We start from the raw sequence: 110,897 nt of genomic DNA, 5'->3' as shown, positions 1-110,897 counted from the left end.
GCGTCCGGAGCGCGAGCCCGACGGCAGCGTGCTCTACGTCGAGGACAGCCGCGTGGTCGCCACCGCGACCTGCCGCATGCTCGAGCGCCACGGCCTGGGCGTCGTCCACGCGATCAGCGCGGAGGATGCCCTGGGCCGGGTCGAGGCGATGCGCCGCGGCGAGGCCGAGCAGGTCGACCTGGTGCTGACCGACGTCTACCTGAAGGGCGCGCTCAGCGGCGGCGACCTGCTCGCGCGCCTGCGCGGCGAGTTCGGCCTGTCGAAGTCGGAGCTGCCGGTGGTGGTCATGACCGGTGACGCCAACCCGGTGAACCAGAGCGCGCTGCTGCGCGCCGGCGCCAACGATCTGGTGCAGAAGCCGATCGAGGAGCGCCTGCTCATCACCAAGCTGCTGTTCCAGCTGCGCCTGGCCCGGCTCGCCCGGCAGCGCGTCGCCGAGTCGGCATGAGCAGAAGCCGGGTGCGGCTGGAGGCGTCGTGGAAGGCGCGCCTCGAGGACTATCTCGCGCGCGAGGACATGCAGGCACTGGGCGCCTGGCTGCGCGAGGAGAAGGCGCGCGGGCCGGTGTACCCGCCGGCTCCCGACATCTTCGCTGCGCTGGACGCGACGCCCTTCGACGCGGTCAAGGTAGTGATCCTGGGGCAGGATCCCTATCACGGGCCCGGCCAGGCGCATGGCCTGTGCTTCTCCGTGCAGCCGGGCGTCCCGGTGCCGCCCTCGCTCAACAACATCTACGCCGAGCTCGCGCGCGACCTCGGCCTGCCGCGTCCCGACCACGGCTGCCTGCTGCCGTGGGCGCGCCGTGGGGTGCTGCTGCTCAATGCGGTGCTCACGGTGCGCGGCGGCCAGGCGGGCAGTCACCAGGGCCGCGGCTGGGAAGGTTTCACCGACCACATCGTCGAGGTCCTGGCGCGGGAGCGCGAGAACCTGGTGTTCATGCTCTGGGGCAGCTATGCCCAGGCCAAGGCGCGGCGCGTCGACCTGTCGCGGCACTGCGTCCTGCGCGCCCCTCACCCTTCGCCGCTGTCGGCGCACCGCGGCTTCATCGGCTGCGGGCATTTCTCCAAGGCCAACCGCTGGCTGGAGGTGCGCGGCCTCGGCGCGGTCGACTGGCGGCTCCCGCCGCGGGCCGAGGTCGCCGGCTTGCTTTCGCGCGACTGAAGCTCCAGTTCCGTTCGACTGTCCTTCCACGGCCGTGGGCGTAGACTTCGGTTGTTCCAGATGCGGTTGAAGCTGAACGCTTCGACGCGCGACTGTTCCATGGATGAAAACGTGTGGAACTTTCCCGCGCCTTAGCACTCCCATAGACCGACTGCTAAGATCCGACGCCATGAACCAGACTGCCCTGCTTCCCGCCACCGGCATGGTGGCAGACAGCTTCCCCATTCCCAGCGCGCTCGGCTCGCTGGACGCCTACATCGCCGCGGTCAACCGCGTGCCGATGCTGAGCGTCGAGGACGAGCAGGCGCTGGCGCGCGACTACCACGAGCACGAGAACCTCGAGGCCGCGCGCACCCTGGTGATGTCGCACCTGCGCTTCGTGGTCCACGTGGCCCGCGGCTACAGCGGCTACGGCCTGCAGATGGGCGACCTGATCCAGGAGGGCAACATCGGCCTGATGAAGGCGGTGAAGCGCTTCGACCCCGAGGTCGGCGTGCGCCTGGTGAGCTTCGCGGTGCACTGGATCCGTGCCGAGATGCACGAGTTCATCCTGAAGAACTGGCGCATCGTCAAGGTCGCCACCACCAAGGCGCAGCGCAAGCTGTTCTTCAACCTGCGCAAGTCGAAGAAGCGCCTAGGCTGGATGAATGCCGAGGAAGTCCGCGCGGTGGCCCGCGACCTCAACGTCGAGGAGCGCGAGGTGCTGGAGATGGAGGCGCGCCTGTCCGGCCGCGACATCGGCTTCGACGCGCCCGCGGGCGACAGCGACGACGACCACGCGCCGCCGGCGCCGGTGGCCTACCTGGTCGACCAGCAGGACGATCCCTCGCTCGCCTACGAGCGTGAGGACGAGTCGGAGAACCAGCTCGAACTGCTGCGCGACGGCCTGGCCGAGCTCGATGCGCGCTCGCGCGCGATCATCGCCCGGCGCTGGCTGGACGACGAGAACAAGGCGACGCTGCAGGAACTCGCGGACGAGTACGGCGTCTCCGCCGAGCGCATCCGCCAGATCGAGGCGAACGCGCTGAAGAAGATGCGGGCGCTGTTCGCGGCCTGAGCCGCGGCACCTTCCGCAGTGGAAGGGCTCCCTCGTCGGGAGCCCTTCGCGTATCCGGGGGGCACCGCCGCCCTGCGCCGCTCGCGCGCGCATGCGAAACTCGCATCCCTTCCCCGCGAGCCCCGTCATGAGCACCCTGGTCCAGTCGTCCACGCCCGTTCCCGCCTCTCCCGCCAACGGCGGCAGCCGGCTGGTGTGGTGGCTGCTCGGCGGCCTCCTCGCGGTCGGCCTGCTGGTCGTGCTGGCCATCGGCGGCCTGCTGTCCTGGGCCTGGGGTGCCTACCGCGAGCAGGCGCAGGCGGCGCTGCAGGCCGAGCCCGCGGTGGCCGAGCAGATCGGCACCATCCAGGACATGTCGCTGGACCTCGTCGCCACCGGCGACGCGCCCGGCTCCGAACTCGTCTTCGAGGTCCGCGGCGACCGCGGCGCGGGCACCGTCACCGCCGATTTCGAGACGGTCGACGCCGATCACGAGCGGGTCGCCAGCGGCAGCCTGGTGCTGACCGACGGCAGCCGGTTCGAGCTCGGCGAGGTCGACGCCGACGCGGCGTGGAGCGACGGCGATGCGCCGCTGGACTTCCGCGCCCAGGCCGAGGCCGCCATGGCTGCCGATCCGGCCATCGCCGCCGAGCTCGGACGGATCCTGTCCAGCGAGATGGACGAGGACGCGAGCATGGCCCATCCGGGCGCGGACGTATTCGTGTTCGACCTGGTCGGCGAGCGCGGGCGCGGCCGCGTCGTCGCGCCGTTCATCACCGTCGACGCCTACAGCGAGTGGCTCGGCGAGGGCACCCTCACGCTCGAGGACGGGCGCGAGCTCGAGGTCGGCAGTCCCTATCCGGACGCGCAGGCGCGGACCGGATCCGGCCTGGACATCGACGCGCTCTACGCCGAGGGCATGCGGATGTTCCAGGAACAGGCCCAGGCCGCGCTGCAGGCGGACGCCGCGGTCGCCGAGCACATCGGCGAGATCATGGTGCTGGAGATGGACGCCGACGCGACCGAGGCCGCGCCGGGCGAGGACACCTTCGTGTTCGACATCGCCGGCTCGCGCGGCAGCGGCCGCGTGGTCGCCGACTTCATCACCATCGACGCCGACACCGAACAGCTGGGGCCGGGCACGCTGCGGCTGGACGACGGGCGGGCGATCCGGCTGCCGTCCTCGACGCGGCTGTAGGCCTGCTCATCCCGCGTCGGCCTCGTCGGTGCCGGCGCGTGGCGCGGCGCCGAGGATGATGCGCGCGTTGCGGCGCCAGCTGACGTAGGCCCAGGCCCAGTCCACAAGGACCACGATCCGGTTGCGGAAGCCCGCGAGGAACAGGACGTGGGCGAACAGCCAGACCCACCAGGCCAGCGCGCCGGTCAGCCGGCGCCCGGCGATGACCGCGATGGCGCGGCCGCGGCCGATGGTCGCCATCGAGCCGTAGTCACGGTAGCGGAACGGTGGCGGCGCGCGTCCCTCCAGCCGCGCGCGGATCGCGCGGGCGACGTGGGCGCCCATCTGCTTGGCGGCGGCAGCGACCCCCGGCACCGGCTCGCCGTCCTGCTCGAGCGTGGCGAGGTCGCCGGCGACCGAGATCTCGGGGTGGCCGGGGAGGCTGAGGTCGGGTTCCACCCGCACCCGCCCGGCGCGGTCGCGCCCGCCCGGCAGACAGCTCCCGAGCGGCGAGGCGGCCACGCCCGCGGCCCAGAGGATCGTGCGCGCGTCGATGCGGCCGCTCTCGCCGAGCGCCACGCCCTGCGCGTCGACGTCGGTCACCGGGCTGTCCAGGCGGACCTCGACCCCCAGCGACTCCAGCTGCCGGCGCGCCGCGTCCGACAGCGGTTCGGGATAGCCGGCCAGGATCCGCGGGCCGGCCTCGACGAGGACGACCCGGGCGGAGCCCGCGTCGAAATGGCGGAACTCGTGCGCCAGCGTGTGCCGCGCGATCTCGGCCAACGTACCGGCCAGCTCGACGCCGGTGGCGCCGCCGCCGATGACCACGAAATGCAGCCAGTGCGCGCGCGCCGCGGCGTCGTGCTCGCGCTCGGCGCATTCGAAGGCGAGCAGGATCCGGCGGCGGATCGCCAGCGCATCGTCGAGGGTCTTGAGTCCCGGCGCGTACCGGGCCCAGTGGTCGTTGCCGAAATAGGCGTGGGCGGCGCCGGCCGCGACCACGAGGTGGTCGTAGTCGAGGCTGCCGCCGCCGGCCAGCGTCACCCGCCGCGCGTCCGCATCGATACCGGCGACCTCGGCCATCAGCACTTCGGCATTCCGTTGCCGGCGCAGCAGCCGTCGCAGCGGCATGGCGATGCTGGGCGCGGCCATGCCGGCGGTGGCGACCTGGTACAGCAGGGGCTGGAACAGGTGGTGGTTGGCGCGGTCGACGAGGGTGACGCGGACAGCGGCGTCGGCGAGGCCGCGCACGGCCTCGAGTCCGGCGAAGCCGCCGCCGATCACGACGACGCGGGGTGGCTGCTGCTGCATCGATGGCTTCCAGCGGACACGGACCGACAGCGATAGCACGTCGCCGGCACGCCGGGTGTCGAGGCGGGCTCAGTAGAGATCGACGGGATCGACGTCCAGCGACCAGCGCACCCGACGCGCGGCGGGCAGTGCGTAGAGCTGCGGGATCCAGCGCCCGAGCGCGCGGTGCAGGGCCGGGCGCGTCGCCGCCATCAGCAGCAGCTGGCCGCGGACGCGGCCGGCGCGCCGCGCCATCGGCGCCGGCATCGGGCCGTGCACGGCGACGCCGGCGTCGCCACCCGCGGGATCGGGCGCAAGGATGCCGCGCGCGGCCCCGAGGAAATCGCCGACTGCGGCGTCGGTGAGGGCGTCGGCGCGCAGCAGGGCCATGTGCGCGTAGGGCGGCAGGCGCGCGGCCTCGCGCTCGGCGAGTTCGAGCGCGGCGAAGGCCGGGTAGCCGCCGCCCAGCAGCGTATGCAGCAGCGGGTGCTCGGGATGGTGGGTCTGCAGCAGCACCTGGCCCGGCCGGTCGGCGCGGCCGGCGCGGCCGGCGACCTGGATCAGCAGTTGCGCCAGGCGCTCGGGGGCGCGGAAGTCGGCGCTGTGCAGGCCTTCGTCGACCCCGACCACGGCGACCAGCGTCAGCCGCGGCAGGTCGTGGCCCTTGGCCAGCATCTGCGTACCGATCAGGATGCCGGGGCCGTCGCCGAGCGTGGCCAGGTGCTGCTCCAGCGCGCCACGGCGCTGGGTGGTGCCGCGGTCGATGCGCAGGCGCAGCGCATCGGGGAACGCCTCCGCCAGCGCGTCCTCGATGCGCTCGGTGCCGGCGCCCTGCGGCTGCAGGGCGAGGCTGGCGCAATCGGGGCAGGCCCTGGGCGCGCTCGCGCGCGCACCGCAGTGGTGGCAGATCAGGCGTCCGCCGCGCGCATGCACGGTCATGGGCGCGTCGCAGCGTCGGCACTGCGCGCTCCAGCCGCAGTCGTGGCAGAGCAGCACCGGCGCGTAGCCGCGCCGGTTCTTGAACACCAGCGCCTGCTCGCCGCGCTCGAGCGTGGCCCGCAGAGCCTGCAGCAGTTCCTCCGACAGGCCGGCCTCGAGGCGTCGCTTGCGCACGTCGATGACGCGCACCGCCGGCGCACGCGCGCCGGTCGCGCGCTGGCCCAGGCGGTGATGCGCATAGCGGCCGGACAGCGCGTTGTGCAGCGACTCCAGCGCCGGCGTGGCGCTGCCGAGCACCACCGGCACCGCCAGCGCGCGCGCGCGCACCAGGGCGATGTCGCGGGCGTGGTAACGGACGCCCTCCTGCTGCTTGTAGGACGCGTCGTGCTCCTCGTCGACCACGATCAGGCCAGGCTCGGGCAGCGGGACGAACACCGCCGATCGCGTGCCGATGACCACCCGCGCCTGGCCGCGGGCGCAGGCGGTCCACACGCGGGCGCGCTCGCCGTCGGCGAGCCCGGAGTGCAGCACCTCGACCGGCACGCCGAGGCGGCGCCGGAAGCGGGCGAGGGTCTGCGGCGTCAGCCCGATCTCGGGCACCAGCACCAGCGCCTGGGTGCCGCGTTCGAGGCAGGCGGCGATGGCGTCGAGGTAGACCTCGGTCTTGCCGCTGCCGGTGACGCCCTCGAGCAGCATCGGCGCGAAGCGGCCCAGCGAAGCGCGCAGCGCGTCCGCGGCGGCCTGCTGTTCGTCCCGCAGCACCGGCATCTCGCCGCCTGCCGAAGGTGCACGCGTCGCGAACGCCACCCGCTCCGCATAGCCACGCCGGTGCAGCCCGCGGGCCGCGGCTCGCCAGCCCGGCGTCCCGGCGTCGAGCACGGCTTCGGCCACGGCGTCCGCATCGATCCGGTCCGCCAGCGCCCGCGGACGCGAGCCGGCACGCAGGCGTGCCCGCGCCCGGCGGCCGTCCTCGGTGAGGCGCCAGCCCCAGGTGGCGGTGTCGGGCAGCGGCTCGCCGCCGCGCAGCGCCACCGGCAGGGCGGTCGCGAGCACCTCGCCCAGGGGCTCGTGGTAGTAGCGCGCGATCCAGTCCAGGGTCGCCAGCAGCTCGCCGCCGAGCAGCGGGTCGGCATCGATCACCTGCAGCGCCTCGCGCAGGGTCGACGGCGTCTCCGCATCCGCCGGCGCCACCGCAGCCACGACACCGATCTTCTCCGCCGGCCCGAACCGAACCCGCACGCGGCACCCGACCAGGTCCGGCGTCGCCGGCGTCCCCTCGGGCGGGAGGTAGTCGAACAGCTGCGGCAGGGGAACGGGCAGGGCGACGCGCAGGAGCGTCGGAGACGGGTCGGACATGCGTCCAGTCTAGTCGCCGCTCGGGCCGGCGCCGGCCGGGCCGACACGGTCGCAGTTGCCGGAGATTCCTCGCCGCTGCGTCACGAGTGGCGGGCAACTCCCCGTCCCCAAATGGAAAAGATCCTTATCCACACGATCTGTGGATAACCATGTGGACGAAGCGGGGGAAAGCGGCCCCAGGCGGGGTAGACGTGGGCTCGTTCACAATCTGGACAAATTTTAGCCATCGCGTGCTTCTCCTTGCGTTTCAACAGGTTGCTTGTGCATGCCGCGTTTCCGCAGCGTGAAACGCGCAGCGCGGCCCGCCTTTCCGGAGTTCGTTCCGGCTTGTGTACAACCGCGATCCGCGGAATCCCGCGCCCCGCCTGGGAGAGCAGGTTTCCGCGTCCAGTCAAGTCCGCGTGCGGCGCCGCGCGGCGCTAGAATCGGCGCGCCGCCCCTCGCAGTCGCGCATGTCCGACACCCTTCCGCCCCGGTCCATCCTCCCGCCCCGCCAGCCGCAGTACCCGGCTGACCCGGCGGGGTCCACGCGATCGAGGCGGGAGGCCTAGTGGTCGCCCAGTTCCCCCCGGTCTCGCCCGCCGCCTTCGCCGCCTTCGTGCGCGGCATCGAGCGTCGCGGCTACGTCTTCGCCGAAGCCCACTGCGGGCAGGCGCCGCGCGCGCACGCGGCGCTGGCTGCCGCCCTGGTCGAGCTGCGGGCGCGCGCCGGTGCGCTGGCGATGGCGGACTGGCCGCTGGCGTTCTGGTCGCGGCTGATCGCCCAGCCGGAGCTGCGCGGGGCGCCCCTGGCCGCGCCCGACCCGGCCGTCGCGGCGCTGGCCGCGATCACTCCCGGACCGCGTGCGGCCCTGCTGCTGCGGCTGGTCGCGGGACTGCCCCTGCATGAGGGCGCCCGCGCCATGGGCGTGTCCGAGAAGGCATACCGGCACGCGCTCGCGCGCGCGCTGCAGGACCTGCGGTCGGCCGCGTCGGGAGACGCGGAGGGCGAGCTGCAGGCCCTGCGCGACGCCCTGCAGGCGCGCGTGCGCGATCTGCCGCAGGACGTCCGCGACCATCTGGCGCGGGTACGCGAGGCGGTGGCGCGGGAACGCCCGCTGCCGGCGCCCGCCCCCGAGCCGGCACCGGCCCCCCGCCGCGAACGCGACGCCGCACCGCGTCCCGGCATGCGCCTGGCGCTGTGGCTGGCGCTGGCGGCGGTCGCGGCCGCCTTCGCCTGGACCTTCGTGCCGCCCGCCGTGCCCCCGTTGCCGCCGGGCGCGATGCAGGCCTTGCCGGCGGAAACGCCGGTGCGGACGCTGACGCCTGAGGCCGAGCTGCTGGCCGACCCCGACTTCGAGATGCATGCCGATCCCGACGGCGCGCGCCTGGCGCAGCGCCTGGACTTCTTCTCCTGGTACGCCGCGGAAGGCGCCGTGGCCGCCGACCCGGCCCCGGAGGACGACGATGCGCCGTAACGCCTTCTGCTTTGCCGCGCTCTGTGGCCTCGGCCTCGCCGCGGGCGTGGCCGCGCAGGGCGGAGCGCCGGCCTGGACGGACGTCGATCCCGCCGTCCGCGGGGTGCTGGCGCCCTGGCAGGCGGGATGGGACGCGCTGCCCGGCGACGCCCGCAGCCGGCTGCTGGACAACGCCCGCGTCTGGGCGGCGATGGGGCCGGAGGCGCAGGCGGCCTACCGCGTCCGCGCCGAGGCCTTCGCCGCGCTGTCGCCGGACGAGCGTGCGCAGCTCCGCGGTGCCTACGCCGACTGGCGTGGGCTGGGCCAGGACGAGCGCGCGCAGGTGGCCGCGGCCGAACGCAGCTACCTGGCCCTGCCGGACGCCGAGCGCGCGGCGGTGCGCGCGCAGTTCGAGGCGCTCGATCCCGACGCCCGCGCCGCCTGGCGGCTTGGGCCCGAGACCGGGCGCTGGTTCGGCGCGGTCCGGCCGATCGTGGCCTTCGTGCCGCCGGAGGAGCGGGCGCCGACGCTCGCGATGCTGCGCGCACTCCCGCCCGAGGCGCGCGAGGATCTGGCCGTGCTGGCCCGGCGCCTGGACGAGGCCGATCGCGCCGCGCTGCGGCGGGAGCTGCTCGAGGCCGCGCCCGACGCGCGCGCGGCGCTCCTGCGCGCCCGCGTCGGCCGCTGACCCCCTACATCGCGACCAGGCTGGTCAGGCTGGCGGCGACCAGTCCCAGGCTCAGCAGCATCACGTAGAGGTTGCCGATGACGAAGTACTTCAGCAGGGTCATCGGCCAGCCCTGCGCGTAGATGCGCTTCTGCGCCAGCAGCAGGTAGACCGGGATCCACAGGTAGAGCGCGGCCTGCAGCAGGCCGAGGACGGCCTGCACCGCCGTGGACTTCGGTCCCAGCCACGTATTCAGGTCGTACAGCAGCACCCCCACCAGCAGCGCCATGCACAGGAAGGCGTGGCTGTGCAGCGCGACGATCAGGTGTTCCATGTAGAGCCGGCGCTTGAACAGGTAGGCCGCCTTCAGCATCAGCGCGAACACCGGCAGCAGCACGAACAGCGTGGTCGGGATCGCGCCGACCAGGGCATCGACGAACGCGTCGGGGTTGTCGCGGATGCGCGGGATGTTCTCCTGCGCGCGGCCGATCTGGCGGTTGAGCCAGCGGTTGAAGAAGGCCGGCGCGCCCGCGACCTCGACCGGGTTGGCCACGGGGTCCCAGTTCGCCCCGTCGCCGAACCGGAAGTGGACCGGTTCGCCCTCGTCGGTGGAGGATGCGCCGTCGGACGCGTCGTCGTCGGGCGCCGCGTCGTCCGCGCCGCGCTGCAGCGCCTCGATGCGCTCGCGCGCGCTGCGCTCGACCGTCTCCTCGGCGACCGTCAGTGCCGCGCCCACGCCCGGCACGCCAGCGGCGTCCCCGCGTGCCGCGCGGATCTCGGCCAGCGCGGCATCGCGCGCGCGCTCGGCCTCCTCGACCGTGGCGGCGTTTCGCAGCGCGGCGCCGACGTCGCTGCCGGCGACATCGGCCGCGATCTCCGCGTCGGCCGGGCCCGCGGCCACCTCGGCGTCGAGATGCATGCTCACCTGCGCCACGAAGAACGCGACCAGGCTCAGGAACACGTACAGCCGCACCGGGCTGACGTATCGCACCCGCCGCCCCGCGAAATACTCGCTGCTCAGGCGGCCCGGCCTGAAGAACAGCGGCGCAAGCGTGCAGAAGATCCGCGAGTCGAGCTCGAACACCGAATCGAAGAAGTCGCCGATGATCGAGGAGAAGTGCCGGACCAGGCCGCGCACCGGCTGCCCGCAGGCGTAGCAGTGCTCGCCCAGCAGCGGCGTGCCGCAGTTGGCGCAGGCGGCGCCGGTGGCCGGCGGCGCGGCGGTGACGGCCGGAGGTCCTTGGTCGGTCTGCATGTTGCCCTCCCCAGGCATCGCGACGGCGGCCATCGCCGGCGCGACCGCTAGAATACGGCCGCCCGCGACCGCCGCGATCTCCGCCGCGGCGTGCCGCCGCGAGCCGTTCGCATGTCGTCGCCCATTCCCCGTCCGGTCGCGCAGGAACTGCGCACGACCGCGCTGCTGGCATTGCCGATCGTGCTGGGCCACGTCTCCAGCGGGCTGATCGGCTTCGTCGACACGGTGCTGGCCGGCGCGCACGGCACCGCGACCCAGGCCGGGGTCACCGTCGGCAACGCGTTCTGGTCGATCGTGCTGCTGGTGCTGGTGGGGACCCTGCTCGCGGTGCCGCCGTCGGTCTCGCAGCTCGCCGGCGCCGGCCGCGAGCGCGAGATCGCGCCGCTGTTCCGGCAGGCGCTGTGGCTGGCGCTGGCGCTGGGCGTGGCGCTGTTCGTGCTGCTGTCGGGCGCGGCCTGGCTGCTGGCGCCGATCGGCGTCGATCCCGAGATCCGTCCCGGCGCGGTGGCCTTCCTCGCCGGGGTGCGCTGGGGCGCGCCGGCGCTCGCGCTCTACCTGTGCATGCGCTACACCAGCGAGGGCCTGGGCTGGACGCCACCGGGCATGGTGTTCGGCTTCGCCGGTCTGGTGGTGCTCGCGCCGTTGGGCTGGGCGCTGATGTTCGGCGTCGGCGGGCTGCCGGCGCTCGGCGCGGCCGGGCTGGGCTTCGCCACCGCGACCATGCTGTGGCTGCAGGCCGCGGGCATGGCGCTGTACCTGGCGCGCGCGCAGCGTTTCTCGCGCCTCGGACTGCTGGCGCGCATGGAGCCGCCGCAGGCGACCGCGCTCGCGGCGCTGCTGCGCCTGGGCCTGCCGATCGGCGTCACCGTGTTCATGGAGGGCAGCCTGTTCGTGGCCACCACCTTCCTGATCGCCCACCTGGGTGCGGTGCAGACCGCCGCCCACCAGATCGCGATCAACGTGGCCACGCTGTGCTTCATGGTGCCGATGGGCCTGGCGGAGGCGACCACGGTGCGCGTCGGCCGCGCGGTCGGCGCGCGCGACGGCGGCGGCGTGCGCAGCGCGATGCGCGCCGGCTTCGTGCTGGTGATCGCCACCCAGCTGTGCTCGGGCACGGTGCTGCTGCTCGGCCACGACCTGATCGCCGCGCTGTACACGCGCGACGCCGCCGTCGCCGCGCTGGCCTCGACCCTGATGCTCTACGCCGCGGCGTTCCAGTTCCCCGACGGCGTGCAGGTGGTCTCCGCCGGCACGCTGCGCGGGCTCAAGGACACGCGGGTGCCGATGCTGATGGCGCTGGCCGCCTACTGGGTCGTCGGACTCCCGCTGGGGGCGCTCCTCGGGCGCGGCCTGGGCTGGGGCGCACCGGGACTGTGGTGCGGCCTGATCGCCGGGCTCGGCACCGCCGCCGTACTGATGTCGGCGCGCTGCCGGCGCATGGTGGCGCGATTCGCCGCATGACCTGTGGCGGTGGCGCCCCCGGTCGCCCCGGGTATCCTTGCCGTCTGCTTTCCGGAGTCTTCCCATGACCGATTCCCGCCCGGGGCCGATCCGGCGCTTCTTCGGCGGCATCTGGAGCGTGCTGAGCTTCTTCAGCCTGCTGATGCTCAACCTCGTCGTGCTGATGGTGCTGGCGGTGATCGTCGGCGCCTTCGTCGGCAGCCGGCAGGCCGCGCCGCTGGACGAGCGGACCGCGCTGGTGATCGCGCCGGAAGGCGCGCTGGTCGAGCAGTTCAGCGCCGACGCCGCCTCGCGTGCGCTGGCGCGGATGAGCGGCAGCGAGGTCCAGGAAGTGCAGCTGCGCGACCTGCTGCGCGCCATCGAGGCGGCCCGGGACGACGACCGCATCGACCGCATCTTCCTGCGCACCGACCGCCTGTCCTCGGCGAGCATGGCGGCCCTGCGCGAGGTCGGCGCGGCGCTGCGCGGGTTCCGCGCCTCGGGCAAGCAGGTCATCGCCTACGCCGACAGCCTGGAGCAGACCGGCTACTACCTGACCGCACAGGCGGACACCGTCTACATGCATCCGATGGGCATGCTCCTGCTCGAGGGGCTGGCGCGCTACCGGCTGTACTACCGCGAAGGCCTGCAGGACAAGCTCGGCGTCGACGTGCACCTGTTCAAGGTCGGCGAATACAAGTCCGCGGCCGAACCCTACGTGCTCGACCAGGCGTCGCCGGAGGCCAAGGAAGCCGACCTGTTCTGGATGAGCGACATCTGGAACCGCTACCTGGCCGACATCGCCGAGGCGCGTGGCCTCGATCCGGCCGAGCTGCAGGCCAGCATCGATGGCCTGCCGGCGCGGCTGCGCGCGGTCGGCGGGGACACCGCCCGACTGGCGCTGGACGCGGGCCTGGTCGATGGGCTGAAGACGCTCGACGAGGTCCGCGAGGAGATGATCGGCCTCGGCGCCGAGGACACCCGCAACCACACCTTCCGCCAGGTCGACCTGGGCGGCTATCTCGCCCAGCTCGACGGCGACGCGGGCCTCGGCGGCGGCGATGCGGTCGGCGTGGTGGTCGCCCAGGGCGCGATCTCCGGCGGCGAGCAGCCGCCCGGCACGATCGGCGGCGACTCGACCTCCGCCCTGCTGCGCCAGGCGCGCGAGGACGAGGACGTGAAGGCCGTGGTGCTGCGCGTGGACTCGCCTGGCGGCGAAGTGTTCGCCTCCGAGCAGATCCGGCACGAGGTCGAGCTGCTCAAGGCCGCCGGCAAGCCGGTGGTGGTCTCGATGGGCGGCGTCGCCGCCTCGGGCGGCTACTGGATCTCGATGAATGCCGACCGGATCTACGCCGACCCGTCGACGATCACCGGCTCGATCGGCATCTTCGGCCTGTTCATGACCTTCCCGGACACGCTCGAGCGGATCGGCGCGCGGTCCGACGGCGTCGCCACCACGCGCATCGCCGGTGCCTTCGACCCGACCCGGCCGATGGACCCGATGGTCGGCGAGATCATCCAGAGCATCATCGAGAAGGGTTACCGCGACTTCATCGGCAAGGTCGCCGAGGCGCGCGACCACACCGTGGCCGAGGTCGACAGCATCGCCCGCGGACGCGTGTGGAGCGGTGCGCAGGCGCTGGACCGCGGCCTGGTCGACGAACTCGGCGGCCTCGAGTCGGCGATCGCCGAGGCCCGCAGCCTCGCCAGGCTCGGCGAGGGCGAGGGCCGGATCGAGTACATCGAGAAGCCGCTCACGCCGTTCCAGCAGTTCCTGACCAACCTCTCGGACAACGCCCAGGTGGGTGCGGTGCTGCGTGCCACCGGCGCGCTCGACCTGCTCGGCGCGCAGGCGGTCGGCGAACAGCTGCGCCGCGACTTCGGCTGGCTCTCCGCCGACCGCGACGATCCGCGGCCGTTCCGCGCGGTGGTGCACTGCTTCTGCACGCTGTAGTCCGGCGCCCGCGTCGACACCGCCTCTCGCGACGACGCCCGGCCTAGGCCGGGCGTCGTCGTTTCAGCCGCCTGCCGCCTCCAGCGCGGCTTCGCGCCGGGCTTCGGCCGCCTCGGTGGCGGCATCGACGGCCTCGTGCGTCCGGTCGACCGGCGCCTGCATGGCGTCCCGCAGTGCGGTGTCGGAGCGCGGCTCGACGGGACGGTCGGTGCCTTCGTCGGGCGCGGGCGTGCAGGCGCACAGCGCGGCCAGGGCGAGGGCGGACGCGAGGACGGGGGCGCGGCGCATGGCGGTTCTCCGTGGTGGACGCGGGCTTATCCTAGCCGCCGGTGCGACGGCGACGGAGGGCGTGACCATGCAGGCAGCACAGTGGCGGCTCGACGGCCGCGTGGCGCTGGTGACCGGCGCCAGTGCCGGGATCGGCGCGGCCACCGCGGCGGCGCTCCTGGGCTTCGGCGCGGACGTGATCCTGGTCGGCCGCGACCGCACGCGGCTGGATGCCGCGGCCGACGCGCTGGAGCAGGCGCATCCCGACGGCGTGGTGCACGCCTTCGCCGCCGACATCGCCGACGACGAGCAGCGCCGCGAGCTGTTCGACTGGCTGGAAGACCTCGACAGCGGGCTCGACGTGCTGGTCAACAACGTCGGCGACAACCTCGTGCGCGCGGCGGTCGACTATGCCGAGGACGAATGGCGGAGAGTGTTCGAGACCAACCTGTTCAGCGCCTTCGAGCTCTGCCGCTTCGCGCATCCGCTGCTCGAGCGCAGCGCGGCGCCGGCAGTGGTGAACGTGGGCTCGGTCTCGGGCGCCACCCACGTGCGCACCGGCGCGCCCTACGGCATGACCAAGGCCGCGCTGCACCAGCTCACCCGCAACCTGGCCTGCGAATGGGGTGGCGACGGCATCCGCGTCAACGCGGTGGCGCCGTGGTACATCCGCACCCGCCGCACCGACGCGGCGCTGGCCGATCCGGACTACCTCGACGAGGTGCTGGCGCGCACGCCGCTGGCGCGGATCGGCGAGCCGGACGAGGTGGCCAGCGCGATCGCCTTCCTGTGCCTGCCCGCCTCCTCCTACGTCACCGGGCAGGTCCTGGCGGTGGACGGCGGTTTTCTCGCCTACGGCTTCTAGCGGCGCGCTCAGCCGCCGCAGCTGGCGGCGAGCTCGGCCTGGATGGCGTCCTCGCGCGATTCGAGGTCGGCGCGTTCCGACGGCTGGGCGTTGAAGAAGCGCGTGCGCAGGGCCTCGAGTTCGTCGCGCAGGCGGGCGCAGATCTCCTCGCCGTCGAGCAGGCGGCACTCGTCCTCGACCCAGGTGCCCGGCGCGTATTCGGAAGCCCCGCTCGGCTGCGGGCTCTGGCCTGCGCGCGCCGGCGCATCCGCGGGCCGCGGATATGCACCCAATGCCCACAGCGGAACCCAGCGGCGCGCGCCGATGCCGCTGCGGCTGAGATAGGTCTCGCCGTTCTCGCGCACGCATTCGAACAGCGGCTCCGGGCGCTGCGGCGCGGGCGCGGCCGGCGCCCGGGTCTCCACCACCAGCGTTCGCGGCGCCGGCGCGAGGTCTGCGGGCGGCGGCACGGGCGGATCGGTCGGGCGGACGTAGTCGGTGCGCGCCTGTTCGGCGCCGTCGGCGCAGGGCGTGTTCTGGAACACCGGCGGGCCGCCCTCGCCGGCGCAGCGATACACGGTCACGTCCTGCGCGGCGGCGGCACCCGTGCCGAGGACGGAGAACAGGAGCAGGCGGAAGGCGGTCGCGGCCATGGCGGCAGTCTGCCGGCGCGCCGCGTCGTGCGGCGGTGACGGTGCGGCGGGGGTCAGGCGCGCAGCACGACGCCGCTGCGCGCGTCGCGGATCGGTGTCGGCGCGGCCAGGCCACCGGTCTCGCCGTCGACCACGCCGTCGACCGCCTCCAGCAGCGCCGGCTCGAGGGCATCGCGGGCGAAGGCCGGCGGCATGCCGGTGGTGTTGGCGCTGGTCGAGACCAGCGGCATGCCCGCCGCGCGGCACAGCGCGACGACGACGGGGTGCGCGCTGATGCGCACGGCGAGGTCGGGATGGGCGCCGCGGATCCATTCCGGCACCGCCGCGGTGCAGGGCAGCAGCCAGGTCTGCGGCCCCGGCCAACGCGCCAGCACCGCCTCGCGGCGCGCCTCCGGCAGGGCGTCCAGGCGCAGCAGCGGCGCCACCTGGGCGAGGTCGGCGGCGACCAGGATCACGCCGCGCTCGACTCCGCGACGCTTGATCGCGAGCAGGCGCAGCACCGCGTCGCGGTCGAAGGGATCGCAGCCCAGGCCCCACACCGCTTCGGTGGGATAGGCGAGGACGCCGCCGGTGCGCAGGCGCTCGGCGGCGGTGGCGATGGACAGGTGCGGGGCGGACATGCGCGCCATGCTAGCGCCGCGGCGGCACGCGAGGCGGCCTCGCGTTCAGGCCGCCGCTCGCGGCCCCGGCGGAGGGCGCCTACACTAGCGGGCTTCCGTCCGCCGCCGCGCCTTCGGCGCCGCCGGCCGCTGCGTGTGCCCGTCGCCCGTGCCTGTCACCGTCCTCCAATCCCGCGTCGCCCGTGCCTGGCGCGCCCTGTGCGGCGCCTTCCTGGCGTCCCTGCTCGTCGCCGGCTGCGCCCGCGAGACGCTGCCGGTGAGGCTGTTCCCGATCACCGGGCACATGCCGCGGCTGCAGTTCGAGATGGTGGACCACACCGGCCGCGAGGTCGGCGGCGAGGACTTCCGCGGCAAGGTGGTGCTGCTGTACTTCGGCTACACGCACTGCCCCGACGTGTGCCCGCTGACCCTCGCCCAGCTGCACGGGATCATGCGCGAGCTGGGCGCGGACGCCGAGGCCGCGCGGATCCTGTTCGTGAGCGTCGACCCGGCGCGCGACGATCCCGACACCATGCGCGCCTACGTCGAGGCCTTCGACCCGCGCGCGGTCGGCCTGACCGGCAGCGCACGCGCCACCGAGGCGCTGGCCAAGCGCTACCGCACCGCGTTCTCGCGCGATCCGGGGCCGGCGCGGCCGGAGGCCGGCGGCTACGAGGTCAGCCACAGTGCATCGATCTTCCTGTTCGACCGCGCGGGCCGGCCGCGCCTGATCGCGGTGCCGACCGCGCCGCGCGAGGACATCCTCCACGACCTGCGCCTGCTGATCGGCGAGGAGCCGGCATGAGCGCACACGCCGGGAGCCGCCGATGCTGACGACCTGGCTGGTGCCCTGGGAGTTCTCCTGGACCTTCCTCGCCTGCTTCGGCGCCGCGGCCGCGCTGTACCTGCGCGGGGTGGCGCGGATGCGGGTGTCGTTCGCGCGGCAGCTGACGTTCTGGACCGGCATGCTGCTGACCTACGGCTCGCTGCACACCTACTTCGACTACTACGCCGAGCACGAGTTCTTCATCCACCGCATCCAGCAGGTGCTGCTGCACCACCTGGCCCCGCTGCTGATCATGGCGTCCTACCCCGGCAGCGTGATGCGCCGCGGTCTGCCGCTGGCCTGGCGCGTGCGCCTGCGCGCCCTGCAGCGATCGCGCAGCTGGCGCGCGGCCACCGCGGTGCTGCTGCATCCGGCGGTGGTGTCGATGGTCTTCGTCGGCCTGATCCTGCTGTGGCTGATCCCGCACATGCAGACCCTGGCGATGATCGACTGGCGCCTGTACCGGCTGATGAACTGGTCGATGATGGTCAGCGGCCTGGTCTACTGGTGGATGGTGCTCGACCACCGCCCGGCGCCTCCCGGCCGCATGCGCCCCGGCCTGCGCGTACTTTCGCCGGCCTTCACCATGAGCCCGCAGATCGTCGCCGGCGCGATCGTCACCTTCACCAGCTACGACCTCTACCCGATCTTCGAGATCTGCGGCCGCGCGCTGACCATCGACGTCATCACCGGGCAGCAGCTCGGCGGGGCGATCATGTGGGTGCCGGCGGCCTTCGTCGAGGTCGCCGGGGCGCTGCTGGCCTTCCGCCAGTGGATGCGGCTGTCGCGCACCGCGCGCCTGCGCGACCCGCGCCTGGCGCGGCCGCTTCCGGCGGCCTGAGCCGCGGGCTCAGTCGTCGATGCCCTGGGCGTTGGCCGGGCGCACCGTCGCCTCGACCGCGCGCGTGCTGCCGTCGGCGAAGTGCAGGGTGAGCGGCACCGTGGAGCCGATCCGCAGCGGCGAGGTCGCGTGCATCAGCATCAGGTGGTAGCCGCCCGGCGCGAGCGCCACCGCGTCGTGCGCAGGGATCTCGAGCTCGCCGACATGCTCCATCCGGCCCTGGCCGCCGGCGACGCTGCTGCGATGGAGCATGGCGTGGCCGAACGCGGGGCTGTCGACGCCGGTCAGGGTGACGGGCTCGTCGCCCGCGTTGGCGAGCGTCATGTAGCCGCCCGCCGGCAGGGTGCCGGGCAGGGCGCGGATCCAGGGTGCGCTGACTTCGACGTGGTCGCCCTGCTCCGCGAGCGCCGCCGTGGCGCAGGCGAGGCCGGCAAGGAACAGCACGGGACGGACGATGGAGGGCATGGCGTGTCTGCCGATGGAGCACGGGGCGCGCGAGTCTAGCGCGTGCGACGCGGCGCCCGCCTGCGACGCGGTGTCGCAGCCGACGCAGGCGCGGGCCGGCTGCTGCGCTGCGGGAACGCCGCCGGCCGGCGGACGCGCAGCAGCGGCGCGATGCGCGGCGCCGACGAACGGTGCTTGCTGCGGTTGTGTGACGCAGCGCACGATTCGAGGCGTCGCGCCGCAGCAGGCGCAGACGGGTTCGAAGGCCGTGCAGGCAAGCGCGGTCCCGGGGGTCCGGCGCATCCGAAACCGCCGCCTGGATCCATCGCCGCACGCCCAGTCCTGCCGCGCGTGCGCAACGAAGGGATGGATCATGCCGCGCACCCAGTTCACCGATGCGGAGGTGTCCACGATCGTCGCCGAGATGGACGAGCGCGGGTTCGCCGTGCTGCCGGACTGGGTCGACCGCGCCCAGGTCGCCGAGCTGCAGGCCTATGCCGACGCGACGGTGGTCGCCGCCGGCAACGATTACGTGGCCCTGACCGGAACCCAGGCGCTCTCGGGCTCGCTGCTGCAGCAGTGGGGGCATTCGTCCGAGCTGGTCGGGCTCTGCCGGCGCCTGGTCGCCGCGGGCACCGGGCGCCGTGCCACCGAGGGCGGGTTCCACCAGGTCATGCGCTGCCTCACCGGCGCCGGCGGGCAGCGCGAGTCGATGATCTTCCACTACGACTCCTTCGTGCTGACCCTGGTGCTGCCGGTGCGCATCCCGGAGGGAGCGCAGCAGGGCGACCTGATCATGCTGCCGAACCGGCGTCCCCTGCGGCGCACCTACCTCGGCAATGCCTGGGACAAGCTGCTGCTGGACAATGGCCTCACCCAGCGGCGCCTGGCGCGCCGCGCGCTGGGGCGCGGCGACAGCTTCGTGCACGTGCGGATGCAGCCCGGCAACCTCTACCTGTTCTGGGGCTACCGCTCGGTGCACACGAACCTGCCCTGCCCGCCGGACGCGGTCCGCGCGACGGCGGTGTTCCACTACCACGATCCGCACGCCGGCAGCCCCCTGGCCGGGGGGGTGCGCCGGCTGTGGGCCCGGTTGCGCGGACGCAGGCCGGAGCCGGTGGCCGCCTGACCGCGGCGGTCGCGTCGCGCCCTCACCCCGCGCAGTCGCAGGGCTCACCCTGCTGCAACCGGATGCGCGCTATCCAGGTGCCCTTCCGCACGCCCCGTCCGACGGCGGGGCGGATGCGGAAGCCGCGGCGTCCGTCGCCGCGCTCCCCGCCCTGATCCTGGAATCCAGCGCCATGAACGCACGAGTGCTCACCCTTGCCTGCGCCATCGCCGCCGCCTGCACCGCACCGGCCGTCCTTGCACAGGATGCCCCTGCCGCCCGCGCGGACGCGCCCGCCGCCGGCGCGCGCGCCGACCTCACTGCCGCCGACCGCGACTTCGTGATGAAGGCGACCAGGTCGAACAAGACCGAGATCGCCGCCTCCGAACTCGCGCTCGACAGCGCGCAGAGCGACGAGGTGCGCCAGTTCGCGCAGAAGATGCTCACCGACCACCGCAAGCTCGGCGAGGACATGAAGAAGGTCGCCGGACCGCCGCCGGCGGTGGAGGCCGACACGCGCGTGCTCGCGCCGCTGCGCGAGCTCGAGGGCGACGCCTTCGATACCACCTTCGCCGACAGCATGGTCGAGGAGCACGAGAAGGCGGTCGCGCTGTTCCAGAAGACCGCCGGGGACGACGCCCATTCGCAGGGCATCCGCGACCTTGCGCGCAAGGCGCTGCCGACGCTGCAGCAGCACGAGCGCCACGCCAAGGACCTCGCAGGCTCCGAGCCCTCGCAGGCGCACCGGACCGAGCCCACGCGCACGAACTGATGCCTCCGCGGGGCGCCCGTCGGCGACGGCGGGCGCCCCGCCGAGGTTTGCGCCTCAGGCGCTGCGGCTTGCGCCCGGATCCAGCGGGCCGGGCAGGACGCGGTCGATGCGGACGATCTCGTCCAGCCACAGGAAGGCGTCGTTGTGGCTGTCCATCGGGTCCTCCAGCCGCACCACGGCATTGCTGCCCTCGTCGCCGTCCACGTTCTTGAACACCTGGATCATCGGCCGCGCGGCGACCGTGCCGACATGGCTGCTGCCGTCGGCGAGCGTCACTTCGACGCGCGCGCTCTGCGGAAGCTCGCGGATCCAGGTCTCGATCTTCTCGATGGTCGCGGCGTCGGTGTAGACGTTCTTCGCGAACTGGGCCATGCCGTTCGTCCTCGTCGCTGCAGGGATCGGGGACGGGACCGTGACAGCGCCACCGTCACCGGCCCGCGAAGGCCTGCCGTCGCGGTCGCCACGGGCGCGTGCATGCGGGCGGCCGCGTCGGATGCAGCCGCCCCCATGCCCGTTCTCCTCAGCGTTTGGAGGTGGTGTCCGGCGCCTCGTCGCGCGACAGGAAGGCCCGCACCAGCGAGGCCTGGTGGTCCTGCAGCCAGCGCGCCATCGCTTCCTCCTCGGGCAGGATGCGCTCGCACACGGCCTTGGTCTCCTGATCGCCGACCACGTCCGCGGCGGCGATGAGGGTGCGGTAGGTGGCGCACTCCATGTGCTCGAAGGTGTAGCTGATCGCCACCCCCTTGACCACCTCGTCGCTCATCATCGCGCCGCCCAGGCCCTGGAAGGTCGCCATCATCCGCCCCGCCGCGTCCTTCATGCTGGGCACGCTGCCGCCGCGACGGGTGATGCATTCCTCGATCAGCTTCGCCTGCGCCTGGGTTTCCTTGAGGTGCTCGGCGACGCGGGTCTCCAGCTCCGGGTAGTGCTTGATGCGTTCCGACTGCGCCTTGAGCATCGTCTCCGCCTGCGCCTCCATCGCGTGCGCATCGCGCAGCCAGTCCATCAGGCGTTCCTCGGCCTTGCTTGCCATCGTGCGGTCTCCTTGGTGGATGGGTGGGGTCACTTGCCGCCGGCGGTCTTGGGCTTGCCGACGCCGAGATCGATGCCGGTCAGCGGCATCGCCTGCGGATCGGAGGCGAGGCGGCTGGACAGGGCCTCGACCGCCTTGACCTCGTCGGACTTCAGCTCGACCGTGGCCGAGCCGCCGCCACCGTCGACGTTGCTCTGCTTCTCGCGGTCGTCGACGTAGGTCCAGGGTTCGCCCTGGTTCCAGGAACCGCGCATGTCGCCCTCGCCCTGCGAGGTGTTGATGTAGAGGTCCGCGTATTCGGGGACCGGCGCGAGCTTGCCGACCGGGAAGTTGTCGTCCATCGAGTACAGCGCGCGCTCGAACGAGCGCTGGTGCGCGACCTCGCGGGTCATCAGGAACGCCAGCGCGTCGGCCACGCCGGGATCGGTGGTGACGTTGATCAGGCGCTCGTAGACGATCTTGGCGCGGGCCTCGGCCGCGATGTTGGAGCGCAGGTCGGCGGTCGGGTCGCCGATGCTGTCGACGTAGCCCGCGGTCCAGAGCTGGCCGCCGGAATTGGTGAGCGCGGGCCCGCCGCCGTAGAGCACCTGGGTGACGTGGCTGTCGTTGCCGGCGCCCTGCAGCGTGCGATAGGCCTCGGCGGCCTCGTCGACGCCTTCGGCGAGCTTGCCCTTGGCGCCCTTGTTGAGCATGGCCACGAGGGTGCCGATCACCTCGAGATGGCTGAGCTCCTCGGTGGCGATGTCGAGCAGCATGTCCTTGCGGCCCGGGTCGACCTCGCCGAGCGCCTGGGTGAAGTAGCGCATGGCTGCGGCGAGTTCTCCCTGCGGCCCGCCGAACTGTTCGAGCAGCAGGTTGGCGAGGCCGGGATTGCTCTCGCTGACGCGGACGGTGTACTGCAGACGCTTGTTGTGATGGAACATGACAACGACTCCTGGGAACTGCACCTGGGGGAGGACGACCTTCGGCAAGGCCGGGTCGCGTCCGCGTGCAAGGTTCAGGAGGTAATCGGACGACGGCCGCCGCGCCTGCGTCTTCGGCGCCGTTGCTGCAACGTGTCGCGGCGGTGCGAAAGCGCGGCGGGCGCGGGGCCGGCCGTCGCGCGGTGGCCGTCCACAGCCCGCAAGCCGCGCCGCAGCAGCCGCCAGGGCCGGGGTCGTGCCCCGGGCACGATCGCGGGACGCCGCGCGGGCGCCCATGGATCCGGCGCGGACGATCGAAACAATCGATGCCGGTCGCGGAGCGGCGTGATCAGGCGGGAACGCCGGCAAGGTCCTGCAGGAAGTCGCCGAAGCCGCCGCGCGCGCGCGGATCCCGGCGCGCACTGGTCACCACGCAGGGCGAGGCCGTCCAGACGATGCGTGCGCCGTCGTGCTGCAGCCGGTCGACCAGGTCCTGGTCCTCGCCGCAGCGCAACGGGCCGAAGCCGCCGCAGGCGAGGTAGCGGTCGGCGGCGATGCCGAGATTGGCGCCGTGCACGTGGCGATGTCCGTCGGCGGCGCGGTAGCCGCGCTCGTAGCGCAGGCGCACGAGGTCACCGTGTTCGCGCCAGTCCTCGATGCGCACGGTGCCGCACACGACATCGGCCGCGTGCGCGAGCTGGGCGGCGAGCCAGTCGGCGGGAACGCGCGAGTCGGCGTCGGTCGAGGCGATCCAGCGCGCGCCGAGTTCGAGGGCACGTCGCGCGGCGGCGGCGCGGGCGGCGCCGACGCAGCGCGCATCGAGCGCGACCACGTCGACGCCGTGTGCCGCGGCGACGGCGGCACTGCCGTCGCTGCAGGCATCCAGCGCCACCACCGCCACCACCTCCTCGTCGTGCAGGCGACGGTCGCGCGCGGCGCGGCGGATGCTCCTGAGGCAGGCGGCGAGCAGGCGCTCCTCGTCGTGGACCGGCACGATCACGCCGATCACCGCAGCCCCTCGCGCCGCGCGACGGAGTCCCTGCGCACGCTCCAGCCCTGGAGGCGCAGGTCGTGGTCGACGTAGAGGAAGGACGAGGACAGGTGCAGGCCCGCATCCAGGCGCGCGTGCACCTGGTCGCCGTCGAGGCTGCAGCCGTCGATGGGCGGCCGCCAGTGGCAGGCGAGCACCAGGGCGTCGTCGGCGAGCCGCTCGCGCAGTCCGGCGGCGAGGCGGTCGAGTGCCCCCGCGTCCAGGTAGTAGCCGATCTCGCTGACCACCACCAGGTCGAAACGCCCGTCCGGAAGCCGCTCCGGATGGCGCATCTCGAGCACCTCGACGCCGTCCCGGCCCTGCAGGCGCCGGCGCGCGCGCGCGACCGCCTGCGGATGCGCATCGGTGGCGAGCAGGCGCGTGCAGCGCGGCGCGAGCTCCGCCGCCAGCTCGCCGATCGAGCAGCCGAGCTCGCAGGCGCGGGCGAAGCGCGGCCGGTCCAGCGCCGCCAGGGTCAGCGCGCGCTTGCGCGCCTCGTACCAGCGCGTGCGGTAGCCCCAGGGGTCTTCGGCGGCGTAGAGCGCATCGAAATCGACCTGCGCGCTCATGTCAGCAGCACCTCGAACGGCCGCAGGAAGCGCGCCAGCGCCGTCGGCGGCAGGATCGGGCCCTCGCCGCTGAGCGGGTCCGGCTCGATCTGGCTGCGGAAGGCCGCCAGCGCCGCGCGCTTGCGCGCCAGGGCGGCCGGCTCGACCTCGATGCGCAGCGCGCGCATGGCATCGAGCCCGCCGTCGCCGGGCCGGCTCCAGTGCCAGCCCCAGACCGGGAATTCCAGCGTCGTCGCACCCGCATGGCCGGCGGCGCGGCGCGCGGCGCGCGCGGTGGCCTCGTGGTCGGGATGGCCGTCCAGCATCCAGGTGGTGAGGACGCGGTCGCCGGGCCGCAGCAGCGTGGCGAGCCGCTCGCCGAGCTCCATCTCGGCCGCGGCGATGCCGCCGTCGGCCACGCCCAGCCTCGACACCTGCACCGGTACACCGAGCGCGGCCAGGGCGGATTCGGTCTCCAGCGGCCGCGCCGCGCGCAGGCGCTCGCGGGTCCACGCGCCGGCGCCGGAATGGCTGGCCTCGCCGTCGGTGACGGCGACGGTGAGGATCTCGCGCGCCGCGCCCGCGCAGAGCATGGCGAGGGTGCCGCCGATGCCGAGCACCTCGTCGTCGGGGTGCGGCGCGACCACCACGATGCGGTGGCCGCGCGGGAGAAGCCGGTCGAGGTCGGCCCGCGGCAGGCCGTGCAGCCAGCCGTCCCCGCTCCAGGCGTCCTCACTGGTGCCGCTGCCGACGATCAGGCGCTGCGCGCTCATGGCAGCCAGTCCCCGCCTTCCGCCGCGATGCCCGCACCGAGGGCGGCGAGGTCGCGCTCGGCATGGCTCTGGCGCAGGAAGGTGGTGAGGTCGGCGCAGCGGGCGGCGTGCGCGGCATCGCGGCACAGCGGCGCCGCGCCGAGCGCGCGGCCGACGCGGTCCAGGGTCTCGGCGGCCGCGCGCTCCACGGCGGCGCGGACCCGCAGCGCAAGGACCCGCGCATCCGCGCGCGGCGCCTCGTCGATGTGTCGTGCGGCCTCGACCAGCAGCGCGCGTGCGCCGGAGAGCGCCGCGTCGACCGCGCCCAGGTGCGCCTGCGCATGCGCATCGTGCTTGAGCCGGCCGCTGCGGCGCAGGCCCTGCGCGACGGCGCAGGCGGCACCATGCCAGCACGCGGCCACGCCGATGGCGCCGTGCCAGAACCCGGCCCGGTCGAGGTAGGCGCGGTCGCCGCCGACCCGCGTGGCGCGGACGCGGTCGAACGTCACGTCGCCACTGGCCACGCGGGCCATGCCGACCGCGTGCCAGCCGGCGTCGGTGACGGCGACTCCCGGCTGGTCGAGGGCGACCAGCGCCAGCCAGCGCTCGCCGGCCGGGCCCTGCACCGTCACCAGCGCATGGCTGAGGATGCGGCCACCCGAGCACCAGGCCTTGCGACCGTCGAGGACGAGCCCGCCCGCCGCGTCGAGTGGCGTCGCCTCGACCACCGCATCCGGCGGCTCGGCCGCCCACACGCCGAGCAGCGCGCGCGGCGGCGCCGGATGCCCGAGCTCGTGCAGGATCGCCAGCGCGTCGACGTGGGCCTCGTACAGCTTCACCAGGGCCAGGTCGCGCGCCGCCACCGATGCAAGCACGCGCCAGCGCCCGAGGGTGTCGCCGCCGCCCGGCAGGGGAATGTGGTCGAAGCCCGCGGCCTGCAGCGCGCGCAGGGCCTGCGCCAGTGCCGTCGCCTCGAGCGGTTCCGTGCCGGTCGGCGGCAGGGCGGCCGCATCGGCCGGCATCGCGGCGCGGCCGTGCCACGCGTCGGGGCATGCGCTCATGTGCGGATCCGATGCAGGCGGATACCTGCGGAAGGGCGACGGTGGACAGGGCTCATCGATGGACCGCGGGTGCGTCGGGATCGCGGCACTCTCGGCGGCGCCCGGTTGAGCGCACGTGATCGCGATGCCTGTGGCCCGTGACGAGCGGGCGAGCGCGGCGCTCAGTCCTGCGCGGGGCGACGGCCCAGCAGCGCCTCGCGCACCTGCATCTCGCGGCTGACGATGTCGGCGAGGTCGGTCAGGGTGCGCAGGTCGTCGTCGTCGAGTTCCCGCGGGCGGTCGTCGATCGCGCACAGCGACCCCAGCGCCACGCCCTCCGCACTGCGCACCGCCACCCCGGCGTAGAAGCGGATGCGCGGCCCGCCGGTGACCAGCGGGTTGTCCTCGAAGCGCTCGTCGGTGCTGGCGTCGGCGATCACCAGCGGTTCGCGCTGCATGATCGTGCGGGCGCAGAAGGAATACTCGCGCGGCGTCTCGCTCAGCGCCAGGCCGTAGCGCGACTTGAACCACTGCCGCCGTGCGTCGATCAGCGAGACCAGCGCGATCGGCACCCCGAGCGAGCGCGCGACCAGGCGGGTGATGCGGTCGAACACCGGCTCCGGCGGCGAATCGAGCAGGTCCAGCGCCCTGAGCAGGCGCAGCCGCGCATCCTCGTCTTCGGGAAGATCCTGCATCCTCATGGCCTGCACGTGCGTTCCATGGCGGGCGTCCGATGGTTCCATCGCTTTGCGGCACGCGGCAAGCGCGGGGGGAGGAACTGTGCGGCGGCGCTCCCTTTCGTGGCCCGGCGCGGGTGCCGGCGCTCACGCGGACATGCTGCGCAGCGGCCGACCATGCGCGGCGCCGGGCGACCGGCTTCTTCCACGAACGACACATGCGAGGTTCTTCGATGAGCGATCCGTTCTTCAACGACATCCAGGACGTCAGCGAGCGCAAGGCGCGCCTGCTCGAGAGCGCGCGGCAGATCTGCGACACCCTGCGCAGCGAGTTCGGCGGGCTCGGTGAGCGCGGCGAGGCCATGCTGCAGCAGGTCGACACGCTCGACGAACTGGTGCGGCTGATCGCCGAGATCGACTCCGGGACGGCCTGAGCGTCGCGCCGCGATGCAGCCGGAGGTGCGCGCGCTGGTGGATGCGCTCGGGCTCGAGCCGCATCCGGAGGGCGGTCACTACCGCCGCATCCACGCCGCGGCCGAGGAGGTGGTGCACAACGGTCGCAGGCGACCGGCGCAGACCGTGGTGCAGTTCCTCCTCGCCGCCGGCGAGCGCAGCCGCTGGCACCGCGTGGATGCCGACGAAACCTGGCAGTGGCGGGCGGGCGATGCGCTGGCACTGGAGGTGTTCGATCCGGTCTCCGGGCAGGCGACGCGCATGGTGCTGGGCGCACCCGACGCGGCGGCCGTGCACACGGTGCCGGCCGGGCACTGGCAGACGGCGCGCCCGCTCGGCTCGCACGCGCTGTGCACCTGCACGGTCGCGCCGGGCTTCGTGTGGGAAGGCTTCGAGCTGCTCGAGGACGGGGCGACACCGCCGGGCTGGCATCCCGCCTCGACGTCGTTCAGGCCTTCTGCAGCGACGCGTTCAGCGCCGCGCTGAGCGCCGCGTCGCCGTTGACGAGGTCGGTCCACGCGAGTTCGATGCCCTTGCGCCGGCCCTTGGCCACCAGGCGAAGACCCTGCGGCGTGAGCGTCAACGTGTAGGGCGCACCGTCGATCTCGATCTCGCGGCGCAGCGGCTTGTCCAGGGGCGTCATGGCGTTCGGATCCGGTCGTGCCGGTGGCAAGTCTCGATCGCCGCCGCCGGGATCGCGTGAAATCGGCCGCGCCCGATAGCATGCGCGGTTCCCGATAGCTTCCGAGCCGCCCGTGACCCATGCCACCGGATCCCGCGCCCTGCGCCGCCTTGCGCTCCTGGCTCTTGCCCTGAGCCTGCTGCCCATGTCGCCGCGCTCCGCCGCCGCGCCGCTGCGCGTGCTGACGCTCAACATCTACCACGACAAGGCCGACTGGCCGGCGCGGCGCGCGCGCATCGTCGACGGTATCCGCGCGCTCGATCCGGACGTCGTCGCCCTGCAGGAGGTCCTGCAGCACGAAGGCCTGCGCAACCAGGCCGAGGATCTGGCCGAGGCGCTGGGCTATGAGGCGCATTTCTTCAGCGTCGATCCGGCCGGCGCGCCCAAGCGCTACGGCAATGCGCTGCTGACCCGCGATCCGGTGCTGCACGCGGCCTCGCGCGCGCTGCCGCCGCTGCAGGACGGCCGCGTCGCCGGTCGTGTCGACATCGCCGTCGGCGCACGGCGCTACGCCATGGTGGTCACCCACCTGCATCACACGCCCGAGGGCGGCGCGATCCGCGCCGAGCAGCTCGGCGACCTCCTGGCCTGGCTGGAGGAGACCGCCGACGGCGTGCCGCTGGTGCTGATGGGCGACTTCAATGCGCCCTCGGAGGCGGCCGTGTTCGCGCCGCTGCGCGCGGACTTCGTCGAGGCCTACGCCAGTCTCCACGAAGGAGGGGACCTGGCCCGCACCACGCTCAACCCCGCCTTCTTCGACGCACGCAGGCAGAAGCGCATCGACCACGTGTTCGCGCAGCGCGACGCCTTCGACGTGCGCGAGGCGCGCATCGTGCTGGATGCGCCGGACCGGCAGGGCACGTGGCCGTCGGACCACTTCGGCCTGCTGGCGACGCTCGTCCCGCGGCCGCTGCCGCAGACCGCGCGGGCGTGGGAACAGCGCGCGCTCACGCCGGACGCCCGCGCGCGGGCGCTGGTCGCGGCGATGACCGCGGACGAGAAGTTCCGCCTCATCCGCAGCGACTTCGGGCTCGGCGTCGACGGCGGCCCGCGGCCGGAGGGCGCGTTGGGTTCGGCCGGCTACACGCCGGCGATCGCGCGGCTGGGCATTCCCGCGCTGCAGCTCGCCGATGCCGGCCTCGGCGTCACCAACCCGGCGAACATCCGGCCGGGCGACTACGCCACGCCGATGCCGTCGGGGCCGATGACCGCCTCGACCTGGAGCCCCGAGATCGCCTGGGCGGGCGGTGCGACCATGGGCCGGCAGGCCTGGCGCAAGGGCTTCAACGTGCTGCTCGCCGGCAGCCTCAACCTGCAGCGCGACCCGCGCAACGGGCGCAACTTCGAGTACGCCGGCGAGGACCCGTTGCTGGCCGGAACCCTGGTCGGTGCCTCGGTGCGTGGCATCCAGGACCAGCACGTGGTCTCCACGCTCAAGCACTTCGCGATGAACGACATGGAGACCGGGCGCAACACGCACAGCGCCGACATCGGCGCGCGCGCGATGCACGAGTCCGATCTGCTCGCCTTCCGCGTGGCGATGGAGGTCGAGGAGCCGGGCGCGGTGATGAGCGCCTACAACCGCATCAACGGCACCTATGCCGGCGAGCACGCCGAGCTGCTCGACCGCGTGCTGAAACGCGACTGGGGCTTCGGCGGCTGGGTGCTGTCGGACTGGGGCGGTGCGCATTCCGCGGCGCAGGCGGCGAACGCGGGCCTCGACCAGCAGTCGGCGGGCGAGGTGTTCGACAAGGAGGTCTGGTTCGACCGCCCGCTGCGGGAGGCCATCGCCGCCGGCACGGTCGCGCCGGCGCGGCTGGACGACATGGCCACGCGCGTCCTGCGCGGGCTGATCGCCACCGGCGCGTTCGACCATCCGCCGCGGATCGCGCCGATCGACGTCGCCGCCGACGAAGCCGTCGTCCAGCGCACCGCCGAGGCCGGCATCGTGCTGCTGCACAACCCGGACGGCCTGCTGCCGCTGGCGAAGGACGTCCGTCGCGTGCTGGTGGTCGGCGGCCATGCCGACCGCGGCGTGATCGCCGGCGGCGGTTCGTCCGCGGTGCTCGGCCGCGGTGGCAATGCGGTCGAGGGCATCGCGCCGACGACCTGGCCGGGGCCGGTGGTGTTCCACCCGTCGTCGCCGCTGGCGGCGCTGCGGGCCCTGCTGCCGCAGGCCGAGGTGCGCTTCGTCGACGGCCGCGACCTGCGCGATGCCTCGCGCGCGGCCGGCGAGGTCGACGCAGTCGTGGTGTTCGCCACGCAATGGTCGGCGGAGTCGGTCGACCTGCCGGACATGGACCTGCCGCAGGGCCAGGACGCATTGATCGCCGCGGTGGCGGAGGCCAACCCGCGCACGGCGGTGGTGCTGGAGACCAATGGCCCGGTGCCCATGCCGTGGCGCGAGGACGTCGGCGCGGTGCTGGAGGCCTGGTACCCCGGCATCCGCGGCGGCGAGGCGATCGCCCGCGTGCTGCTGGGCGAGGTGAACCCGTCCGGCCGGCTGCCGGTGACCTGGCCCACCGGCCTCGAGCAGCTGCCGCGGCCGGCCCTGCCCGGCCTCGGCTTCGATCCGCCGCAGCCGCCGGGCGACGCCATCGACTACACGATCGAAGGCGCCAACGTCGGCTACCGCTGGTTCGCGGCGCGCGGTCTCGAACCGCTGTATCCGTTCGGCCACGGCCTGTCCTACACGACGTTCGCCTACGACGACTTCCGCGTGCGGGTGCTGGGCCCCGAGGTCTGGGCCTACTTCAGCGTCGCCAACACCGGCGCGCGGCGCGGCGCCGACGTGCCGCAGCTCTACCTGGAGCTCCCCGCGGGCCACCCGACGCCGGTCCGGCTCGCCGGTTGGCAGCGGATCGAGCTGGACCCGGGCGAACGCCGCGAGGTGGCGGTCCGGCTCTCGCCGCACGCGCTCGCCGACTACGACCCGGACGCGCGCCGCTGGCATATCCCCGGTGGCCGCTACGGCGTGCGCCTGGCGCGCTCGGCCGGCGACGCGGGCGAGGTGCGCCGGATCGAGCTGCCGCCGCGCACGCTGGAGATGCGGATCGGCTCCGCCCCGACCGCCGCGCCCTGATCCGCGCGCGGCCTCAGTCTTCGGCCATGGCCTCGGCGACGAGGGCGAGGTCGGCGCGGAGGTCGTCGTGCAGCGCCTGGCGGCGGTCGCCGGGCGCGCGCAGCACTGCCGACGGATGCCAGGTCGCCATGCCGCGCGCACCGGCGAGCTCCTGCCACCGCCCGCGCTGTGCGGTCAGGCGGAAGTCGTTGCCGAACACGTTCTGCGCGGCCAGCGCGCCGAGGCAGACCACCTGGCGCGGGCGGATGCGGTCGAGCTCGGCCGCCAGCCACTGCCGGCAGGCGGCCTGCTGCGCGGCGTTGGCGCGCTTGTGCAGGCGCACCTTGCCGCGCTGCTCGAACCTGAAATGCTTCACCGCGTTGGTGACGTAGACCTCGGCGGTGTCGATGCCGACCTCCTCGAGCACCCCGCGCAGCAGGGTGCCGGCGGGCCCGACGAAGGGTCTGCCCTCGATGTCCTCGCGGTCGCCCGCCTGCTCGCCGACCAGCACCACCCGCGCCTTCGCGCTGCCGGCGCCGAACACCGTCTGCGTCGCGTGCTCCCACAGGTCGCAGGCGCGGCACTCCGCCGCCTGGCGCCGCAGCGCCGCGATGCTGCCGTCGGGGATGGCGGCGACCGGCCGCGCCAGCGGCCGCCAGATACCGTCGTCGTCGCGCTCGTGCATGCGGACGATTGCAGCGCCGCGACGGTGATTCGCCCATGAAGTCCGCCAGCGCGCGTAGGAGCGGCTTCAGCCGCGACGGGCCTGGGAGTGGGTGCGAGGGGCGAAGGGCTGAGCGCTCGGAGCGGGGAACGGGGAACAGGGAACAGGGAACAGGGAACGGGGAACAGGGAACGGGGAACGGGGAACGGGGAACGGGGAACGGGGAACGGGGAACGGGGAACGGGGCGAGGCGCCGGGAGCGACGCGGGTTCCTGTGGGAGGGGCTTCAGCCCCGACGAGCGCGGTAGTCGGGGCTGAAGCCCCTCCCACAGAAGCTCAGCCCACGGGAGCCGCAGTGCTGGCGCTGCGGTTCATGTGCAGAGGAAGGGGTCCTTGGCCCCGAGCCCCGGCCCGCCGAAGCCGCGCCTACACTGCGCCGTCGCTGCCTGCGAAGGCGGCGAAGGCGCGGGCCACGGCCTCGGCGCCGGGGTCGCGCACGCCGCGCAGGGCGTCGGAGGGCACCGCGGCCGAGCGTCCGGCACCGGCGCGCTCCATGCCCGCGGTGGCGTCGGCGCCCTCGCGCGCGGCGCCTGCGGCCGCGGCGGGCGTGCCGCCGTCGGCGAGACAGGCCGCCGCCGGGATCAGTGCATCGAGCATGGTGCGGTCGCCGGCGTCGGCGCCGCCGTAGTGGCGCATGCGCGCGATGCCGGCCCCGAGCGCCGCGCTCCAGGCCGCGCCGGCCTCGAGTTCGGCCGCCGCGGTGGTGAGCAGGATCGACAGCAGCACGCCGCTGGAGCCGCCCATGCTGTGCTCGACCAGCGCCGCCAGCTCGCGCGCCAGGCGGGCGTCCTCGCCGGTGCTGAGCGCGTCGTCCGCCAGCGCCGCCGCCACGGCGCGGGCACCGGCGGCGAAGGTCGAGCCGGCGTCGCCGTCGCCGGTTTTCGCGTCCAGCGCGTCGAGCTCGGCCTGCGCATCGACGAGCGCCTGCGCCACGCGTCCCAGCGCGTCGCCGCGCCCGGCATCGCGCGTTCCGTGGCCGGGCGCCTCGCCGCTGCGCTGCAGCGCCGGCCGGAAGGTCGTCGGTGCGTGCGGCAGCACCACGCCCGGCCAGCCGAGCGTCTCCACCGGCGCCCGCAGCGCGGCGAGCAGCTCGTCGTCGGCCGGCGCCAGGCTCAGCGAGAAGCCGTGCATGTCCATCGACGTCATCAGCGCCGCCGGCCGTGGCATCAGCGCGATGCGGTCGGTGCCGATGCGATCGAGCAGGCGACGGGTCAGCACGGCGAGCTCCTGGGTCGAGCAGCCGCCGAGGTCGTTGAGCATCACCACCAGCCGGGCATCGGGCCCGAAGCGGCGATCGGCCGCGGCCAGCAGCGGGTCGAGCACCAGCGCCAGCGCCTCGTCGACGTCGGCCGGCTGCACCTTGCGCGCCCCGGGTTCGTTGTGGATGCCCAGGCCCAGCTCGGGCGAGCGCCGGCTCTGCGCCTGCCCGGGCACGCTGCAGCTCGACAGCGCCATGCCCAGCGAGAGCACGCGGTCGGCGAAGCCCTGCACGCGCGCGGCGAGCTCGGCGAGCGGCACGCCCGCGGCGGCGAGGTGCCCGGCGAACTTGTGCACCAGCACCGTACCGGCGAGGCCGCGCGGCTGCGCCGCGTCCGGCAGCGCGATGTCGTCGGCGACCAGCACCGTCGCCACCTCGATGCCCTCGGCACGGGCGCGCTCGGCGGCGAGGCCGAAGTTGAGGCGGTCGCCGGTGTAGTTCTTGATGATCAGCAGCACGCCCGGCGCGTCGGCGCAGGCGCGGATCGCCGCCAGCACCGCCTCCACCCCGGGCGAGGCGAACACCTCGCCGGCGATGGCGCCGGTGAGCATGCCGCGGCCGACGAAGCCGGCATGCGCCGGCTCGTGGCCCGAGCCGCCGCCCGACAGCACCGCCACCTTCGACGTGTCGCGCTCGGCCTGCAGCACGATGCGCGCCCCGCAGCCGGGCTCGCTGAGCAGCAGCGGCATCAGGCCAGCGGTGGCGGCGAGGACGTCGTCGACGATGGTGTCGGGGGGGCTGAGGAAGTCGGGCATGGGTGGGGTGGTGAGGCGGGAATGGGTGGGGGTGAGGCGGGAATCGGGAATGGGGGGTTGGGTTCGGGAACAGGGAACGGGGAACGGGGAACGGGGAGCGGGGAGCGGGTGGAGTGGCGGTGTGGGAGGCGACGGCCCCGCCATTCCCGATTCCCGACTCCCGATTCCCGGCTCCAACTTCTACAGCCGACCCTCTCCCCGCTGCAGCGGATCCGGCAGCGCCTCGCCGACGCCGGTGAAGCCCAGCGACACCGAGTTCAGGCAGTGGCGCTCGTAGGTGGGCGGCGGGCCGTCGGGGAAGACGTGGCCGAGGTGGCTGCCGCAGCGTGCGCAGACCAGTTCCTCGCGGACCATGCCGTAGCTGGTGTCGCGGACGGTGCGCACGTGCGCGGGATCGAAGGGGCGGAAGAAGCTCGGCCAGCCGGTGCCGGAGTCGAACTTGGCGTCCGCACGGTACAGCGGCAGGCCGCACAGCCGGCAGGTGTAGACGCCGTCGCGCTTGTTGTCGAGGAACATGCCGCAGAACGGCGCCTCGGTGCCGTGCTGCAGCAGCACGCGGCGCTCCTCGGGGCTCAGGTCCTCGACCAGCGCATCGCGCTGCTCGGCGGTGGGCGGGGTCAGGTCGAAGGCGGTCATCGTGGTCCGTGCGGTGGAGTGGCCTGTCGGGTGATGTGTGCGCGCGGCAGCGGATCAAGCGCGGGTGCCGGCCTGTGGGCCGCGCACGGTGGGACGCTGCGTCGCGGCGGTGCGGGCCGGCGCGGCGCCACGCCGACCCGCGACCGTGCCGGCCGCACGGTGATCCGGGGGTGAGCGCAGGCGGACGCGGCCGCGACGCGCGGATGAGGGAGAATCGCCCTCCCAACCCACTTCACGGATCCCGCATGGCCGGCGCCAGCCTGTTCACCCTGCTCGACGACATCGCCGCGCTGCTGGACGACGTCGCGCTGCTGACCAAGGTCGCGGCCAAGAAGAGCGCCGGCGTGCTCGGCGACGACCTCGCCCTCAACGCCCAGCAGGTCACCGGGGTCAGCGCCAGGCGCGAGCTGCCGGTGGTGTGGGCGGTGGCCAAGGGCTCGCTGCTGAACAAGCTGATCCTGGTGCCCGCCGCGCTGGCGGTGGGCACCTGGCTGCCGTGGGCGATCGTGCCGCTGATGATGGTCGCCGGCGCCTACCTGTGCTTCGAGGGCGTGGAGAAGCTCGCGCACCGCTTCCTGCACTCGAAGGAGGAGGACGCCGCGCACCACGCCCAGCACCGGCAGGCGCTGGCCGACGAGAAGATCGACCCGGTCGCCTACGAGAAGGACAAGATCAGGGGCGCGATCCGCACCGACTTCATCCTCTCCGCCGAGATCATCGTGCTGACCCTGAACACGGTGGCCGGCGCACCCTTCCTGCAGCGGCTGACGGTGCTGGCGCTGATCGCGCTGGCCATGACCGCCGGCGTCTACGGGCTGGTCGCCGGCATCGTCAAGCTCGACGACGCCGGCCTGGCGCTGAGCCGGCGCGGCGGCGCGCTGGCGCTGCTGGGACGTGGGCTGCTGCTGTTCGCGCCGTGGCTGATGAAGGCGCTGTCGGTCGCCGGCACCGCGGCGATGTTCCTGGTCGGCGGCGGCATCCTGGTGCACGACATCGCCTTCCTGCACCACCTGGTCGAAGGCGTCGCGCCGGCGGGCATCCTCGGCTCGCTGGTCGCGCTGCTGGCCGACCTGGTCGTCGGCATCGTCGCCGGTGCGCTGGTGCTGACCGCGGTGACTGCGTTCAAGCGCCTGCGCGGGAAGCCGGCGCCGGCGCACTGACGGCGGCGCGCGCCTGCCGGTGCAGGCGCAGCGCGACCGCCGCCATCCACGCCACGATCAGCGCGATCACCGCCTTCTGCGCGAGCCCGCGCGGCAGCCCCCCGGCCAGCCCGAGCGCCCACACCGAGGCGAAGCCGGCGAGCGCGCCCGGCAGCGCCCACACCAGCGTCGGACGCCAGTGCGGATCGAGCCGGAAGCGCAGCGCCTGCAGCACCATGCCGGCGGTCGCGCCGAGGAACGCGCCCTGCGCGGCGATCCCGTGCACCAGGTTCTCGAAGGTCTGGGGCGCGTCCGGCAGGCGCATGGCGGCGAAGGCGGTGACCACCAGCGCCACCGCCGCGAGCGCGAACAGCAGCGTCGGCGCCGCGCTGCGCGCGGCAGGGACCAGCGCCCGCCACAGGCCCAGCGCCAGCGCGACCATCGCCACCGCCATGGCGCAGTAGGCCGCCTGCAGCAGCCGTCCGCGCGGCTCCAGCAGGTACAGGCTCATCTGGCTGGCGATCCAGTCCAGGTCCGGGCGCAGGAACTGCATCAGCACGCAGGTGGCGACGAACAGGCCGAGGCCGGCGAGCGCCAGGCGCGACAGCAGGAGGGAGACGGCGGGCGTGGATGGCGTGGAAGGCATCGCTGCGGCGGGCGTGGCGCGGCCGCAGAGTGTGCCGCGGGCGGCGCGGCTCCGCTGCGCCGCAGCGCGAGCCCGTGGCGCACCGGGCCTAGACTCCGGGCACCATCCAGCTGGAGCGCGTGCCATGCCCAAGTACGTCATCGAGCGCAGCATTCCCGGCGCCGGCGATCTCTCCCGCGAGCAGTTGCAGGGCATCTCGCAGACTTCCTGCGGCGTGCGCGCCGGCATGGGGCCGCAGATCCAGTGGCTGCACAGCTACGTGACCGGCGACAAGATCTACTGCCTCTACATCGCGCCCGACGAGGCGAGCATCCGCGAGCACGCCAGCCGCGGCGGCTTCCCCGCCGACAGCGTCGCCGAGGTGAAGGGCATCATCGACCCGACCACCGCCGAGTGACGGCTTCGGGCGCGGCCCTATTTCGCCGCGACCACCCGGTTCTTGCCGCCCTTCTTGGCCTGGTACATGGCGCCGTCGGCGCGCTTGAGGAGGACGTCGCGCGTCTCGCTCGGCGCGCGCTGGGCGACGCCGCCGCTGAAGCTTAGGACGATGCGCGCCTCCTCGTGCAGCAGCGGCCGGCCGACCAGCGCCTGCTGCGCGCGCGCGACCGCGGCAGAGGCCTCGTACAGGGTGGTGTCGGGCATCAGCAGCAGGAACTCCTCGCCGCCGAAGCGCGCCAGCGCGTCGCTGCCGCGCAGCACCGTGCGCACGAGCTCGGCGAAGTGGCGCAGCGCCGCGTCGCCGCCGAGGTGGCCGTGGGTCTCGTTGAGGCGGCGGAAATCGTCGAGGTCGACCAGCGCCACGCACAGCGGCGCGCCCGAGCGCTCCGCCCGCGCCGCTTCGCGTTCGTAGAGTTCCTCGAACCCGCGCCGGTTGAGCACGCCGGTGAGCTGGTCGGCGCGCGCCTGGCCGCTGGCGTCCTGCAGCTGCTGCTCGAGGCGCAGGATGCGCTGCTCGGCGGCCTCGACCTCCTGGCGCGCCTCGAGCATGCGGTCGCGCGCGCGCAGCGCCTGCTCCTGCGCGCGGCCGGTCTCGGCCAGCACGTCGTCGAGGACGCGGTTGAGCTCCCCGATGCTACGCGCGCCGCGGATCGCCTGCGAATAGCCCTCGATGCGGTCGTGGAACTCGCCGGTGCTCGCGGCCATGCCGTTCAGGCGGTCGACGAAGGTGACCATCATCTCCTTCATCGCGTCCTTGGACTCGGCCATGCTCTGCTTGAGCAGGCCCTGCCGGTAGATGACCTCGCGCAGGCTGCTGCGCGCGTCCTCGACGGACAGGCGGTCGATCGGCCCGGAGATGAGTTCGCGAACGATCGCGATCTGGCCGTGCAGCCAGCTGCTGTCGTCGAGCAGCTCGGTGACGTTCTCCAGCAGCAGGTCGAACAGGCCCAGGATCAGGCGCTGCTGCTCGGCGGCCTCGTCGGCGCGCATGCTGACGCGGTGGCAGAGCTGCTTGAGCCGGCGCGCGTAGGTCTCGGCGTCGGCCTCGCCGGCCCAGTGCTTGAGGATGTCGGCCAGCGCCTGCGCCTCCTCGGCGAGGTCGGGCGCGGGCTGCAGCAGGGGACCCAGCGCCATGGCCAGGATGCGTCGCAGCAGGTCGCGCAGCAGCGTGGCCTCGGCGTCCTCGGGCGTCCCCGGCGCGGTGGAGACGATGGTGCTGATGTACTTGTCGATCAGCTGGCGCAGTCCGCGGCCGTAGCCCGTCCAGTCCTCGTCGATCGCGCTACGGCGCAGGCGCCGGCCCATGTCGGCGAGTTCGCCGTCGAGGCCGAGCAGGCCGTCGGCGAAGGCGGTGAGCAGGCGGTCCGGGGTGCCGGCGGCGGCGAACAGCTCGGCCAGCGATGCCGGTGGAGTGCGCGGACCGGCGGGCGCACCGGTGGCGGCCAAAGCGGTGCCGGCCAGCGCCGGCGCGGCATCGGCCGCGCGCCGACGCGGCCACAGGCCGCGCAGTCCGCCATCGATCCGCTCGCGCTCCGACATGGTGCCCGTCCGTTTCCCGTGATCGCCGCCGGTCCGGGCCGGCGCACGCGGTATCGGCGCAGCGGCGGCGGACTTGAGGGCGCGACCTCAGGCCACGCGCACGTACAGGGCGTGTGGCGCCCATGGCGCGGGATCGCGGCTCAGCCAGAGCTCGGCGACGACGTCGCCGTCCCAGGCGGCGACCGCACCGGTGACCGTCGCCGGCGCCTCGATGACGGCACGCAGCGGCGCGGGCGCCTCGTCCAGCAGTTCCTGCGCCCCGTCGTCGACCAGCAGGCTGAAGCGCGTCAGCGAGCCGTCGGCCCGGGTCAGCGCCAGGTAGCCGGCGCCCAGCGGCAGCACCGCGCCCGGACCGGTATGCCCAGCGGGCAGGGACTCGGTGTAGTCGAGCAGTTCGGAACGGGCGCGCGAGCCGAGGCCGAGGTTGCAGCGCTGTTCCAGCTCCTCGATCAGGCGCAGGGCGGTCATGGCCGCCGCGACCGGGGCGCGCGCCGGCGCCTGGCCGGTGCCGGCGGGCGCGTCGGGCAGCGAAGGGAGATGGGGGGCGGCGCGCATCGCGGGCATGATGACGGAATCGTGAAGGTGCCGTTTCCGGCATGCACGTGCCGTGCCGCCGGTAGCGACCGCCGCGGACGGCCTGCTACAAGGCCCTGCCGCTCCCCGTGGTGGCCTTCCCCCCGGCAGACATGGAGTTTCGTCATGAAGTGGTCGCTCCTCCTCGCATCCCTGTTCCTGGTCCTGGCCGCCTGCAGCACCTCCAGCCAGGTCCGCACCGCCTACGCGCCGACCGCGGGCGACCGCTTCAGCTACGCGATCGACAACGCCGGCGGGATGAGCACCGAGGCACTGGGCATCTTCCGCGCGCGCCTGGATTCGCAGCTGGCCGCGCGCGGCCTGCTCGCGCAGGGCGGGGGCGATCGCCGCATCGCCATCCGCATCGACGAGTACCGCATGCGCCACGGCGCGGCGCGCGGCCTGCTGGGCGTGATGGCGGGCACCGACAGCATCCTCAGCACGGTCACCGTCACCGATGCCGACGGCCGCGTGCTCGGGCAGATGCAGGTCGACTCCGGCAACGCCACCGCCATGGGCACGGCCACCGGCATGATCGAGACCCATGCCGACGAGGTCGTCGCCTTCGTCTCCGGCGCGCCCGCGTCGTGAGCTGACGCGCAGGGGCAATGCCCGACCGGTCCGCGCCCGCGGATGCGACACTGTGGCGCCCGCCGCCCGGTCAGCCCCATGCGTCGCGATCCGCCCCGTTCCTCCGCCCGCCCCGGCACCGGCCCCTGGGACCGCTCCCGGCCCGCGCGCGGCGCCGTCGAGGCGGCGCCGACGCGCCCGGCCCGCGGCGAGGAACTGCGCCTGTACGGGCTCAACGCGGTGCTGGCCGCGTTCCGCGCGCGGCCGCAGGCGCTGCGCAAGCTGTACTTGGTCGAGGCGCGCATCCCGGTGCTGCAGCCGCTGCTGAAATGGTGCGTCGCGCACCGCATCGGCTATCGGGTGGTGGAAACGGCCGACCTGGACCGTCTCGCCGCCGGCACCCACCACGAGGGCGTGGTCGCCGACCTGCTGCGCGCGCCGGACCTTGCGCTCGACGCCTGGCTCGCCGATCTGGCGTCCGGGCCGCAGCTGGCGCTGTGGCTGGACGGCGTCGGCAACCCGCACAACCTCGGCGCGATCCTGCGCTCGGCGGCGCATTTCGGCGTGGCCGGGGTGCTGCTGCCGGCGGAGTCGGCGCTGGCCCTGTCGGGCGCCGCCGCGCGCGTGGCCGAGGGTGGCGCCGAGGCGGTGCCGCTGGTGCGCATGCCTGCTGCCGGCGAGGCGCCGGCGCGATTGCGTGCGGCCGGGTTCGCGCTGGCCGCGACGGTGGTCGCGGGCGGCGACGACCTGTTCGCCACCACCCTGCCGGACCGGCTGGTCTACGTGCTCGGCAACGAGGGCGAGGGCATGGACGCGGCACTGGCCGCCGCCTGCGACCTGCGCCTGTCGATCCCCGGCAGCGGCGCGGTGGAGAGCCTCAACGTCGCCGCCGCCACCGCGGTGCTGCTCGCCGCCTGGCGCGCGCGCTGATCAGAGCATCGCGAGCTCGCTGTTGCCGAGCTTGCCGCGGTAGTAGCCGCGCAGGCGCACCTTGCGCTCGAGGTCGTCGATGATGTGGCCGCTGAAGTCGGCCTCGGTGAGTTCCTCGGCCATGTTGATGCCGCCGGGCGTGTCGACGTTGATCTCCATCAGCTTGTCGCCGACGATGTCGAGCCCGACGAAGTACATGCCGTCGCGGATCAGCTTCGGGCCCACGATCTCGGCCAGGCGCAGCGCGTCGGCGTCGGGCTCGACAAAGGCGATCTTGCCGCCGGCGCTGATGTTGCTGCGGGCGTCGCCGGAGTCGTTGTAGCGGCGCAGGCAGGCGTACTTGCCGTCGACCACCAGCGGGCGGCCGTTGAGCATCAGCATGCGGATGTCGCCGTCCACCGCCTTCGGCAGGTACTCCTGGACGATGGCGTAGCCGTCGCGGGTCACCGCCTCGATCATCTGGTTGAGGTTGGCCGCGCCGTCCTCGGGCCTGACCACGAACACGCTCTGCCCGCCCGAGCCCTGCAGCGGCTTGATCACGCCGCAGCCGTCGTGGGCGTCGAAGAAGGCGCGGATCTCGGCGACGTCGCGGGTGATGCAGGTGACCGGGCGCACCTCCTCGGGGAACTGCTGGAAGTAGGTCTTGTTCGACGCATCGGTGAGGTGGGTCGGGTCGTTGACCACGATCACCTGCTTGGCCGCGGCCAGCTGCGCGAACAGCAGCGCGCTGTTGGGCGCCCACGGACGGTCGATGACCTCGTCGGCGGGATCGCTGCGCAGCATCAGCACGTCGAGCCCCTCCACCGAGATCTTCGTGCGCGGCGCGTCGTCGGCCTGCACGTCGGCGAGGAAGGCGGCGTCGTCGGCGTACTCGCTGCCGCGCGGGGCGTGCGCGAACGCGCAGATCGAGCCGTCGGCGTCGTAGATGAAGTCCTCCAGCCCGATCAGCGCGACCTCGTGCCCGCGCGCCACCGCGGCGCGGGCCAGGCGGATGGTGGTGTAGTTGTCCTTCTCGGTGGCGATGTCGTTGATGACGAAGCCGAGTCTCATGCTGCGGGTTCCTTCTGGAAGAGCTCGGAGACGGGGATCGTCCGGGCGCGGGCGAGGCGATCGTCGGCCTCGGGATGGGACCAGTAGCGCGGCAGCAGTTCCGGCTCGCGCACCCAGCCCTCGTCGATCAGGCGGTCGAGGATGACGTTGTGGGCGAGCGCGAACTTGCCCACGAACAGGCGCTCGAAGGCGCCGCCCTCGTGCAGGTAGGCGAGCAGGTCGCGCAGGCCGCGCAGGTAGACCGCGTCCTTGGTCAGGCAGCCGCCGCGGCGTGCGCGCACGGCGACGTCGAAGGCGTCGCCGGTGGACAGGCCGTGCTGCTCGTGCAGGCAGTGGAAGATCGCCGGGACGTCCTCGTCGTGCAGCGCCATCTCGGTGGCGACCACGCGCGCAGCGAGGATGCGCAGCCGCTCCGGCGGCAGGAACCCGGCCAGGTACTCCGACAGCACCGCGAGGCCTTCCTGCAACGGGTCGTAGTGGGCGAGGCCGCACTCGAGCTGCCTCAGTGCCTGGCGGCGGCCGTTGTGCCGGGTCACCACGTGGGTGCCGACCTCGTGCTGGACCAGCGGCTGCACGCGCGCACGCGGGATGCGGATGTCGCGCGCGATGTGGAGGTCGCCCTGCGACACCATCAGCAGCGAGGCGAGGTCGTCGTCGACGACGATGCGCGAGGCGAAGCCGGGCACGCGCTCGCGGTACCAGGCGAAGTCGGCCTCGGCCGCGGCGACCACCTCGTCGACTCCGGCGTCGTGCGCGAGCGGCGCGCCGGGCTGGACCCGGTCGAGGATCTCGCGCGCCAGTGCGAGCAGCGTCGGCTCCACGTCGCCGAACAGGTCGATGCTCGCGCCGATGAAGCCGTCGGTGCCGCGCAGGCGCACCAGTTCGAGCTGGCGGTCGAGCTCGCGCTGCTTCTCCGAGAGCAGGCCCTGCAGCAGGTGCGACTCGACGTTCTCCACCGGCAGCGCCAGCAGGCGTTCGCGCTGTGCGTGCAGGTCGACCCCGCACTCGCGGTACTCGAAGCCGGGAATCCGCGTGCGCCCGCTGGCCTCGAACTCGCTCCACAGCCGGTCGTTGTGGATCGGCGAGAGCAGCATCAGCCAGTCGATCTCGCCGTCCATGCGCATCAGCGCGGCGTCGACCTCGGCAGCGACCGGCGGCAGCGGCCGCACGGCCTCGTCGGCGGCGACCCTCATCGCGCGAACGCCGGCCGCACCGCGGCCACCGCCGTCTCGAGCCCGGCGCGCAGGTCCTCGAGCGCGGCCAGGTCGACCTGCGCCGACCACTCGTCCATGAAGATCTTCTTGTACTCGAGCGTGATGACGCAGGCCTGGGTCGGATACACCCGGTGCAGCCACTCGGGGAAGTCGCCGCCGTCGGGATAGCGCACGTTCTCGCGCACGTCCGGCGTACGGCCGCGCACAGGCGTCTGCCGCAGCGCCGAGACGAAGCGGTCGAGCACGTCGCCGAACAGGCCGCGGTCGAGCGTGGTCGCGCCGATGTCGATGTCAGGATTGCCTGTGCTCTCGGCCGGGTCCGCGTCGTGGCCGTCGCGGCGATGGTTGTAGCTGTGGATGTCGAGCACCAGGATCCGGCCGAAGCGCGCGACGAGGTCGTCCATCAGCGCGCGGATGTCGCTGCGGAAGCGGTCGTGCGCGGCCCAGGAGCGCTCGAGCTCCGCATCGGGCAGCGGCGCCGACCACACCTCCAGGCCCCAGGTGTCCTCGGGGCGGCGCGAGACCGAGCGCTCGCGCGGACGGTTGTGGTCGACCTCGAAGCGCGAGCTGCGCACGCGGACCTGGGTATCGCCGACGGTGGAGAGGACACCGGTCATCGGGTCCTCCTCGCGCCGGCGCTCGTCCGGATCCAGGCGCATCCACGGCAGCAGCGACTCGCGGACGCGGTGGCCGTCGTGGATCGCGGCGGTGACGACGGGGCCGTCGCCGACGTGGATCTTCCAGTCGGCGGTGGGAGCGGGGGGCGTTCTCGTGTCAGGCATCGCGGGCTCGCGAACACGTGGACGCGCAGGGTGGCCCCGCGGCGATCAACTCTCCGTGGACGCCCAGGGTGCGCGCCGCAACGCGGGGCGCTCGTGTTCATGCACCGTGCGGCGCAGTCGCGCGGGCGTGATCTGCGACGCGCGCAGCACCGTGGTACCGAAGGCGTCGCTCAGCTGCGCCTGCCAGCGCCGGTGCCGCGCGGCGCTTTCCGACAGCACGCAGTCGGCGGGCGCGAGCATGCGGAAGCCGCGCATGTGCGCATCGGCGGCGGTGGCCAGCACGCAGCGGTCGCCAGCCATGCCGGCGAGAACCAGCACGCGCACGTCGAGGCTGTCGAGCAGCATCTCCAGCGGCGAGCCGTAGAAGGCCGAGTGCCGCGGCTTGATCACGAAGTAGTCCTCGCTCGTCGGGCGCAGGGCGTCGACCACCGGTGCGCCCAGCGAGTCGGCGCCGCCGCAGCGGGCCACGATGTCGCGGAAGTCCGAGCGCCAGTGCCCGTAGTTGTCGTTGGCGTAGATCGTCGGTACGCCATGGCGACCGAGGCGGCGCTTCAGGTCGGCGATCGCGTGCGCGACCGGTTGCGCGCGGCGGGCGAGGGCGGCTCCGCCGGGGAAGGCGAAGTCGCCGATCATGTCGATGACGACGAGGGCGGTATGCGGAATGCGTGCGTGCGGCATGGCTGTCCCCGGGGCGCGGCGACTGCAGCACGGCAGGAGTGAGCGCGCGGTGCAGCGGCGGCATGCATCGGCCATGCACGCCGCTCCGTACGATGGCGCCCTTCCTCGACGCACGGGATGGGCGGATGGATCGCTGGATGGTGGTGGCGGCATCGCTGGCGCTCGCGCTGGCATCGTCGACGGTGCGCGCGGCGTGCGCGGATCCGATGCCCGCGCCCGGTGCGCCGGCGCTCGAACCGCATGCGTTGCGGATGGCGGTCGGCCGCGTCGCCGGCGGCGAACTGTGGGCGCTGCCGCCGTCGGTCGACATCGCCGGCGACGGCGCGGCCGCGCTGCTGGCGCGTGCGGCGGTCGCCGCCGCGGGGTTGGACGTGGATGCCGCGCGCGCGGCGCTGCGGCGCTACTTCGCCGAGCCGGCCGGCGACCGCACGCTGGACGCGACGGCCTGGTCGATCGCCGCCGGCGCCGCCTTCGCCGTCGGCGACTACGACGGCGCCGCGCGCGCCACCGTCGCCTGGGAGGCGGTGCTGCGGCGCGACGGCCGCGCCGGCGATGCCGACCGCGTCGCCCGCAGCCATGCCCTGCCCGCACTGCTGGCCGACGCGCCGCCGCAGTCGCTCGAGCATGCGCCGCGCCGCGCGCGCCTGCCGCTGCGTCGCGACGAGGCCGGACTGCCGCGCGTGCAGGCGTCGATCAACGGCCAGCGCCAGGAGATGGTGCTCGACACCGGCGCCAACCTCTCGGTCCTCAGCGCCTCGGCGGCGCGCCGGCTGGGCGTGCGCGTCGCGGCGCGGCCGGCCAGCGTGCAGAGCTCGACCCGGTCGGCGCTGGGCGCGCGGGTCGGCGTGGCCGAGCGCCTGGAGATCGGCGGCAGCGTGCTGCGCAACGTCGCCTTCCTGGTGCTCGACGACGCGAGCCTGCGCCTGCCGGTGGTGGAGGGCTACCGCATCGATGCGGTGCTGGGCTTCCCGGTGTTCCGGGCGCTGGGCCGGGTCCGCTTCGAGCCGGACGCCTTCGTCGTCGCGCCCGCACCGGCCGCCGACGCCTGCGCCGGCGCGCCGCTGCGGGTCCGCGCCAGCGACCTCTTCGTCGCCGCGCGCGTCGACGGCGTGCACGTGCCCCTGCACCTGGACACCGGCGCCAGTGCGACCTTCCTCACCGCGCGCTTCGGCCAGGCGCATGCGGAGCGCCTGGGCGAGCTGGCCCTGCGCGAACGCCCGCTGGGCGGCGCCGGCGGCGTGGTCCGCGGGCGCGAGGCGGTGTGGCCCGACGTGACCCTGGAACTGGGCGGCCGCAGCCTGCGCTTCCCGGAACTGGCGGTGCAGACCGGCGACGACGGTTTCGGCCACTGGGGCACCCTCGGCCAGGATGCGCTGGGCGCGTTCGCCAGCGTCACCGTCGACCTGGAGGCGATGCGGCTGCGCCTGGGCGCGCCGCTGCCGGCGCCGGACCCGCCGTAACCGGGCGGTCGCGCGGCTGTCACCGGGCGATCAGCGCAGCGTCGCAATCGCCGCGCAGGCTGGCCGTCCCCCGGCCCGCCAGGCAGACGCCCGCATGGACACGTCCGACCGCCCCGCCACGCCCGCTCCCGCTCCCGAGTTCGACAACGAGGACAGCAACCGCTCCGGCAACCGGCCCTTCACCGACGTGCTGCGGGTCAACCTGCAGCGCCGCAGCCTGATGAAGGGCGGCGTCGGCCTGGCCGTGGGCGCCGGCCTGCTCGGCCGCAGCCCGGTCGCCGAGGCGCTCGGGCGCGACATCACCGGGCCGGTGCACGGCCGCGGCACGCTGAACTTCGATGCCGTCCCGGTCGGCCGCGCCGACACCATCGTCGTGCCGGACGGCTACCGCGCCGAGGCGGCGTTCGCCTGGGGCGAGCCGCTGCGCGCGCCGTTCCCGGCGTATCTCGACGGCGGCCTCAACAGCGCCTTCGACCAGCGTCGCCAGGTCGGCCAGCACCATGACGGCGTGCACTACTTCCCGCTGGGCTTCGGCACCCAGGGCAGCAGCCACGGCCTGCTGGTGATGAACCACGAGTACATCGACCCGCAGACCCTGCATCCCGACGGCCCCACCACCGGCGCCGACGGCCGCCGCCCGCTGGAGGAGATCGACAAGGAGATCGCCGCGCACGGCGTCAGCGTGATCGAGATCGCCCGCCGTGGACGGCAGTGGTCGATCGTGCGCGGCGCCTGGAACCGCCGCATCACCGGCGCCACGCCGATGCGCCTGTCCGGCCCGGTGCGCGGGCACGCGCTGGCGCGCACCCGCTACAGCCCGGACGGCACGCGCACGCGCGGCACGCTCAACAACTGCGCCAGCGGCATGAGCCCGTGGGGCACCTACCTCACCTGCGAGGAGAACTGGGCCGGCTACTTCGTCAACCGCGACGCCGCGATCCCGCGCGAGCACGCGCGCTACGGCATCGGCGCCGGCAGCCGCTACGGCTGGGAGTCGCGCCGGCGCCGCTTCGATGCGAGCACGCGCGCCGACGACGCCGCCGGCGACTTCCGCAACAACCCCAACACCTATGGCTGGGTGGTGGAGATCGATCCCGCCGACCCGCGCGCGATGCCGGTCAAGCGCACCGCGCTCGGCCGCTTCGGCCACGAGGGCATCGTGTTCGGCAAGCCGCGCCTGGGCCGGCCGCTGGCCTTCTACATGGGCGACGACGCCACCGGCGAGTACATCTACAAGTTCGTGACTCGCGACCGCTACATCCCCGGCCTCGCGCGCGGGGAGATGCTCGACCACGGCACGCTCTACGCCGCGCGCTTCGACGACGACGGCCGCGGCGAATGGCTGGCGCTGGACATCCACGACCCTGCCTTCCGTGCCGCCGCCGACGCCGCCGGCGTGCACTTCGCCGACCAGGCCGACGTGCTGGTGAACACGCGCCTGGCCGCCGACGTGGCCGGCGCCACGCCGATGGACCGGCCGGAGTGGGGCGCGGTCGATCCGCGCAGCGGCGAGGTCTACTTCACCCTGACCAACAACGGCGCCCGCGCGCCCGGCGACACCGACGAGGCCAACCCGCGGGGGCCCAATCCCTACGGCCACATCATCACCTTCCGCGAGGACGGCGGCCGCAACGAGGCCACCCGCTTCGAGTGGGACCTGTTCCTGCTGGCCGGCCCGCCCGCGGACAGCGTCGCCCCCGACGGCGGCAGCCTGGATGCCGACAACATCCTCGCCAGCCCGGACGGGCTGTGGTTCGACGGCAACGGCCTGCTCTGGATCCAGACCGACATGAGCGGCAGCCAGCTCGCGCAGGGACCGTTCGGCAACAACCAGATGCTGGTCGCCGACCCGCGCACGCGCGTCCTCAAGCGCTTCCTGGTCGGGCCGGTCGGCTGCGAGGTCACCGGCGTCACCGGCACGCCGGACGGGCGCACGCTGTTCGTCAACATCCAGCACCCCGGCGAGAACGGCGGCAGCGACTGGCCGGACGGCAACGGTGCGCGGCCGCGCTCGGCGACGGTGGTTGTGACCCGCGAGGACGGCGGCGTGATCGGCCTCTGAGCGCTCAGGCGCCGGCCAGCGCCGGCGCGGCGAGCAGGGCGTCGAGGCGGATCGGCAGCGTGCGCACGCGCAGGCCGGTGGCGTGGAATACGGCGTTGGCCACCGCCGCGTTCATGCCGGTGACGCCGAGCTCGCCGACGCCCTTGATGCCCAGCGGGTTCACCCGCGTGTCCTCCTCGTCGAGCATCAGGGTGTCGACGCGGCCGATGTCGGCGTGGGTCGGCAGCAGGTATTCGGCGAGGTCGCAGTTGGCGTAGCGTCCGCTGCGCGGGTCGATCTCGGTGGCCTCCCAGAGCGCCGCCGAGGCGCCCCAGACCTGGCCGCCCATGAGCTGGCTGCGCGCGGTGCGCGGGTTGACGATGCGCCCGGCGGCGAACGCCCCGGTCATGCGCGGGATGCGGATGCGGCCGGTGGCGCGGTCGATGCGGACCTCGACGAACTGCGCGCCGAAGGCGAACTGCAGGCGGTCGCGGAGCATGCTGCCGCCGGCGATCACGGGCAGCCCGCGGCGCACCAGCACCGGCCCGATCACCGGCGGCGCGCCGTGCGGCGTATGCGTGGCCTTCTCCACCATCGGCCGCCCGCGGCAGGCGCGGCGCACCGCCTCGGCCAGCGGCTCGCTGGCGTCGCCGATGTGGACGCGGCCGTCGCCGAGCCGCAGCGCCGCCGGCTCCAGGCCGTGCAGCGGCGCGTTGCGCGCCGCCGTCGCGGCCTTGCCGATGCGCGCGCGCAGCGCCTCGCAGGCCAGGGCCACCGCGCTGCACACGCTGGCGGTCGAGCTCGACCCGGCCGACAGCGGCGCGGCCGGCAGATCGCTGTCGCCGATCGCGACCTCCACCGCCTCGATGGCGATGCCGAGCCGGTCGGCGACGGTCTGCGCGATCACCGTGCGGATGCCGGTGCCGATCTCGTGCGTGCCCACCTCCACGCGCGCGCGGAGGTCCGGCGCGAGCGCCACGCGGCAGTCGGCGGGCCCGACCTGGGTCGGGTAGAAGGCGGTGGCGTAGCCGAAGCCCACGACTTCCTCGCCCTCGCGCATCGAGCCCGGCCGCGGATCGCGCCGCGCCCATCCGAACTCGGCCGCGCCGGCGTCGATGCAGCGCACCAGCGAGCGGCTGGTGTAGGGCAACTGGTGCACCGGGTCGACCATCGTGTCGTTGCGGCGGCGCAGCTCCAGCGGGTCGATGTCCAGGGCCCAGGCCAGCTCGTCCATCGCGCACTCCAGCGCGAACAGGTAGGGCGTCTCCGGCGGTGCGCGCATGAAGCCCGGCGTCTGCCGGTCGGCGGCGACGCCGCGCACCCCGGTACGCACGTTGGGGCAGGCGTAGAGCCGCGCGGTGGAGTCCGAGCCGGCCAGTGCGAAATGTTCGCTGCGGCTGCCGAGTTCGCGGCTGTCGTGGCACAGCGCGAGCAGGCGGCCGTCGCGCGCCGCGGCGAGCTGGACGCGATGCCGGGTCTCGGCGCGGAAGCTGCGGATGGTGAAGGCGTCGCGGCGCGAGGCGACCAGCTTCACCGGCCGTCGCAGGCGCCGCGCGGCCAGCGCCACGATCGCGGTGGCCTGGCCAAGTTCGCCGCGCGAGCCGAAGGCGCCGCCGACCACCTGCGAGACCACGCGCACCTGCTTCGGGCGCAGGCCGAGCTGGCGGGCGAGTCCGTGCTGGTAGCCGCGCACGTTCTGGCTCGACTCCCACACCGTGAGCGTGTCGCCGTCCCAGGCGCAGGTCGCCTGGAACAGCTCCAGCGGGTTGTGGTGCTGCGCGGGCGTGGCGTACTCGGTGTCGATCCGCACCGGCGCCGCGGCCAGCGCGGCCTCCGGTTCGCCGGCCGCGAGCGCGGTCTCGCCCATCGCCCTGGGCTCGACCTCCTCCGCGCCCGGGCTGCCGAAGGTCGCCGCATGCGGCTCGCTCCGGTACTCGAAGCGCAGCAGGGCGGCGGCCTCGCGCGCGGCCTCGAAGCTCTCGGCCACCGCCACCGCGACGATCTGCCCGGCGAAGTGCACGGCGTCGGAGGCGAGCGGCGCGATGGCGGTGGCCATGTGGCCCTTGTCCAGCATCCAGGTGCCGGGCCGGATGGCGTCGCCGACGTTGCGGTGGGTGAGGATCACCAGCACCCCGCGCACGCGGCGCGCGGCGCGGTCGTCGATGTCGAGGATGCGGCCGCGGGCGATCGCGGCGGTGGCGAGGCAGGCGAAGGCGGTTCCCGCGACCGGCTCGTCGGCGCCGTAGCGCGCGCGGCCGGTGACCTTGTCGATGCCGTCGACGCGCGCATGGTCACGGCCGATGACGCCGTCGGGCCGGATGGGAGTCATGGCGGGGCGTTCGCGGGGAGCGGGTCGCCAGCCTCGGCCGCGCACGGCCACGGTGCCGTGAATGCAGGCGCGCGCTTCACCGCTGTTTCACCGCGCGCTTCCCACGGTGGCCGTCCGCGTCGCCGCACGCGCGCCGCAGCCGCCGAAGCGGAGCACCGCCCCGATCACCGCCGGGCCTCCCAGCCATCCGTTGCCTGCACGGGCAACGCGAGCCAGGACACGCGCATGACCCGCACACGCTGCACTTTCGTCTACGACGGCCTGCCCATCGAGGCCGACGCCGGCCAGCTGCTGCCGGACGTCCTCGACGCGCAGGGCATCGCGCTGCCGCACGTCTGCTACCACCCGTCGCTGGGGCCGCTGCAGACCTGCGACACCTGCTGGGTGGAGATCGACGGTGAGCTGGTTCGCGGCTGCACCGTCGCGGCGCGCGACGGGCTGGTGGTGGCCGCCAGGGGCGCGCAGGCCGCGGCCGCGCGCGAGGAGGGCATGGACCGCCTGCTGGCCAAGCACGAGCTCTACTGCACGCTGTGCGAGAACAACACCGGCGACTGCACGCTGCACAACAGCTTCGCCGACATGGACATCGCCATCCAGCGCTATCGGTTCGAGCGCAAGCCCTACGACAAGGACGAGTCCAGCCCGTTCTACACCTACGACCCGGACCAGTGCATCCTCTGCGGCCGCTGCGTCGAGGCCTGCCAGAACGTCGAGGTCAACGAGACGCTCAGCATCGACTACCAGTCCGAGCACCCGCGCGTGCTGTGGGACGGCGGCAGGCCGATCGACGAGTCCAGCTGCGTGCACTGCGGCCACTGCGTGACGGTGTGCCCGTGCAACGCGCTCATGGAGAAGACCATGCAGCCCGACGCCGGGCCGCTGACGGCGATGCCGCAGTCGCTCAAGCGCCCGCTGATCGACCTGGTCAAGGACCTGGAGAACACCATCGGCGCGCCGCCGATCACCGCGGTGTCGAAGATGGACATGCACTGGCGGCAGCCGGAGATCAGGCGCACCAAGACCGTGTGCACCTACTGCGGCGTGGGCTGCGCCTTCGAGATGTGGACGCGCGACCGCCACATCCTCAAGGTGCAGCCGGTCGTCGACGCGCCGGCCAACGGCATCTCGACCTGCATCAAGGGCCGCTTCGCCTGGGATTTCGTCAACAGCGACAAGCGCCTGACCACGCCGCTGGTGCGCGAGAACGGCGCCTTCCGCGAGGCGAGCTGGGACGAGGCGCTGGACCTGGTCGCGCGCCGCCTGCTCGCCATCCGCAACGAGCACGGCCCCGACAGCATCGGCTTCATCGGCTCGAGCAAGGCCAGCAACGAGGAGGCCTACCTGACCCAGAAGATCGCGCGGCTGGTGATCGGCACCAACAGCGTCGACAACTCCTCGCGCTACTGCCAGAACCCGGCGACCAAGGGCCTGTTCCGCACCGTCGGCTACGGCGGCGACGCCGGCAGCATCCGCGACATCGAGAGCGCCGCGCTGGTCGTGCTGGTGGGCAGCAACCTCGCCGAGAACCATCCGGTCATCGCCTCCAGGGTCAAGGCGGCGAAGAAGCTGCGCGGGCAGAAGCTCATCGTCGCCGACGTGCGCAGGCACGAGATGGCGCGCCGCGCCGACCTGTTCCTGCGCCCCAACAGCGGCAGCGACACGGTGTGGGCACTGGCGATCGCGCGCTACATCTTCGACCACGGCCTGGAGGACCGGGAGTTCCTCGCCCGACACGTCAACAAGGTCGAGGAGTTCCGCGCCTCGCTGGCGCCGTTCACCCTGGACTTCGCCGAGGAGGTCACCGGCATCCCGCAGGCGCAGCTGGTGGAGGCCGCCGAGATGATCGCGCGCGCGGAGACGGTCTGCCTGCTGTGGGCGATGGGCGTGACCCAGCACAGCCACGGCTCCGACATCAGCACCGCGCTGTCCAACCTGCTGCTGGTCACCGGCAACTACGGCAAGCCCGGCACCGGCGGCTATCCGATGCGCGGGCACAACAACGTGCAGGGCGCCAGCGACTTCGGCTGCCTGAAGAACATGTATCCGGGCTACGAGAAGGTCGAGGAGCCGGGCAACCGCGAGAAGTGGGCGAAGGCCTGGGGCGTGGCGCCCGAGGCGCTGTCCGACCACGTCGGCCTCGACAACTACACGATGGTGCTCGGCGCCGGCGAGGGCAAGGTGCGCGCGATGTTCATCATCGGCGAGGAGACGGCGGTCTCCGACTCGCATGCGAGCCACACCCAGGACGCCTTCCGCAAGCTCGACTTCATGGTGGTGCAGGACATCGTCATGAGCCGTACCGCCGAGTTCGCCGACGTGGTGCTGCCGGCGGCGCCCAGCGTCGAGAAGGAAGGCACCTTCACCAATACCGAGCGGCGCATCCAGCGCTTCTACAGGGTGCTCGAGCCGCTCGGCGACAGCCGCCCCGACTGGGAGATCCTCACCGACCTGGCCCGGCGCATGGGCCACGACTGGGGCTATACCCACCCCTCGCAGATCATGGACGAGGTCGCCGGCATCGCCGACATGTTCGCCGGGGTGAGCTACGAGCGTCTGGAAGGCTGGAAGTCGCTGCAGTGGCCGGTGGCGAAGGACGGTACCGACACGCCGCTGCTCTACACCGACGGCTTCCACACCGAGGACGGCAAGGCCACCTTCCATCCGCTGGAATGGAAGCCGCCGGAGGAGGCACCCGACGCGGAGTACGACCTGCTCCTCGACAACGGGCGCCTGCTCGAGCACTTCCAGTCGACCAACCAGACCGGCCCCGGCGGGCGTATCGACAGCCAGGTGCCGGCCTGGTTCGTCGAGGTCGGGTCCGATCTCGCCGCCGAACGCGGCATCGAGGACGGCACTTGGCTGCGGGTGACCTCGCGCCGCGACAGCGTCGAGGTGCGCGCGGTGGTGACCGACCGCGTCCAGGGCCGCACCCTGTACATGCCGATCCACCATGTGAAGCCGGGCATGAACCAGCTCACCGGCCCGCACCACGACCCCGACGTCGACACCCCGGCCTACAAGGAGACCGCGGTGCGCATCGAGGTGCTGCCGCGGCCGAAGGGCGAGCCGGCGCTGCCCTACAACAACTACCGCTACGGCCAGCGCACGCCCAACGGCGGCACCGACGCCGGGGCGAAGTGGGCGCGTCCCGACTACGTCGAACCGCCCGCGACCCTGGCCCACCCGGAGAGGATGTGATGGCCGAACCGCTGAACTACACGCCGCGCCCGCCGCAGATCGGCCCGACCGCGCAGGAGGAACTCGACCGCCTGGTCGAGACCCTGCACGCCCACGGCGTGCTGCGCTTCGCCAACGACCTGGTCGCCAGCAACACCCGGATCGCCGAGGTCCTGGCCAACGGGCTGAACATGCCCGGATCGCGGCGCGCGATCCAGAACGCGGCCACCGTCTTCATGGCGCTGTCGCAGATCGAGCCGCGCGACTGCTATCGCGTGAGCATGGCGCTCAAGGATGGGCTGCAGGCGCTGGCGCGGGAAGCGCCGGCCGCGGACGAGGAGAGCGGGGCGCCGGGCGTGAAAGGCGTCTACCGCATGCTGCACGACGAGGACCTGTGGCGTGCGGTCACGCCGTTCGTGGATGCGCTGAAGGCCTTCGCGCACGGCATGGAGCGCGAGGTGGACAAGCCGATCTCGGACTTCACCGGCAAGCCCAGCTCCGCCTGACCCGATACCGCTCCGTGCACTTCGCCGTCGCACCGCGTTGATCGCCGCGTCGCGGGGTCGCGCGTAGCGTCGCGCCCTCCTAATCCCATCGGCGCATCGTCGCGCCCGTCCGCAGCGCTCGCGCGCGGCATCCAACGGAGACCGCCATGCTCAAGTTCCTGGGTTCCACCATCGGCATCATCTTCCTCATCGGCCTGGTCGTGGTGATCGGCCTGCTGATGCTGATCTTCTGATCGATCCCGCCGGCGCTGCGCCGCCCTGGGTGGCCCGGCGCTCGTCCACCGTTGCCCACCTGGAGGCACGACATGGCGCTGCGCGCATTCGGAATGAACTGCACCCTCAAGGGCGGGCCCGCGCCGTCCTCGACCCAGGTCCTGCTCGACCAGGTGCTGGGCGCCATCGGCAGCCACGATGTCGAGACCGGCCACGCCCGCGTCGTCGACCACGACGTGCGCCCGGGCGTCAGCGCCGACGAGGGCGAGGGCGACGCCTGGCCGGCGCTGCGCCGGCGCGTGCTGGACGCCGACATCCTGGTGCTGGCCACGCCGATCTGGATGGGGCAGCCGTCCAGCGTCGCCAAGCGCGTGCTCGAACGCATGGACGCCTTCCTCGGCGAGATCGACGACCAGGGTCGCTATCCCACCTGGGGACGGGTGGCGGTCGTCGCCGTGGTCGGCAACGAGGACGGCGCGCACCACGTCAGCGCGGAGCTGTACCAGGCGCTGGCCGATGTCGGCTTCACCATCCCCGGTACCACGCCGGCCTACTGGGTCGGCGAGGCCATGGGCAGCACCGACTTCAAGGATCTCCCGCGCACGCCGGAGAAGGTCGAGCGCACGGTGAAGGCGCTCGCGAGCTGTGCAGTGCATCTCGCCCGCCTGCTCAAGGCCAATCCCTATCCCGCGCCCTGAGCCGTGCCCCGCGGCCGCTGCGGGCCACGTCCGCGGTGCATGCGCCGCCGTGCGCCGGGAGCGCCGGCGACCGGCGCCGGATGACCGCCACGCGACCGGCCCGGGATGCCCTCCTCCACGCCGGCGCGGCCAGGGTCGGCGCTCCGGTCCGCCTACGGAAGCCGCATGAGCCCAAGCCCCGCGTTCGACTTCGACCCCGTCCTGCAGCGCCTGGCCGAGGAGAGCCTGCGCCTGGTCGCCGCGCTGCCGTTCCTGGCGCTGGCCCTGTTCGTGGTGTGGCTGGCGTGGCTGCTGGGCCGCTGGCTGGCGCGGCGCGCGCTGGTCGCGCGGCTGGGGCGCCGCAATCCCTTCCTGCGCGAGCTCGGCCGCACCACGGTGCGCTGGCTGGTGCTGCTGGGCGGCGTGCTGGTCGCGCTGGAGATCATGGATGCGACCGCCCTGGTCGGCGCGGTGCTGGGCACCGCCGGCGTGCTCGGCGTGGCGCTCGGCTTCGCGTTCAAGGACATCCTCGAGAACTACCTCGCCGGCATCCTGATGAGCCTGCGCCAGCCGTTCGCCCCGCGCGACCACGTGGTGATCGACGGCAACGAGGGCCTGGTGGTGGCGCTGACCTCGCGGGCGACCGTGCTGATCACCCTCGACGGCAACCACCTGCGCCTGCCCAACGCGCTGGTGTTCCGCAGCGTCACCCTGAACTACACGCGCAACCCGAGCCGGCGCTTCGAGTTCGACGTCGGCATCGGCGTCGAGGAGGACCTGGTCCGCGCGCAGCAGCTGGGCGTCGCCGAGCTCGGCACGATCGATGGCGTGGTAGCCGAGCCGCCGCCGCGGGCCTTCATCGTCAGCCTGGGCGACTCCAACGTGCAGGTGCGCTTCCACGGCTGGGTCGACCAGCGCGAGCACGAGTTCCTGCTCGTCCGCAGCGAGGCGATACGCCGGGTCAAGCTGCGCCTGGAGGCGGCGGGCATGGACATGCCGGAGCCGATCTACCGGGTCCAGCTCCATGGAACCACGGTGCCCGGCCTGCCGGCGCCGGAGCCGCGCCGCCGCCCGTCCGCACCGGAGCAGGGCGACGCCGCGGTGGCGGCGCCCGACACCCGCGCCACGCGCGATCTCGCCGGGCAGATCGAGCAGGACCTGCGCGGGCGTCAGGGCGCCGGCCTGCTGGATCCGGCAGCGCCGCAGGAATGAGATGCCGACGGACGGCGCCGCGGCCGCGGTGGCGTCGTCCTATAACGGGCGCCAGGTCGGGACGGGACGAGGCGCTCATGCAGGCGGACGCGGGCTCGGGCGGGATGGTGGCGGTCGGCGTGCTGGCGCTGCTGTGGAACCTGCTCGGGCTGGTCATGCTCGCGTTGCAGCTGAGCATGTCGCCGGCCGCACTGGCGGCGCTGCCGCCGGAACAGCGCGAGGTCTACGCGGCGACGCCGGGCTGGGTCGAGCTCGCCTTCGCCGTGGCCGTGCTCGGCGGGCTGGCCGGCTCGCTCGGCCTGCTGCTGCGCCGGCGCTGGGCGCTGGCGGGGTTCGCGGTGTCGCTGGCCGGCCTCGTGGTGCAGATCGGTGGCGCCTATGCGATGACCCCCGCCTGGACCGCCTACGGTCCGGCCGGGCTGATCATGCCCGCCGTGCTGCTGGTGGTCGCGGCGCTGCTGCTGGGCTATGCGCGGCGCGTGCGGGCGCGGCTGCGCTGACCGCGGCGTCCGGCCACGACGATGAAACGGCTGGCGATCTTCTGCGACGGAACCTGGAACAGCGCCGACCAGGCGCACGAGGGCGTGCCGTGCCCGACCAACGTGGTGAAGCTGGCCTTCCGCGTGGCCAAGCGCGATGCCGGCATGCCGCAGGTCGTCCACTACGGGCAGGGCGTGGGCACCGGCAACAGCGTCGACCGCCTCACCGGCGGCGCCTTCGGCGACGGCCTCATCGACAACATCCATGCCGCCTATCGTTTCCTGGTCGCCAACTACGAGCCCGGCGACGAGCTGTACTTCTTCGGCTTCAGCCGTGGCGCCTTCACCGCCCGCAGCCTGGTCGGGATGATCCGCAAGTGCGGGATCCTGGAGCGCGGCGCGGTCGGCCGCTATGCCGACGCGACCGCGCTCTATCGCAGCGACGCCGGCCCGGACGACGCCGATCCGCTCGAGTTCCGGCGCAGCTGCGCGATCGGGGGCACCGGTCCGGTCGCGGTGAAGTTCATCGGCGTCTGGGACACGGTCGGCGCGCTCGGCATCCCGCTGCGCGGCCTGCGCGGGCTGACCCGCGGCGACTACGCCTTCCACGACGTCGAGCTCAGCGGCATCGTCGAGCACGCCTACCAGGCGCTGGCGATCGACGAGCGTCGCGCGCCGTTCGAGGCCGCGCGCTGGGCCTACAAGCCCAAGCCCGGCCAGACCGTGCAGCAGATGTGGTTCTGCGGCGCGCACAGCGACGTCGGCGGCGGCTATCCGAAGGACGAGTGGGGGCTGTCGGACCTCGCGCTGGAGTGGATGCTGGGCAAGGCGCGGGCGGTCGGGCTGGAGCTGGACGCGGCGGCCACGGCGGCGTATCCGGCGCGCCCGGATCCGACCGCCACGCTGCACGATTCGCGCACCGGCATGTACCGGCTCACGCCCGGCATCGACCGCGTCATCGGCCTGGCGGCGCAGCCCAGGCGCCAGCCCGACCGCGATTCCACCGAACCCGACCCGACCCAGGACCTGCACCCGAGCGTGCGTGCGCGCTGGGATGCGATGCCCGGCTACCGGCCGAAGAACCTGCGCGACTACTTCCGCCGCATCGGCGACCCGCGCGGCGGCTAGGCGGCGCGGTCAGTCCTGCTGCGGGCGGCGGTAGACGATGAAGATCACCAGGTCGTCGGCGCCGCGCTGGCGCAGTCCGTGGGTGCCGCCTGCGCGGGTGAGGATCGCGGTGCCGGGGCCGACGACGCGGGTGCGGTCCTCGGTGGTCAGCTCGCCCTCGCCGCTGAGCACGTAGTAGATCTCGTCCTTGTCGTTGCGGTGCACGCCGATGCTCGCCCCCGGGTGCAGGGCGCGCTTGCGGAAGACCAGGTCGAAACCGGGCGCGTCGGCGAAGAAGGGATAGGCGGTGGTGGTGCCGTCGCCCTCGTGCGGGCCGGGCTGTTCGATCGCGATCGCGGTCTCGCTCTCGACCACGTGCAGGGGCAGGTCGGAATCCATGGCGGCAGGCCGTGGCGGTGGGATGACACCGGTGTACCACAGCGCCGCGGCCGGCGCAGGCGCCGCTCAGGTCTCGGCCCACTGCCGCAGGAGGTTGTGATAGACGCCGGTCAGGCGCAGCAGGGCGTCGCGGTCGGCGCCGCTGGCGGTCAGCGCCTGGATCGCGGCGTCGAGCTCGAACAGCATCTGCCGCCGTGCGTCGTCGCGGACCAGGCTCTGCACCCAGAAGAACGCCGCCAGCCGCGCGCCGCGGGTCACCGGCTCGACCCGGTGCAGGCTGCTGGAGGGATACACCACCAGGTCGCCGGCCGGCAGCTTGACCTCGTGCTCGCCGTAGGTGTCGTGGACGATCAGCGCGCCGCCGTCGTACTCGTCCGGATCGGCCAGGAACAGGGTGCAGGACACGTCGCTGCGCAGCTGCCGGCCGTCGGCCGTGGCCATGACCGCGCCATCGACGTGGAAACCGTAGTGCCCACCGCCCTCGTAGCGGTTGAAGCGCGGCGGCAGGGTCCGCGCGGGCAGGGCGGCGGCATGGTAGAGCGGGCTGCGCGCGAGCGCGGCGAGCACGTGCGCGCCCAGCTCCCGGCGCACCGCCGAGTCCTCCGGCAGCTGCAGGTTGCGCTTGACCTGCGCGCCCTGGGCGCCGACGGTCTCGCGGCCGTCGGTCCAGTCGGCCCGGGCCAGCGCGTGGCGGAACCGGTCCAGCTCCTCGCGGCCCAGGATCCCGGGGATGTGCAGCAGCATCGTCGGTCTCCGGATGCGACGACGCCCCGCCGCGGCGGGGCGTGCCGGTGCGGCGCGCGCCGCGGTGGATCAGAAGTGGATGTTCGCCGTCAGCAGCGCCGAGCGCGGCTGCCCCGGCGTGTAACGGTAGCCGCTCTTGTTGATCGCGGCGACGTAGTCCTCGTCGAAGAGGTTGTCGACGTTCAAGCGCAGCTCGAGGTTGGGGTTGAACGCATAGCTGGCCACGGCGTCGAACACCCAGTAGTCCTCGGTGTAGGCGGGCGTACCGACCGCGCCGTCGGAGCCGCGCTTCATCTCGCCGGAGTAGCGCGCGCCGCCGCCGATGGTGAAGCCGTTGGCGAAGGCGTAGGTGGTCCACGCGGTGAAGGCGCGGTCCGGCGTGTAGGTGAGGTCGCTGGATCCGTCCGCGGTGACGTCGGCGCCTTCGACCACCTCGGTGTCCATCACCGTGAAGCCGGCCGACACCGACCATGCCTCGGTGATCCTGCCGACCGCGCCCAGCTCGACGCCGCGCACGCGCTTCTCGCCGTTCTGGTAGTAGGTGAGGTCGATCGGGTCCTGCACGATCTCGTTGGTGACGCGGGTGTCGTAGAGCGCGGCGGTCAGCAGCAGGTCGTCGCCGGAGAGGTTCCACTTGGTGCCGATCTCGGCGGTCTTGGCCTTCTGCGGATCGAACACGGGATTGTTGAGGTTGTTGGCGGACGAGCTGAGCTCGAGGCTGCTGCCGCCGGGCGGCTGCTGCGAGATGGCGTAGTTGGCGTAGATGCTGCCGTTGGCCGCCGGCTTGTAGAGCGCGCCCAGCTTCCAGTTGAACAGCGTGTCGTCGTCCTCGGCATCGACGCCGGGGACGATGCTGCCTGCCGGCAGGTCGCCGCAGGGCGGCGCGCCGCGGCCGCCGCAGACCACGCTGCTGGCGTATTCGGTCTCGTAGCGGTCGACGCGCACGCCGCCGTTGACTTCCCAGCGCTCGCTGAAGGTCAGGGTGTCGAACAGGTAGAGCGCGGCGGTGCGGGTCTCGCCCTCGCTGCCGGCGCCGTTGCGGCTCCATTCCAGGCCGGTGACGTCCGGGTCCGGATCGTAGAGGTTCGCGTCCGGCCAGGCGCTGCCGTTGAGGGCGGACTGGCCATGCGTCTCGAGCTCCTCGCGGGTCAGCTCCAGGCCGGTGCTGATGTCGTGCCGGATGCCGCCGGCATCCACGTGCACGCTCAGGTTGGTCTGGTTGGTGAGGATGGTGTTGGTCTGGTCCTTGTACGTCGGCAGGTTGCGGGTGATCGTCCAGGTCGAGGGATCCGCGAGGTCCGGCGTCACCAGGTTGCCGGCGCCGCCCATGAAGGCGGTCAGCATGTAGTCCTGCTCGTTGCGGCCCCAGCGCGTGGTGTTGCGCAGCCAGGCGTCGTCGGAGAAGGCGTGCTCGACGCGCACGGTCGCCATGTCGGCGGTGACGTCGTCGTGGTCGGCGGTGGTGCCGTAGAAGTTCTCCTCGTCCACGCGCGGCGCGGTGCCGATCTCCGGGCGCAGCGGATCCGGGGTCGAATAGCCGGGCAGGCCGATGGTCGGCACGCCGCCGTCGGGCACGTTGTCCTGGTCGACGTGGAGCAGGTTGAGGTAGACCTGGGTCGCGCCGTCGAGGCCGAAGGCGAGCGAGGGCGCGACGCCCCAGCGCGCGTTCTCCACCTCGTCGCGGCCGGGTACGCCGCTGTCCTGGGCGACGAGGTTGAGGCGGAACGCGGCGCCCGCGTTGAGCGTCTTGTTGAAGTCGGCGGCGACGCGCCTCTCGTCGTCGGTGCCGACCGAGAGCAGGGCCTGGCTGGCATCGCGCAGGAACGGCTGCTTGGTCACCAGGTTGATCGCGCCGGTGGGGGCGGTGCGGCCGTAGTCGGTGCCGGCCGGGCCCTTGGCCACCTCGACCTGCTCGAGATTGAACACGTCGCGCGAGATCGACCCGGCGTCGCGCACGCCGTCGACGTAGATGCTGCTGGACGAATCGAAGCCGCGCATGTAGATCGCGTCGCCGGTCGTCGTGTTGCCGTTCTCGCCGACGTAGAAGGTGCCGACGCCGGGGCTGTTGCGCAGCGCCTCGGTGAGCGTGGTCGCCCCCTGCTCGTTGAACAGGTCCTTGCCGATCACGCTGATGGTCTGGGTGGTGTCGAGCAGCGGCTGGCTGAACTTCGGCGAGTCGACCTCCTCCGCGCCGTAGAGCTTGACCCGCTCGCCGCGGACCTCGACCTGGTCGAGCCGTGCCGCGCGGCTGCCGTCGGCGGCGTCGGCCTCGGCGGCGACGCCCGGCGCGGCGATGGCCAGGCCGGTGAGGAGGGTGGCGGCGCCGAGGGTGGGCGCGGCGAGGGCGTGCTTGCGGCTCTTGATGTAGGCCATGGAAGGTGGTCCTGGGCAAGGGAAAGGCGTCTCCGCGCGCGCGGACGCGGCGGACCGGTGGCCTCGGAGCTGAGCGGATGCGTGGCGGAGGCGCCCTGGGTGTCCACGTCGTGGCCATTCCCGCGCGCAGCGCCGTGGCCGTTCCCCACGCGGACGCCGGGGCCGGCGGATTCTGCGACTAACGAGAAGCATTCGCAACAATGGTGGCGTGCCGGGCTATCGTCCCGTCGCTTCGGCACGCATCGCGCTGCACTCACCCGGGCCGCGCACACTGCGCAGGGGTCGAATCCAATCCCGCGGGACCGCCGTGGACGCGACCGCCTTCAACATCCTGCTGGCCTGCATCGGCGCCGCCCTGCTGCTGTTCGCGTTCGTCGCGCGCCCGCTCAAGCACGCGGCCACGCTGCCGGTGGTGGCCTTCGTCGTCGGCATCGCGCTCGGCCCGGCCGGGCTCGACCTGGTCACGCTGCCGCCGGGTGAGCGCGGCGACGGCATCCTCGAACAGCTCGCGCGCGTGTCGCTGGCGGTGGCGCTGATCGGCGCCGCCCTGCGCTTCGACCGCGGGCGGCTGCGTGCGCTGGCGGTCCTGCTGCTCCGGCGGCCGCTGCCGCTGTGGCCGCTACTGGGCGCGGTCCGCGGTGCGCGGGCGCCGCGCGAGCGCGCCTTCCTGGGCTGGTTCGGGCCCATGGGCGTGTCGTCGATGTTCTACGTGCTGCTCGCGATGCGGCACCTGCACGACCGTCGGGTGATGGCGATCGGCTCGCTCGCGATCACCGCTTCGGTGTTCGCGCACGGGCTCAGCAGCGGAGTGCTCACCCGCCGCTACGCCCGCGCGGAGGCGGGAGCCGGCGGCTGAGCGGCGCGGCGCCCCTGCTCAGGAATCGGATTCGCTGATCCGGCGCGGCTCCGCATGGCGGTCGCCGCGACGGCGACCGTCGCGGGCGCTGTCGAGCAGGTTCATCACCGGCGTGGCGGCCGCGCCGTGCAGCAGGATCGACATCAGCACCACGAAGCCGACCGTCGCCCACATCTCCTCGCGGCCGGTGAAGGCGGCATGGTTGAAGGCGAAGGCGAGGTAGTAGAAGGAGCCCACGCCGCGCACGCCGAAGGCGCTGATCGCCAGCCGCTCGCGCCAGTTGGCGCGCGAGCCGAGCAGCGACAGCAGTCCCGACAGCGGCCGCACCAGCAGCACGAAGACCACGCCGAACAGCGCCGCCTGCCAGCTCAGCGCATCGAGCAGCCCGCGCGCGAGTGCGCCGCCGAACAGCAGCAGCAGCGCGGTCATCAGGAGCCGCTCGCACTGCTGGGCGAACAGGTCGAGCGTCTCGTGGTAGGTGTGGTTGCGCTCGTACTGGCGGATGGCGACCGCTGCCACGAACACCGCCAGGAAGCCGTAGCCGCCGACGAGTTCGGCGAGGCCGTAGACGCAGAGGGTGATCGCCACCGCGACGAAGCCCTCCTGGGTCCGGGTCAGCGTGCCCTCGCGCCCGACCCGGAAGATCAGGACCATCAGCAGGTAGCCCACGCCATAGCCGACCAGTGCGCCGGCGGCCGTGCGGTAGAGCAGGTCCAGCGTCAGCCACTCCAGGAACCAGCCCATCCCGCTCCAGCCCGGGTCGCCGGTGGCGGCGGCCGCGATCGCCAGGGCGAGCCAGGTGAAGGGAAAGCCCAGGCCGTCGTTGAGCCCGGCCTCGGAGGTCAGGCCGAAGCGCACCCGGTCCTCCTCGCCCTTGCCGGGCGGGCCGACCTGCACGTCGGCGGCGAGCACCGGATCGGTCGGCGCCAGCACCGCCGCCAGCAGCATCGCCGAGGCCGCGCCGAGGCCGACCAGGACGTGGCCGAGCAATGCGGCGACCGCGATCGTCAGCGGCATGGCGATGCCGAGCAGGCGCCAGGTGATGCCCCAGCGGCGCAGCCCGGGCGGCGTGTCCAGGCGCAGGCCGGCGCCGACGAGCGCGATCAGGATCACCAGCTCGGTGAGCCGCTCGGTGAGCACCCGGTTGCGGACCGGATCGGGGTCCGGCAGCGGGATCGGCAGCTGGTAGAGCAGCCAGCCCATCGCCACGTAGACGATCGGAAACGACAGCATCCGCCGGCGCAGCAGGTGCGGCAGCCATGCCGCGCCGAGCAGCATCAATCCGACCAGCAGCAGGACCGTCTTGTAGGGATCGAGGCTCATCCGATGCACGGCGCCAGGGGCGCGGCGAACGACTGCGGCCACCTTATGCACGGGCGCGCGCACGGCCGCGTGCATGCACCGGCACGACATCCGCTTCACCGCCGTTTCATCGCCTCCGCGGAGAGTCCGGACTCCCCGCCCGCGCATCCCGAAGCCGCCCATGCGGCCGGTGCTGCGCCGTCCCAAGGAGCTGGCCGGCATGAAGGCGCTCTGCTACCACGGCAAGCACGACATCCGCTACGACACGGTGCCGGATCCGGTCATCGAGGATCCGCGCGACGCCATCATCAAGGTCTCCAGCTGCGCGATCTGCGGCTCCGACCTGCACCTCTACGACGGCTTCATGCCGGGCATGAAGAGCGGCGACATCCTCGGCCACGAATTCATGGGCGAGGTCGTCGAGGTCGGCTCCGGCAACCGCCGGCTCAAGGTCGGCGAACGCGTGGTGATCCCCTTCACCATCATCTGCGGCGAGTGCGAGCAGTGCCGGCGCGGCAACTACTCGGTGTGCGAGCGCTCCAACCGCAACAAGGACGTGGCCGACAAGGTCTTCGGCCACACCACCGCCGGGCTCTTCGGCTACACCCACCTCACCGGCGGCTACGCCGGCGGTCAGGCCGAGTACGTGCGCGTGCCCTATGCCGACGCCAGCGCGGTGAAGGTGCCGGACGGACTGACCGACGAGCAGGTGCTGTTCCTCGGCGACATCTTCCCGACCGGCTGGCAGGCGGCGGCGCAGTGCGAGATCGAGCCGACCGATACCGTCGCCGTGTGGGGCGCGGGGCCGGTCGGACAGTTCGCGGTGCGGGCCGCGGTGATGATCGGCGCCAGGCAGGTGGCCTGCATCGACAACGTGCCCGAGCGCCTGGCGATGGCCGAGGCCGGCGGCGCGATCACCATCGACTTCGACCATGAGAGCGTGGTCGAGCGCCTGCAGGAACTGACCCGCGGCAAGGGCCCGGAGAAGTGCATCGACGCGGTGGGGCTGGAGTCGCACGCCACCCGCTCGATCGACAGCGTCTACGACCGCATCAAGCAGGCGATGATGCTCGAGACCGACCGCCCGCACGTGCTGCGCGAGATGATCTACGTCTGCCGGCCCGCGGGCGTGCTCTCCATCCCGGGCGTCTACGGCGGCCTGCTCGACAAGATCCCGTTCGGCGCGGCGATGAACAAGGGGCTGACCTTCCGCATGGGCCAGACCCACGTGAACCGCTGGACCGACGACCTGCTGCGCCGCATCCAGGAGGGCGAGATCGATCCGTCCTTCGTCATCACCCACACCATGGGACTGGAGGCGGGGCCGGAGATGTACAGGACCTTCCGCGACAAGCACGACAGCTGCATCAAGGTCGTGCTCAAGCCCTAGAGGCGCCGCCATGAAAGCCAACCTCGCCACTTTCAAGCCGCGCGGCGACAACACCCGCGCGCTGGCCAACGGCCTCGGCTGGTTCAGCATCGGCCTGGGGCTCGCCGAACTCGCGGCGCCGGGCTGGTTCGCACGCTCGCTCGGCGTGCGCGGCGGCGAGGCGCTGGTGCGCGCCTGCGGCGCCCGCGAGGTCGCCACCGGCATCGGCATCCTCTGCGCGCAGCGGAAGCGGCCCTGGGTGCAGGCGCGCATCGCCGGCGACGCGCTCGACATCGGCACCCTCGGCGCGAGCCTGGGCCCCGACAACCCGCAGCGCGGGCAGGCCGCGGTCGCGCTGGCCGCGGTGGCCGGCGTCGCCGCGCTCGACCTGGTCTGCGCCGAGGCGCTGCGCACCGAGGCCATCGACGCCGCGGTGCCGCGCCGCGACTACAGCGCGCGCAGCGGCTACGGCCGGCCGCTCGGGCAGGTGCGCGGCATCGCCCGCGAGGCGGCCGGCGTGCGCCGCAGGGCCTGGCCGGGGGAGGCCCTGCCGGGCCCGGTGCCGGGCTGAACGCCCCGGTGCGGTGCTGCGCCGGACGCATGCCGTAACCGCTGCGTCACCGCGCCACGACTGACCGCGTGACCGCAACGGGGGATGCTGGCCCATCCTCCCGCAGATGGCTGGCGATGTCGCTGGACGTGCTCCACCTCAGCAAGCGTTACGCAGATCGCGCGATCGTGCACGACGTCAGCTTCCGCGTGGACGACGGCGAACTGGTGGCCCTGCTCGGGCCCAGCGGCAGCGGCAAGAGCACCATCCTGCGCGCGATCGCCGGACTGGTCGCGGTCGATGCCGGCGGAGTGGTGGTCGACGGCCGCGATGTGACGGCGCTGCCCCCGCAGGCGCGCGACCTGGGCTTCGTGTTCCAGAACTACGCGCTGTTCGAGCACCTGAGCGTGGCCGACAACGTCGAGTTCGCGCTGCGCGTGCGTGGCGTCGCCCGTCTGCGCCGGCGGCAGCGTCGCGACGAGCTCCTCGACCTGGTCGGCCTGGGTGGCAGCGGACGCAAGTTTCCCGCCCAGCTCTCGGGCGGGCAGCGCCAGCGCACCGCGCTCGCCCGTGCCCTGGCGCACCAGCCCCGCCTGCTGCTGTTGGACGAACCATTCGGGGCCCTGGATGCGCGGATCCGTCAGGACCTCAGGCAGGGGTTGCGCGAACTGCTCAAGCGCCTCGGCACGACCGCAGTGTTCGTCACCCACGACCAGGAGGAGGCCTTCGCTGTCGCCGACCGGATCATGGTGCTGCACCGGGGCCGCCTGCTGGAGCAGGGCAGCCCGGAGCGGCTGTACCGCACGCCGCGCAGCGAGTTCGTCGCGGGCTTCGTCGGGCGCGCCAACCTGCTGCCCGGCGAACTGACCGCGCGCGGCGTGCGTGTGCGCCTCGACGGCGAGCCGGCGAGCGCAGATGCGATCCCGCGCCGGGTGAAGGTGCTGCTGCGGCCGGAGGACCTCTGGCTGGACGAGCCCGGCCGCGCGCCCGATCTCTCGCCGGGCCAGCTGGTATGTGCGGCCCGGGTGGAGCGCGTCGAGTATCTCGGCGCCAGCGAACGCGTCTACCTCGACATCGGCGGCGCCGTGCCCGGCCAAGGGCAGGCGCCGCGGCACCGTATCGAGGCCCTGCGCTCGGCCGAGGAGAGCGGCCTGCTGCCGCTGCAGCCCGGCGATCCGGTGGTGGTGGCGGCCAAGGCGCTGCACCCGGTGTCGCAGCCGGACCTGCGGGTGCTGGTAATGGCCGGTGCGAGTGCGGCAGGTCGCACGCTGGTCGAGACCCTGCTCGGGTGGGGCGAGCACAGCCATGTCCAGCTCACGCTGCTGGGAGGCGTGGTCGGCGACGGTCTCCTGCGCCAGCGGCTCGACCACTACCGGCAGGCGTTCGGCGGCGACCTCAAGCTCGTCGACAGCGAGGGCCTCGGGCTCGATGTCTGGAGCGCGGCGGCCGCCCACCTCGACGGCGAGCGCTATGACCTGCTGGTGATCGCCCCGGACCTCGCCGACGCCGATGCGCTGCTGCCGCTGCTGCGTCGACACGACCTGCGCCACGTCCTGCTGGCCGGGCTGCGCGGTGCGCCGCTGAGCGACGGTGGGCGCTGGACCGTGCTGCTGCGCGCGTTCGGCGGTGCGCAGCCGGACCTCGAGCTGCCCGCGGAAGTCGCCGAGCGTGCGAACGCCGAGATCCAGGTGCGGGACCTGTACGACCGGCCGGCGGGCCCGGGCACGCCGGCGCCGCCGTGGCGCGAGGCGCTGTCGCTGCGCCGCGTGCCTTTCTCGGTCCAGTCCGACATCGATGGGGTCGAGGCCGGCTGCGCCCCCTTCGACGACGAGTCGGAGCTCGTGATCCTGGATCTCGGCTCGCGCGCCGGCCTCGGCCGGCGCCAGCGCAGCTGGATCCATGCCCTGGCCGGGCGCTGGAGCTGGCTCCTGGTGCAGCCGGACGAGTTCGACCTTGGGCTCGGTTCCGCCGCGGCGTTCGCGGAGGCGCGCCTGCACCCGCTCACCGATCCAGAAGCCTCCCGGAGAACGCCTGCATGACACAAATCCTTCCCCCGGCGCGATGCGCTGTCGCGGCGGTCCTCATCGTCCTCGCTGGCGGTGGCTGCGGCGGCCAGCCGCAACCACCGGCGACGGATTCCAGCGCGGGCGCCGACGCGATGCTCAACGTCAGCTACGACCCGACGCGCGAGTTCTACGCCGACTTCAATGCCGACTTTGCCAGCGCGTGGCGGAACGAACACGGCACCGTCCCCACGATCCGGATGTCGCACGGCGGCTCGGGAAAGCAGGCGCGGTCGGTCATTGACGGCCTCAAGGCCGATGTCGTCACCCTGGCGCTGGCACCCGACGTCGAGGCGCTGGTCGAGCGCGGCCTGATCGATCCAGGCTGGCAAGCGGAATTCCCCGACAACAGCGCGCCCTATACCTCGACCGTGGTGTTCGTGGTCCGGCGCGGCAACCCGAAGGACGTCCGCGACTGGCCGGACCTGGTCCGCGACGGCGTCGCCGTGGTCACGCCCAATCCGAAGACCTCCGGCGGCGCGCGCTGGAACTACCTGGCAGCCTGGGGTTCGGTGCTGCGCCGAGGGGGCGACGACGCGGCCGCCGAGGCGTTCATGGCGCGCCTGTTCCGCTCGGTTCCGGTGCTGGACACCGGCGCGCGCGGCGCCACCACCACCTTCGTGCAGCGCGGCATCGGCGACGTCCTCCTGGCCTGGGAGAACGAGGCGCTGCTGATCCTGGAGGAGTTCGGCGATGCGCAGTACGAGATCGTCCGTCCTCCACTGAGCATCCTCGCCGAACCCACGGTGGCGATCGTCGACCGGGTCGTCGAGCAGCGCGGCAGCACCGCGCTGGCCCACGCCTACCTCGACCACCTGTACACGCCGCAGGGGCAGGAGCTGGCGGCCCGGCACCATTTCCGTCCGCGCGATCCGCAGGTGCTCGCGCGCCACGCGGACGACTTCCCCGCCGTCGAGCTGTTCACCGTGGATGCGCTGTTCGGCGGCTGGAGCGCGGCGCAGGCGGAGCATTTCGACGACGGCGGCCGCTTCGACGCCATCTTCGCCGCGCGTGCGCCGTGACGACGGTCGCGGCGACCGGCTTCTGGAGGCGGCAGCGACCGCGCCAGCGGCAGGCGCTGCATCCGGGTTTCCGGCTCACGCTGGGGATCACCGCGGCCTGGCTGGGGCTGGTCGTGCTGCTGCCGGTAGCGGCGGTGCTGGTCCGCGTCGCCGGGCTCGATCCGGCGGAGGTATGGCGGGTGGCGACCAGCCCGCGCGCACTGGCCGCCTACCGGCTCAGTTTCGGGCTGTCGCTGGCGGCAGCGCTGGCGAACCTGGTGCTCGGCACGCTGACCGCGTGGGTGCTGGTGCGCTATCGCTTCCCGGGCCGACGGCTGCTGGACGGGATGATCGATCTGCCCTTCGCCCTGCCCACCGCCGTGGCCGGCATCGCCCTGGCCACGCTGTATGCGCCGGGCGGCTGGCTGGGCCGGCCGCTGGCGGCGCTCGGGCTGGATGTGGCGTTCACCCCGCTCGGCATCCTGGTGGCATTGATCTTCGTCGGCCTCCCGTTCGTGGTGCGCACGGTCCAGCCCGTCCTGTACGACCTCGATGCCTCCCTGGAGGAGGCTGCGGCGTCGCTCGGAGCGACCCGGCTACAGGTGCTGCGCTGGGTGGTGCTGCGCCACGTGCTGCCGGCGGCACTCACCGGATTCACGCTGTCGTTCTCGCGCGCCATCGGCGAGTACGGGTCGGTGATCTTCATCGCCGGCAACATCCCCTACGTGTCGGAGATCGCGCCGCTGCTGATCGTGGTGCACCTGGAGCAGTTCGACTACGTCGGCGCGAGCGTGATCGCCGTGGCGATGCTGCTGATCTCCTTCGCCATGCTCCTGGCGATCAACCTGGTCCAGCGCTGGAGCGGGCGCCGGGAACGGGCGCACGCATGAGCCCGGGCAGCGACGCCGCAGCGCTGCAGGACCCGCCGTGGCTGCGGCGCCTGCTCATCGGCGTGGTGGTGCTGTTCCTCGTCGCGTTCCTGGCGGTGCCGGTGGTCGTGGTGTTCCGCGAGGCCTTCGCCGGCGGCTGGCGCGCCTTCTTCGCTGCCCTGGACGATGCCGACAGCCGCTCCGCCATCCGCCTCACGCTGCTGGTCGCCGCGATCGTGGTGCCGCTCAACGTCGTGTTCGGCCTCGCCGCCGGCTGGGCATTGACCCGCTTCCGCTTCCGCGGCAAGAGCGTCCTGGTGACCCTGATCGACCTGCCCTTCTCGATATCGCCGGTGGTCGCCGGGCTGCTGCTGGTGCTGCTGTTCGGTGCGCAGGGCTGGTTCACGCCGCTGCTCGGGGCGATCGACGTGCAGGTGGTGTTCGCGGTGCCGGGCATCGTGCTGGCGACGCTGTTCGTGACCTTCCCCTTCGTCGCGCGCGAGCTGGTGGCGTTCATGCAGGAGCAGTCGCTCGACCCGGAGCTCGCGGCGTTCACCCTCGGTGCCGGCGGCTGGGCGACGTTCTGGCACATCACCCTGCCGTCGATCCGCTGGAGCCTGCTGTACGGGGTCCTGCTGTGCAATGCGCGGGCGATGGGCGAGTTCGGCGCGGTCTCGGTGGTGTCCGGGCACATCCGCGGGCTGACCAACACCATGCCGCTGCACGTGGAGGTGCTCTACGACCAGTACGATTTCGCCGCCGCCTTCGCCGTCGCGTCGCTGCTGGCCCTGCTCGGGCTGGTGACGCTGGTGGCCAAGGGCTGGATCGAATACGTGCAGGAGCGGGGACGGACCGCGGGATGAGGACACGGGGCACGAGGCGCCTGGGCCGCCTGTTGCTGGCCAGCCACGTCGGGCTGGCGCTGCTCCTGTGCGCGCTGCTGCTGGCCACCGGCGCCGGCACCATCCGCGCCGCGCTGCAGGACCGCGCGCGCGCCCAGGTGGTGCAGGCGGCGGCCGAGGGGCTGGCGCGGCTGGAGGACCAGCGCCGCGACCTGCGCGTCGTGGCGCTGCTGCTGTCGGAGCGGCCGACCCTGCAGCGCTACCTGCGGCAGGACCGGCGCGGCGAGGCGGCGGCCTTCGTCGAGACCTTCCGCCGCAGCGCCGGCGTCGATGCGATCCGGGTCGAGCGCGGCGGCGAGGTGTACGCGGCGGCGGGCGCGGCCCTGCCGCCGGACATGGATGTCGCCGGCCTGCACGGCACCGGCGACGGCGGCTTCTGGCTGCTGCAGCCGCAGGCGATGGAGGGGCCGGCGGACGCGCGCGTGGTGGTGGCGCGGCGGCTCGGAAGCGACGCCCTGGGCGCCCTCGGCGACGGCGGCGCCGTGCAGGTGGCGCTGGTCGATCCGCAGGCGGCACCGGCCGGCGACGACCCGCTGCGCCGCAGCTATCGCCACGTGCAGGCGACCGCGCGCGCGGAGACCGCCGCCTCGCGGGCGCAGGACATCCTGCGCATCGAGCCGGTGCGCGCGGCGGGCGGCGGCGTCGAGGCACTGGTGGTGGCCTCGCGCGCGCACCGGGCGGTGGTGGCCGAGGGCATGCGCTGGCTGGTCGCGTTCGCCGTCGGCAGCCTGCTGGTGACCCTCGCCGCCGCGCTCGCGGCGGTGTGGCTGGCGCGGCGCATCGCGGCGCCCTTCGCGCAGGTGGCGGCCAGCGCGGAGCGGCTCGGCGCCGGCGATCTCGCCACCGCGGTGCCGGTGCCGGCCGCGGACCTGGCCGAGCCGCAGGCGCTTTCGCGCAGCCTGGAATCGATGCGCCTGCAGCTGCGTGCGGCCACCGCCACCGAGCGCGCCCAGCGCGAGGAGCTGGACTCCGTGCTGGAGAGCGTCGGCGACGGCATCGTCGCCATCGCCGAGGACGACACCATCCAGTACGCCAACCGCCCGTTTCTGGCCCTGGTCGGTCGCGAGGCCGCCGACGTGCTGGGCCAGGCCTACCCGCGGGTGCTGCCGCCGGCCGCGGATGCGGCCGGGGCAGGCGCCGGCGGCCGGCGCGACCCCTTTGTCGAGGCGCGTCGGCTGGGCCTGGCGCAGGCGCGCTGCCGCTACGCGGTGGACGGCCGGGTGCGCTCGTTCGTGGTCCGCAGCACCGCGCCGCCGGGCGGGCGGCAGGTCGCCATCCTGCGCGAGGAGACCGGCGCGGAGGCGGCGCAGTCGATGCGCGACGCGATCCTGGCCAACCTGTCGCACGAGTTCCAGACCCCGCTCGCGGCGCAGACCGCGGCGGTGGAGATGCTGCGCGAGCACGTGCGCGAGGGCGGCGATGCGGTCGCCGCGCGCCTGGCCGATGCGCTGTACCGCAGCGTGCTGCGGCTGTCGCAGCTGGTCGAGAACCTGCTCGACAGCGTGCGCCTGGACAGCGGCGAGATGCGGCTGCGGCGCGAGGACGTGGACCTGCCGGCGCTGGTGGGCGAGGCGGTCGAGCTGATGCGGCCGCTGCTCGAACAGCGCGACCAGCAGGTCCAGCTCGACCTGCCGGCGGCCACGCGGCGCCTGGTCGGCGACCGCCAGCGCCTGTTCCAGGTGGTGGTGAACCTGCTCGCCAACGCCAACAAGTTCGCCCCCGACCAGAGCACGATCCGCGTCGAGCTGGTCTGGGGCGCGGACGAGGTCGCGCTGTGGGTCGAGGACGAAGGGCAGGGCCTGCCGCCGCTGCGCGACCGCGCCGACCTGTTCGCGCCGTTCCGGCGCGCGCCGGAGCAGGAGCCCTCGCAGCGCGGGACCGGCCTAGGCCTGGCGATCGTGCGCGCCATGGTCGAGCGCCACCGCGGTGCGGTGGTCCTGGCCGAGCCGCGCCGGGGGCGCGGCGCCCGCATCGGCATCGCGCTGCCGCTGGAGCCGGCCTGATGCGCATCCTGGTGGTCGACGACGACGTCGAGCTGGCGGCGCTGCTGCAGTTCGCGCTGGCCGGGGCGGGCTACGAGGTGGTCACCGCCTTCGACGGCGACGCGGCGCTCGCCTGCTTCGAGCGGCACCGGCCGGACCTGGTGGTGCTGGACGTCAACCTGCCGGGCCGCGACGGGTTCGAGGTGCTCGAGGCGCTGCGCCGGGACAGCGACGTGCCGGTGATGATGCTGACCGTGCGCGCGGCCGAGGAGGACGAGGTGCGCGGTCTCGACCTCGGCGCCGACGACTACCTGCGCAAGCCGTTCAGTCCGCGCGCGCTGCGCGCCCGGGTGCGCGCGCTGCTGCGCCGCGCCGCCGAGGACGCGGCGGATCCGGTGCTGCGGGCGGGCGACCTGGTCGTCGACGGCAGCCGCAGCGAGATGCACCTCGGCGACGGCGAGCGCGCCCGCCTGTCGACCCTGGAACTGCGCCTGCTGCGCCTGTTGCTGGGGCATGGCGGGCGGCCGGTGGACCCGGAGCGGGTGATCGGTTTCGTCTGGTCCGACCGCGCCGCCGCCGACCGCGACGCGCTCAAGCAGCTGGTGCACCGCCTGCGGCGCAAGCTCGTGCGCATCGGCGGCGCGGGGGAGTGGATCGAATACGTGGCCAACGCCGGCTACGCGTTCTCGCGCCCGGAGCCCTGAGCGCCGTCGACGCCGACGGTTGCTACCATCGCCGGTCGCACCGTCTTCCGTGAGGGGTTCCACGAATGAAGCGTCTCTCCGTGTCACTGCTTTCCGCGGCCATCGCGCTGGCGACCGGCGCCGCCTGCGCGGCCGACGCGCCGGACATCGACCCCAGGCGCCTGTCCGAGATCGTCAGGACCCTGTCCTCCGACGAATTCGAGGGCCGTGGCCCGGCCACCGCCGGCGAGACCAGGACCGTCGACTACGTCGTCGCGCAGATGAAGGCGGCCGGGCTGTCGCCGGGCGGCGAGATGAAGGACGGCGCGCGCACCTGGACCCAGGCGGTGCCGCTGCTGCGTTCGGAGATCGCCGGCACGCCGTCGCTCGCGGTCACCGTCGACGGCGAGCGCAGGACGCTGACCCAGGGCGAGGAGATCGCCGTGCGCGCGGCGATGGACGGTTCGAAGTCGGTGTCCATCGACGGCGCGCCGCTGGTGTTCGTCGGCTACGGCGTCACCGCCCCGGAGCGGAACTGGGACGACTTCAAGGGTGTCGACCTGAAGGGCAAGGTCGCCCTGGTGCTGGTCAACGATCCCGACTTCGAGACCGGCGAGGGCGACTTCGGCGGCAAGGCCATGACCTACTACGGCCGCTGGACCTACAAGTACGAGGAAGCCGCGCGCCAGGGCGCGACCGGCCTGCTGGTGATCCACGAGACCGCGCCGGCCTCCTACGGCTGGGCCACGGTCAAGAACTCCAACACCAACACGATGTTCGACATCGTGCGCGAGCGCCCGGGCGAGGCGCATCCGCAGCTGGAGGGCTGGATCCAGCGCGATGTCGCCGCCCAGCTGTTCAAGGACGCCGGGCTCGATTTCGAGGCGCTGAAGAAGCAGGCGCAGACGCGCGACTTCAGGCCCGTCGAGCTCGAGGGCCAGACCTTCTCGGCGCAGTACGACGTCGATGCCGAGGTCATCACCTCGCAGAACATCGTCGGCCTGGTCGAGGGCAGCGAGCGTCCCGACGAGACGGTGATCTACAGCGGGCACTGGGATCACCTCGGCGTCGGCCGTCCGGACGCCGAGGGCGACACCATCTACAACGGTGCCGTCGACAACGCCACCGGCATCGCCGCCCTGATCGAGGTCGGCCGCGCCTTCGCGCAGGCGCCGAAGCCGGAACGATCGGTGGTGTTCCTCGCGGTGACGGCGGAGGAGAAGGGCCTGCTCGGGTCCGAGTACTACGCCGCCAACCCGCTGTACCCGCTGGCCAGGACCGCCGGCGTGCTCAACATGGACGCGCTCGATCCGCACGGCCCGGCGCGCAACTTCACCACCTCCGGCAGCGCCAGGGTCGACCTGCTCGACCGGCTCGTCGACACGGCCAAGGAGCGCGAGCTCGCCTACGTCACCGACCCCAAGCCCGAGGCCGGCTACTTCTTCCGCTCCGACCACTTCCCCTTCGCCAAGCGCGGCGTGCCGGCGGTCTCCTTCGGCTCCGGCGACGACAAGGAGGAGGGCGGCGTCGCCGCGGGCGAGAAGATCGATGCGGAGTACGTGAAGGAGCGCTACCACCAGCCCGCCGACGAATGGGAGCCGAGCTGGACCTTCACCGGCATGGCCCGCGACCTGGAGCTGCTGTACGCGGTCGGACGCGACCTCGCCAACTCCGACGACTGGCCGAACTGGGGCCGGGACTCCGAGTTCCGCGCCGCCCGCGACGAGACCGCCGGCGAGCGCGACTGAGCCGCACGGCTCAGTCGCCGCCGGACTTGGGGCGGGACCTTCGGGTCCCGCCCTTTTTCTTGCCGGCCGATCCGCGCGCCGCCGCCCGAGCGTGACCGCCATCGCAGTTCGCGCCGCCGCCGCTCAAGAGCGTCCCGCCGCGGCCGATCGGGAATCCGGATACGCGCGCGTGCGCCCGCACGGCGCGTGCCGGTCCACCCACCACCCGAGGATCCGCTGCGATGACCGATCGACCGACCGTCCTGCTCTGCGACGATTCGCGCGCGCTGCGCATGCTGACCGCGCGGCAGCTCGCCGACTGCGGATTCGAGGTGGTCGGCGAGGCCGGCAACGGCCTGGAGGCGGTGGCGCAGTACCGCAGGCTGCGTCCGCAGCTGGTCCTGCTCGACCTGGTGATGCCCGAGTGCGACGGCCGCCAGGCGCTGCGCGACATCCTCGCCCACGACCCCGCCGCGCGCGTGGTGATCCTGAGCTCGCTGGGCGCCGAGAACGACATCGCCGAGTGCCTGCGCCTCGGCGCGAAGTCCTACCTGCAGAAGCCCATCGACCCCGCGGCGATGGCCCGCGTGCTGCACGACGCCAGCGCCTGACCGGCCCGGCATTCCACCACCGCATCAGGCGAGGCGATCACGACATGGCAGCAAAGTTCCTGGGCCAGTTCCTGCTGGAAAAGGGCGCGATCACGCGTGAGCAGCTCCTGGCCGCGCTCGACGCGCAGCAGGCGTCGAACCCGCTGCTGGGCGAGCTTGCCGAGCAGCGCGGCCTGCTCACCGCGACGCAGGCGCGCCGCATCAACGAGCGCCAGCGCGCGGAGGACCGCCGCTTCGGCGACATCGCCGTCGAGATGGGCCTGCTCGATGCGGCACAGGTGGATGCCCTGGTCGCCGCGCAGAAGGCGCAGCGCAAGCTCTTCGGCGAGATCCTGATCGAGCAGGGCACGCTCACCCGCGACGAGCTCGAGGCCGAGCTCGCCGCGCACCAGGCCGACCGCGACGACGCCATCCGCGCCGTCGAACTGCACACCGCCGGCCATGCGCTCGGCGACGTCGCCGGTGCCGCGATCGAGACCTGCGCGCGGCTGTTCCCGCGCATCCTCGGCACCCCGGCGATGGTGTCGAAGCTGGTCGAGTCCGCCGCCGACCTCGACGACTGCGACGTCACCGCGCACGTGCGCATCGAGTCGGAGCGTCCGCTGGTGGTGGCGCTGGCCTGCGGCCGCGAGACCATGCGCCGCATCGGCTGCGCGTTCCTGTCGATCGGTCCCGGCGAATGCGACGCCGAGCTCGCCCTCGACGCGCTCGGCGAGCTGGTCAACGTGCTGATGGGCTACGTGGTCCGCGACGCGCTGCCCGCCGACGCGAGCTACCGCGCCGCGCCGCCGAGCAGCCTGCTGCCGGCCACGCAGCTGCTGGCCGACGGCGCGCTCGCGGTGGCGCTGCATTCGAAGCTCGGCCCGTTCGTGCTGCTGGTCGGCCGCTGAGGCCGGCCCGTCGCGTCAGAGCGCGCCGAGCTGGCGCATCAGGGCGAGGTTGTCCTCGATGTGCCAGTTCGCGGCGATGCGGCCGTCCTCGATCCGGTAGATGTCGGTGGCGACGAAGTCGATCGCCTGGCCGCGGCCCCGGATGTCCTGGAAGCTGCCGGTGAAGTGGCCGCGGAAGTGCAGGTGCACGACCACGCGGTCGCCGGCGACGATCATCTGCTCCACCTCGCAGCGCAGGTCCGGCACCGCCGCGCGGAACGCCCGCGAGGCCAGCAGCGCGCCCCGCGGGCCCTGCTCGCGGCCCGGCGGCGGGGTCATGTCGACGAAGTCCGGGGCCAGCGCCTGCAGCGCGAGCGCCTCGTCGCCGGTGTCCCAGAAGCTGCCGTAGCGCCGCGCGGCCAGCTCCATCGCGGCGCGCTGGGCGGGGGCGAGGCTGGCGTCGGCGACGACGACCTCCGGCTGCACGAGACCGGTGGCATGGCCGCTGCCGGCGGCCAGCGCGAGGCCGGCGGCGAGGATGCGGGCGGGGTGGGAACGGCGGGGCATGGCGATCTCCTGGGCGTGGACGGCGCGGCGCACGGCCGGCGCCGGTGCCGCGCAGGGTCGGCGTCGACGCATCGCGGTACCAGCCGCCGCGGCGGCAAACAGCTGCGCTGCGGCGGTGAAGATCCGCGTCGGCGCCTCAGGCCGGCGCTGTCTCCGCATGCGCCACGGCGCGCGTCCGCAGCTCGGCGACCAGCGCGCCGCAGCGGGATTCGAGCAGGGCGTGGAGCTGGCGGATCGCCGGCGAGAACTGCCTGCGGTGCGGACAGACCAGGTGCAGCGGCGCCGGCTGTCCGGCGCCGTCGAGCAGGACCTCCAGCCGCCCCGCGCGCACGTCGGCGCAGACGTCGAGCCAGGACTTGTAGGCGATGCCCTCGCCGTCGACCGCGAGCCGACGGACCACGTCGGCGTCGTCGCAGAGCAGGCAGCCGCGCACCGGCACGACCCGCTCGCGTCCGTCCTCAACGAAGCGCCAGCGATCGTAGGCGCGCCCGCCCAGCATGTAGAGCAGGCAGTCGTGGGCGGCGAGCTCCTCGAGCATGCGCGGGCGCCCGCGACGTCGCAGGTAGGCCGGCGCCGCGACCAGCACCCGGCGGTTGTCCGGCGCCAGCGGCAGTGCGACGTAGCTGGCATCGTCGAAGCGGCCCATCCGGATCGCCGCGTCGACCGGGTCGCGGAACACGTCGGTGACCTGGTCGGACAGGAACAGGCGCAGGGTCAGGCCCGGATGCGCGGCGCGGAACTCCGACAGCCACGGCAGCAGCACGTTGCGCCCCAGGTCCGAGGGCGCGGCGACCTGCAGCACGCCCTGCAGGCCGGAGTTCTCCCCGCGCAGCCGTTCGCCGCCCTCGCGCAGCGCCGCCAGCACCTCGGCGGCGTAGGGCAGATACTGCTCGCCCTCGGCGGTCAGGCGCAGGCTGCGGGTGGAGCGGGCGAACAGGCGCACGTCGAGCTCGCGCTCCAGGCGCTTGATCGCCGCGCTGACCTGGCCCGGCAGCAGTCCCGCCTCGCGGGCGGCGCTGGAGAAACTGCCGAGCGCGGCGGTCCGCGCGAAGAGGCCGAGGTCGTCGAGCCGGATCATCTTCATTCCTGGAGACAAGCTGCTGGCCGATTCTGCGGCTTTTTCGCGGATCCCGGCCGCCGGAGCATGCGCCTCCGCTCCGCTGCCACCCAGGACCACCCCCATGAAAGCCATCGTCTACACCCGGCACGGCCTGCCGATCGCCGATCCGGATGCCCTCGTCGACATCGAGCTGCCGCGGCCCGAGCCGGGCCCGCGCGACCTGCTCGTGCGCATCCAGGCGATCGCGGTCAACCCCGCCGATACCAAGGTGCGCGCCTCGTCGCCGGTGAGCGCGCCGCGCGTGCTCGGCTGGGATGCGGCCGGCGTGGTCGAGGCGGTCGGCGCCGAGGTGTCGCTGTTCGCGCCGGGCGATGCCGTCTACTACGCAGGGTCGATCGCGCGTCCCGGCAGCTATGCCGAATACGGTCTGGTCGACGAGCGCATCGCCGGGCACCGGCCGCGCACGCTGGACGCGGCCGGCGCCGCCGCGCTGCCGCTGACCGCCATCACCGCCTGGGAGCTGCTGTTCGACCGCCTGCGCGTCGCCGAGGGCGGCGGCGCGGGCCAGCATCTGCTGATCGTCGGCGCCGCCGGCGGCGTCGGTTCGATCCTGACCCAGCTCGCGCGCCGCCTGACCCGCCTCACCGTGATCGGCACCGCCTCCCGGCCCGAGACCCGCGACTGGGTCGCCACCCTCGGCGCGCACCACGTCATCGACCACGGCGCGCCCCTGGTCGAGCAGCTCGAGGCGCTGGGCATCGGCCGGGTCGAGCACGTGGCCAGCCTCACCCATACCGAGGCGCACTACGCGCAGCTCGTCGAGGCGCTCGCGCCGCAGGGCCAGCTCGCCCTGATCGACGATCCGGCTGCGCTCGACGCGCTGCCGCTCAAGCGCAAGTCGCTGTCGCTGCACTGGGAGTTCATGTTCACCCGGCCGCTGTTCGAGACCGCGGACATGCAGCGCCAGCACGGGATCCTCGAGCGGGTGGCCGCCCTGGTCGATGCCGGCACGCTGCGCACCACGCTCGGCGAGCACTTCGGAACCATCGACGCCGCGAACCTGCGGCGCGCGCACGCGCTCATCGAGAGCGGCCGCGCGCGCGGCAAGATCGTCCTCGAAGGCTTCGGCGCGTGAGCGCGCCCGTCCGCAACGCCGGGAAGACCACCATGATCCGCATCGCATCCGCCGTCGCCCTGGCCATGGCCAGCGCATCGCTCGCTGCCGCGCCGCCGCGGCCGGCGCCCGCCGACCTGCCCGCGGAGGACGCCGTCGGTGCGCTCGAGCAGGTCGCCGCCTTCGACGGTCCCATGCCCACCGGCGTCGCGGTCAGCGAGACCGGGCGCATCTTCGTCAACTTCCCGCGCTGGGGCGACGCGGTGGACTTCACCGTCGCCGAGCTGGTCGACGGCCGCGCCGTGGCCTATCCCGACGTGCAGCGCAACCGCGCCGTGGCGGGCGATCCCGCCGCGGGGTTCATCAGCGTGCAGAGCGTCGTCGCCGATGGCCGCGGCCATCTGTGGGTGCTCGATACCGCGGCGCCCGGCTTCGCCGCGCCACTGCCGGGCGGCGCCAAGCTGGTCGAGATCGACCTCGCCGGCGACCGCGTGCTGCGCACGCTGCCGTTCCCGGCGGACGTGATGCGGCCCCGCAGCTACGTCAACGACGTGCGCTTCGACTTCCGCGCGGGCGAGGGCGGCGTGGCCTACGTGACCGACTCCTCGCTCAGCGGCCGCGGCGCGATCATCGTCATGGACCTCGCCCGCGGCACGGCGCTGCGCCGGCTCGACGGCCACAGGTCGACCTCGGCCGATCCCGGGTTCGTGCCGATCGTCGAAGGCCGGCGCATGCAGGCGCGCGGCGCCGACGGCGTCGTCCATGCCTTCACCGTGGCCAGCGACGGCATCGCGCTGTCGCCCGACGGCGCGACGCTGTACTTCAGCCCGCTGTCGAGCCGCCACCTGTACGCGGTGCCGACCGCGCTGCTGCGCGATGCGGCCGTGGACGAGGCGACGCTCGCGGCGGCGGTGCGCGATCTCGGCGAAAAGGGCGCCTCCGACGGCCTCGAGGCCGACGCTGGCGGCGCCGTGTACGCCAGCGACTACGAACACAACGCCATCCATCGCCGCGACGTCGACGGCAGCTGGCACACCATCGCCCACGATCCGCGCATGCTGTGGCCGGACTCGCTGGCGATCGGCCCGGACGGCTGGCTCTACTTCACCGCCAACCAGCTGCACCGCCAGCCCGGCTTCCAGGGCGGCAGCGACCTGCGGCGCAGGCCCTACAGCCTGTTCCGCGTGCGCATCGACGCCGCCCCCGCGCCGACGCACTGAGGCCGCCGCGCCGTCAGGCGAGGCCTGCGGCGAGGCGGCCGACCGCGGCGATCACCGCGTCGCGGTCGCCGCCGTCGAGGCCGGGGGCGACCAGGTAGGCGCAGGCGAGCAGCGGCGGGCGACCCGGCGGCCACAGGATGCCGATGTCGTTGCTGATGCCGGAATCGCCGGTGCCGGTCTTGTCGCCGGCCTCCCAGCCCGCGGGCAGGCCCGCGCGCAGGCGTGCGTCGCCGGTGCGGGTCGCGCGCAGCCAGCCGAGCAGCCGCGCGCGCGAGGCGGGCGCGAGGGCATCGCCGAGCAGCAGGCGCTGCATGCTGCCGAGCATGGCCCGCGGCGAGGTGGTGTCGCGCACGTCGCCGGGCCCGACGTCGTTGAGCTCGGGCTCGATGCGGTCGAGCCGGGTGACCGTGTCGCCGAGCGAGCGCGCATGCCGGGTGAACCCGACCGGGCCGCCGATCGCGGCGAGCAGCAGGTTGGCCGCGGTGTTGTCGCTCCAGCTCACCGCCGCGGCGCACAGCGTCGCCACGTCCGCGCCGCCCGCGGCCGCGTGGCGCTCGGTCACCGGCGACCAGGGGACGAGTTCGTCGGCGAGGAAGGCCACGTGCCGCGCCAGCGTCTCCTCGCCGCGGTCGACCCGCCTCAGCACCGCCGCGGCCAGCAGCAGCTTGAACGTGCTGCACATGGGAAAGCGTTCGTCGCCGCGATGGTCGAGGCGCAGGCCGCTGCCGCTGTCGAACAGGGCGACGCCGAGCCGGCCGCCGCTGTCGCGCTCGAGCGTGGCGAGACGGGCCGCGGTGCCGTCGCCGGCACGGGAGACGGCAGGCCAGCCGATGCCGGCGATGCCGGCGAGGGCGCCACCGGCGGCGGCGAGGAAGCGGCGTCGGTCGATCATGGAGCGCTCCGGGCGTTGGATGCGGCGATTCTTGGTGCGTTGACCGGCGCCGACAAACGACGATAGTTCGGGCGAGTCATAAGCAGGATTCATCGCTCGATGGACCGTCCCCAGCTCCCGCTCAACGGCCTGCGCGCCTTCGAGGCCGCCGCCCGGCATCTCAACTTCACCCGCGCCGCGCTCGAGCTGTGCGTGAGCCAGGCCGCGCTGAGCCACCAGATCAAGGGGCTGGAGGCGCGCCTGGGCTTCGTGCTGTTCCGGCGCCTGCCGCGCGGGGTGGCGCTGACCGACGAGGGCGCGGCGCTGTTCCCGGTGCTCAACGAGGCCTTCGACCGCATCGGCGCCACCCTCGACCGCTTCGTCGGCGGGCGTTTCCACGAGGTGCTGACGGTAGGCGTGGTCGCGACCTTCGCCACCGGCTGGCTGCTGCCGCGGCTGCCCGCCTTCGGCGCCCTGCACCCGGCGGTCGACCTGCGCCTGCTGACCAACAACAACCGGCTCGACCTCGCCGGCGACGGCCTCGACCTCGGCATCCGCTTCGGCGACGGCGACTGGCAGGGCGTGGCGGCGGCGCGCGTGCTGCGGGCGCCGTTCGCGCCGGTGTGCGCGCCGGCGCTGGCGCGGCGCCTGCGCACGCCGACCGACCTCGCCGGCCTGCCGCTGCTGCGCTCCTACCGCGCGGACGAGTGGACGCGCTGGTTCGCCGTGGCCGGACTGCCGCCACCGCCGGTGCGCGGGCCGGTGTTCGATTCCTCGCTGGCCATCGCCGCCGCCGCGGCGACGGGCGCCGGCGTGGCCCTGCTGCCGCTGCGCATGTTCGAGGCCGACCTCGCCGCAGAGCGCCTGGTGCGGCCGTTCGACATCGAGGTCGACGTCGGCAGCTACTGGCTCACCCGCCTGCGCTCGCGTGCCGAGACGCCGGGCATGCGCGCGTTCCGCGAATGGCTGCAGGCGACGGATCCGGACGCCGACCCGGCCTGAGCCCTCATTCCGGGTGCGGCAGCTCCGAGGCGCAGGCCTGCTGGAAGCCGGCCCAGACCGCGACCACCAGGGTCGCCAGCAGGGCGCCGCCGTTCCACGACATCGCCACCGCCACCGCGCCGGCGAGCGCCACGCCCAGCCAGCGCAGCCAGCCGCTCCCGGGGCGGCGCCGACGCGCCAGGCGCAGGCACGTGGCGCCCAGCGCCAGCGCCAGGGCGAACCCGGCGAGCGGGTAGGCGATGGTCTCGAGCATGCGGCGACTCCGGTGGCGGGACCGCCCGAGTCTAGCCGGCGGCCCGGCTGGCGCCGCGCGAAGGGTCCGCGGGCGACTACACCGGACGGCGCGGTTCGTGCACCAGCGGGACCGCAGCGGCTGCGTGGACGGCCAGGACCCCTTCCGCGGCCGCCACCTTCGGCCGCTCGGGCGCCTCCACCCGGTAGTCGAAACTGCCGGCGGACGCGGCGACCCGCAGTGCGAGCAACTGCTGCGGCAGCGAGTCGAAGCGCCGCCCGCCGCGGCCGTCGCGCGCCGGCCCGTGCCGCAGCCCGCTTCCGCAATGCGCCTGGAGCACCGCGGCCGGCGTCGCGTCGAACGGATCGTCGCCGGCGAACACCACCCGGAACCGGCGTCCCTCGCCGGGTTCGGTCCGCCACAGCACGACGTCCTCCGGCAGCACGGTCAGCACCGGCGGGCTCAGCGTCGGCGAACCGTCGGGCGCAAAGCCGACGACGATTTCGGGGACACCGGCCCCGGCTGCAGGCGCGGCCGCGGCCGCGTCCTGATGTTGCATGCTCATGGCCTACTCCTGTGGATGTGGCGGTCGGGATCGGGCGCTGCGGCCGCGACGGCGGGGGCGCGGCGCAGGAAGGGGTTGGTGGCGATCCGGCGTTCGGCGATGCCGGCGGCGCGCGCGGCGGCGAGCCGCGCGCCGACCTCGTCCGCGGTGCCCACCAGGACCAGGGTCTGGGCGTTGGACAGCGCCACTTCGCCGGCATCCGAGCCCAGCGCCTCGGCCGCGAGCAGGTGCCCGCGCGCCTGCGCCCGCTCGCCGAGGTTGGCGCGATACCAGCCGAGCGCGGCGAGCGCGCGGGCGTCGTCCGGCTTCAGCGCGAGGTAGGCCGCGGCCATGTCCGCCGCCCGCCGGAACGCCTCCCGCGCCTGACCGGCGTGCGCGGGCTCGGCGGCGAGTGCGCTGCCGAGGGCGCCCCAGGTCAGGAATTCCCCGGGCTCGAGCTCGAGCGCGCGGCGGAACAGGCTGGCGGCGAGACGGTAGTCGCCGGCATCGAAGCGGAGCTCGCCGTAGTTGTGCAGGGCGATCGCGGTCGGCCGGATCCGGATCGACCGCTCCAGCGCGTCGGCAGCCGCGCGCGCGTCGCCCACGCCCAGATGGAGCCCGGCGAGGCTGGCCCACAGCTCGGCGTCCTCCGGGGCGAGCTCGAGCGCGCGCCGATAGGACACGATCGCCTCCGGCAGCCGGCCTGCGAGGTACTGCTGGTAGCCGAGCCGGCCGTGGATGGCGGCGCTGCCCGGCTGCAGCGCGAGGGCGCGCTCGAAGCCGGCACGGGCCGCGTCGTGGTCGCCGCGCGCGGCCTCCACCTGGGCCAGGCCGACCTCGGCCGCCGCGGCGCTCGCGGGATCGATCCCGGCGCGGCGGTAGGCCTCCGCGGCCGGCTCCAGGTCGCCGCGTGCGCGATGCAGGTCGCCGAGTGCGATGCGCGCGGCGCCCGCCTCCGGATCCATGTCCTCGGCGAGCCGGCAGGCGGTGCGGGCGTCGTCGTAGGCGGCCGCTTCGCGGAGGTTGACGAAGCGCCAGACCCGCGTCCGGCAGAGCCCGGCCTGGGCCCGGGCGAAGGCGGGGTCGACCGCGAGCGCGCGTCCGAAGGCGTCGGCGGCGGAGCCTGAATCGCCGTCGACCTCCGCCAGCCGCAGCTGCTGCAGCCCGAGCAGATAGGCGTCGAAGGCGGCAAGGTCGCCGGTTGGCGCGAGCCCGCGGAACGGTGCCGCACGCCGCGCGGCCTCGGCGCCGAGCAGGGCCTGGACCACGGCACGGGCGATGTCGGCCTGCGCGGCGAACACGTCGCCGGGCGCACCTTCATAGGTGCGGCTCCACAGGGTGAAGCCGCTCGCGCAGTCGGCGAGGCGGGCGCTGATGCGCATGTGCCGGGCCTCGCGCCGCACGCTGGCGCTGAGCACGGTGGCGACGCCCAGGGCCTCGCCCAGCGTGCGCAGGTCGGTGTCGCCGGTGGGCGCCGCGGCCGGCGGCAGCGGTGCCGCGACGCGCAGTCCCTCGACCCCGGCGAGCGCGGCGCGCAGCTCGGCGCCCAGGCCCTCGGCGAAATAGTCGTCGCCGCGGTCGCCGCCGGGATTCACGAAAGGCAGCACCGCCACCGAAGCCTGTGCGGGCGAGGCCGGGGCATCGCCGCCGCGCTGCGCGACCGGCGCCAGCGCGGCGGCCGCCGCCAGCAGGGCCGCCGCCGCCCAGGGCGCCCGGGAGCGGCTCCGGCGCGGGCCGGCGGGCGCGTGCGCGGTGGCGGGCGTGGCGACGGGCGCCGGTCCGGGCGCCGCGGGTTCCGCGGCGTCCGTGCGCGCGGCGGCGAGGTCGCCGATGAAGCGGTAGCCGAGCGCGTGCCGGGTCTGGATGTAGCGCGGCGCCTGCGCCGGGTCGCCGAGCGCGGCGCGCAGCTGGGCGATCGCCCGGGTCAGCACCCCCGGGGTGACGTGGCGGTGTCCCCACACCGCATCCAGCAGCGCGTCGCGCTCGACCAGCTCGCCGGCGTGGCGCAGCAGCACCAGGAGCACGGCGAAGGCCTTGGGCTCGACATCCAGCAGCCGGCCGCCGCGCGTCAGGGTCTGCGCGGCGGTATCGACGACGATGTCGTCGAAGCGGTAGCAGCGCGCCCGCAGGTCGTCGTCCGTGATGGCACCGGGGCGGCTCATCGCGATTTCCTCATGGGAACCTCGCAACGTCCGGGCAGGCTGCGAGAAGACTCGCGGCCCCATCATGATCCTCCGCGGGCCGGCGCGGAACCTGCACTGGCGCCGGCCGTCGGCGCCCGTACCGGAGCTGCCCATGAACGCCCTCACCGCCGCCGCGCTGGCCCTGCCCGCGGCACTCGATCCCGCCGTGGCCGCACGCGCTGCATCCCACGCCCGCCGCCGGCGGGTGGCCGGGCTCGCCATCGAGACCCCGCGGCTGGTCCGCTTCAACGACCTGCTCGCGCGTCTCGGCCGCGCGCCGGTGCAGGCCGACCAGCTGGCCACCGCCGCACGCCAGCTCGACGCCGTGACCGGCGACGGCCTGCCGCCGTGCATCGCCCTGCGCTTCGAATGCGCGCGGCTGCTGGTGGCGATGGTGGGCGACGCCGCCTGGACGCCCGCGCCCGACGGCGCGGGCGAAGCGCGCCTGGTCGCGGAGTACGTGCAGGACACCGACGACCTGATCCCGGACGCGCTGCCGCGCTTCGGCCGCCTCGACGACGCCATCGTGGTCGACAGCGCCTGGTCCCGCATCGGCGCCGAGGCCGCGCGCTACCGGGCGTTCGCCCGCGCGCGGCAGTTGGAGGCCTGGCTGCGCGGCTGCGCCGTCGCCGCCCTCGACTTCGACCGCGCCCGCTGGGAGGCGGAATCGCGCGGCACGCGCGCGTCCGCGCGTCTGCGGCAGGCGCGCTACCTCGGCACCGCGCCCCCGCTGCTGCGGGTGCAGTGAGGATGGCCGCTGGCGGCGCGGGCCGGCCCGCGCCGCGACCGGCCTGCCGGCGCGCAGGCGGCTGCCGGCAGGCCGACACCACGCCTTGACGCCACTCCCATCCGCCCGTCACCGCGCCCCTGCTGCACTGGCCCACCCCGCGCACCAGGAGCAGCCCATGAAGGCCGTCGTATTCCACGGCGTCGGCGACATCCGCATCGACGACGTCCCCGAACCGAAGATCCAGGCGCCCACCGACGCCATCGTCCGCCTCACCGCCTCGGCGATCTGCGGGACCGACCTGCACTTCGTCCGCGGCAGCTTCTCCGACGTCAGGGAAGGCACCATCCTCGGGCACGAGGGGGTGGGCATCGTCGAGCAGGTCGGCGACATGGTCCGCAACTTCCGCAAGGGCGACCGCGTGGTGATCTGCTCGACCATCGCCTGCGGCAGCTGCTCGTACTGCCGTGCCGGCTACTTCGCGCAGTGCGACAACGCCAACCCCGGCGGCAAGCGCGCCGGCACCGCGTTCTTCGGCGGTCCGCAGCCGGCCGGCGGCTTCGACGGGCTGCAGGCGGAGAAGGCGCGCGTGCCGTTCGCCCACGTCGGCCTGGTCAAGGTGCCCGAGCCGGTCAGCGACGACCAGGCGATCCTGGTGTCGGACATCTTCCCCACCGGCTGGTTCGGCGCCGACATCGCCGGGATCCACGAGGGACACACCGTGGTGGTGTTCGGCTGCGGGCCGGTCGGCCTCGCCGCCATCGTCAGCGCCAGGCTGATGGGCGCCGGCCGCATCATCGCCGTCGACCACCAGGCCGACCGCCTGGAGATGGCGCAGCGCCAGGGCGCCGAGATCGTGAATTTCGACCGCGAGGACCCGGTCGAGACCATCGTCGCGCTGACCGGCGGCATCGGCGCCGACCGCGTGATCGATGCGGTCGGGGTCGACGCCGAGCATGCGCACGGCGCGCAGGAGAAGGGCGGCGGGCAGCGCGGCGCCGGCGGCCATGCCTGGGCGCCGGGCGATGCGCCGACGCAGGTGCTGGAGTGGGCCGTCGGCGCGCTGGCCAAGGCGGGCACGCTGTCGATCATCGGCGTGTATCCGCCGACGGTGACCAGCTTCCCGATCGGCCAGGCGATGAACAAGAACCTGACCATCCGCATGGGCAACTGCAACCACCGCAAGTACGTGCCGCACCTGCTCGACCTGGTCGCCGCCGGCGTGTTCGATCCGGTCGACGTGCTCACCGAGGTCGAGCCGATCACCGACGCGATCGGCGCCTACGCCGCCTTCGACGAGCGCCGGCCCGGCTGGATCAAGGTCGAGCTCGAGCCGCAGGCGGAACCCGGCTGAGCGCCACCGCGGGCTAGCGCGCGGCGCGCGCGGGCGCGCCGCCGTCGCGACCGTCGAGCCCGGCCAGGAAGCGCCGGATGCAGGCCAGCATCTCGGTATGCGCGGGCTCGCGCGCGAGCGGCAGGTGGCTGTCGCTGTCGAGCGTCACCAGGCTGGCGCCGGGGATGGCCGCGGCCAGGGCCGCGGCTTCGGCGACCGGGATGCGCTGGTCGTCGCGGGCGTGCAGGACCAGGGTCGGCGCCCCGACGTCGGCGAGCCGGTGGCGCACGTCGATCGTCGAGAACGCTTCCAGGAAGCGCACCGCGTTCTCGGCCGAGGCGGTGCTGCGCTGGAACGCGTTGAACCAGTCCAGCTCCTCGCCGGTACCGCTCGGGAAGAAGCTGTACGAGAAGATCTGGCGATAGGCCGGGTTGTCCTTGCCCCAGCCGTGGCGGACCAGGGTCATGGTCGCCTCGCGTTCGGCACGCAGGCGCTCGTCGCCGGTGATGCGCCAGCCCGCGGCATAGCCGCCGATCAGGACCAGGCCCTCGACCCGCTCCGGGTGTCGTGCGGCGTATTCGATCGACACCGCGCAGCCCTGCGAGATGCCGATCAGCGGGAACCGCTCGAGCCCCAGCCCGTCGACCACCACCTCGAGATCGCTGACGAAGGCCTCGAAATCGAGCCGGGCCACGTCCCACTGCGACAGGCCGTTGCCGCGCTCGTCGTAGCGCACCAGCTGGTGGCGTTCGGAGAGCGCGCGGATCATCCGTCCCCACAGCGGGCTGTCCCAGTCCAGGTCGAGGTGGTTGAGCCAGTTGGCGGCCTTCACCAGCGGCGGCCCGGCGCCGGTACAGGCATAGGCGATGCGCACGCCGTCGGCGGTCGTGCAGTAGCGCACCCGCTGGTCCTGCGCGCCGCGCGGCGCCGGCACCGCCTCGCAGGCGCCCGCGCCGCCGGCCTCCTCCGCTGCGCGCAGGTACAGGGGGATGCGGTCGCGCGGCGCCCCCGGCAGCGCCGCCGCGCGCGTCAGCAGGCGCGCGCGCACCGCGTCGGCGGCGAGGCGGCGGCTGGCGAGCCAGGCGCCGAAGGCCTCGCAACACGGCAGGTCGAGGCCGAGCAGCGGCGGCTCCAGCGCGATCTCGGCGAGGCGCAGCAGGCCGGCGGGATCGGCGCCGTCGACGAGGGCCGCGGCCATCTCGTCGATGTCGATGCGCGCCGCCGGCGCCGCGCAGGCGACGTGGTCGCGGTCGGCGGCGATCCATCCGGCCTCGTCGCCCAGCGCCAGCCTCAGCTTGGAGAGCGACCAGCGCAGCGCGGCGCGCGGATCGTTGGGGACCTCCCAGAACATCTCGCACAGCTGCTCCCGCCGCCAGCTGCGCCCGGAGCACAGCAGCAGGAACAGCAGGGCCCGGGTCTTGCGCGAGGCGGGCAGCGCGACCGCCCTGCCGTCGCGCAGGATCGCCGGTTCGCCGCAGAGGCGGATCTGGATCCGGTCCATCGACACGCTCCCGTGGGGCGGGGCAGGCGCAGCGCGCCCGCGGCCGCATCTTTCAACGGACGCGCACGCAGTTCAAACGCTGGTTCCAACGCTCGCGCCAACGCCGCGCGTCCAGGCTGCCCGGGTGCGGTGCGAGGTGCGCCGCACGGCACCGCGCCCGCCGCGGGCCTGCCTCCGACGCCGCTTCGGCGCCATCCGTCCTCCCGGAGTTCCATCGATGCCCTCGCCCCTGCAACTGCTGATCAACCCGACCTCGCTGGTCGTCATTTCGCTGTACGGCGCGCTGATCCTGTGGGAACACCTGTTCCCCGCCCGCATCCTGCCCCTGTCCAGGCTGTGGCGGCTGCGCGGCCTGATCGCGTTCGTCGTGTTCTTCTTCCTCTCCTCCTACCTGCCGCTGCTGTGGAGCGAACATCTCCAGGCCGCGCAGCTGGTCGACCTCACCCACCTCGGAACCTGGGCCGGCGCGGGCGTCGGCCTCCTCGTCTACGAAGCCGGCGTGTACGCCTGGCACCGCGGCATGCACGCCTCGGACGTGCTGTGGCGGGGCCTGCACCAGATGCACCACAGCGCCGAGCGCCTGGACACCTGGGGCGCGTTCTGGTTCAGCCCGCTGGACATGGTGGGCTGGACCGCGCTGTCGAGCCTGTGCCTGACCCTGGTGGTGGGCATCGCCCCCGAGGCGGCGACGCTCGTGCTCTACGCGACCACGTTCATGGCGGTGTTCCAGCACGCCAACATCCGCACCCCGCGCTGGCTGGGCTATTTCCTGCAGCGGCCGGAGAGCCACTCGGTGCACCACCAGCGCGGCGTGCACGCCTACAACTACAGCGACCTGCCGCTGTTCGACCTGCTGTTCGGCACCTTCCGCAATCCGCGGGCGCACGCGCCGGAGCAGGGCTTCTACGACGGCGCCTCGCTGCGCGTGCCCGGGATGCTGGCGTTCCGCGACGTCTCCCAACCCGGCACCGCCGGCGCCGGTGCGTCCGCCGCGGCGGCAGGGGCGGAACGGAGCTGAGGGGCGCGACGCGTCACGGGCGAGGCCGCGGGGGTGGCGCGGTTGCAAGCGGATGCGTCGGCCGCGCCCCGGGGCTCGCGGCCCGCGCTAGCGTGGTCGCCTGCCGTCTCCGGTGCCGCCCATGCCTGCGCTGTTCCGCATCACGATCCTGCTCCTTCTCCTCGCCGCGTGCTGCGCGCCCGCCTGCGCCGCCGGAGCCCCGGCCGCCGCCATCGCGGACGCGCCCGCACCGGCACGCGCGTTCGCGGGCGCCGCCGGCCTGGGCAGCGGGCGGATCGCGGTCGACGGCACCACGCGCAGCTATTCGCTGTTCGTGCCGCCGCGCGCGTCCGCGCCGGTGCCGCTGGTGATCGCGCTGCACGGCGGCGGTGGCAACGGCCGGGTGATGGCGGTGGATTCCGGCCTGGAGCGGGTCGCCGCGCAGCAGGGCTTCGTCGTCGCCTTTCCCGACGGGCTCGGGCCACGCCCCGGCTTCGGCACCTGGAATGCCGGCGGCTGCTGCGGCTGGGCGCTCCGCCACGGCGTCGACGACGTCGGCTTCGTCCGCGCGCTGATCGACGAGCTCCAGCGCACGCAGCGGATCGATCCGGCGCGGATCTACGTCGTCGGCATGTCCAACGGCGGCATGCTCGCGCAGCGGATCGGAATCGAGATGCCGGAACGCATCGCCGCGGTCGCCGCCGTGGTCGGCGCCCTCTTCGCCGATGCCCCGCCACCGCCGGCAGCGCTGCCCGTGCTGATGATCAATGCCGTCGACGACGACATCGTGCCCTGGGCCGGCGGATGGAGCCCGACCGGCTTCGTCGCGCGCAGCCAGGACCGTCCCTTCCTGTCCGCGCCCGAGGCGCTGGCGCTGTGGGCCCGCGCCGACGGCTGTGCGGGCGCTCCCGAGGTGAGCGAGACCGCCGCCTGGCGGCTGCAGCGCTACGCGCACTGCCGGGGCGGCAGCGAGGTCGCGCTCTACGCCTTCGCCGCCGCCGGACATGGCTGGCCGGGCGAGGGCCCCGGCATCACCAGGCGGTCGGGCAAGCGCCCGGTGGCCTTCGCCACCGCGGACACGGTGTGGGCGTTCTTCGCGCGGCACCGGCGCCCGCCCCCGCGGGTTCAGGCCGGGGCGCGCGCGTCCTCGACGTTGATGCGCCGGAACCAGGCTTCCGTCAGCGAGTAGGCCGCGAAGCAGATCAGGCCCACGCCCATCGCGCCGAGCAGCCACTGGCCCGCAGGCAGGCCGACGATGAAGTCGAGGGCATCGCCCAGCCCCACGCTCTGGCCGCCGCGGTCGTGGCGTTCGCCGAGCGCGCGGTAGCCGAACAGCACCGCGATCACGAGGAAGGTCAGCCCGCGCGCGGTCAGGCCGATCTTCGAGATCGGGTGGATCGCGCGCATCGCCCGCGCACTCGCCTGCAGGTGGCGCGCGTAGCCCTCCTTCCAGGCCTTGACGAAGTGCGCGATCGCGACCCCCGCGAAGACGCAGGCGAGCACCGCCGAGGTCGCCGTGGCGCCGATGAAGCCGGCCAGAGCCGAGGCGACCGCGCCGCCGCCGCCGGAGGACGACGCCGCGCCGCGCCACAGCGAGAAGGTGTAGAGCGCCAGGCCGGAGTAGGTGATGCCGCTGGCGAGCAGCCCGCCGCGCACCGCCAGGCCCTTGGCGCCGGTGCCGTGGGCGTCGGTGTCGAACACCGACTGTACGAAGCGCCATGCCGCATAGGCGGCCAGGCCGGCTACCAGCGCCACCGCGACGGCGGAACCGAAGCCGCTGGAGAGCAGCTCCTGCAGCGCATCGCGGGTGTCCATGGTGCGACCGCTGCCGATCGCCGCCAGCGCCGCGAAGAAGCCGATGACCACGTACACCACGCCGCGTGCGGCATAGCCGGTACGCGCGACGGGGCGGAAGCAGCGCTCCATGTCCTTCCGATTCAAGATGGACCTCCGGTGGGTGGGGGAGACGGAGTGTGGTCGCCGAGTATCGGAGCGGGTGCGGTGAACGCGCCGCCAAGCTGGCGCGCGCGTGCCCGTCGCGCCCAGGATCCGGCCGCCGCACCTGCGCGTCCGCATCGGGCAGGACATGTCTCCTGCGTCACGCCCGGTCCCGGTCCGGCCTACGACGTGCGGCCCGGGCAGGCGCTCTACCTGGCTCCGGAGGACCGGGTCGGGGTGTGGTGATGCCGATGCGGCGCCGGCGTCCGGCGCCGCATCCGGGCGGCGCTCCTCAGCCGACCTGCACCACGTCGAAGTCGACCTCGGGGTCGACCTCGGCGTCGTAGTCGACGTCGTCGCGGGTGAAGCCGAACAGCTTCAGGAACTCGCGCTTGTAGCCGGCGTAGTCGGTGATCTCGAACAGGTTCCCGGTGGTCACCGTCGGCCACAGGTCGCGGCAGGCGGCCTGCACGTCCTCGCGCAGCTCGCGGTCGTCCAGGCGCAGGCGCCCGGCGGCGTCGGCCGGCGGCGGATCCTGTGCGTAGAGGTGGTCGTCGAACAGGCGCACCAGCTGCTCGATCGGGCCTTCGTGCAGCCCCTTTTCCTTCATGATCCGGAACACCATGGCGATGTAGAGCGGCAGCACCGGGATCGCCGCGCTGGCCTGGGTCACCACCGACTTCAGCACCGCCACGCCGGCCCGGCCGCCGCGCGCGCGGAGGTCGGCGTCGATGGCGTGCGCGGCGCGGTCGAGGTCCTCCTTGGCCTTGCCGAGCGCGCCATGCCAGTAGATCGGCCAGGTGATCTCGGTGCCGATGTAGCTGAAGGCCACCGTCTTCGCGCCCGCGGCGAGCACGCCGCCCTCGTCCAGTGCGCGCATCCACAGTTCCCAGTCCTCGCCGCCCATGACCTGCACGGTGTCGGCGATCTCCTGTTCGCTGGCCGGTTCGACCTCCGTCTCGATGATGCGGTCGCGGTTGGTGTCGACGGCGGTGGTGCGGTAGGTCTCGCCGATCGGCTTGAGCGCGGAGCGCTTGAGCTCGCCGGTGCCGGGCAGGCGCCGTACCGGCGAGGCCAGCGAATACACCACGAGGTCCACGTCGCCGCCCATCTCCTCGCGGATGATGCGCACCGCCTCGGCGCGCACCGCGTCGGAGAACGCGTCGCCGTTGATCGCGCGGCTCCACAGCCCGGCCTGCTTGGCGTGGCGGTCGAAGGCGGCGGAGTTGTACCAGCCGGCGGTGCCGGGCTTGCTCGCGGTGCCCGGCTTCTCCAGGAACACGCCGAGCGTGGCCGCGCCGTAGCCGAAGGCCGCGGTGATGCGCGCGGCCAGCCCATAGCCGGTCGAGGCGCCGATCACCAGCACGCGCTTCGGCCCGCCCGCCCGCGCGCCGTCGCGGCGCACCGCCTCGATCTGCTCGAGCACGTTGCGCTCGCAGCCGGTCGGGTGGGTGGTGGTGCAGATGAAGCCGCGGACCTTGGGATGGATGATCACGTGCGCTGTCTCGAAGCCATGGGAACGCCCGCCGCGGCCGGCCGCCGGCGGGGGCGTGCGAGTCTAACGGTTCCCTCCGCCGCGTCACCGGACGCGGGCGTACGGCCGGTTCACCCTGCGCAGATCGCGCGGCCGCCATGATGCGGCACCGCTCGCCCCTGGCTGCGGTCCTGCCGCAGCGACCTCGTTCCCATGCAAGGACCTGCCGCGATGACCACACGCCGCCGTTTCCTCTCCGCCGCCGCGCTCGGCAGCGCCGCACTCGCCGCCGCACCGCTGCGCCTGCGCGCGCAGGAGGTCGACACCCGCCTGCCCACCGGGATCGGCACGGTGTTGCCCACCGAGGGCCGCACCGTCGCCGATACGCTGCCGAGCAACGCCGAGGCCCGCTTCCGCCGCTTCGTGCCGCGGGTGCGCGTGGGCCAGGGCGGCGCGCCCGCCGGCAACAACTTCGCCGCCGCCAGCGACGAGCAGATCCGCGGCATGCTCGAGGCCGCATGGGACGGCGGCATGCGTACCTTCGACACCTCGCCCTGGTACGGCCTGGGCCTGTCGGAGCGGCGCTTCGGCCAGTTCCTGCACCGGCAGCCGCGCGACGAGTACGTGCTGTCGACCAAGGTCGGGCGCCTGCTCAGCGCCAGCGCCGATCCGAAGCCGACCAGCTGGAAGGATCCCGCCCCGTTCGACTACCGCTACGACTACTCGGCCGCCGGTGTGCGCCGCAGCGTCGAGGACAGCCTGCAGCGGCTGGGCGTGTCGCGGCTGGACATCGTGCTGGTGCACGACCTCTCGCCCGACAACGGCGACATGGGCGAGGACTGGACCGAGTACTTCGCCCAGGCCGAGAAGGGCGCCTTCCCGGAGCTCACGAAGATGCGCGAGGAGGGCCTGATCAAGGCCTGGGGCCTGGGCGTCAACACCGCGCCGCCGGCGCTGCGCGCGGCCGAGGTCGCCGATCCCGACATCATGCTGCTGGCCTGCCAGTATTCCCTGCTCGACCACGAGACGACGCTGCGCGACACCTTCCCCGCGCTCGAACGCAAGGGCATCTCGGTGATCGTCGGCTCGCCGCTGCTGGCCGGCTACCTCGCCGGCCGCGATCGTTACCTCTACGGCAGCCAGCCGGTCCCGGCCTCCGCTGCGGAGAAGCGCCGGCGCGCGATGGCGGTGGCCGAACGCCATGGCGTCGACCTGCGCACGGTGTCGCTGCAGTTCGCCAACGCGCCGGACATCGTCTCGGCGATCGTGCCGGGCGCGCGCAACGCGGCGCAGGCGGCGGCCAATGCCGAATCGATGCGGGTGGCGATCCCGGACGCGCTGTGGGAGGAGCTGCGCGCGGAGCAGGTCATCGCTGCCGACGCGCCGGTGCCGACGGCGCGCGGCTGAGTGCCGCGGCGCCGGCTCAGGCCGGCGCCAGCAACCCGCCGAGCAGGTGCGCGAACGCGCCCGTGGCGACGCTGCCGGCGACGATCCAGGCGACCCCGGTGCTCCGCGCCAGCGCGAAGCGTGGCGCGGTCAGCAGCGCGCGGCGACCGGCGGGCAGCAGCAGGCCGGCGAGCGCGAGCGGGCCCCACAGCAGGGCATGGGCGAACGCCGCCGGCCACGGCCCCGGGGCAGTGACGCCCGTCGCCAGGAGCACCAGGCTCGCCCCGAGCCAGATCGCCAGGTGCGGCATCCAGGTCGGTGCACGGCGCGCGGCCGCACGCAGCAGCGGAACGCCGCCGAGCAGGGCGACGCCGCCAAGGCCGATCCGCGTCGGCGTCTCCCATCCGGCCGGCACCGCGCCCGCCAGCACGGCGAAGACGCCACCGCCGCCGAGCGCCGCGATCGCCATGCCGCCGATTACCCACGCCAGGCCCAGCACCAGCAGGGTGCCCAGCGCCACGCGCAGGCCCGGATCCGGCACGCGCCCGGCGAGCCCGACGTAGGCAGCGAACGCGACCACGACCACGACAACGGGCCCGGCCAGGGCCGGCAGGCCTGCGCCCGCCGAGCAGCGGTAGGCGAAGTCGCCGACGCCCAGCAGCTCCCCGCCCAGTCCGAGGCAGGCGAGGCCCTGGGCCAAGGCATGCAGCGCAAGCAGCGCGACGAAGGCGGCGGCACCGATCGCCATCGCCGCGACGAAGGACATGGCCGGCGACAGCAGGCGCGACCGCGGCGGCTCGCGCAGCTCGATCACGCGCGCCCGCATCGGCGCATCCGTGCCCGCGTCGAGGTGCAGGTTGACGCGGTTGGTGCCGTCGATCAGGACCAGGCGACCGCGGTGGGCGAGGACGATGACCGGGTCGTGGCCGCGCTGGGGGCGCCGCCGCGCGTGGCCGCGGCGCATGCCGGCGAGGGTGTCAACGGGCAGCAGCACGTCGCCCACCGTTGCGCTGTCGGGGCCGAGCCAGACCTCCAGGGTCGGCGATTCCTGCCGGGCCAGGCGGTTGAGCCGATGGCGTGGCGAGCGGTCCTGGCTGCGCATGTTCCAGGCGAGCGCGGCGTCGATCGCGTGCCAGTGCGCGGCCTGCGCATCGCCGGCGCGCCCCGTGCCCGCGGGCGCAGCCTCGCCCTCGATCCCCCGCATCGCCGCTCCCGTCCCATCCGCTCCGTCGCGCATCCCGCCATGGTGCCTGCGCGGGCCCCGCGCTCAAAGATCCCCGGCATCCCTGCCTTCACGCTGCCGGCAGCCCGTCGCCGCGACGCTGCCGTCCCCGAGCCAGCGAGGTCTGCGATGAGCGACCAGCACGACGACCGCGCGACCCTGCGCGACTTCCGCGAGGCGGTGAACATGACGCCGGCCGCGCTGGAGGGCTGGCTGGAGACCGACGCGTCGCGCAGCGTCGGCGCGAAGCACGGCGCCGGCGCGGAATCCGTCGGCCACGCCTCCGGCCGCCGCATCGTCGACCTGCTGCGCACGAAGCAGGCCGACTACGGGCCCGGCGACTACGCGCACATGCGCAAGGTGGTCGGCTACGTGCACCGCCACCTCGCCCAGCGCCCGCACAGGTCGGCCGCCGAGCTCGAGCACACGCGCTGGCGCCATTCGCTGATGAACTGGGGCCACGATCCGCTCCGATGACGCGGCGCCACCTGGTCCACACTGCGCGCCCCATCGCTCTCCGGACCGGCCCATGGCCCGCACGCTGACGCCCTTCCACCTCGCCATTCCCGTCCACGACATCGCCGCCGCGCGTGCCTTCTACGGCGGCCTGTTCGGCTGCCCCGAGGGGCGCAGCGCCGCGCGCTGGGTCGACTTCGACCTGTTCGGCCACCAGCTGGTCTGCCACCAGGTCGACGGCATGCGCGCCGCGGTGGCCGGCGACAACCCGGTCGACGGCCACGACGTGCCGGTGCCGCACTTCGGCGTGGTGCTGGAGATGGCCGACTGGCAGGCCCTGGCCGCGCGCCTGCGCGCCGCCGGCACCCGCTTCGTGATCGAGCCGCACGTGCGTTTTCCCGGGCAGCCCGGCGAGCAGGCCACGCTGTTCCTGCTCGACCCGTCCGGCAACGCGCTGGAGTTCAAGGCCTTCGCCGACATCGAGGGCCAGCTATTCGCCACCTGACGGGCGGGCGTCCGGCAGACCCGCCTGGCGGCGGCTTTACCCGCGCTGCGCCGCGCCGAGGCGGGCGAGCAGGTCGCGGAGCCGCGCGATGGCGGCATCGGCATCCGCGCCGGGCGCCGCGAGGTGCAGCGTGGCGCCGTCGAGGGTGGCCCCGAGCGCCGGGTCGGCGAGGGCCGCGGCGAGCGCGTCGCGGTCGACGGATGGGCCGTCGAGCGGGGACAGCACGCAGGCCTCGTCGCCGATGTCGATGCGGGCGATGGCCAGCGGCGCGGCCATGACCCGCAGGCCGGCGAGGGCGAGCAGGCGCGCGGTGGGCTCCGGCAGCGGCCCGAAGCGGTCGAGCAGCTCGGCGTGCAGCGCGTCGAGGCCTGCCGCGTCGGTGGCGGCATCGATGCGCACGTACAGCTCGAGCCGGGTGCCGACGTCCTCGACGTAGTCGTCCGGGATCAGCGCGGGCGCGCGGATCTCCACCTCCACGCCCGTATACCCGGCCGCCGCCGCGGCGTCCGGCTCGCGCCCGGCGCGCAGCGCATCCACCGCGCGTGCGAGCAGCCGGCGGTACAGGTCGAAGCCGATCTCGCGGATCTGTCCGGACTGCGCCTCGCCCAGCAGTTCCCCGGCGCCGCGGATCTCCAGGTCGTGGCTGGCCAGGGCGAAGCCGCCCCCGAGTTCCTCCACCGCGGCGAATGCCTCCAGGCGCCGCCGCGCGTCGGCGGTCATGCGCGCGGGGTCGACGATCAGCAATGCATGCCCGCGGCGGTCGGAACGACCGACGCGTCCGCGCAGCTGCTGCAGCTGGGCGAGGCCGAAGCAGTCGGCGCGGTCGATCACGATGGTGTTGGTGTGCGGGTTGTCGATGCCGGCCTCGATGATGGTGGTGCACACCAGCACGTCGCTGCGGCGGCGGTGGAAGCCGGTCATCACGTCCTTCAGGTCCGCGGCGGGCATCTGCGCATGCGCGACCGCGACCCGCGCCTCGGGAACCAGGGCGCGGATGCCGTCGGCGAAGGTGTCGATGTCGTCGACGTCGTTGTGCAGCACGTAGGCCTGGCCGCCGCGCGCCAGTTCGCGGCGCAGCGCGTCGCGCACGCGTCCGGGCTCCCACGCGGCGACGCGCGTCCGCACCGGCGCCCGGCGCGCCGGCGGCGTGCCGATCAGCGACAGCTCGCGCAGGCCGGCCATCGCCATCGCCAGCGTGCGCGGGATCGGCGTGGCCGACATCGCGAGCACGTCGACGTCCTCGCGCAGCTGGCGGAAGCGCTCCTTCTGGCGCACGCCGAAACGCTGCTCCTCGTCGACGATGGCGAGGCCGAGGTCGCGGAACGCCACGCCGCGTTCGAGCAGGCGATGGGTGCCGACGACCACGTCGATCTCGCCGGCGGCCAGCTTCGCGAGCGTCGCGTCGAGCGCCTTGCCCTTGCGGAAGCGCGAGAGCTCGGCGACACGGATCGGCCAGCCTGCGAAGCGCTCGCGGAAGGTGCGCGCGTGCTGCTGCGCGAGCAGGGTGGTCGGCACCAGCACGGCGACCTGGCGACCGCCGGTGGCGACCGCGAACGCGGCGCGCAGCGCGACCTCGGTCTTGCCGAAGCCGACGTCGCCGCAGACCAGGCGGTCCATCGCGCGCGGCGCGGCGAGATCGGCCAGCACCTCGGCGATGGCGCGCCGCTGGTCGGCGGTCTCCTCGAACGCGAACCCGCGCGCGAACGCGGCGACGCGCCCGGTGTCGATCGCGTGCGCGTGTCCGCCGCGCGCCTCGCGCTGCGCCTGGCGCGCGAGCAGGGCCGCGGCGGTGTCGCGGACCTGCGCCTGCGCGCGCTCGCGCGCCTGCTCCCAGTGGTTGCTGCCGAGCGCGTGCAGCGGCGCGTCGCCGTCGACCGTGCCGGCGTAGCGGGCGAGCCGGCCGATCTGGGTGACCGGCACGTAGAGCCGGTCCTCGCCGGCGTAGTCGATCGCCACGAACTCGCCGCGGACGCCGCCGGCCTCCATCGCGACCAGACCGTGGTAGCGGCCGACGCCGCTGTCGAGGTGGACGACCGGGTCGCCCGGCGCGATGCCGGCCAGGCCTGGACCGGTCCCGGTGCCGGCGGCATGGGCGCCGTCCGCGTCGTGCGGCGCGACATCGGGCACCGGCAGCAGCGCGAGCGCGGGCGCGTCGAGCGCCAAGCCTTCGTCGAGCGTGCCAACGCCGATGCCGACGCGCGGGCCCGCTGCCGCGAGGAAGGCGGTCGTGTCGTCCACGCGCGCCGCGTCGACCCGCGCCTGGCCGAGCGTCGCCTGCCATGCCTCGGCCTGCGTCGCGCTGGCGGCGACCAGCAGGACGCGCCGCTCCGGTGGCGTTTGCAGCGCGTGCAGCAGCGCGTCGGCGTCCGCCGGCGCGGCCACGCCCGCGAGGCCGCCCGTGCCGGCGCCGGCATCCACGCGCACCCGTCGCCGCGCCGCGCAGGCGCGGTCGAAGGCGGCCGGCGACAGCCACAGCGCATCCGGCGGCAGCACCGGGCGTTCGCCGCCGCGGGCGCGCGCATGCGCCGCCTCGATCTGCTCCCATGCGCCCGCCAGCGCCGCATCGAGCCCGCCGTCGAGCACCAGCAGCGCGGTGTCGGGCAGGGCGTCGAACAGGGTTTCGGTGGCGTCGAAGAACAGCGGCAGGCAGGCCTCGACGCCGGCCGGCGCCGCGCCCTCGCGCAGGCCGCGCGCCCAGGCGCCGCGGGCGACGTCCTCGCCGAAGCGCTCGCCGAGGCGGCGACGGACCGTGTCGGCGGCCGCATCCGTCAGCGGCATCTCGCACGCCGGCGGCAGCGCCAGCGTCTCCAGTGCATCCAGCGAGCGCTGGCTGTGCGGATCGAAGGCGCCGATCGCGACCACGGTGCCTTCGGCCGTGCGAATGCGGCAGGGCGTGCGGCGGTCGCCGGGGAAGACGTCGACGACGCCGCCGCGCAGGGTGAACTCGCCCGGCGCGGCGACGCGCTCGACGCGCCGGTAGCCGGCCGCCTCGAGCCGGCGGCGCGCGGCTTCGGGATCGAGCACGTGGCCATGCCGCAGCGTGAGCGTCGACGCCTCCAGGTGCGCCGCCGGCGCGGTTCGCCGCAGCAGGGTCGCGAGCGGCAGCACCAGGACGGCATGGTCCTCCGCGGCCAGCCGGCGCAGGACCCCGATCCGCGCCGCCAGCGCCTGCGGCGGCGCGTCCTCGGCCTCGTAGGGCAGCGTGTCCGGCGCCGGCAGCGACAGCACCGGCACCGCGCCGGCGAACAGCGGCAGCGTCGCGGCGATGCGCTGCGCGCGCCCGGCATCCGCGGCGACCAGCACGACCGGCCCCGCATGCGCCCGCGCCGCCTGCGCGAGCAGCAGGGCCAGGCCGGCCTCGGGCGGGTCGGGCCAGGCGCCGGCATCGGCGGGCGTGGCGGGAAGCGGTGGCGCGGGGAGGCTTGCGGGCATGACGGGCACTGGCTGGCCCCGCCGCTGCGCGCTGCGCAGGCGGTGCCGGGACGCTTGAGGGGAGGGCGCCGCGGACGCCGCGGCGCGAGTGGGGACGGCGTTATCGGCGAGCGCGTGCGCATCGGGCGTGAAGCCGGCCTGCGCCGCGACCACGTCGAGTCCACCCGCCGCCGGTAGGCTGGCGCGGACCGTCCGCCGCATGTCGGCACTCCCGAGGACACCCGATGCCCGATCCGACCCCGTCACCGCGATGCCGGTGCTGAGCCCACGCTTCCCGCGGCTCGGCCTGCTGCTGGCGACGCTTCTGGCCGCCGGCTGCGCGACCCAGCGCGCCTGGGAGGGACCGCCGCGTCCGCCCGAGGAGGTACGCGCGGAGCTGGTGCGCCTGCTGCCGGCCAGCGTCGCCGACCGCGCCGGCTGGGCCGGCGACATCCAGGTCGCCTTCACCGCGCTCGACATCGAGCCCAGCACCTCGAACCTGTGCGCGGTGCTCGCGGTGACCGAGCAGGAGTCCACCTTCACCGCCGATCCGGCGGTGTCGGGGCTGGCGAGGATCGCGCGCGAGGAGATCGACCGCCGCGCCGGGCGCCTGCACGTGCCGGGCTTCCTGGTCGACGCCGCGCTGCGCCTGGAGTCGCCGACGGGCGCGTCCTACGCCGAGCGCCTGCAGCGGGTGCGCACCGAGAAGGAACTCAGCGCGATCTTCGAGGACTTCATCGGCATGGTGCCGATGGGCGGGCGCCTGTTCGGCGGCCTCAACCCGGTGCATACCGGCGGACCGATGCAGGTGAGCATCGAGTTCGCCGAGGCGCATGCGCGCGAGGAGGGCTATCCGTATCCGGTCGAGGGGTCGATCCGGCACGAGGTCTTCAGCCGGCGCGGCGGCATGTACTTCGGGATCGCCCACCTGCTCGGCTACCCGGCGGACTACGAGCGGCCGCTGTACCGCTACGCCGACTTCAACGCCGGCTGGTACGCCAGCCGCAACGCCGCGTTCCAGAGCGCGGTCAGCCTGGCGACCGGCATTCCGCTCGCGCTCGACGGCGACCTCGTGCGCCGCGATGCCGGCGTCGGCTACGCGCCGGGCGCGACCGAACTGGCGGTGCGCGCGCTCGGCCGCCGCCTGGACATGGGCGATGCCGCCATCCGCCGCGCGCTGGAGCAGGGCGACCGGCTCGAGTTCGAGGAGACCGCGCTGTACGCCCGTGTCTTCGAACTGGCCGAGGCGATGCGGGGCGAGGCACTGCCGCGCGCGGTGATGCCGCGGATCGACCTGGAGAGCCCGAAGATCACCCGGCCGCTCACCACCGAGTGGTTCGCGACCCGGGTCGACGAGCGTCACGCACGCTGCATGGCGCGCGCGCCCGGAGGCTGAGGCGGCGGCGCTGACGCCGCACTGCAACATCGCTGTCAACGCAGCATCGCATCCCGATTCGAGAGTGCCGGATCGGCGTCGGAAGACGGCGCCGCTCCACCGCCCGGGGCCACGCGCCTCCCTCTCGAGATCGATCGATGCCGCATCGTAGTCATGCCCTTCCGCTGCGCCCGCTGGCGCTCGCCGTGGCCGCCGTCGTGTCCCTGCCGCTGTGCGCGGCCGAGCCGGCGCAGCCCGAGGCCGATGCCGCCTCCACCGCCGTGGCTGCCGCCCTGCCGCCGCAGCAGATGAGCGCGATCACCGTGGTCGCCAGCGGCGAGACGCGCCAGGTGCAGCGCATCGGCGAGCGCGAGCTGGAGGCGGCGACGCCCGGCACGAGTCCGCTCAAGGTGCTCGACCAGCTGCCGGGCGTGCAGTTCCAGGCCGCCGATCCCTGGGGCAACTACGAATGGGCGACCCAGATCACCCTGCACGGCTTCGACCAGAGCCGCCTGGGCTTCACCCTCGACGGCATCCCGCTCGGCAACATGGGTTACGGCGTCAGCAACGGCCTGCACGCCTCGCGCGCGATCATCACCGAGAACGTCGCCAGCGTGGAGCTCGCGCAGGGCGCCGGCGCGCTCGGCACCGCCTCCAACAGCAACCTTGGCGGCACCATCCAGTACTTCTCCGACGATCCGGGCATGGATCCCGGCGTGCGCGTGGCGCAGACCTTCGGTTCCGACGACACCCGCCGCACCTTCGCGCGACTGGACACCGGCGACCACGGCGGCTTCTCCGCCTACCTCGCCGGCGTCGACGGCTCCACCGACAAGTGGAAGGGCTTCGACGACCAGGCCTACCAGCAGGTCAACCTCAAGGGCGTCTACGCCTGGGGCGACAGTCGCCTGAGCCTCTACGTCGACACCTCGCGCCGCAGGGAATACGACTACATGGACCTCTCCCTCACCAGCCAGCGCGAGCTCGGCTGGGAGTGGGACTACCTGATCCCGGACTGGGAGATGGCGCTGCAGATCGCCGACGCGCTCGCCGGCAACGGCACCTATCCGGAGGAGCTCGACGGCCTGCCGGAGGGCTACAGCAAGGCCGACGCCGCCTACTACCTCGGCGGCGGCATCCGCAACGACGATCTGGCCGCGCTCGCCGGCAGCTTCGCGCTCGCCGACGGCATCGCCCTGGACACCACCGCCTACTACCACGGCAACCGCGGCGAAGGCCTGTGGGTCACGCCCTACACCCCCTCGCCCAATGGCGTGCCGCTGTCGATGCGCACCACCGACTACGGACTCGACCGCTACGGCGGCCTCGCCGCGCTGAAGCTCGATCTCGGCATGCACCGCATCGAGCTCGGCACCTGGCTCGAGAACTACGACAACGACCAGCAGCGCAACTTCTTCGGGCTCGACGCCGACGGCTTCACCGACCTGTTCAACTTCTACTCGAGCTACGAGCCGTTCCTGCGCGGCTTCTACCAGCACTACGAGGTCAAGACGCGGATGGCCTACGTGCAGGACAGCATGCGCTTCCTCGGCGATCGGCTCGGCGTGACCGTCGGCGCCAAGGCGCTGGAGACGACCACCGAGGCGACCTCGCGCGTGGCCAGCGGCAGCAATGCACAGGGCCGCATCGAGGCCAGCGATCATTTCCTGCCCCAGGCCGGCGTCAACTGGCGCCTCGGCGGCGGCCAGGAGATCTACGCATCGGTCGCGCAGAACCAGGCCAACTACGGCTACACCCCGTTCGGCCAGGCGCAGGCCTCGTTCGACGCCACGGTCGATGCGCTCGAGCCGGAGGCGTCGACCACCTACCAGTTCGGCTATCGCGTGCAGGGCGCCGCCTACGAGATCTCGGCCGACCTCTACCGCACCGACTTCGACAACCGCCTGCTGTCGATCTCGCCGTGCTCGGCGATCCAGACCTGCGCCTCGATCATCAGCAACGTCGGCTCGGTGCGCAGCCAGGGCGTGGACCTGGCCCTGCTGTGGCGGCCCGTCGAAGGGCTGCGCTGGCTGAACTCGCTGTCCTACAACGACATCACCTACCAGGACGACTACGTCTCCGGCGGCGAGGTGGTGGCGACCGAGGGCAAGCGCGTGGTCGGCATCCCCGAGTGGATGTTCTCCTCGACCGCGAGCTGGACGGTGGGCGCGTGGCGCGCCTCGCTGGACGGCAAGTACGTCGGCGAGCGCGAGCTGAGCTACCTCAACGACTCGCATACGCCGTCCTACTGGCTGGTCGACGCCGGGCTCGACTACGACTTCGGCCGGATCGGCGCCATCGACGACCTGCGCGTGGGGCTCAACGTCACCAACCTCGGCGACAAGCGCTACTTCTCGAGCACCGGCACCGCCGGCTACCAGGTCTCCGATCCCGACGGCTTCAACCAGACCCTGATGGTGGGCGCGCCGCGGCAGGCGTTCCTGAGCGTCGACGCGCGGTTCTGAAGGCCCCGCGCGGGGGCGGGCCACGGCCTCGTCCCGCGCGGGCTCAGGCCGGCGGTGCGGCGCCGATCGCCGGGTCGCTCAACGACGGTGCGCCGGTCTCGACGTGGCCGGCGAGACGGCGGCGCCAGCCCGGATCCTGCCGGCTGCGCAGGGTGAGGTCGTACCAGTGGGCGTGGGCGGCGATGTCGATGTCGAGATGCCGCTCTCCGGCCGGATCGAGCGTCACCGCGAGCGGCCCAGCGCCTCGGTAGCCGTCCTCCAGCGACAGCCGGCATGCGCGGGTCGCGGGATTGCGCAGGGTCAATCGCAGCAGACCCGCTGCCGCGTCGAACGCCCAAGCCACCTCCGGCGCCGCGTCGCCCGCGCCCGCGAACTCGCGAAGGAAGCCGTTCGGCCCGTACACCGCGAGCGCCGCGCCGTGTCGCGGCCAGTGCGCGCGGAGGACGTCGCCCGCGCCCACCGTGTAGTGCCACGGCCCCTGCGCCGCGTCGTCGCTGCGCACGATGAACACCGCCCCGGCCGTGCCGCGGTTGACGAAAGCGAGCTCCAACGCGGTGCCGGCCGCGTGCGCCTGCACGTCGAGGTCGTAGGGCAGGGGGCGTGCCGGACGCTGCCCGGCTTCCTGCACCGGCATGGCGGCCTGTGCGGGCAACTGCGGCATGGGCAGCGCGCGCGAGCCATCGGTGCGCGCGATCGCGGCGCCGTCGCCGGGCAGCGGCGGCGGGCGCCGGCGGTCGCCGCGGGCGAAGTCGAGCGTGGAGGTCAGGTCGCCGGCCACCGCGCGCCGCCAGGCGCCGATGTTGGGCTCGTGCACGCCGAAGCGGCGCTCCAGCAGCCGGATCACCGAGGTGTGGTCGAACACCTGCGAGTTCACCCAGCCGCCGCGGCTCCATGGCGACACCACCAGCATCGGCACGCGCGGGCCCAGTCCCATCGGCGTGCCCTGCCAGTCCTCGCCGTCGGTCGGCACGCTGCTCGCGCCGAAGGCGGGCGCGATCGCCGGCAACGGCGGCGGCACGTGGTCGAAGAAGCCGTCGTTCTCGTCGTAGTTGATCAGGAACACAGTGCGCGCCCACACCTCCGGGTCGGCGGTGAGCGCCTCCAGCACCCGCGCGCTGAAGGCCTCGCCGTAGCCCGGCGGTGCGTCGGGGTGCTCGCACATCGCGTAGGGCGCAACGATCCACGACACCTGCGGCAGGCGCCCGCGCTCGACGTCGGCGCGCAGGGCCGCGACCAGCGGCTCGCCGCGCGTGGTCCTGGCCTGCTCGGCGTCGGTGCCGGCGACGTAGGCGCGGCCGCGCGCATGCAGGGGCGCGGCGTCGGCCAGGCCGCGGAAGGCGGCGAAGCTCTGCAGCGTGTTGTCGCCGTAGTTGTCGTACTCCTGGTAGACCTTCCAGTCGATCCCCGCGGCCTGCAGGCGTTCGGCATAGGTGGTCCAGCGCAGCGGCTCGAAGTCGGGGCGGTCGCGGCGGCTGTCGGCGGTCCAGTTGCCGTCGTCGGCGTTGGTCACCGCGTGCTCGCCGCGGGCGCCCGCGTGCAGGCCGCTGGTGCCCGAGAACAGGAACAGCCGGTTCGGGTTGGTCGGCCCGAACACCGAGCAGTGGTAGGCGTCGCAGACGGTGAAGGCATCCGCCAGCGCGTGGTAGAAGGGGATGTCCTCGCGGGTGAAGTGGCCCATGGTCAGCGCGGTCTTCCTCGCCACCCAGGCGTCGTGGTGCTTCCAGTCGGCGTGCGCGCCCTTCCAGCTGTGGTCGAGGTCGTGCATGTGCGCGGCGCCGGTGCGCACGGTGTCGAGCCGGAACGGCAGCACCTCGCGACCGTCGGCGTCGCGCTGCGCCCATACCGCGCGGCCGCCGGGCAGGCGCCAGGGCCGCGGGTCGCCGAAGCCGCGCACGCCGCGCAGGGTGCCGAAGTAGTGGTCGAAGGAGCGGTTCTCCTGCATCAGGATCACCACGTGCCCGATGTCGGCCAGCGTGCCGGTGACCCGCGCCGGCTCCACCGCGAGCGCATTGCGGACCGACGGCGGCAGCGAGGCGAGCGCGGCCCCGGCAAGGCCGGCGCTGCCGGCGAGCTTGAGGAAGCGGCGGCGGTCGGTGGCGGTCATGGCGAGGCGTGCGGGCGGGGCCGCCGATGCTGGGCCGGCTCGATGAAAGGGTGGTGACCGGCCGCGGCCGGCTCCTTCGTCCGGTGTTCACTCCGCATGCGGTCCCGTGCCCGGTGTCGCCAGCGCATCGAGGTCTTCCATGTCCACCGCCGTCGCGCCCGTCCCGCCTCCCCATCGCACCGTCGCCGGTGCCGCCCTCCTGCTGTGGACGGGAGCCGCGGTCGCGGCGCCGTCCGCGCCCGCCGCGGAGGCCGACACGCTCGTCGAACGGGTCAACGACTACCGCGCACAGGCGCGGCAGTGCGAGGGGCGCGAGCGCGAGCCGGCCGGGCCGCTGGCGCCGGATCCGCGCCTGGCCGAGGTCGACCTGGCCGGCGGCGGCAGCATCCGCGAGGCGCTGCGCGCGGTCGGCTACAACGCGGCCGCCGCGCAGACCATCGCGATCGCCGGTCCCGACGACGCCGCGAGCGCGATGGACCTGGTCCGGCAGCGCTACTGCGCGCCGCTGATGGATCCGCAGTTCGCCGAGATCGGCGCGGCGCACGACGGCGCGCGCTGGCAGATCGTGCTCGCGCGGCCGCTGCTGTCCGAGGACCTGGGCGATTGGCAGGAGGCCGGCCGCGCCGTCCTCGAGCAGGTGAATGCGGCCCGCGCGCAGGCGCGCAGCTGCGGCGGGCGCCACTTCGACGCCGCGGGTCCGCTGACCTGGGATGCCGCGCTCGCCGAGGCCGCGCTGGCGCACAGTCGCGGCATGGCCGAGCGCAACGTATTCAGCCACCGCGGCGGCGACGGCAGCGAGGTCGGCGCGCGCGCCACCCGTGCCGGCTACGCCTGGCGCCACGTCGGCGAGAACATCGCGGCGGGGCAGGGCGCGCCGGAGCAGGTCGTCGCCGGCTGGCTGTCCAGCCCCGGCCACTGCGCCAACATCATGGATCCGCAGTTCACCGAGATGGGCGCGGCCTACGCGACCGATCCCGACAGCGACGCGGTCAGCTACTGGACGCAGGTCTTCGGCGCGCCGCGCTGAGGCCCCATCACGTCGCGCACGCCGGCCGGCGTCATCGTGGCCCCGGTGCCGGTGCCGGTGCCGGTGCCGGTGCAGCACGCGCGCGTGGACAGGCGCCAGAGCGCGCTGGCACTGATGTCGACGGTGGCCTGGACCGAGGGCGCGGACCGGGGGAAGGCGTGGCAGTCGGGGGATGCGGCGGCGTCCGCCGATCCGTTCCGACGGGTGGCAGGCGCGCATGCGGCGGCGCGCGACACGGCGGCCGCGGGCGCGCGGGACCCGCTCCGCTCAGATCCGCAGCGCATCCACGACCAGCGAGAACGCCGGCGAGTGCTGGCGGCGGCTCGGGTAATAGAGGTGATAGCCGGAGAAGGGCGGGCACCACTCCTGCAGGACCCGGATCAGGCGCCCCTGCTCGATATGCGGCGCGAACTCGTCCTCCGGCAGGAAGGCGATGCCCAGCCCGTCGAGCGCCGCGAGCACGATGTGGGGCGAGGTGTTGAAGGTCGACTGGCCGTCGACGCGCACGTTCAGCTGGCGACCGCGGCGCTCGAACTCCCACACGTACACGCCGCCGGAAGGGAAGCGGATGTTGATGCAGCTGTGCCGGGTGAGATCGCCCGGAACCTTCGGCGCGGGGTGCTTGGCGAAGTAGCCCGGAGACGCCACGGCGGCCATCCGCAGCTTCGGTCCGATGGGCTGCGCGATCATGTCCTTGTCGATGCTCTCCCCGAGGCGCACGCCGGCATCGAAGCGATCGGCGACGATGTCCCGCAGCCCGTAGCTGACATCGAACTCGATGTGGATGTCCGGATAGCGGTGCATCACCGGCAGCAGCCTGGGCAGCAGGATCGTGCGCAGGACCCAGTCCCCGCTGGTGATGCGCACCAGGCCGGCCGGCTTGTCCCGCAGCGCCGTGAGCGCGTCGAGTTCCGCTTCGATCTCGTCGAAGCGGTTCCCGATGGCCTGGAGCAGCCGTTCGCCGGCCGGCGTCGGCGCCACGCTGCGGGTCGTGCGGGTGAGCAGGCGGATCTCCAGCCGCTCCTCCAGGGCCTTGAGCGCCTGGCTGAGGGCCGACTGGGAGACTCCCAGGACCGCGCCGGCACGGGTGAAGCTGCCTTCGCGCGCGACCGTGACGAAGGCCAGGAGATCGTTGAGGTTACGGCGTGCCATGGCCGCAGTGTGGCATGGTCGATTGATTAGCCGATCTAATAAAGCATAAAAGCATCCATCATCTTATCGAGCAGTCCGCTGCTGCGCAGAATGGCCGGCATTCCACTTGAGCCTGGACCTCTGCCATGCCTGTTCGAGCCTACGGCGCGTATGCCGGCGACAAGCCCCTGGAACCGATGGACATCACCCGCCGCGCTCCGGGGCCGCACGACGTGCAGATCGACATCGCCTACTGCGGCATCTGCCACTCCGATCTCCACCAGGTCCGCGCCGAGTGGGCGGGGACCCGGTTCCCCTGCGTGCCCGGCCATGAAATCGTCGGGCGGGTCGCGGCGGTGGGCGCGCATGTCGAGGGTTTCCAGGCGGGCGACCTGGTCGGCATCGGCTGCATCGTGGACAGCTGCAGGCACTGCGAGGACTGCGCAGGCGGCATGGAGAACTACTGCGACGGCATGATCGGGACCTACAACTTCCCGACCCCGGACGCGCCCGGCCATACGCTCGGCGGCTATTCGCAGCAGATCGTGGTCGACGAGCGCTACGTGCTGCGCATCCGTCATCCCGAGGAGCAGCTGGCGGCGGTGGCTCCGCTGCTGTGCGCGGGCATCACCACCTATTCGCCGCTGCGGCACTGGAAGGCCGGCCCCGGCAAGAAGGTGGGCGTGGTCGGCATCGGTGGGCTCGGTCACATGGGTATCAAGCTCGCCCATGCCATGGGCGCGCACGTGGTGGCGTTCACCTCCTCCGAATCGAAGCGCGAGGCCGCGCTGGCCCTGGGGGCCGACGAAGTGGTCGCATCCCGCAGCGCGGATGAGATGGCGGCGCATGCCAGGAGCTTCGACCTGATCGTCAACACGGTGGCCGCGCCGCACGACCTCGATGCCTTCCTGGTGCTGCTCAAGCGCGAGGGCGCGATGGTGCTGGTCGGTGCCCCCGCCAGCCCGCACCCGTCGCCGGCCGTGTTCAACCTCATCATGAAGCGTCGCTCGCTCGCCGGTTCGATGATCGGCGGCATCCCGGAAACGCAGGAGATGCTCGACTTCTGCGCCCAGAACGGGATCACGGCCGACATCGAACTCGTTCGTGCCGACCAGATCAACGACGCCTACGAGCGCATGCTCGCTGGCGACGTCAAGTACCGCTTCGTGATCGACAACGCGACCCTGGCCGCCTAGCCGGGGAGCGCGATGAAGGGCTGCTCCCGTCGCCGGCCGCCGCAGTCCGGGCGGCGGGCGACGACCGGTTCCAAACCCGTCCGGAATGCCGACGGCGCCGTGAGCGGCATGTGCAGCAGGCAACCCGGATCCGCTTCGTTTCCATCTTGCACAGGAGTCATCGCCATGAACGCATCGCTGCTGGGACTCGGTTTCTTCGCGATGGCGCTCCCGGGCGCTCCGGCTGGCGCTGCGGAGCCGCAGCGCGACGCGGCGGCAGCCGCCGGCCAGCAGATCACGCGCGCAGGGACGCAGCCTTCGGCCGCCGGTCCCGACGACTACTTCACCGGCCGGGTGCGGGTCGACCCGGTCTGGCCGGCCGACGACGGCATCACCGCGTCGGGCAGCCTGGTGACCTTCGAACCCGGCGCGCGTTCGGCCTGGCATACGCATCCGGCAGGGCAGCGCCTGGTGGTGGTGTCGGGGGTGGGCCTGACCCAGGAATGGGGCAAGCCGGTCCAGGAGATCCGCCCCGGTGACGTGGTGTGGTGCCCGCCCGGCGTCAAACACTGGCACGGCGCCGCGCCGACGACCGCGATGAGCCACCTGGCCGTCACCGGCACGGTGGATGGCGCGAATGTGGAGTGGATGGAGAAGGTGAGCGATGCGCAGTACACGCGCTAGGCGCTGCGGGGGCGGCGCGGTCGCCGTGGCCCTGGCTTTGGGTCTGATGGGCCTGCCTGGCATTTCGAGCCACGCCGCGGAACGTCCTCAGGAGCGACACGACATGTCCCAGGTGCAGACCCGATCCGACACCCTTGCGGCCCGTCAGCAGGCGATCGTGCCCATCGCGGCCTTCGCCGCCGCGGGCGACGTCGCCAGCCTGCGTGACGCCCTGGGCCGCGGGCTGGATGCGGGGCTGACGGTCAGCGAGGTCCGGGAGGTGCTGGTGCAGGTCTATGCGTATGCGGGGTTCCCGCGCAGCCTGAACGCGCTCGCCGAACTGATGGAGGTGCTGGAAACGCGCAGGGCGCGCGGCATTCAGGATGCGCCGGGCCAGGCGCCCAGCCGGGCGATCCCGAAGGGCGACGCGCTGCTGGCGGCGGGCACCGCCAACCAGACCAGGTTGCTCGGCGCGCCGGCCCAGGGCGCGGTGTTCGAGTTCGCGCCGGCCATCGACGAATACCTCAAGACCCACCTGTTCGGCGACATCTTCGAGCGGGACGCGCTCGACTGGCAGAGCCGCGAGATCGCCACCGTCGCCATGCTTGCCAGCATGCCCGGCACCGACTCGCAGCTGCGATCGCACGTGCGCATCAGCATGAACGTGGGGCTCAGCGCCGCGCAGCTGCGCCAGCTCGCCGACGTGCTCGCCGAGCACGTCGGCGCCGAGGCCGCGCGCCGTGCGAAGGATGCGCTGGAGCGACAGACGACTCCTCCGCCGGCGCCCTGAGCCAACACCTGCATCCCGCTCGCTACGCGGGCCGTCTCCCCGCAGGTCGCGCAGGCCGCCGCTGTCGGGCGCGTTGCTGACGCTGCTGACGGCAAGTTCGCAGGCGCCGCGGACCGCCTGAGGCAGCGTCGCCCGGGGCATGGCGTAGGCCGGGCCCGCCACGGCGGCATCCACGGCGCGATCGGCACCCTCGGCAGGTGCCGGCAAGCACCACGACGAGCGCTGGACATCCGTCCCGCACAGCCTGCAGCTGGGACGGCGATGCATCGCGGCACGCTGCTGGCCACGGTGGCGGTGGTGGTCGCGGCCGGGTGCTCCTGGTCGCGGTGCTGGGCCTCGCCAACGGGGCGGCGGGAACGCGGCAGCGGGCGGAATCCGTCGCGGCGGCCGGACACGGCGTTGCGGGCCGGTTCGACGGGCCCGCGCCACCCTGCGCGTCCCTTCGGATCGGGATCCCGAGCATGTCCTTCGACGACCGTCCTCCCGCTGCCGGTCCGGCGCCGTCGCGCCGGCGCATGCTGGCCAGCCTCGGCACGCTCGCGGGCGGCCTGCTGCTGCCCTGGCGCACGCGCGCCGCCGATGCCTGCAGCGCCGACGCGGGGTCCGGCGCCTGCGTGCTGATCCCGGCCGAGACACCCGGCCCGTTCCCGCTGGCCGAGGCCCTGCAGGATCCCGGCATCGTCCGCAGCGACATCACCGACGGCCAGGAAGGCGTGCCGCTCGAACTGGTGCTGCGGCTGGTCGACGTGGACGCCGACTGCGCACCGATCCAGGGCGCCGCGATCTATGTCTGGCACTGCGACCGCGAAGGTGTCTATTCCGGCTACGCGGCTGCGCCACCGATGGCCGCTCCCGCCGCCGGGGGGCGCGACGGACGGCCACCGGGGCCGCCGCCGGGGGGCAGGGGAGGCGGACCCGGCGGTCCCCCGGGCATGGGCGGCGGCGGCCCGGGACCGGGCGGCCGCGGCGCACCACCGCCGGGCGGCAGCGAGGGCGGCCCGCCGGCCATGTCCCAGGCGCGCGGCACGGCGGGCGAGACCTTCCTGCGCGGCGTGCAGGCGACCGACTGCGACGGCGAGGTCCGCTTCCGGACGATCTTCCCCGGCTGGTACGCGGGGCGCATCAGCCACATCCACTTCCAGGTCTTCCTCGATCGCCTCGGCCGCGTCTCGGCGACGTCGCAGATCGCGCTGCCGCAGGCGGTGACCCAGGCGGTGTACGACTCGCCGCTCTATCGTGCGCGCGGGCAGAACACGTCGGTGGCCGATTTCGCCCAGGACAACGTCTTCCACGATGGCGTCGAGCACCAGCTGGCGGCGGTCGGCGGCGATGTCGACAGCGGCTACGTCGCACGGCTGGTGGTCGGGGTGGCCCGCTGACCGATCGCGCGGATCAGGGCGATGGCGCGCTCGCCTGCCGCAGCCGGGCGAGGCAGGGCGCGAAGGCCTCACGTCCGCCGTGCGCGGCCAGCAGCGCATCGGCGCGCGCGGCGACGTGCATGGGGCTGACCGCGGCGCCGTCCGCGCTGCCCGGGAACAGCACGTAGAGCACCTCGCGCCGGCCGATGGCGCTGGCCGCGCGGCGGGTGCCGTAGCGCATGACGAAGGGGTCGTGGCCGAGCGCCTGCAGCAGCGCGATGGAACCCTCGCCGAGCTTGCGCGCCGGGCCGAGGTCGGCCACCACCAGCGGCGAGGCGTGGTCGCTGCCGGCGCGAAATGCATAGCCGAAGTCGCCGAGGCCGACGCCGAA

Annotated in this window: 103 protein-coding genes and 1 pseudogene (2 of these 104 running past the window's edge); 59 read left to right on the top strand and 45 right to left on the bottom strand. The window is 73.7% G+C overall.

Features of this window, described 5'->3' with window-relative positions:
• The 4 genes from KB893_RS07755 to KB893_RS07740 all read left to right on the top strand — a co-directional run.
• Positions 1-448: the 3' portion of a response regulator gene (locus tag KB893_RS07755; protein WP_211926077.1), read on the top strand. It extends 398 nt beyond the left edge of the window; only the last 448 of its 846 coding nucleotides appear in the window; the start codon falls outside the window, past its left edge; it ends in the stop codon at positions 446-448.
• A complete protein-coding gene (ung, locus tag KB893_RS07750; protein WP_211926072.1) occupies positions 445-1,161 on the top strand; it encodes a uracil-DNA glycosylase in 717 nt (238 codons plus the stop codon). Before KB893_RS07755 ends, ung begins: the two co-directional genes overlap by 4 nt.
• Positions 1,162-1,330: 169 nt before the next feature.
• Positions 1,331-2,218, top strand: coding sequence for an RNA polymerase sigma factor RpoH (gene rpoH, locus KB893_RS07745; protein ID WP_211926071.1), 888 nt, complete (start codon positions 1,331-1,333; stop codon positions 2,216-2,218).
• Between the two features lie 127 nt (positions 2,219-2,345).
• Positions 2,346-3,395, top strand: a complete 1,050-nt coding sequence (locus KB893_RS07740; protein ID WP_211926070.1) for a hypothetical protein — start codon at positions 2,346-2,348, stop codon at positions 3,393-3,395.
• Positions 3,396-3,401: 6 nt separating this feature from the next.
• On the opposite strand, the gene KB893_RS07735 is transcribed toward KB893_RS07740, so the two are convergent.
• Positions 3,402-4,685 carry an NAD(P)/FAD-dependent oxidoreductase gene (locus KB893_RS07735; RefSeq protein ID WP_211926069.1) on the bottom strand — a complete coding sequence of 428 codons (1,284 nt, stop codon included), beginning with the start codon at positions 4,683-4,685 and terminating at the stop codon, positions 3,402-3,404.
• A gap of 69 nt (positions 4,686-4,754) precedes the next feature.
• Positions 4,755-6,959: a primosomal protein N' gene (locus KB893_RS07730; RefSeq protein WP_211926068.1), complete on the bottom strand. Its 2,205-nt coding sequence runs from the start codon at positions 6,957-6,959 to the stop codon at positions 4,755-4,757.
• A gap of 550 nt (positions 6,960-7,509) precedes the next feature.
• Between KB893_RS07730 and KB893_RS07725 the strand changes: the two genes are divergently transcribed.
• Together KB893_RS07725 and KB893_RS07720 are read left to right on the top strand one after the other, a co-directional pair.
• Complete coding sequence (locus tag KB893_RS07725) at positions 7,510-8,415, top strand: sigma factor-like helix-turn-helix DNA-binding protein (RefSeq protein ID WP_211926067.1); 906 nt, start codon at positions 7,510-7,512, stop codon at positions 8,413-8,415.
• Positions 8,405-9,082, top strand: coding sequence for a DUF3106 domain-containing protein (locus KB893_RS07720; RefSeq protein ID WP_211926066.1), 678 nt, complete (start codon positions 8,405-8,407; stop codon positions 9,080-9,082). The genes KB893_RS07725 and KB893_RS07720 overlap by 11 nt, the downstream gene beginning before the upstream one ends.
• A 4-nt stretch (positions 9,083-9,086) precedes the next feature.
• Here KB893_RS07720 and KB893_RS07715 read toward each other — a convergent pair whose 3' ends face one another.
• Positions 9,087-10,316, bottom strand: a complete 1,230-nt coding sequence (locus tag KB893_RS07715; protein ID WP_213173597.1) for a DUF3667 domain-containing protein — start codon at positions 10,314-10,316, stop codon at positions 9,087-9,089.
• Positions 10,317-10,427: 111 nt separating this feature from the next.
• Here KB893_RS07715 and KB893_RS07710 point away from each other — a divergent pair, with 111 nt between their 5' ends.
• Together KB893_RS07710 and sppA are read left to right on the top strand one after the other, a co-directional pair.
• A complete protein-coding gene (locus tag KB893_RS07710) occupies positions 10,428-11,777 on the top strand; it encodes an MATE family efflux transporter (protein ID WP_211926064.1) in 1,350 nt (449 codons plus the stop codon).
• 64 nt (positions 11,778-11,841) lie between these two features.
• On the top strand, positions 11,842-13,710 hold the full coding sequence (gene sppA, locus KB893_RS07705) for a signal peptide peptidase SppA (RefSeq protein WP_211926063.1): 1,869 nt from the start codon (positions 11,842-11,844) through the stop codon (positions 13,708-13,710).
• A 63-nt stretch (positions 13,711-13,773) separates the two neighbouring features.
• Here the strand turns inward: sppA and KB893_RS07700 are convergent, their stop codons facing one another.
• Positions 13,774-13,998 (bottom strand): hypothetical protein, encoded by a 225-nt coding sequence (locus KB893_RS07700; RefSeq protein ID WP_211926062.1) that lies wholly within the window; start codon positions 13,996-13,998, stop codon positions 13,774-13,776.
• 67 nt (positions 13,999-14,065) lie between these two features.
• On the opposite strand from KB893_RS07700, the gene KB893_RS07695 reads away from it, so the two are divergent.
• Positions 14,066-14,842, top strand: a complete 777-nt coding sequence (locus tag KB893_RS07695; RefSeq protein ID WP_211926061.1) for an SDR family oxidoreductase — start codon at positions 14,066-14,068, stop codon at positions 14,840-14,842.
• An 8-nt stretch (positions 14,843-14,850) separates the two neighbouring features.
• On the opposite strand, the gene KB893_RS07690 is transcribed toward KB893_RS07695, so the two are convergent.
• Positions 14,851-15,474, bottom strand: a complete 624-nt coding sequence (locus KB893_RS07690) for a DUF4124 domain-containing protein (RefSeq protein ID WP_211926060.1) — start codon at positions 15,472-15,474, stop codon at positions 14,851-14,853.
• 53 nt (positions 15,475-15,527) lie between these two features.
• Complete coding sequence (gene tsaC, locus KB893_RS07685) at positions 15,528-16,094, bottom strand: L-threonylcarbamoyladenylate synthase type 1 TsaC (RefSeq protein ID WP_211926059.1); 567 nt, start codon at positions 16,092-16,094, stop codon at positions 15,528-15,530.
• A 148-nt stretch (positions 16,095-16,242) separates the two neighbouring features.
• Here tsaC and KB893_RS07680 point away from each other — a divergent pair, with 148 nt between their 5' ends.
• Complete coding sequence (locus KB893_RS07680) at positions 16,243-16,878, top strand: SCO family protein (protein WP_338026898.1); 636 nt, start codon at positions 16,243-16,245, stop codon at positions 16,876-16,878.
• 22 nt (positions 16,879-16,900) lie between these two features.
• Positions 16,901-17,740 carry a cytochrome c oxidase assembly protein gene (locus KB893_RS07675; RefSeq protein ID WP_211926058.1) on the top strand — a complete coding sequence of 280 codons (840 nt, stop codon included), beginning with the start codon at positions 16,901-16,903 and terminating at the stop codon, positions 17,738-17,740.
• A 9-nt stretch (positions 17,741-17,749) separates the two neighbouring features.
• On the opposite strand, the gene KB893_RS07670 is transcribed toward KB893_RS07675, so the two are convergent.
• Positions 17,750-18,205 (bottom strand): copper chaperone PCu(A)C, encoded by a 456-nt coding sequence (locus tag KB893_RS07670; protein WP_211926057.1) that lies wholly within the window; start codon positions 18,203-18,205, stop codon positions 17,750-17,752.
• 352 nt (positions 18,206-18,557) lie between these two features.
• On the opposite strand from KB893_RS07670, the gene KB893_RS07665 reads away from it, so the two are divergent.
• The gene (locus KB893_RS07665) at positions 18,558-19,313 is read left to right on the top strand and encodes a hypothetical protein (RefSeq protein ID WP_211926056.1); all 756 of its coding nucleotides are present in this window, start codon (positions 18,558-18,560) and stop codon (positions 19,311-19,313) included.
• A 172-nt stretch (positions 19,314-19,485) separates the two neighbouring features.
• On the top strand, positions 19,486-20,064 hold the full coding sequence (locus KB893_RS07660) for a DUF4142 domain-containing protein (RefSeq protein ID WP_213173596.1): 579 nt from the start codon (positions 19,486-19,488) through the stop codon (positions 20,062-20,064).
• Between the two features lie 54 nt (positions 20,065-20,118).
• On the opposite strand, the gene KB893_RS07655 is transcribed toward KB893_RS07660, so the two are convergent.
• The 8 genes from KB893_RS07655 to KB893_RS07620 form a co-directional block, all read right to left on the bottom strand.
• Entirely contained in the window at positions 20,119-20,436 is a 318-nt protein-coding gene (locus KB893_RS07655) for a DUF3247 family protein (RefSeq protein ID WP_213173595.1), read from the bottom strand.
• A gap of 148 nt (positions 20,437-20,584) precedes the next feature.
• Positions 20,585-21,097, bottom strand: coding sequence for a ferritin-like domain-containing protein (locus KB893_RS07650; RefSeq protein ID WP_246505499.1), 513 nt, complete (start codon positions 21,095-21,097; stop codon positions 20,585-20,587).
• Positions 21,098-21,126: 29 nt separating this feature from the next.
• Entirely contained in the window at positions 21,127-22,020 is an 894-nt protein-coding gene (locus KB893_RS07645) for a manganese catalase family protein (protein WP_211926054.1), read from the bottom strand.
• Positions 22,021-22,348: 328 nt separating this feature from the next.
• Positions 22,349-23,008, bottom strand: coding sequence for a glycosyltransferase family 2 protein (locus KB893_RS07640; RefSeq protein ID WP_213173594.1), 660 nt, complete (start codon positions 23,006-23,008; stop codon positions 22,349-22,351).
• Positions 23,005-23,598, bottom strand: coding sequence for an SAM-dependent methyltransferase (locus KB893_RS07635; protein ID WP_211925795.1), 594 nt, complete (start codon positions 23,596-23,598; stop codon positions 23,005-23,007). The genes KB893_RS07640 and KB893_RS07635 overlap by 4 nt, the downstream gene beginning before the upstream one ends.
• Positions 23,595-24,350, bottom strand: coding sequence for a PIG-L deacetylase family protein (locus KB893_RS07630; protein WP_211925796.1), 756 nt, complete (start codon positions 24,348-24,350; stop codon positions 23,595-23,597). Before KB893_RS07630 ends, KB893_RS07635 begins: the two co-directional genes overlap by 4 nt.
• Entirely contained in the window at positions 24,347-25,390 is a 1,044-nt protein-coding gene (locus tag KB893_RS07625; RefSeq protein WP_246505498.1) for an acyl-CoA dehydrogenase family protein, read from the bottom strand. Before KB893_RS07625 ends, KB893_RS07630 begins: the two co-directional genes overlap by 4 nt.
• 161 nt (positions 25,391-25,551) lie before the next feature.
• Positions 25,552-26,064: a GAF domain-containing protein gene (locus KB893_RS07620; RefSeq protein ID WP_246505497.1), complete on the bottom strand. Its 513-nt coding sequence runs from the start codon at positions 26,062-26,064 to the stop codon at positions 25,552-25,554.
• Between the two features lie 215 nt (positions 26,065-26,279).
• Between KB893_RS07620 and KB893_RS07615 the strand changes: the two genes are divergently transcribed.
• Positions 26,280-26,480: a hypothetical protein gene (locus KB893_RS07615; protein ID WP_211925798.1), complete on the top strand. Its 201-nt coding sequence runs from the start codon at positions 26,280-26,282 to the stop codon at positions 26,478-26,480.
• A 13-nt stretch (positions 26,481-26,493) separates the two neighbouring features.
• Positions 26,494-26,985 carry a cupin domain-containing protein gene (locus KB893_RS07610; RefSeq protein ID WP_211925799.1) on the top strand — a complete coding sequence of 164 codons (492 nt, stop codon included), beginning with the start codon at positions 26,494-26,496 and terminating at the stop codon, positions 26,983-26,985.
• Here the strand turns inward: KB893_RS07610 and KB893_RS07605 are convergent.
• Complete coding sequence (locus tag KB893_RS07605; RefSeq protein ID WP_211925800.1) at positions 26,948-27,142, bottom strand: hypothetical protein; 195 nt, start codon at positions 27,140-27,142, stop codon at positions 26,948-26,950. The two genes, KB893_RS07610 and KB893_RS07605, sit on opposite strands and share 38 nt — an antisense overlap.
• Before the next feature lie 184 nt (positions 27,143-27,326).
• Between KB893_RS07605 and KB893_RS18305 the strand changes: the two are divergent.
• A pseudogene (locus KB893_RS18305) lies at positions 27,327-27,998 on the top strand (endonuclease/exonuclease/phosphatase family protein); the annotation flags it as partial.
• A 66-nt stretch (positions 27,999-28,064) separates the two neighbouring features.
• Positions 28,065-30,263, top strand: coding sequence for a glycoside hydrolase family 3 C-terminal domain-containing protein (locus KB893_RS07600; RefSeq protein WP_246505517.1), 2,199 nt, complete (start codon positions 28,065-28,067; stop codon positions 30,261-30,263).
• Positions 30,264-30,276: 13 nt separating this feature from the next.
• Here KB893_RS07600 and KB893_RS07595 read toward each other — a convergent pair whose 3' ends face one another.
• The 3 genes from KB893_RS07595 to msrB all read right to left on the bottom strand — a co-directional run bounded on the left by KB893_RS07595 (position 30,277) and on the right by msrB (position 33,615).
• A complete protein-coding gene (locus KB893_RS07595) occupies positions 30,277-30,927 on the bottom strand; it encodes a UdgX family uracil-DNA binding protein (protein WP_211925801.1) in 651 nt (216 codons plus the stop codon).
• A gap of 405 nt (positions 30,928-31,332) precedes the next feature.
• The gene (locus tag KB893_RS07590) at positions 31,333-32,979 is read right to left on the bottom strand and encodes a dihydroxyacetone kinase subunit DhaK (protein WP_213173593.1); all 1,647 of its coding nucleotides are present in this window, start codon (positions 32,977-32,979) and stop codon (positions 31,333-31,335) included.
• A 180-nt stretch (positions 32,980-33,159) separates the two neighbouring features.
• A complete protein-coding gene (gene msrB, locus KB893_RS07585; protein ID WP_211925808.1) occupies positions 33,160-33,615 on the bottom strand; it encodes a peptide-methionine (R)-S-oxide reductase MsrB in 456 nt (151 codons plus the stop codon).
• A gap of 245 nt (positions 33,616-33,860) precedes the next feature.
• Between msrB and KB893_RS07580 the strand changes: the two genes are divergently transcribed.
• Positions 33,861-34,775 carry a DUF808 domain-containing protein gene (locus tag KB893_RS07580; RefSeq protein WP_211925809.1) on the top strand — a complete coding sequence of 305 codons (915 nt, stop codon included), beginning with the start codon at positions 33,861-33,863 and terminating at the stop codon, positions 34,773-34,775.
• Here KB893_RS07580 and KB893_RS07575 read toward each other — a convergent pair.
• Complete coding sequence (locus KB893_RS07575; RefSeq protein WP_246505496.1) at positions 34,738-35,400, bottom strand: DUF998 domain-containing protein; 663 nt, start codon at positions 35,398-35,400, stop codon at positions 34,738-34,740. The two genes, KB893_RS07580 and KB893_RS07575, sit on opposite strands and share 38 nt — an antisense overlap.
• A 124-nt stretch (positions 35,401-35,524) precedes the next feature.
• Between KB893_RS07575 and KB893_RS07570 the strand changes: the two genes are divergently transcribed.
• Positions 35,525-35,797, top strand: coding sequence for a DUF4242 domain-containing protein (locus tag KB893_RS07570; protein ID WP_211925810.1), 273 nt, complete (start codon positions 35,525-35,527; stop codon positions 35,795-35,797).
• Between the two features lie 17 nt (positions 35,798-35,814).
• Here KB893_RS07570 and KB893_RS07565 read toward each other — a convergent pair whose 3' ends face one another.
• Both KB893_RS07565 and KB893_RS07560 read right to left on the bottom strand, forming a co-directional pair.
• Positions 35,815-37,377 carry a GGDEF domain-containing protein gene (locus tag KB893_RS07565; RefSeq protein ID WP_211925811.1) on the bottom strand — a complete coding sequence of 521 codons (1,563 nt, stop codon included), beginning with the start codon at positions 37,375-37,377 and terminating at the stop codon, positions 35,815-35,817.
• 87 nt (positions 37,378-37,464) lie between these two features.
• A complete protein-coding gene (locus tag KB893_RS07560) occupies positions 37,465-37,941 on the bottom strand; it encodes a hypothetical protein (RefSeq protein ID WP_211925812.1) in 477 nt (158 codons plus the stop codon).
• A 135-nt stretch (positions 37,942-38,076) separates the two neighbouring features.
• Between KB893_RS07560 and KB893_RS07555 the strand changes: the two genes are divergently transcribed.
• Together KB893_RS07555 and KB893_RS07550 are read left to right on the top strand one after the other, a co-directional pair.
• The gene (locus tag KB893_RS07555) at positions 38,077-38,541 is read left to right on the top strand and encodes a DUF4410 domain-containing protein (protein WP_211925813.1); all 465 of its coding nucleotides are present in this window, start codon (positions 38,077-38,079) and stop codon (positions 38,539-38,541) included.
• A 78-nt stretch (positions 38,542-38,619) separates the two neighbouring features.
• On the top strand, positions 38,620-39,450 hold the full coding sequence (locus tag KB893_RS07550; RefSeq protein ID WP_377730300.1) for a TrmH family RNA methyltransferase: 831 nt from the start codon (positions 38,620-38,622) through the stop codon (positions 39,448-39,450).
• Here KB893_RS07550 and KB893_RS07545 read toward each other — a convergent pair whose 3' ends face one another.
• The 4 genes from KB893_RS07545 to KB893_RS07530 are packed head-to-tail and all read right to left on the bottom strand — an operon-like array spanning position 39,451 to position 43,174.
• On the bottom strand, positions 39,451-40,500 hold the full coding sequence (locus KB893_RS07545; RefSeq protein ID WP_211925815.1) for an ATP-grasp domain-containing protein: 1,050 nt from the start codon (positions 40,498-40,500) through the stop codon (positions 39,451-39,453).
• Positions 40,497-41,693, bottom strand: a complete 1,197-nt coding sequence (locus KB893_RS07540) for a peptidase MATCAP family protein (protein ID WP_211925816.1) — start codon at positions 41,691-41,693, stop codon at positions 40,497-40,499. The genes KB893_RS07545 and KB893_RS07540 overlap by 4 nt, the downstream gene beginning before the upstream one ends.
• A complete protein-coding gene (locus tag KB893_RS07535; protein WP_211925817.1) occupies positions 41,690-42,496 on the bottom strand; it encodes an N-formylglutamate amidohydrolase in 807 nt (268 codons plus the stop codon). The genes KB893_RS07540 and KB893_RS07535 overlap by 4 nt, the downstream gene beginning before the upstream one ends.
• 45 nt (positions 42,497-42,541) lie before the next feature.
• A complete protein-coding gene (locus KB893_RS07530) occupies positions 42,542-43,174 on the bottom strand; it encodes a cysteine hydrolase family protein (protein WP_211925818.1) in 633 nt (210 codons plus the stop codon).
• Between the two features lie 125 nt (positions 43,175-43,299).
• Between KB893_RS07530 and KB893_RS07525 the strand changes: the two genes are divergently transcribed.
• Together KB893_RS07525 and KB893_RS07520 are read left to right on the top strand one after the other, a co-directional pair.
• Positions 43,300-44,634 (top strand): aspartyl protease family protein, encoded by a 1,335-nt coding sequence (locus tag KB893_RS07525; RefSeq protein WP_211925819.1) that lies wholly within the window; start codon positions 43,300-43,302, stop codon positions 44,632-44,634.
• Positions 44,635-44,728: 94 nt separating this feature from the next.
• A complete protein-coding gene (locus KB893_RS07520; RefSeq protein ID WP_211925820.1) occupies positions 44,729-46,696 on the top strand; it encodes a PhoX family protein in 1,968 nt (655 codons plus the stop codon).
• A gap of 4 nt (positions 46,697-46,700) precedes the next feature.
• Here the strand turns inward: KB893_RS07520 and KB893_RS07515 are convergent, their stop codons facing one another.
• Entirely contained in the window at positions 46,701-49,004 is a 2,304-nt protein-coding gene (locus KB893_RS07515; RefSeq protein WP_211925821.1) for a xanthine dehydrogenase family protein molybdopterin-binding subunit, read from the bottom strand.
• Between the two features lie 225 nt (positions 49,005-49,229).
• On the opposite strand from KB893_RS07515, the gene fdhF reads away from it, so the two are divergent.
• The 7 genes from fdhF to KB893_RS07485 all read left to right on the top strand — a co-directional run bounded on the left by fdhF (position 49,230) and on the right by KB893_RS07485 (position 56,396).
• Positions 49,230-52,202 carry a formate dehydrogenase subunit alpha gene (fdhF, locus tag KB893_RS07510; RefSeq protein ID WP_211925822.1) on the top strand — a complete coding sequence of 991 codons (2,973 nt, stop codon included), beginning with the start codon at positions 49,230-49,232 and terminating at the stop codon, positions 52,200-52,202.
• Positions 52,202-52,687 (top strand): helical membrane plugin domain-containing protein, encoded by a 486-nt coding sequence (locus tag KB893_RS07505; RefSeq protein ID WP_211925823.1) that lies wholly within the window; start codon positions 52,202-52,204, stop codon positions 52,685-52,687. Before fdhF ends, KB893_RS07505 begins: the two co-directional genes overlap by 1 nt.
• Before the next feature lie 146 nt (positions 52,688-52,833).
• Positions 52,834-52,920: a small membrane protein YohP gene (locus tag KB893_RS18855; RefSeq protein WP_452094279.1), complete on the top strand. Its 87-nt coding sequence runs from the start codon at positions 52,834-52,836 to the stop codon at positions 52,918-52,920.
• 72 nt (positions 52,921-52,992) lie between these two features.
• Positions 52,993-53,598 carry a flavodoxin family protein gene (locus KB893_RS07500; RefSeq protein ID WP_211925824.1) on the top strand — a complete coding sequence of 202 codons (606 nt, stop codon included), beginning with the start codon at positions 52,993-52,995 and terminating at the stop codon, positions 53,596-53,598.
• Between the two features lie 165 nt (positions 53,599-53,763).
• Positions 53,764-54,789 carry a mechanosensitive ion channel family protein gene (locus tag KB893_RS07495; RefSeq protein ID WP_211925825.1) on the top strand — a complete coding sequence of 342 codons (1,026 nt, stop codon included), beginning with the start codon at positions 53,764-53,766 and terminating at the stop codon, positions 54,787-54,789.
• Between the two features lie 77 nt (positions 54,790-54,866).
• Positions 54,867-55,289, top strand: a complete 423-nt coding sequence (locus KB893_RS07490) for a hypothetical protein (RefSeq protein WP_211925826.1) — start codon at positions 54,867-54,869, stop codon at positions 55,287-55,289.
• Between the two features lie 21 nt (positions 55,290-55,310).
• Positions 55,311-56,396, top strand: coding sequence for a DUF2235 domain-containing protein (locus KB893_RS07485; protein WP_211925827.1), 1,086 nt, complete (start codon positions 55,311-55,313; stop codon positions 56,394-56,396).
• A 9-nt stretch (positions 56,397-56,405) separates the two neighbouring features.
• On the opposite strand, the gene KB893_RS07480 is transcribed toward KB893_RS07485, so the two are convergent.
• The 3 genes from KB893_RS07480 to KB893_RS07470 all read right to left on the bottom strand — a co-directional run bounded on the left by KB893_RS07480 (position 56,406) and on the right by KB893_RS07470 (position 59,891).
• Positions 56,406-56,774 (bottom strand): cupin domain-containing protein, encoded by a 369-nt coding sequence (locus KB893_RS07480; RefSeq protein ID WP_211925828.1) that lies wholly within the window; start codon positions 56,772-56,774, stop codon positions 56,406-56,408.
• Between the two features lie 66 nt (positions 56,775-56,840).
• Complete coding sequence (locus tag KB893_RS07475) at positions 56,841-57,518, bottom strand: Fe2+-dependent dioxygenase (RefSeq protein ID WP_211925829.1); 678 nt, start codon at positions 57,516-57,518, stop codon at positions 56,841-56,843.
• A 69-nt stretch (positions 57,519-57,587) separates the two neighbouring features.
• On the bottom strand, positions 57,588-59,891 hold the full coding sequence (locus KB893_RS07470) for a catecholate siderophore receptor Fiu (protein ID WP_213173592.1): 2,304 nt from the start codon (positions 59,889-59,891) through the stop codon (positions 57,588-57,590).
• Positions 59,892-60,198: 307 nt separating this feature from the next.
• Between KB893_RS07470 and KB893_RS07465 the strand changes: the two genes are divergently transcribed.
• Positions 60,199-60,747, top strand: a complete 549-nt coding sequence (locus KB893_RS07465) for a hypothetical protein (protein WP_211925308.1) — start codon at positions 60,199-60,201, stop codon at positions 60,745-60,747.
• 18 nt (positions 60,748-60,765) lie between these two features.
• On the opposite strand, the gene KB893_RS07460 is transcribed toward KB893_RS07465, so the two are convergent.
• Positions 60,766-62,070 carry a cation:proton antiporter gene (locus tag KB893_RS07460; protein WP_211925309.1) on the bottom strand — a complete coding sequence of 435 codons (1,305 nt, stop codon included), beginning with the start codon at positions 62,068-62,070 and terminating at the stop codon, positions 60,766-60,768.
• Positions 62,071-62,230: 160 nt separating this feature from the next.
• On the opposite strand from KB893_RS07460, the gene KB893_RS07455 reads away from it, so the two are divergent.
• From KB893_RS07455 to KB893_RS07405, 11 genes are all read left to right on the top strand, one after another.
• Positions 62,231-63,439: a zinc-dependent alcohol dehydrogenase gene (locus KB893_RS07455; RefSeq protein ID WP_246505495.1), complete on the top strand. Its 1,209-nt coding sequence runs from the start codon at positions 62,231-62,233 to the stop codon at positions 63,437-63,439.
• Between the two features lie 10 nt (positions 63,440-63,449).
• Positions 63,450-63,989 carry a hypothetical protein gene (locus tag KB893_RS07450; protein ID WP_211925310.1) on the top strand — a complete coding sequence of 180 codons (540 nt, stop codon included), beginning with the start codon at positions 63,450-63,452 and terminating at the stop codon, positions 63,987-63,989.
• 116 nt (positions 63,990-64,105) lie between these two features.
• Entirely contained in the window at positions 64,106-66,007 is a 1,902-nt protein-coding gene (locus KB893_RS07445; RefSeq protein ID WP_211925311.1) for an ABC transporter ATP-binding protein, read from the top strand.
• Complete coding sequence (locus KB893_RS07440) at positions 66,004-67,053, top strand: sulfate ABC transporter substrate-binding protein (protein WP_211925312.1); 1,050 nt, start codon at positions 66,004-66,006, stop codon at positions 67,051-67,053. Before KB893_RS07445 ends, KB893_RS07440 begins: the two co-directional genes overlap by 4 nt.
• On the top strand, positions 67,050-67,922 hold the full coding sequence (gene cysT, locus KB893_RS07435; RefSeq protein ID WP_338026897.1) for a sulfate ABC transporter permease subunit CysT: 873 nt from the start codon (positions 67,050-67,052) through the stop codon (positions 67,920-67,922). Before KB893_RS07440 ends, cysT begins: the two co-directional genes overlap by 4 nt.
• A complete protein-coding gene (gene cysW / locus KB893_RS07430) occupies positions 67,919-68,764 on the top strand; it encodes a sulfate ABC transporter permease subunit CysW (RefSeq protein ID WP_211925313.1) in 846 nt (281 codons plus the stop codon). The genes cysT and cysW overlap by 4 nt, the downstream gene beginning before the upstream one ends.
• Positions 68,761-70,806 carry a sensor histidine kinase gene (locus tag KB893_RS07425; protein ID WP_211925314.1) on the top strand — a complete coding sequence of 682 codons (2,046 nt, stop codon included), beginning with the start codon at positions 68,761-68,763 and terminating at the stop codon, positions 70,804-70,806. Before cysW ends, KB893_RS07425 begins: the two co-directional genes overlap by 4 nt.
• Positions 70,806-71,489: a response regulator transcription factor gene (locus KB893_RS07420; protein ID WP_211925315.1), complete on the top strand. Its 684-nt coding sequence runs from the start codon at positions 70,806-70,808 to the stop codon at positions 71,487-71,489. The genes KB893_RS07425 and KB893_RS07420 overlap by 1 nt, the downstream gene beginning before the upstream one ends.
• A gap of 65 nt (positions 71,490-71,554) precedes the next feature.
• Positions 71,555-73,216, top strand: a complete 1,662-nt coding sequence (locus tag KB893_RS07415) for a M28 family metallopeptidase (protein ID WP_211925316.1) — start codon at positions 71,555-71,557, stop codon at positions 73,214-73,216.
• A 221-nt stretch (positions 73,217-73,437) separates the two neighbouring features.
• Positions 73,438-73,806 (top strand): response regulator, encoded by a 369-nt coding sequence (locus KB893_RS07410; protein ID WP_211925317.1) that lies wholly within the window; start codon positions 73,438-73,440, stop codon positions 73,804-73,806.
• Positions 73,807-73,850: 44 nt separating this feature from the next.
• Positions 73,851-74,696, top strand: coding sequence for a cyclic di-GMP-binding domain-containing protein, MshE-related (locus KB893_RS07405; RefSeq protein ID WP_213173591.1), 846 nt, complete (start codon positions 73,851-73,853; stop codon positions 74,694-74,696).
• Between the two features lie 15 nt (positions 74,697-74,711).
• Here the strand turns inward: KB893_RS07405 and KB893_RS07400 are convergent, their stop codons facing one another.
• On the bottom strand, positions 74,712-75,242 hold the full coding sequence (locus KB893_RS07400; protein WP_211925319.1) for an ester cyclase: 531 nt from the start codon (positions 75,240-75,242) through the stop codon (positions 74,712-74,714).
• A 136-nt stretch (positions 75,243-75,378) separates the two neighbouring features.
• Positions 75,379-76,320 carry a LysR family transcriptional regulator gene (locus tag KB893_RS07395; protein ID WP_211925320.1) on the bottom strand — a complete coding sequence of 314 codons (942 nt, stop codon included), beginning with the start codon at positions 76,318-76,320 and terminating at the stop codon, positions 75,379-75,381.
• Between the two features lie 103 nt (positions 76,321-76,423).
• On the opposite strand from KB893_RS07395, the gene KB893_RS07390 reads away from it, so the two are divergent.
• Both KB893_RS07390 and KB893_RS07385 read left to right on the top strand, forming a co-directional pair.
• On the top strand, positions 76,424-77,437 hold the full coding sequence (locus KB893_RS07390) for a zinc-binding alcohol dehydrogenase family protein (protein ID WP_211925321.1): 1,014 nt from the start codon (positions 76,424-76,426) through the stop codon (positions 77,435-77,437).
• Positions 77,434-78,636, top strand: coding sequence for an L-dopachrome tautomerase-related protein (locus tag KB893_RS07385; protein WP_338026896.1), 1,203 nt, complete (start codon positions 77,434-77,436; stop codon positions 78,634-78,636). The genes KB893_RS07390 and KB893_RS07385 overlap by 4 nt, the downstream gene beginning before the upstream one ends.
• Positions 78,637-78,649: 13 nt before the next feature.
• Here the strand turns inward: KB893_RS07385 and bla are convergent, their stop codons facing one another.
• Positions 78,650-79,528, bottom strand: a complete 879-nt coding sequence (gene bla, locus KB893_RS07380) for a class A beta-lactamase (RefSeq protein ID WP_211925322.1) — start codon at positions 79,526-79,528, stop codon at positions 78,650-78,652.
• 99 nt (positions 79,529-79,627) lie between these two features.
• Here bla and KB893_RS07375 point away from each other — a divergent pair, with 99 nt between their 5' ends.
• Complete coding sequence (locus KB893_RS07375; protein ID WP_211925323.1) at positions 79,628-80,509, top strand: LysR family transcriptional regulator; 882 nt, start codon at positions 79,628-79,630, stop codon at positions 80,507-80,509.
• A 4-nt stretch (positions 80,510-80,513) separates the two neighbouring features.
• Here KB893_RS07375 and KB893_RS07370 read toward each other — a convergent pair whose 3' ends face one another.
• From KB893_RS07370 to KB893_RS07360, 3 genes are all read right to left on the bottom strand, one after another.
• The gene (locus tag KB893_RS07370) at positions 80,514-80,762 is read right to left on the bottom strand and encodes a hypothetical protein (RefSeq protein WP_211925324.1); all 249 of its coding nucleotides are present in this window, start codon (positions 80,760-80,762) and stop codon (positions 80,514-80,516) included.
• A gap of 76 nt (positions 80,763-80,838) precedes the next feature.
• A complete protein-coding gene (locus KB893_RS07365) occupies positions 80,839-81,306 on the bottom strand; it encodes a hypothetical protein (RefSeq protein ID WP_211925325.1) in 468 nt (155 codons plus the stop codon).
• Complete coding sequence (locus tag KB893_RS07360) at positions 81,303-83,447, bottom strand: winged helix-turn-helix domain-containing protein (RefSeq protein ID WP_211925326.1); 2,145 nt, start codon at positions 83,445-83,447, stop codon at positions 81,303-81,305. The genes KB893_RS07365 and KB893_RS07360 overlap by 4 nt, the downstream gene beginning before the upstream one ends.
• 133 nt (positions 83,448-83,580) lie before the next feature.
• On the opposite strand from KB893_RS07360, the gene KB893_RS07355 reads away from it, so the two are divergent.
• Entirely contained in the window at positions 83,581-84,216 is a 636-nt protein-coding gene (locus KB893_RS07355) for a DUF1232 domain-containing protein (protein WP_211925327.1), read from the top strand.
• Positions 84,217-84,373: 157 nt separating this feature from the next.
• The gene (locus KB893_RS07350) at positions 84,374-85,549 is read left to right on the top strand and encodes a zinc-dependent alcohol dehydrogenase (protein ID WP_211925328.1); all 1,176 of its coding nucleotides are present in this window, start codon (positions 84,374-84,376) and stop codon (positions 85,547-85,549) included.
• Positions 85,550-85,562: 13 nt separating this feature from the next.
• Here the strand turns inward: KB893_RS07350 and KB893_RS07345 are convergent, their stop codons facing one another.
• Positions 85,563-87,029, bottom strand: a complete 1,467-nt coding sequence (locus KB893_RS07345) for a bifunctional AfsR/SARP family transcriptional regulator/alpha/beta hydrolase (protein ID WP_211925329.1) — start codon at positions 87,027-87,029, stop codon at positions 85,563-85,565.
• Between the two features lie 217 nt (positions 87,030-87,246).
• Between KB893_RS07345 and KB893_RS07340 the strand changes: the two genes are divergently transcribed.
• Positions 87,247-88,047, top strand: coding sequence for a sterol desaturase family protein (locus tag KB893_RS07340; RefSeq protein WP_211925330.1), 801 nt, complete (start codon positions 87,247-87,249; stop codon positions 88,045-88,047).
• Between the two features lie 121 nt (positions 88,048-88,168).
• The gene (locus tag KB893_RS07335; RefSeq protein WP_211925331.1) at positions 88,169-89,215 is read left to right on the top strand and encodes an extracellular catalytic domain type 1 short-chain-length polyhydroxyalkanoate depolymerase; all 1,047 of its coding nucleotides are present in this window, start codon (positions 88,169-88,171) and stop codon (positions 89,213-89,215) included.
• On the opposite strand, the gene KB893_RS07330 is transcribed toward KB893_RS07335, so the two are convergent.
• Entirely contained in the window at positions 89,152-89,967 is an 816-nt protein-coding gene (locus tag KB893_RS07330; protein ID WP_211925332.1) for a DUF1206 domain-containing protein, read from the bottom strand. The genes KB893_RS07335 and KB893_RS07330 overlap by 64 nt on opposite strands.
• A gap of 289 nt (positions 89,968-90,256) precedes the next feature.
• The gene (gene fabV / locus KB893_RS07325; protein ID WP_211925333.1) at positions 90,257-91,459 is read right to left on the bottom strand and encodes an enoyl-ACP reductase FabV; all 1,203 of its coding nucleotides are present in this window, start codon (positions 91,457-91,459) and stop codon (positions 90,257-90,259) included.
• 210 nt (positions 91,460-91,669) lie between these two features.
• On the opposite strand from fabV, the gene KB893_RS07320 reads away from it, so the two are divergent.
• Positions 91,670-92,845 (top strand): aldo/keto reductase, encoded by a 1,176-nt coding sequence (locus KB893_RS07320; RefSeq protein WP_211925334.1) that lies wholly within the window; start codon positions 91,670-91,672, stop codon positions 92,843-92,845.
• Positions 92,846-92,861: 16 nt separating this feature from the next.
• Here KB893_RS07320 and KB893_RS07315 read toward each other — a convergent pair whose 3' ends face one another.
• Complete coding sequence (locus tag KB893_RS07315) at positions 92,862-94,028, bottom strand: hypothetical protein (RefSeq protein ID WP_211925335.1); 1,167 nt, start codon at positions 94,026-94,028, stop codon at positions 92,862-92,864.
• A 147-nt stretch (positions 94,029-94,175) separates the two neighbouring features.
• Here KB893_RS07315 and KB893_RS07310 point away from each other — a divergent pair, with 147 nt between their 5' ends.
• A complete protein-coding gene (locus tag KB893_RS07310; RefSeq protein ID WP_211925336.1) occupies positions 94,176-94,523 on the top strand; it encodes a DUF3140 domain-containing protein in 348 nt (115 codons plus the stop codon).
• A gap of 52 nt (positions 94,524-94,575) precedes the next feature.
• Positions 94,576-95,007, top strand: a complete 432-nt coding sequence (locus KB893_RS07305) for a VOC family protein (protein WP_211925337.1) — start codon at positions 94,576-94,578, stop codon at positions 95,005-95,007.
• A gap of 36 nt (positions 95,008-95,043) precedes the next feature.
• Here KB893_RS07305 and mfd read toward each other — a convergent pair whose 3' ends face one another.
• Entirely contained in the window at positions 95,044-98,439 is a 3,396-nt protein-coding gene (mfd, locus tag KB893_RS07300) for a transcription-repair coupling factor (RefSeq protein WP_211925338.1), read from the bottom strand.
• Positions 98,440-98,698: 259 nt separating this feature from the next.
• Between mfd and KB893_RS07295 the strand changes: the two genes are divergently transcribed.
• Positions 98,699-99,814: a DUF1615 domain-containing protein gene (locus KB893_RS07295; protein ID WP_377730378.1), complete on the top strand. Its 1,116-nt coding sequence runs from the start codon at positions 98,699-98,701 to the stop codon at positions 99,812-99,814.
• A gap of 137 nt (positions 99,815-99,951) precedes the next feature.
• Positions 99,952-102,258 carry a TonB-dependent receptor gene (locus KB893_RS07290; protein WP_211925339.1) on the top strand — a complete coding sequence of 769 codons (2,307 nt, stop codon included), beginning with the start codon at positions 99,952-99,954 and terminating at the stop codon, positions 102,256-102,258.
• 43 nt (positions 102,259-102,301) lie between these two features.
• On the opposite strand, the gene KB893_RS07285 is transcribed toward KB893_RS07290, so the two are convergent.
• Positions 102,302-104,362 (bottom strand): phosphocholine-specific phospholipase C, encoded by a 2,061-nt coding sequence (locus KB893_RS07285; protein ID WP_211925340.1) that lies wholly within the window; start codon positions 104,360-104,362, stop codon positions 102,302-102,304.
• 139 nt (positions 104,363-104,501) lie between these two features.
• On the opposite strand from KB893_RS07285, the gene KB893_RS07280 reads away from it, so the two are divergent.
• Positions 104,502-105,389: a CAP domain-containing protein gene (locus KB893_RS07280; protein ID WP_211925341.1), complete on the top strand. Its 888-nt coding sequence runs from the start codon at positions 104,502-104,504 to the stop codon at positions 105,387-105,389.
• A gap of 267 nt (positions 105,390-105,656) precedes the next feature.
• Here KB893_RS07280 and KB893_RS07275 read toward each other — a convergent pair whose 3' ends face one another.
• Positions 105,657-106,541, bottom strand: a complete 885-nt coding sequence (locus tag KB893_RS07275; RefSeq protein WP_211925342.1) for a LysR family transcriptional regulator — start codon at positions 106,539-106,541, stop codon at positions 105,657-105,659.
• A 125-nt stretch (positions 106,542-106,666) separates the two neighbouring features.
• Here KB893_RS07275 and KB893_RS07270 point away from each other — a divergent pair, with 125 nt between their 5' ends.
• The 4 genes from KB893_RS07270 to KB893_RS07255 all read left to right on the top strand — a co-directional run bounded on the left by KB893_RS07270 (position 106,667) and on the right by KB893_RS07255 (position 110,527).
• Positions 106,667-107,716 (top strand): NAD(P)-dependent alcohol dehydrogenase, encoded by a 1,050-nt coding sequence (locus KB893_RS07270; RefSeq protein ID WP_213173590.1) that lies wholly within the window; start codon positions 106,667-106,669, stop codon positions 107,714-107,716.
• A 165-nt stretch (positions 107,717-107,881) separates the two neighbouring features.
• Positions 107,882-108,379 carry a (R)-mandelonitrile lyase gene (locus KB893_RS07265; RefSeq protein ID WP_211925052.1) on the top strand — a complete coding sequence of 166 codons (498 nt, stop codon included), beginning with the start codon at positions 107,882-107,884 and terminating at the stop codon, positions 108,377-108,379.
• Positions 108,380-108,482: 103 nt separating this feature from the next.
• Positions 108,483-109,148 carry a carboxymuconolactone decarboxylase family protein gene (locus KB893_RS07260; protein ID WP_211925051.1) on the top strand — a complete coding sequence of 222 codons (666 nt, stop codon included), beginning with the start codon at positions 108,483-108,485 and terminating at the stop codon, positions 109,146-109,148.
• Positions 109,149-109,609: 461 nt separating this feature from the next.
• Positions 109,610-110,527, top strand: coding sequence for a peptidase associated/transthyretin-like domain-containing protein (locus tag KB893_RS07255; RefSeq protein ID WP_211925050.1), 918 nt, complete (start codon positions 109,610-109,612; stop codon positions 110,525-110,527).
• Positions 110,528-110,540: 13 nt separating this feature from the next.
• On the opposite strand, the gene KB893_RS07250 is transcribed toward KB893_RS07255, so the two are convergent.
• Positions 110,541-110,897: the 3' end of a glycoside hydrolase family 75 protein gene (locus KB893_RS07250; RefSeq protein WP_211925049.1), read on the bottom strand. 537 nt of this gene lie beyond the right edge of the window; 357 of the gene's 894 nt are visible here — the last part of the coding sequence; its start codon lies beyond the right edge, outside the window — the gene reads right to left on this strand; the stop codon is at positions 110,541-110,543.

This window comes from Coralloluteibacterium stylophorae, from assembly GCF_018122625.2.
Taxonomy (GTDB): domain Bacteria; phylum Pseudomonadota; class Gammaproteobacteria; order Xanthomonadales; family Xanthomonadaceae; genus Coralloluteibacterium; species Coralloluteibacterium stylophorae.
This window is presented reverse-complemented; position numbering and strand designations above follow the sequence as displayed.

Bases quoted from the DNA above. Each gene is read 5' to 3' on its own strand.
- KB893_RS07260 (WP_211925051.1), top strand. From the start codon at position 108,483: ATGTCCCAGGTGCAGACCCGATCCGACACCCTTGCGGCCCGTCAGCAG.
- KB893_RS07505 (WP_211925823.1), top strand. From the start codon at position 52,202: ATGGCCGAACCGCTGAACTACACGCCGCGCCCGCCGCAGATCGGCCCG.
- KB893_RS07270 (WP_213173590.1), top strand. From the start codon at position 106,667: ATGCCTGTTCGAGCCTACGGCGCGTATGCCGGCGACAAGCCCCTGGAA.
- KB893_RS07415 (WP_211925316.1), top strand. From the start codon at position 71,555: ATGAAGCGTCTCTCCGTGTCACTGCTTTCCGCGGCCATCGCGCTGGCG.
- KB893_RS07645 (WP_211926054.1), bottom strand. From the start codon at position 22,020: ATGTTCCATCACAACAAGCGTCTGCAGTACACCGTCCGCGTCAGCGAG.
- KB893_RS07370 (WP_211925324.1), bottom strand. From the start codon at position 80,762: ATGCTCGAGACCATCGCCTACCCGCTCGCCGGGTTCGCCCTGGCGCTG.
- KB893_RS07635 (WP_211925795.1), bottom strand. From the start codon at position 23,598: ATGAGCGCGCAGGTCGATTTCGATGCGCTCTACGCCGCCGAAGACCCC.
- KB893_RS07470 (WP_213173592.1), bottom strand. From the start codon at position 59,891: ATGGCCTACATCAAGAGCCGCAAGCACGCCCTCGCCGCGCCCACCCTC.
- KB893_RS07550 (WP_377730300.1), top strand. From the start codon at position 38,620: ATGCGTCGCGATCCGCCCCGTTCCTCCGCCCGCCCCGGCACCGGCCCC.
- KB893_RS07400 (WP_211925319.1), bottom strand. From the start codon at position 75,242: ATGCCCCGCCGTTCCCACCCCGCCCGCATCCTCGCCGCCGGCCTCGCG.
- KB893_RS07305 (WP_211925337.1), top strand. From the start codon at position 94,576: ATGGCCCGCACGCTGACGCCCTTCCACCTCGCCATTCCCGTCCACGAC.
- KB893_RS07285 (WP_211925340.1), bottom strand. From the start codon at position 104,362: ATGACCGCCACCGACCGCCGCCGCTTCCTCAAGCTCGCCGGCAGCGCC.
- KB893_RS07695 (WP_211926061.1), top strand. From the start codon at position 14,066: ATGCAGGCAGCACAGTGGCGGCTCGACGGCCGCGTGGCGCTGGTGACC.
- KB893_RS07610 (WP_211925799.1), top strand. From the start codon at position 26,494: ATGCAGCCGGAGGTGCGCGCGCTGGTGGATGCGCTCGGGCTCGAGCCG.
- KB893_RS07555 (WP_211925813.1), top strand. From the start codon at position 38,077: ATGAAGTGGTCGCTCCTCCTCGCATCCCTGTTCCTGGTCCTGGCCGCC.
- KB893_RS07365 (WP_211925325.1), bottom strand. From the start codon at position 81,306: ATGAGCATGCAACATCAGGACGCGGCCGCGGCCGCGCCTGCAGCCGGG.
- KB893_RS07615 (WP_211925798.1), top strand. From the start codon at position 26,280: ATGAGCGATCCGTTCTTCAACGACATCCAGGACGTCAGCGAGCGCAAG.
- fdhF (WP_211925822.1), top strand. From the start codon at position 49,230: ATGACCCGCACACGCTGCACTTTCGTCTACGACGGCCTGCCCATCGAG.
- KB893_RS07290 (WP_211925339.1), top strand. From the start codon at position 99,952: ATGCCGCATCGTAGTCATGCCCTTCCGCTGCGCCCGCTGGCGCTCGCC.
- KB893_RS07735 (WP_211926069.1), bottom strand. From the start codon at position 4,685: ATGCAGCAGCAGCCACCCCGCGTCGTCGTGATCGGCGGCGGCTTCGCC.
- KB893_RS07455 (WP_246505495.1), top strand. From the start codon at position 62,231: ATGCGGCCGGTGCTGCGCCGTCCCAAGGAGCTGGCCGGCATGAAGGCG.
- KB893_RS07310 (WP_211925336.1), top strand. From the start codon at position 94,176: ATGAGCGACCAGCACGACGACCGCGCGACCCTGCGCGACTTCCGCGAG.
- KB893_RS07280 (WP_211925341.1), top strand. From the start codon at position 104,502: ATGTCCACCGCCGTCGCGCCCGTCCCGCCTCCCCATCGCACCGTCGCC.
- KB893_RS07445 (WP_211925311.1), top strand. From the start codon at position 64,106: ATGTCGCTGGACGTGCTCCACCTCAGCAAGCGTTACGCAGATCGCGCG.
- KB893_RS07475 (WP_211925829.1), bottom strand. From the start codon at position 57,518: ATGCTGCTGCACATCCCCGGGATCCTGGGCCGCGAGGAGCTGGACCGG.
- KB893_RS07595 (WP_211925801.1), bottom strand. From the start codon at position 30,927: ATGCACGAGCGCGACGACGACGGTATCTGGCGGCCGCTGGCGCGGCCG.
- KB893_RS07560 (WP_211925812.1), bottom strand. From the start codon at position 37,941: ATGCCCGCGATGCGCGCCGCCCCCCATCTCCCTTCGCTGCCCGACGCG.
- KB893_RS07425 (WP_211925314.1), top strand. From the start codon at position 68,761: ATGAGGACACGGGGCACGAGGCGCCTGGGCCGCCTGTTGCTGGCCAGC.
- ung (WP_211926072.1), top strand. From the start codon at position 445: ATGAGCAGAAGCCGGGTGCGGCTGGAGGCGTCGTGGAAGGCGCGCCTC.
- KB893_RS07480 (WP_211925828.1), bottom strand. From the start codon at position 56,774: ATGGATTCCGACCTGCCCCTGCACGTGGTCGAGAGCGAGACCGCGATC.
- KB893_RS07355 (WP_211925327.1), top strand. From the start codon at position 83,581: ATGAACGCCCTCACCGCCGCCGCGCTGGCCCTGCCCGCGGCACTCGAT.
- KB893_RS07495 (WP_211925825.1), top strand. From the start codon at position 53,764: ATGAGCCCAAGCCCCGCGTTCGACTTCGACCCCGTCCTGCAGCGCCTG.
- tsaC (WP_211926059.1), bottom strand. From the start codon at position 16,094: ATGTCCGCCCCGCACCTGTCCATCGCCACCGCCGCCGAGCGCCTGCGC.
- KB893_RS07530 (WP_211925818.1), bottom strand. From the start codon at position 43,174: ATGCCGCACGCACGCATTCCGCATACCGCCCTCGTCGTCATCGACATG.
- KB893_RS07340 (WP_211925330.1), top strand. From the start codon at position 87,247: ATGCCCTCGCCCCTGCAACTGCTGATCAACCCGACCTCGCTGGTCGTC.
- KB893_RS07565 (WP_211925811.1), bottom strand. From the start codon at position 37,377: ATGTCGGAGCGCGAGCGGATCGATGGCGGACTGCGCGGCCTGTGGCCG.
- KB893_RS07580 (WP_211925809.1), top strand. From the start codon at position 33,861: ATGGCCGGCGCCAGCCTGTTCACCCTGCTCGACGACATCGCCGCGCTG.
- KB893_RS07670 (WP_211926057.1), bottom strand. From the start codon at position 18,205: ATGCCCTCCATCGTCCGTCCCGTGCTGTTCCTTGCCGGCCTCGCCTGC.
- msrB (WP_211925808.1), bottom strand. From the start codon at position 33,615: ATGACCGCCTTCGACCTGACCCCGCCCACCGCCGAGCAGCGCGATGCG.
- KB893_RS07620 (WP_246505497.1), bottom strand. From the start codon at position 26,064: ATGCAGGATCTTCCCGAAGACGAGGATGCGCGGCTGCGCCTGCTCAGG.
- KB893_RS07660 (WP_213173596.1), top strand. From the start codon at position 19,486: ATGAACGCACGAGTGCTCACCCTTGCCTGCGCCATCGCCGCCGCCTGC.
- KB893_RS07525 (WP_211925819.1), top strand. From the start codon at position 43,300: ATGGATCGCTGGATGGTGGTGGCGGCATCGCTGGCGCTCGCGCTGGCA.
- KB893_RS07630 (WP_211925796.1), bottom strand. From the start codon at position 24,350: ATGAGCGCGCAGCGCCTGATCGTCGGCAGCGGCACCAGTGAGGACGCC.
- KB893_RS07275 (WP_211925342.1), bottom strand. From the start codon at position 106,541: ATGGCACGCCGTAACCTCAACGATCTCCTGGCCTTCGTCACGGTCGCG.
- KB893_RS07515 (WP_211925821.1), bottom strand. From the start codon at position 49,004: ATGACTCCCATCCGGCCCGACGGCGTCATCGGCCGTGACCATGCGCGC.
- KB893_RS07535 (WP_211925817.1), bottom strand. From the start codon at position 42,496: ATGCCTGACACGAGAACGCCCCCCGCTCCCACCGCCGACTGGAAGATC.
- KB893_RS07420 (WP_211925315.1), top strand. From the start codon at position 70,806: ATGCGCATCCTGGTGGTCGACGACGACGTCGAGCTGGCGGCGCTGCTG.
- KB893_RS07720 (WP_211926066.1), top strand. From the start codon at position 8,405: ATGCGCCGTAACGCCTTCTGCTTTGCCGCGCTCTGTGGCCTCGGCCTC.
- KB893_RS07440 (WP_211925312.1), top strand. From the start codon at position 66,004: ATGACACAAATCCTTCCCCCGGCGCGATGCGCTGTCGCGGCGGTCCTC.
- KB893_RS07345 (WP_211925329.1), bottom strand. From the start codon at position 87,029: ATGGACCGGATCCAGATCCGCCTCTGCGGCGAACCGGCGATCCTGCGC.
- KB893_RS07460 (WP_211925309.1), bottom strand. From the start codon at position 62,070: ATGAGCCTCGATCCCTACAAGACGGTCCTGCTGCTGGTCGGATTGATG.
- KB893_RS07410 (WP_211925317.1), top strand. From the start codon at position 73,438: ATGACCGATCGACCGACCGTCCTGCTCTGCGACGATTCGCGCGCGCTG.
- bla (WP_211925322.1), bottom strand. From the start codon at position 79,528: ATGATCGACCGACGCCGCTTCCTCGCCGCCGCCGGTGGCGCCCTCGCC.
- KB893_RS07395 (WP_211925320.1), bottom strand. From the start codon at position 76,320: ATGATCCGGCTCGACGACCTCGGCCTCTTCGCGCGGACCGCCGCGCTC.
- KB893_RS18855 (WP_452094279.1), top strand. From the start codon at position 52,834: ATGCTCAAGTTCCTGGGTTCCACCATCGGCATCATCTTCCTCATCGGC.
- KB893_RS07690 (WP_211926060.1), bottom strand. From the start codon at position 15,474: ATGGCCGCGACCGCCTTCCGCCTGCTCCTGTTCTCCGTCCTCGGCACG.
- KB893_RS07390 (WP_211925321.1), top strand. From the start codon at position 76,424: ATGAAAGCCATCGTCTACACCCGGCACGGCCTGCCGATCGCCGATCCG.
- KB893_RS07265 (WP_211925052.1), top strand. From the start codon at position 107,882: ATGAACGCATCGCTGCTGGGACTCGGTTTCTTCGCGATGGCGCTCCCG.
- KB893_RS07540 (WP_211925816.1), bottom strand. From the start codon at position 41,693: ATGAGGGTCGCCGCCGACGAGGCCGTGCGGCCGCTGCCGCCGGTCGCT.
- KB893_RS07500 (WP_211925824.1), top strand. From the start codon at position 52,993: ATGGCGCTGCGCGCATTCGGAATGAACTGCACCCTCAAGGGCGGGCCC.
- KB893_RS07650 (WP_246505499.1), bottom strand. From the start codon at position 21,097: ATGGCAAGCAAGGCCGAGGAACGCCTGATGGACTGGCTGCGCGATGCG.
- KB893_RS07605 (WP_211925800.1), bottom strand. From the start codon at position 27,142: ATGACGCCCCTGGACAAGCCGCTGCGCCGCGAGATCGAGATCGACGGT.
- KB893_RS07730 (WP_211926068.1), bottom strand. From the start codon at position 6,959: ATGTCCGACCCGTCTCCGACGCTCCTGCGCGTCGCCCTGCCCGTTCCC.
- KB893_RS07590 (WP_213173593.1), bottom strand. From the start codon at position 32,979: ATGCCCGACTTCCTCAGCCCCCCCGACACCATCGTCGACGACGTCCTC.
- KB893_RS07700 (WP_211926062.1), bottom strand. From the start codon at position 13,998: ATGCGCCGCGCCCCCGTCCTCGCGTCCGCCCTCGCCCTGGCCGCGCTG.
- KB893_RS07320 (WP_211925334.1), top strand. From the start codon at position 91,670: ATGACCACACGCCGCCGTTTCCTCTCCGCCGCCGCGCTCGGCAGCGCC.
- KB893_RS07715 (WP_213173597.1), bottom strand. From the start codon at position 10,316: ATGCAGACCGACCAAGGACCTCCGGCCGTCACCGCCGCGCCGCCGGCC.
- mfd (WP_211925338.1), bottom strand. From the start codon at position 98,439: ATGCCCGCAAGCCTCCCCGCGCCACCGCTTCCCGCCACGCCCGCCGAT.
- KB893_RS07675 (WP_211926058.1), top strand. From the start codon at position 16,901: ATGCTGACGACCTGGCTGGTGCCCTGGGAGTTCTCCTGGACCTTCCTC.
- KB893_RS07570 (WP_211925810.1), top strand. From the start codon at position 35,525: ATGCCCAAGTACGTCATCGAGCGCAGCATTCCCGGCGCCGGCGATCTC.
- KB893_RS07520 (WP_211925820.1), top strand. From the start codon at position 44,729: ATGGACACGTCCGACCGCCCCGCCACGCCCGCTCCCGCTCCCGAGTTC.
- cysW (WP_211925313.1), top strand. From the start codon at position 67,919: ATGAGCCCGGGCAGCGACGCCGCAGCGCTGCAGGACCCGCCGTGGCTG.
- KB893_RS07655 (WP_213173595.1), bottom strand. From the start codon at position 20,436: ATGGCCCAGTTCGCGAAGAACGTCTACACCGACGCCGCGACCATCGAG.
- sppA (WP_211926063.1), top strand. From the start codon at position 11,842: ATGACCGATTCCCGCCCGGGGCCGATCCGGCGCTTCTTCGGCGGCATC.
- KB893_RS07490 (WP_211925826.1), top strand. From the start codon at position 54,867: ATGCAGGCGGACGCGGGCTCGGGCGGGATGGTGGCGGTCGGCGTGCTG.
- KB893_RS07665 (WP_211926056.1), top strand. From the start codon at position 18,558: ATGCCGCGCACCCAGTTCACCGATGCGGAGGTGTCCACGATCGTCGCC.
- KB893_RS07710 (WP_211926064.1), top strand. From the start codon at position 10,428: ATGTCGTCGCCCATTCCCCGTCCGGTCGCGCAGGAACTGCGCACGACC.
- KB893_RS07575 (WP_246505496.1), bottom strand. From the start codon at position 35,400: ATGCCTTCCACGCCATCCACGCCCGCCGTCTCCCTCCTGCTGTCGCGC.
- KB893_RS07545 (WP_211925815.1), bottom strand. From the start codon at position 40,500: ATGAGACTCGGCTTCGTCATCAACGACATCGCCACCGAGAAGGACAAC.
- KB893_RS07315 (WP_211925335.1), bottom strand. From the start codon at position 94,028: ATGCGGGGGATCGAGGGCGAGGCTGCGCCCGCGGGCACGGGGCGCGCC.
- KB893_RS07335 (WP_211925331.1), top strand. From the start codon at position 88,169: ATGCCTGCGCTGTTCCGCATCACGATCCTGCTCCTTCTCCTCGCCGCG.
- KB893_RS07360 (WP_211925326.1), bottom strand. From the start codon at position 83,447: ATGAGCCGCCCCGGTGCCATCACGGACGACGACCTGCGGGCGCGCTGC.
- KB893_RS07350 (WP_211925328.1), top strand. From the start codon at position 84,374: ATGAAGGCCGTCGTATTCCACGGCGTCGGCGACATCCGCATCGACGAC.
- KB893_RS07740 (WP_211926070.1), top strand. From the start codon at position 2,346: ATGAGCACCCTGGTCCAGTCGTCCACGCCCGTTCCCGCCTCTCCCGCC.
- KB893_RS07375 (WP_211925323.1), top strand. From the start codon at position 79,628: ATGGACCGTCCCCAGCTCCCGCTCAACGGCCTGCGCGCCTTCGAGGCC.
- KB893_RS07625 (WP_246505498.1), bottom strand. From the start codon at position 25,390: ATGAGCGCATGCCCCGACGCGTGGCACGGCCGCGCCGCGATGCCGGCC.
- KB893_RS07405 (WP_213173591.1), top strand. From the start codon at position 73,851: ATGGCAGCAAAGTTCCTGGGCCAGTTCCTGCTGGAAAAGGGCGCGATC.
- KB893_RS07255 (WP_211925050.1), top strand. From the start codon at position 109,610: ATGTCCTTCGACGACCGTCCTCCCGCTGCCGGTCCGGCGCCGTCGCGC.
- KB893_RS07450 (WP_211925310.1), top strand. From the start codon at position 63,450: ATGAAAGCCAACCTCGCCACTTTCAAGCCGCGCGGCGACAACACCCGC.
- rpoH (WP_211926071.1), top strand. From the start codon at position 1,331: ATGAACCAGACTGCCCTGCTTCCCGCCACCGGCATGGTGGCAGACAGC.
- KB893_RS07485 (WP_211925827.1), top strand. From the start codon at position 55,311: ATGAAACGGCTGGCGATCTTCTGCGACGGAACCTGGAACAGCGCCGAC.